The following is a 115,343-nucleotide window of genomic DNA, read 5'->3' as shown; positions in this document are numbered from 1 at the left end:
CATCTCCTCGTAGCGCGCGGGGCTCACCCGCGGCCCGCGGTCCTCGATCTCCACCGACAGCCCGTCGGCCACCAGTTCGGCGCGGATGACCACCTTCGACCGGGGCGGGGAGAACCGGGTGGCGTTGTCGAGGAGTTCCGCCAGCAGGTGGCTGATCTGGCTGATCACGTGCGGTTCCACGCTCGCCTCGTCCAGCGCCTGCCGTTCGATGCGGCGGAAGTCCTCGACCTCCGCGGCGGCCTCCCGGAGCAGGTCGGCGATGCGCATGGGCTCGGTGTGCGGGTCGGGGATCTCGCCGCCCGAGAGGATCAGCAGGTTCTCGATCTGCCGCCGCATGCCCACCGTCAGCTGGTCGGACCGCATCAGCTGGGCGAGGAGCGCCTCGTCGTGCCCGAAGGCGTCCTGGATGTCCTCGGTCAGGCCCAGCTGCCGGCTCACCAGGTTCCCGGTGCGCGAGGCGATTCCGGCGGCGAACAGCCCGAAACCGTGACGCTCGGCCGCGAGTTGCCGGTGCCCGTCGACGGACACGGCGACGGCCCGGGCGAAGGCGTCGCTGATCCGGCCGACCTCGTCGCGGTCACCGCCCACGGCGGGCAGCGCCGTCCCGTCCACCGGCAGGCCGCGCTGGAGCCGGGACACCACGTCGGGGAGGGTCTCCTCGGCGACCGTCACGGTCCGCTCGTGCAGGGAGCGCAGCCGGCGGAGCACCGACCGGGTGGTGAGCACGACCACGGTCACCACGACCAGCAGCCCGCCGCCGCTCGCCCCGATCAGCCAGGCGACCTCGGTCCGCAGCTGCTCGGCCTTGGCCTCGCCGCGGACCAGCACCTCGCGGGCCCGGTCCACGTTCAGGGTGGCCATCTGCACGGAGAAGCGTTCGTGCGCGTCCCGCCAGCCGGCCACCTCGGCGGGCAGCCGGACGCCGGACTCGGTGTCCCGGTGCTCGGAGACGACCGCGTTCTCGATGCGGACCTTCGTCTGCCAGGCCGGCGAGGCGACGATCCGCTCGAAGAACTGCCGGTCGCCTTCGGGCAGGTAGGGGACGACCCAGGTCGAGTACAGGTACCTGTGGGCGCCCACGGAACTGACGAACTGGTCGAAACCGGCCGCGCTCAGCTCCCTGGACGGCCCGGCCAGGGCCAGGGCGGTGTCCTCGCGCGCCACCATCTCGGAGGCCGACAGCAGGGACACCACGGGCCGGCTCTCCTGGGTGAGTTCGGCGTCCTCGGCGTGGCTGAACTCCTCCTGGTACACCTGGATGATCTTGTCGATGGTGCCGGTGTAGTAGGCGAGGGTGGTGTCGGCGGCGCCGGTACGGGAGTCCGCCCGCCCGCGGTACGCGCCGAGTTCGGCGAGCCGCCGGACGACCTCGGCGAACGCCTCGGCGGAGTGCACCGGGTCCGCCGCCAGCAGCCGGAACTCGGCCGCGGCCCGGTCGGTGGCCTGCCGGCGGTTGCGCAGCTCTTCCTCGGCGCCCGGAGTGCCCGCCCAGCGCGCCGCGGTCACGGTCCGCTCGGACTGGAGGTCCACCATGAGCGTGTACAGCGGTGCGCCTATCCGCTCCGCTGCTTCGACGTCGGCCCGCAGGTGCTCCGCCTGTGCCAGCAGGCGCTCGGCGGTCACGGCGACCTGGGCACCCATCGCCATGGTGGGGACCACGGCCAGCCAGATCAGCAGGGTGCGCAGCCGTACGGTCCGGCGCCGGCGCGGGCGAGCCGTCGACCGCGCTGGTGGGCCTTCGGGTCCTGCGGGTTCTATGACAGACATCGGTCCTCGTGAGCGGGAGGTGCGGGGGCCGGGCCAACGTCCCGCGCCCCGTGGGCTCCTGGGGAGGGGGCCGGGACGCGGAGGAGCCGATCATAACCAGCCAAACGGCAGATGCGGATAGGTGTCTTCCCTGGTCGAAGCGTGGTATGGGCCGGGCGGCCGTCACCCGGCGGAAGCCGGATCGCAACCCAACCGCGACCCCGGGCACGGGCGCCGCCCCGCGCACCCGTGCCGCGGTGCCGCTGACGCCCCCTCACGCGACGGTGCCCTGCCACCCGGCGACGGGTAGCAGGGCACCACCAGCGGCGCGCCGGCGCGCCGCCGCTACTCCGTCTCGCCCTCCAGGCTGCCCTCCGTGTCGAGGTAGACCTCGCGCAGGGCCTCCAGCACCTTCGGGTCCGGCTTCTCCCACAGGCCGCGGGACTCGGCCTCCAGGAGGCGCTCCGCGATGCCGTGCAGCGCCCACGGGTTGGCCTCCTTCAGGAAGGCCTGGTTCTCCGGGTCCAGCACGTACGTCTCGGTCAGCTTGTCGTACATCCAGTCCGCGATGACGCCCGTGGTCGCGTCGTACCCGAACAGGTAGTCCACGGTCGCCGCCAGCTCGAACGCGCCCTTGTAGCCGTGGCGGCGCATCGCCTCGATCCACTTCGGGTTGACCACCCGCGCCCGGAACACCCGGGAGGTCTCCTCCACCAGCGTGCGGGTGCGGACCGTCTCCGGGCGCGTCGAGTCGCCGATGTACGCCTCCGGCGCGGTGCCGCGCAGCGCCCGCACCGTGGCCACCATGCCGCCGTGGTACTGGAAGTAGTCGTCCGAGTCGGCGATGTCGTGCTCGCGGGTGTCGGTGTTCTTCGCGGCCACCGTGATCCGCTTGTACGCCGACTCCATCTCGGCGCGGGCCGGACGGCCCTCCAGGCCGCGCCCGTACGCGTAGCCGCCCCACACCGTGTACACCTCGGCGAGGTCGGCGTCGGTGCGCCAGTCCCGGCTGTCGATCAGCTGGAGGATGCCCGCGCCGTACGTGCCCGGCCGGGAGCCGAAGATACGGGTGGTGGCCCGGCGTTCGTCCCCGTGCTCGGCCAGGTCGGCCTGGGCGTGCGCCCGTACGAAGTTGTCCGCGGCGGGCTCGTCCAGCGAGGCGGCCAGCCGTACCGCGTCGTCCAGCAGCCCGATGACGTGCGGGAAGGCGTCCCGGAAGAAGCCCGAGATGCGCAGCGTTACGTCGATGCGGGGGCGGCCCAGCTCGGCGAGCGGGACCGGCTCCAGGCCGGTGACCCGGCGGGAGGCCTCGTCCCACACCGGGCGGACGCCCAGCAGGGCGAGCGCCTCGGCGACGTCGTCGCCCGCGGTGCGCATGGCGCTGGTGCCCCACAGGGACAGGCCCACCGAGGCCGGCCACTCGCCGTTGTCGGTGCGGTAGCGCTCCAGCAGCGAGTCGGCGAGGGCCTGTCCGGTCTCCCAGGCCAGCCGCGAGGGCACCGCCTTGGGGTCGACCGAGTAGAAGTTCCGGCCGGTCGGCAGGACGTTGACCAGCCCGCGCAGCGGCGAGCCGGACGGGCCGGCCGGCACGAAGCCGCCGTTCAGGGCGTGCACGGCGTGCGCCAGTTCGTCGGTGGTGCCGGCCAGCCGCGGCACCACCTCGGTCGCGGCGAACCGCAGCACGTCGTGGACCTCCCGCCCGTGGCCGGACGCGACCTCCTCGACCGCTGCCACGTCCCAGCCCGCCGCCTCCATCGCCTCGACCAGCGCGCGGGCCTGCTCCTCCGCCTCGTCGGCGGAGGTGAGGGTGGCCTTGGACTCGTCCAGGCCGAGGGCCTCGCGCAGGCCGGGCAGGGCGGTCGTACCGCCCCAGATCTGACGGGCGCGCAGGATCGCCAGCACCAGGTTGATCCGCTCCGGGCCGGTCGGGGCGCCGCCGAGGACGTGCAGGCCGTCGCGGATCTGGGCGTCCTTGACCTCGCACAGCCAGCCGTCGACGTGCAGCAGGAAGTCGTCGAACCCGTCGTCGTCCGGGCGCTCCTCCAGACCCAGGTCGTGGTCCAGCTTCGCGGCCTGGATCAGGGTCCAGATCTGCGCCCGGATCGCCGGCAGCTTGGCCGGGTCCATGGAGGAGATCTGGGCGTACTCGTCGAGGTGCTGCTCCAGGCGGGCGATGTCCCCGTACGAGTCGGCGCGCGCCATCGGCGGCACCAGGTGGTCGACCAGGGTGGCGTGCACCCGGCGCTTGGCCTGGGTGCCTTCGCCCGGGTCGTTGACGAGGAACGGGTAGACCAGCGGCAGGTCGCCGAGGGCGGCGTCCGGCGCGCAGGCGGCCGACAGGCCGGCGTTCTTGCCCGGCAGCCACTCCAGGTTGCCGTGCTTGCCCAGGTGGATCATGGCGTCGGCGCCGAAACCGCCGTCGGCCGCGGCGGCCTGGATCCAGCGGTAGGCGGCCAGGTAGTGGTGGGAGGGCGGCAGGTCCGGGTCGTGGTAGATCGCGATCGGGTTCTCGCCGAAGCCGCGCGGCGGCTGGATGAGGATGAGCAGGTTCCCGCGGCGCAGGGCCGCGAGCACGATGTCGCCGTCCGGGTTGTGCGTCCGGTCCAGGAACATCTCGCCGGGCGCCGGGCCCCAGTGCTCCTCGACGTCCTCGCGGAGCGCGGCGGGCAGCTGCCCGTACCACCGCCGGTAGTCGGCGGCCGGGATGCGGACGGGGTTCCGCGCCAGCTGCTCCTCGGTCAGCCAGTCCTGGTCGTGGCCGCCGGCCTCGATCAGGGCGCGGATCAGCTCGTCGCCGTCGCCGGAGACCAGGCCGGGGATCTCCTCGACCGGCCCGAAGTCGTAGCCCTCGTCGATGAGCCGGCGCAGCAGCGCGACCGCGGAGGCCGGGGTGTCCAGGCCGACCGCGTTGCCGATCCGGGAGTGCTTGGTCGGGTAGGCGGACAGCACCAGCGCGATCCGCTTCCGCGCGTTCGGGGTGTGCCGCAGGCGGGCGTGGCGCACCGCGATCCCGGCCACCCGGGCGGCCCGCTCGGGGTCGGCGACGTAGGAGGGGAGGCCGTCCGCGTCGATCTCCTTGAAGGAGAACGGAACGGTGATCAGGCGGCCGTCGAACTCCGGTACGGCCACCTGGCTGGCCGCGTCCAGCGGGGACAGGCCCTCGTCGCTCTCCTCCCACGCGCTGCGCGGACCGGTCAGGCACAGCGCCTGGAGGATGGGCACGTCGAGCGCGGCGAGCGCACCCGCGTCCCACGACTCGTCGTCACCGCCGGCGGAGGCGTCCGCGGGGCGGGTGCCGCCGGCCGCGAGGACCGTGGTCACGATCGCGTCGGCGCCCTCCAGTTCGGCCAGCAGCTCCGGTTCCGGGTTGCGCAGCGAGGACACGTACAGCGGCGCGGGCGTGCCGCCGGCCTCGGTGATCGCGTCGCACAGGGCGTGCACGAAGGCGGTGTTGCCGCTCATCCGGTGGGCCCGGTAGAAGAGCACCGCGATGCGCGGACCGTAGGCCCGGACGGGGGTCCGCTCCAGGTGTCCCCAGGTCGGCGCGGCGGCGGGCGGCTCGAAGCCGTGGCCGGTCAGCAGCACGGTGTCGGACAGGAAGCGGGCGAGCTGCTCCAGGTTGGCGGGCCCGCCGTGCGCGAGGTAGGCGTGCGCCTCGGCCGCGATGCCGATGGGGACCGTCGAGGCCTCCATCAGCTGGGCGTCCGGGGCCTGTTCGCCGGTCAGCACCACCACCGGGCGGGTCTGGCCCTCGGCGAGGAGCACGTCGAGGCCCTCCTGCCAGGCGCGCAGACCGCCGAGCAGGCGCACGACCACCAGGTCCACGCCGTCCAGCAGGGCGGGCAGGTCGTCGAGGGGGAGCCGGGAAGGGTTGGCGAACCGGTACGGAACCGGGCCGTCCGCGGCACGGGCGCTCAGCAGATCGGTGTCGGACGTCGACAGCAGCAGGATCATGCGACGGCAGGCCTTCCTCGGGGTTTCCGCGCCCCGGGCAGTGCGGACGGCGGGAGTTCCTGACTCGCCCGGCGCAGCCGTCACCGGCTGCCACCGGACTCACAGTGGCGGGACCGCGCCGGAGTCTCACCGGGCTTCCTCCCATGTCGCCGTCCTGGCGACGACGGGCCAGGCGGCCCGCCGACGGTCATCCTAATGGGCCCTCCCCGGCGCGCGGGAGGGCGGGTTGTCGCAGGCCGAACCGGCTGCGCCGGGCCGCCGGGGGTGGTGACGGCCACAGGCCGGAGCCGCAGAATCGTGGGTATGCTCGCCGCCATGCCACCGCCCCCCTCCGCCGCATCCCGGGACGAAACCGTCATACGGGACCGCGGTGACGCCTGCCCCGGTGCGCTGCGGCTGCACGCGGCGGACGACGGGTACCTCGCGCGCGTCCGGATCCCGGGCGGCATGCTCACCCCGCACCAGGCCTCCGTGCTCGGCCTGGCCGCCGACCGGTTCGGTGACGGGCACCTGGAACTCACCTCCCGCGGCAACGTCCAACTCCGCGGCCTGGCCGAGCGGTGCGGCGACGGCCTGGCCCGGCTGCTGGACTCCGCGGGCCTGCTGCCCGCGCCCGGCCACGAGCGGATCCGCAACGTCGTCGCCAGCGCCACGCACGCCGTCGAGCCGTGGATCGCCGAGCTCGACCGGCTGCTCTGCGCGAACGCCCGCGTCGCCGCCCTCTCCGGCCGGTTCCTGTTCGCCCTCGACGACGGCAGCGGCGACGTGTCCTCGCTCGACCCGGACGTCACGGTCCTCGGCGAACGGTCCGGGACCGGTCCGGCGCAGGAGTACGCCGGCGCGCTCGTCCGGCTGGGAACGACCGCCGCCGGAGCCGTGCGCGTATCCGCCGCCGACGCCCCGCGCGCGGCACTGCTGGCCGCCGAGTACTTCCTGGACGCCGCCGCGGCGGCCGGGACCGGCGCCTGGCGGGTCGCCGAACTCCCCGCCGAACACGCCCCCGATCACACCGAGTTGGCCGCGCGACTGGAAGCCGCCGACATCGGCGCGACCCCCGTGGCGGACCCGGCCTGGCCGTGGTCGCCGCCGCCCGCGCCGTGGGGCGGCAGCCGCCCGAGCCGGCACCAGACCCTGACCGCGCTCGTTCCGCTCGGCCGCCTGAGCACCGGGCAGTGGCGGGAACTCGTCCAGGTCGCCGACCGCTCCGCCGGACCGCTGCGCATCACCCCCTGGCGCTCCGTCGTGCTCCGGGGGGCACCGGTCACCCGGCCGTTCGACGGCCCCGCCCGGCTGCGCTCCGCCGGCCTCGTGCTGGACGGCGACAGCCCCTGGCGGACCGTCACCGCCTGTACCGGACGCCCCGGTTGCGCGAAGGCCCTGGCCGACGTGCGCGCCGACGCCCGGGCCCTGCTGGAGGCGGCGGACGGCCCGCTGCCCGTGCACTGGTCCGGGTGCGAGCGCCGCTGCGGGCACCCCCGGGGCAGCGCCTGGGCGGACGTGGTCGCCACCGCCGACGGGTACCGCGTCGGCCGCGCCCCGGGACCGGCGCCAGCGACCGCGCCCACGACCGCGACCGAGTCCGCACCCGCCCCGGACCCGGCCCCGGCCCCCGTACACGTGCTTCACGGCGGCGACCTGGCCGGAGCCGTCCGCGCCGCCCGCGGCGAACCAGCCGAACCCGCCGAACCCCGCCCCGACACCGACGTCGCAGACAGGAAATGAGCGAGAACACCGTGTTCGAGTACGAGAAGGACGGCGCCGCGATCTACCGCCAGTCCTTTGCCACGATCCGCGCCGAAGCGGACCTCACCGGGCTTCCCGCCTCCGTCGCCCAGGTCGCCGTACGCATGATCCACGCCTGCGGGATGACCGACCTCACCCGCGACCTCGGCTACACCGACGAGGTGGTGCTGCGCGCCCGAGCCGCGCTGCACGCCGGCGCCCCGGTCCTCTGCGACGTGCAGATGGTCGCCAGCGGCGTCACCCGCAAGCGGCTGCCCGCCGACAACGACGTGCTGTGCACCCTCTCCGACCCGGCCGTCCCCGCCCTCGCCGCGAAGATGGGCACCACCCGCAGCGCCGCCGCCCTCGAACTGTGGCGCGACCGCGGCCTGTTGGAGGGGTCCGTGGTGGCCGTCGGGAACGCGCCGACCGCGCTGTTCCGGCTGCTGGAGATGATCGAGGAAGGCGCCCCCCGCCCGGCCGCGGTCATCGGCGTGCCCGTCGGCTTCATAGGCGCCGCCGAGTCCAAGGACGCCCTGGCCGAGCACCACTCGGGCCTGGACCACCTGATCGTGCGCGGCAGGCGTGGCGGCAGTGCCATCGCGGCCGCCGCCGTCAACGCGATAGCGAGCGAGGAAGAATGAGCGACCGGGCCAAGGGCCGCCTGTACGGAGTGGGGCTCGGCCCCGGCGACCCGAACCTGATGACCCTGCGCGCCGCGCAGGTGATCGCCGAAGCGGACGTGGTCGCCTACCACTCCGCCCGGCACGGCCGTTCCATCGCCCGCTCCATCGCCGCCGCGCACCTGCGCGCCGACCACGTCGAGGAGCCGCTGGTCTACCCCGTCACCACGGAGACCACCGACCACCCGGGCGGCTACCAGGGCGCGATGGAGGAGTTCTACGAGGAGTCCGCCGCCCGGCTCGCCGCCCACCTGGACGCCGGACGCACCGTCGCCGTGCTCGCCGAGGGCGACCCGCTCTTCTACAGCTCGTACATGCACATGCACAAGCGGCTGGCCGGCCGGTACGAGACCGAGGTGGTGCCCGGCGTCACGTCCGTGAGCGCCGCCGCCGCCCGGCTGCAGACGCCGCTGGTCGAGGGCGAGGAGGTGCTGACCATCCTGCCCGGCACCCTGCCGGAGGAGGAGCTCACCGCCCGCCTCGCCGCCACCGACTCGGCGGTCGTGATGAAGCTCGGCCGCACCTTCCCGGCCGTCCGCCGGGCCATGGAGGACTCCGGCCGGCTGGCCGAGGCCCGGTACGTGGAACGCGCCACCATGGAGGGCGAGCGGACCGGCGTCCTCGCCGACACCGACCCCGAGTCGGTGCCGTACTTCGCGGTCGCCGTCGTACCGAGCCGGATCGGCAACCCGGGCGGGCGGCCCGCGCGCACCGGCCCCGGCGAGGTCGCGGTCGTCGGCACCGGCCCCGCCGGGCCGCTGTGGCTGACCCCCGAGACCAAGCGGGCCTTGGCCGACGCCGAGGTGCTGATCGGCTACACCACCTACCTCGACCGGGTCCCGTCCCGGCCGGGCCAGGTCCGGCACGGCTCCGACAACAAGGTCGAGTCCGAGCGCGCCGAGTTCGCCCTGGACCTGGCCCGCCGCGGCAAGCGGGTCGCGGTGGTCTCGGGCGGCGACCCCGGTGTGTTCGCCATGGCCACCGCCGTACTGGAGGTGGCTTCCCAGGACGCCTACAAGGACGTCCCGGTACGGGTCCTGCCCGGCGTGACGGCGGCCAACGCGGCGGCCGCCGCGGCCGGCGCCCCGCTCGGCCACGACTACGCGACCATCTCCCTCTCCGACCGGCTCAAGCCGTGGGAGGTCATCGCGGAACGCCTGCGCGCCGCCTCCGCCGCCGACCTCGTCCTCGCCCTCTACAACCCGGGCTCCCGCAGCCGCACCTGGCAGGTGGCCAAGGCCCGCGAACTCCTGGTGGAGCTGCGCGGCGCGGACACCCCCGTGGTGGTGGCCCGGGACGTGGGCGGCCCGGAGCAGTCGGTCCGGGTGCTCACGCTGGGCACCCTGGAGCCGTCCGAGGTCGACATGCGGACGATCCTGCTGATCGGCTCCTCGCAGACGCAGGTCACCGAGCGGGGCGACGGCACCAGCATCGCCTGGACCCCGCGCCGCTACCCGGACTAGCCCCGCCGGCGCATGGACCCCGGCCCGGTCCCGGGGCACCGCCCCACGTGCTTGGGCGGAGCTCCGGCTGGGCCCGCTCAAGCGTCCCCCAGCTACCGCTGGGAAGTGCCCCCAGCTCGGGCTTGGGGTGCGGCCGCGCTTCGGGCTGTCGCCCGGCACATCCGGCCTCGCCGGCGTTTGAGGCGTGGGGCGGAGCCCCGCGTGGTCGGGGGCGCGTCGGCGCTACGGGCGCAGGTGGGCCAGGGCCTGCGCCACCGACTCCGCCACCGGCACGCCCGGCGGGACCGGCGGGCGGTCGACGACCAGCACCGGGATGCCGGCCTCCCGGGCCGCGGCGAGCTTCGGCGCGGTGGCCGAGCCGCCGCTGTCCTTGGTGACCAGCACGTCCACCCGGTGCCGGCGCAGCAGTTCCCGCTCCCCGTCCAGCGCGAACGGCCCCCGGTCCAGCAGGACTTCCAGGCGAGCCGGCACCTGCCCCGCGGGCGGGTCGACCGAACGCACCAGGAACCACACCGAGTCCAGGTGGGCGAAGGCCGACAGGCCCATCCGGCCGGTCGTCAGGAACGCCCGCCGCCCCAGCCCCGGCAGCACGCGGGCGGCGTCCGCGAGCGAGGGGACCCGGTGCCAGTCGTCGCCCGGCACCGGAATCCACGCCGGCCGGCGCAGCGCCAGCAGGGGCACCCCGGTCGCCGCGGCCGCGGCCGCGGCGTGGAAGCTCATCCGGTCCGCGAAGGGGTGCGTGGCGTCCACCAGGTGCGTCACGCCGTGCCCGGAGATCCACGCCGCCAGCCCCTCCGGGCCGCCGAAGCCGCCGACCCGGGTCTCACCCGGCGGCAGCACCGGGTTCGCCACCCGGCCCGCCAGCGAGCTGGTCACCCGAACCGCCGTCCCGGGCGCCGCCAGTGCCTCCGCCAGGCCGCGCGCCTCGGTGGTGCCGCCCAGGATCAGGACGTGCGCCCCCGCTTCAGCAGACATGCCGGTCGCGCTCCGGCGAGTACAGGTGGCTGTCGCGGAACTGCTCCGCGCCCAGCGTCCGCCCCACGATGATGACCGCCGTCCGCACCAGACCCGCCGCCTTCACCTGGCCGGCGATGTCCGCCAGGGTGCCGCGCAGCACCAACTCGTCCGGCCGGGAGGCCATCGCGACCACCGCCGCCGGGCAGTCGGCGCCGTAGTGCGGCAGCAGCTCCTCCACCACGCGGTCCGCGTAGCGGGTCGCCAGGTGCAGTACCAGCAGCGCCCCGCTGCGGCCCAGCGTCGCCAGGTCCTCGCCGGGCGGCATCGGGGTGGCCTGCTGGGCGATCCGGGTCAGGATGACGGTCTGCCCGACCGTGGGCACCGTCAGCTCCCGCTTCAGCGCGGCCGCGGCCGCGGCGAACGCGGGCACGCCCGGCACCACCTCGTACGGGATCCCGGCCGCGTCCAGCCGGCGCATCTGCTCCGCGACCGCGCTGAACACCGACGGGTCGCCCGAGTGCAGCCGCGCCACGTCCAGTCCGGCCTCGTGCGCCGCCGTCATCTCGGCGACGATCCGGTCCAGGTCCAGCCGGGAGGTGTCGACCAGCCGGGCGCCCTCGGGGCACTCCGCGAGCAGTTCCTCCGGCACGAGGCTCCCCGCGTACAGGCACACGGGGCTGGCGGCCAGCCGGCGGGCGCCGCGCAGGGTGATCAGGTCGGCGGCGCCGGGGCCCGCCCCGATGAAGTACACGGTCATGTCAGATCTCCGACCCTTCTTCCTTGGTCACGGACCACTGGGTGACCGGCATGGCCTGGCGCCAGCCGGTGAAACCGCCGACCGGTACGGCGTGGGACACGGCGAGCTTCACCAGGTCCCCGCCGAGCCGCCGGTGCCACTGCCCGAGCAGTGCCTCGGACTCCAGGGTCACCGTGTTCACCACCAGCCGGCCGCCGCCCGGCAGCGCCGCCCAGACCGCGTCGAGGAGGCCGGGGGCGGTCAGCCCGCCGCCGACGAACACCGCGTCGGGGGCGGGCAGTCCGGCGAGCGCGGCCGGCGCGGCGCCTACGACGACCCGCAGCCCGGGCACGCCGAGCGCGGCCGCGTTCCGGCCGATCCGCGCGGCCCGCTCCCCGACCCGCTCCACCGTGACCGCACTGCAGGACGGGTGGGTGCGCATCCACTCGATGCCGATCGAACCGGAGCCGCCGCCGATGTCCCACAGCAGTTCGCCGGGGGCCGGGGCGAGCGCGCAGAGGGTGGCCGCCCGTACGTGCCGCTTGGTCAGCTGGCCGTCGTGCTCGTACGCGGAGTCCGGCAGGCCGGGGGTGGCGCCGAGCCGCGGAGCGCCGGGCGCGCGGCGGCATTCCACGGCGACCACGTGCAGCGGGTCGCCCGGGGCGTGCGCCCAGCCGTCCGCCGTGCCGTCGTACGTACGCTCCCGGTCGGAGCCGAGCTGTTCCAGCACCCGCATCCGGCTGGGCCCGAAGCCGCGCTCGCGCAGCAGGGCGGCGATCTCGGCGGGGGAGCCGGGGCCCGGGGCGAGGACCAGTACGCGGCGGCCGTGGTGCAGGGCGGCGGACAGCCGCGCCACGGGGCGGCCCACCACCGTCACCACCTCGGTGTCCTCCACCGGCCAGCCCAGGCGGGCGCAGGCGTACGACACGGAGGACGGGTGGGGGTGGACCAGCAGGGCGGCGGGGCCGAGTTCCTCGGCGAGGGCGCGGCCGATCCCGTAGAACATGGGGTCACCGCTGGCGAGCACCGCGATGCGGCGGCCGGCGTGCTCGCGCATCAGGGCGGGTACGGCCGGCCGGAGCGGCGAGGGCCACGGGATGCGTTCGCCCGCGCAGTCCTCGGCCGGCAGCAGGTCCAGCTGGCGCGGGCCGCCGACCAGCACCTCGGCCGCCCGGAGCGCGGCCCGGGCGGCGGGGGCGAGGCCGGGCCAGCCGTCTGCGCCGAGGCCGACGACCGAGACGGGGGTAGATGCGGAGCTCACGCGCGTGTCCTCGGGGCCGAAGGGGTGACCCCGCACTCTACTGTCCCCCCGCCCGACCCCGGCTCCCCGGGTCCCGCCCCCCGCCGACCCCCTCCGGGCGCACCGCCCCGGCCCTACCCGAAACCGGGCTCCGCCCCGTTGACCCCGTGGGCGCGGCCGACCCTGTGCCTGCGGGCCGGCTGACTGGCTGGTCGCGCGGTTCCCCGCGCCCCTGACGGGCCCATGTCCAGCCTCGCCGGCGTTCGGGGCGCGGGGCCTGGGGGCCACGCCCAGCCCGGACGGACCCGCGCGCGACGGCCGGGGGCCGGCGGGCTCGAAGGCGCCGGCGAGGGGCCGGCCGGCGTCGGCCGGACACGTGCCGATCGCGGAACCGTCATCACACCCCTGGCCATGGTTCACCCAACGCCCTTACGCTGCCCGCGACTTGACTACCCACCAGTAAGGGAGCCGGACAGCATGGCCATGCGCAACCGCATCACAGGAGCGGCGGTCGCCTGTGCGGCAGCCGCCTCGCTGCTGCTCGGCGCCGGGGCGCCCGCCGGCGCCGCCGCGTCCGCCGCCGCCGACCTGTCGTACGCCGCCACCACCGGCGTCGGCGTGCACAACGCCTACGAGAAGTCCAAGTACACCTACTTCGCGGACGCCCTCGACTCCGGTGCCGCCATGCTCGAGATCGACGTCTGGACCAACTTCTTCGGCAGCTCCTGGCGGGTCGCCCACAACAACCCGTTCGGCAACGACAACAACTGCGAGAACGCCACCACCCCCGCCCAGCTCCGCACCAAGTCCCGCAACCAGAACCTCGCGGGCTGCCTCTCCGACATCCGCAGCTGGCACGACGCGAACCCCGGCCACCGCCCCGTCGTCCTCAAGCTCGAACTCAAGGACGGGTTCGCCGCCAACCTCGGGCGCGGGCCCGCCGAACTCGACGCGCTGCTCGGCGCGAAGCTCGGCGACGCCCTCTACCGTCCGGGGCAGCTGGCCGCCGGCCACCGGGACCTCGACACCGCCGCGCGGGCCGGTGCCTGGCCGTCCCGGGCGGCGCTCGCCGGGAAGTTCATCGTCGAGCTGATCCCCGGCACTGTGGAGCAGGGCAACGCCAACGACAAGCTGTGGACCGACCGCGAGTACGCCACGCACCTGCGTGACCTGGCCGCGTCCGGCCGGCTCGGGCAGGCCGCCGCGTTCCCCGCCGTGAACCGCGCCGAGGCGGGCGACCCGCGCAACCGTTACGCCGACGCCTCGATCCGCCCCTGGTTCGTGGTGTTCGACGGCGACGCGAGCGCGTACGCCTCCGGCTCCATCGACACCGGCTGGTACCACCGGAACAACTACCTGGTCGTCGCCACCTCCGCCCACAGCGTGGCCCCGGCCATCGACGGCGTGCGCCCCACCGAGGCCGAGGCCCTCGCCCGCCTGTCCCTGATGGCCGGCCGGCACGCGTCGGTGGTGTCGGCGGACTGGTACCCGCTGCCCTCGGTCCTCCGGACCGTGGTCCCACGCGGCTGACGCCGCCCCGGCCCAGGGTCGTCCCGGCCTAAGGCCGTCCCGGCCGGGACCTCAGGGCCAGTGCGGCCAGGGCCTCCGGCGCCCCGGCCTGTTCCCGGATGCCGGGGAAGGCGTTGACGTCCACCACGACCGGTCGCCCCCCGCCCGTGTCGATGAGGTCCACTCCGTACACGTCGAGGCCGAACGCCTCGCCCGTGGCGTGGACCAAGTCAGCCCATCCCGGCGGGAGTTCGTCCAGGGCGAGGGGGAGGGTGGGGCCGCGGCCGCCGGGGCCGAGCTCGGAGCGGCGCAGGGCCGCGAAGAGCCGGCCGCCGACCGACCACAGCTTGTGGTCCCAGCCGGTGCCGGGTGCCAGGTCCTGGAGGACCACAGGCTCCCGCGGCCACTCCTCCGCCAGCGCCCGCAGCCCCGCGTCGCCGTCCACCCGGGCGACCAGGTCGTGCTTGCGGCTGTGCCGGCTCTTGACCACGGTGGGGCCGGTCACCACCGGCCCGCCGGCCGCCGCCAGGTCCGTGATCGACCCGGCCGCCGTGGTCGGAGCGAACGGCAGCCCGGCGTCCAGGGCGGTCCGGGCCATGGCCGTACGGTCCTGGCACAGGCCGGTGGCCGCCGCCGAGTTGAGGACGGTCGCCCCCGCCCGCTCCAGCGCCCGGGCGAGCGACAGCGCGGCCGGCGTACGGGCCTTGAGCAAGTACACCGCGGTCGGGTCCGGTACGTGCGTACGCGTGTCCCGCACCGGGTCCACGACGCTGACGCGGTGCCCGTCGGCGGCGAGCAGCGCGGCCGTGGCGGCCAGCAGCGGGTGCCCGGGGTCGGTGGTGACCAGGCCGACGTGCCGGCGGGTCACAGGCCGTCACCGGCCGTCGCGGGCAGCCGCACCGGGCCGCTGTCGCGCCGCGCCACCGGCCCGGTGCCGCGCTGCCCTGCCGGCCCGGCGTCGCGCTGCCGCGGGGCCCGCGCCACCGGCTCGCCGGCCAGGCCCAGTACCGCCCGGGCTACCCGCGCGGCCGCGTCGGGCACCTGGCGGAAGCTGGGGAAGTCGTTGACGTCGACGACCACCGGCCCGTCGGGGCCCAGCAGCACGTCGAGCCCGTACAGGTCCAGCCCGTACACCTCGCCCACCCGGTAGGCGATGGACGCGATCTCCGCCGACACCGGGATCCGGCGCTCCCGCCGGGGCCGGTCGGGCCGCAGCGGGGAGGGGCGTTCGGTGGCGTGGAGTTCGCCGGCCACGCAGTACACCTTGATGTCGGTGCCGGTGTTCGGTACGTAGGGCTGCGCGATGAGCAGGCCCTGCCCGGCCAGTTCGGCCAGTTCAGGGCCCAGGGAGCGCAGCCGCTCCGGCGAGGGGACGAGGTGGACGCCGCGGCCGGAACTGCCGTCGGCCGGCTTGACGACCAGCGGGTACTCGGCTTCCGGTATGGCGTGGAGCAGAGCGGGCTCGGCCGCCGCCCAGGTCGGCGGCAGCGGCAGGCCCCCGGCGCGGCCGATGGCCGCGGCGAGGGCCTTGTCCCGCACCCCCCGGATGGAACGGGCGTCGTTGACGGTGGTGAGGCCGGCCGAGGCGGCGGCCTCCAACAGGGTCAGGCCGGGGCCGCCGGACACCGTCTTGAGCACCCACGCGTCGTGGGCGCCGGCCGTCACCGCGGCGGTCATGTCCAGCAGGGAGCCCCCGGGGCGCACCACGTCGACCAGGTGGCCCCAGGACCGCAGCTTCCGGATCACCTCCACCGGCATGCCGTCGCGGCGGTAGTGCTCTTCCAGCAGGAAGCAGAGCCTCATGAACCTTCCCCGTCACCCGCGGAACCCCGGACACCGCCGTCCCATTCCGGCGAGCTGATGGTCACAGGATGTCATGACATGGGGAGAGCTCTTCGGCGCGGGGCCGGGCGTCAGGGCGAGGGCGACACCTGGACGGTGGTCAGCGCCCCGCCGGACGCCTCCTTCACCACCGCGATCCGGGTGCCGGTGTCCGGCACCCGCACGCCCACCTGCGGCAGTTCGGGGTTCCAGTAGGAGCCGTGCCGGTCGTCGAAGACCGCCACCCCCGGCCGGGACGGCACCCGCACCGGCACGCCCGCCCGGTGCAGCACGATCGCGTCGCTCGGACGCAGCGAGAACGGCGCGTCGAAGGTCTGCGCCCGGGCGTTTAGCAGGGTCCCGTCCGTGTACCGCAGCGGCTCCGGGCGCGCGTCCACGGGCAGCAGCATCCCGGCGCCCGGGTGCGCCTTCGTGGTGTTGTCGCTGTAGGCGGTGTCCCACAGCCAGACCAGCACGCCCTGCTGGTAGGGGTAGAACTCCACGGTGTCGTTGCCGAAGCCGAAGTTGTACGGGCCGGTCCTCAGGAAGCTGCCGTAGCCGGTGTACCGGCGGTTCTCGACGAGGTAGGCGCGCGGGTGCTCGGCCGTGCCCGTACGGCCGCCGGTGCGCGTCCACTTGACCGCGCTCCAGCCTGCCGCGCCCTGCTCGGCGCCGTCCCGCAGCAGCACCCGGCCGTCGGGGCCGGCGGTGACGCGGACGTCGTCGAAGGTGACTCCCTTGCCGTGGGTGTTGCCGTCCGAGGTCACGCGCAGCCGCAGTTGGACCTGCTGCCCGGCGAACCGGTCGAGCGGTACGGCGAGTTCGGTCCAGCCGCCGGAGCTGCCGCTGACGCCGCGCGCCGGGATCGCCGTACCGCCGACGGTGCCGGACAGCGTCTCCCAGCGGGTGCCGTCGGCCGAGGCCTCGACCGTCAGGAAGTCGAAGTCCTGCTCGATGTCGTACCAGACGCGGGCGTCCAGCCGGACCGGTCCGGCGCCCGGCGCCGTGCCCGTCAGGTCGAGGATGCGGGTCAGGGTGTTGTCCATGTAGTCACCGGTGCCGCTCCACCACTGGCTGGCGCCCTCGTACGGGTCGGTGAGGTCGGTGCGGGTCACCGACGGCGGCAGGTGCACCAGCAGGGCCTGCGGGTCCTCGGTGTTGTAGCCGGACACGCCCAGCACGGCGCGGGTCTTCCGGCCGGCGTCGGCCTCGGTGTACTCCAGCCAGCCCAGCTGGAGTTTGCTCCACGGGTCCAGGTCCCCGGGGAAGTCCCCGGTGGTGTTGCGGCCCCGGCCCAGGTAGGAGCCGGCGGACATCAGCGACCAGTAGTTGACGCTGTTGTCGCCGTCGGAGCTGTACAGGTCCGGCAGCCCGAGGTCGTGCCCGTACTCGTGCGCGAAGAGCCCGACCCCGCTGTTCTCCCCGGCGGTGAGGTAGTCGCCCGCCCAGATCCCGGACTCGCCGACCGGCGTGCCGCCGGCCTTGTTGCCCTCGGGGCCCGCGCTGCCGGCCCGGTCCCAGTACGCGAACCAGCGGTGCGCCCACACCGCGTCGGTGCCCTGGGCGCCGCCGCCCCAGGTCTGGTCCTTGCCGGCGTGCACGACGACCAGGTGGTCGAGGTAGCCGTCCGGCTCGTCGAAGTTCCCGTCGTGGTCGGCGTCGTAACGGTCCCACACGTCGTACTCGGCGAGCTGGGCCCGGATCTGCGCGGGGGTGCGGCCCTTGGCGCGCTCGGCGCGGTACCAGGCGTCGGAGGCGTCCCTGATCATGTCCCAGTTGGTGCGGCACTGGCCGGACTCGGTGCAGTCGTCGGTGCCGTAGCGGGCCTCGTTGAAGGGCAGGGTCACCCAGTCGGTGACGTGGCCCTCCATGTCGTAGCGCCCGGAGGACTGGAGCCGGTAGTAGTTGCGCAGGGTGGCCCGGCCGGCGCCGGTGCCGAAGAACTGCTCCTGGTAGTAGGCGCGGTCGAAGTCCCTGCGCCAGATGGTGTGGTTGTCCTCGCGCGAGGGACGGCCGATGGTGTTGTGGCGCGGGCCGGGGCTGCCGCCGTACCTCGGCTCGACCTGGTCGCCGAACTCGGCGAGGATCACGAAGACCTTGTCCTTGCGCTCCTGGGCGAGTTCCACGTACCGCTTGCCGACCTTGACCCGCCGCGGGAGGGTGCCGTCGGCCTCGGCGTGCCCGCGTCCGGCGGCCACCCCCTCCAGGGCCTGCCGGCGCAGCGCCTGCCGCTGGAGTTCCAGCGGGGCGGGCGGCGGGGCGGCGGCGTGCCGCTCGCCGTGGGACGCGCCGGCCGTCACGGCGTACGGGGCGCCCGGCGGCGCGGGCGGGGGACCGGCGGCGAACGCCGGGGCGAGCGCGGGGGCGGCGAGGAGGGCGAACGATATCGCCGTCCCCACCGCTGCGAGTCTGCGCACGATGACGAGCCTTTCGACGATGAGGGGTCGGTCCGTCGGAGCGCAGGTAATATTTCACATGTCACAGTTGATGGCTAGGAGTTGGGCGACGCGGAAGGCCGCCGGGCAGCGACCTGGTCGTCGGAATGTCACGGCGGCTCTTCGGTGCCTGCCGGCAACTCGCCCACGAGCAGGCGGCGATGGCCGCCGAATTCCGGGAGGTCGTTCCCATCCTGCCCGTGCCCGACCGCCTCGAGGCCGGTCCCCGGTCGGAGCGGGAGGCCGCCGAACTGCAGGAACGCGTCCGGGCCTTCCAGGACCGCCGCCGCGACGACCACCTCCGTGCGGTCCGGCCGGGGTTCGCCGAGGGCGGGACGAGTTCCTGGGCCCGGCTCGCCGACTTCACCCCGCGGGTGGCGAGGGAGCGGACGACGGATTCCCGGAAGCCGCGACCAGGGACACCTACCTGGCGGTCGGACAGGACGCTCTGGAGGACCCGGACGGATGACGGTGCGGCTGGTGCGGACCGGGTGAGGGCTACGCGTCACGGGAGGCGCGCAGCAGCCACGGGCTGGGGTTCAGCCCGGTGACCGGTTCCCGGTACGTCGTGCCGCCGGGCAGCGGCACGACCAGCCACACGCCCGGCGGGAAGAACCTGCTCTTGGTGTGGGCCCGTCCGCCGTACACGGAGCGCAGGAACGCGGGGACCTCGTCGCGCGGCACGTCGTGGAACTCGACGTGGTCCACCGTGATCAGCGCGTCGTCCCCCGGGTAGAGCCGGACCTCGACCGCCGGAGCGCCGGTGAGCTCGACGAACGCCTCGTGCGGGAGCGAGCCGTCGGGGTCGAGGACCTCGAAGGGCGCGGCGGAGGTGCGGCGAGAGGTGCGGTCCGCGCCGATGTCGTCGGTGACGGTCATCGTCAGCCGGTGCTCGTCCGCGACCTCGCGAATCGCGACGACGGCCGACTCGGTGGTCTGGAGGCGGGGGCGCGTCATGCCGACGATCATTTCCCATCGGCGAGCCGTCGCACCACCGCCCCGGCCCCCACACACCGTCAGAAGCCCTGCAGCGGCCCACCGTCCAGCAGCCGGTCCAGTTCCGACTGGGCGGTCAGGGTGTCCGGGTGGTCCGCGCCCAGCACCCGGGCCCGGTCGTCCCTCACCTCCCGCACCTGCGCCACGGCCGCCGCCGTGTCGCCCAGCTGTGCCAGGATCCGGGCCCGCCCGAACCTCGTCGTGATCACCTCCGGGTGCAGCGGGTTCCGGTACCGCTCCAGCCGCTCCTCCAGCAGCGTGTCGATCTTCGCGAGGGACGCCCCGGCCGCGCCGAGCTCCGCCTCCAGCATGATGATGTTGTACCGGGTGATCATCACGGCCGGGTGGGTGTCGCCGAGCGTCTCCCGCTGGTCCCGCAGCAGCGCCTCGTGCAGCGCCAGCGAGCCGACGGCGTCCCCCGACTCCCACGTGAAACGGGCGATGTTCAGCCGCACCAGGAACGTGTTCGGGTGGTACGCCCCGCGGACCCGCGTGGCCAGCGGCAGCAGCTCCCGGAACCCGTCCAGGGCCTCACGCAGGCGCCCCGACTCGCCCAGGAACTTGCAGATGTTCATCCGGCTGAAATAGATCTGCTCGTGTTCCTCGCCGTACACCGCGATCCGGTCCCGGAGCAGCACGGCGTGCAGCTCGAGGGCCCGGTCGTAGCGGCCCAGCATGCCCTGCCAGTAGGCGATGTAGTGGCGCTCCTCGAGCACGGCCCGGTCCGTCGGGCCCAGCACCCGCTCCAGGTCCGGCAGAAGCTCCTCGTGCAGGCGCAGCGCCTCCGCCCGGTCGCCGCCCCGGCCCGTCCAGTACGCGATGTGGTGCCGGGTCTCCAGGGTCCGCGGATCGTCCGGCCCCAGGACGCGCACCTGGTCCGCCAGCACCTCCCGGTGCAGCTCCAGCGCCTCGGCGAAGTCGCCCACCTCCCCGGTCGCGTACGCGATCCGGGCCCGGGTCTCCAAGGGCTCCGGGTCGTCCGCGGCGAGCACCCGGCGCTGGTCGGGCAGCAGCTCCCGGTAAAGCTCCCGGGACCGCCGGTACGCCCCGGCCTTGCCCGTCCAGTAGGCCGTCCTGGCCCGTGCGTGCAGGGTCACCCTGGACTCGGGCCCGAGGCGGCCCGCGAGCCGCTCCGCCCAGGTCTCCCAGCGGGCGCGGTTCACGGTCGCCTCCGGGGCCGCGCGCAGCTCCAGGCTCCTGAGCAGCCGGTCGTGCAGAGCCTCGGCGGAGCTCTCGTCGGGCGCGCCGAGCGCCGCCTGCCACAGGTGCTCCGGTTCGCTCTGCTCGGCGTAGCGGTGCAGGGGCTCGTCGGGGGTGTGCTGTTCCATGGGGGCCATGATCTCCAGCGCCCGGTACAGGGCGCGATGACCCTCCACCACGTCCCGCTCGTTCGCCACGTGCTCGATCAGCGAGGGGTGGTGGACACCGATGAGCTCGGTCGCGTGGGGGCCGGGCGTCCCGTCCGTCGCGTCGGTGCCGTCCGCGCCGCCGGTGTCGTGCGTGCCGTCGGTGCCGTCCGTGCCGTCCGTACCGCTCGGGCCGTCCGCCCCCGGCGAGCGCACCACCAGCCCCGCCAGCAGGTCCAGTACCCGGCCGACCGCCTCCCCGCCGCCCGGCCCGCCCAGTTCCCCGGCCGCCCGGTCGAGCAGCGGCCGCGGCAGCGCCACGTTCACCCCCGACGCCGCCACGACGACCAGGACCGCGTCGAGCCAGGCGCCGTTCCCGCCCGGCGCCTTGTCCCGCAGCGGGTCCAGCACCGCCCGGTACACCACCGCGAACCCGGTGCCGATCATGCGCGCCGCCGTACCCCGGTAGAGGGCCAGCACGCGGGTGAGCTGCCAGTTCCCCTCCGTCTTGGTGAGGATCGCCTCCCGGGCCGCGGCCGGCACGCGCTGGGAGCGCAGGTAGGCGCCCAGCTGGTCCCGGTCGGGCGCCGCGATCGCCACCCGGTGCCAGTCCTCCGGCAGGCGCACCCCCTCCCGCACGGTGGCCACCAGCCCGAACCAGTCCGGGGCGGCATCGCGCAGGGCCGTGAGCTCCGCGATCATCCTCGCCCGGCTCGCCGGGTCGGTCACCTGGTCGATGCCGTCAAGGACGACCCGTACCGGCCCGCGTGCCTCCATCAGGCCCAGGGGGCCGCCGACTTCGGCGACCGTGCTCGGCAGGAGGGCGCGCTCGGCCGCGGGCACCCGCGTCCGGTAGGTGTTCCGCGCGTCCTCGAAGCCCGGCAGGTGGATGCCGAGCTGTTCGGCCATGTCCCGCACGGGGTTCCCGGACGTCCACCGCTCGTCGAGCCGTACGACCGCGCACACCGCCGGCGCGGCGTCGGCCTCGTCCTGCGGCAGCAGCTCGGCCCGGCACAGGGCGGTCGCCAGCGTCGTCTTGCCCGTGCCCATGCCGCCGACCACCGCCACGAGCCGGTGCCGGCCGACGAGCCGGGCGATCGCCGCCAGCTCCGCGGGCGGCTGGAAGTCGTGGAGCGGCTTCAGCAGGACGTCGTGGTTGGGCCCCCACGCGAGCACGCTGAGCTGCGGGTCGTACGCCACGTTCTGGGCGATCCACGGGTCCTCGCCGGCCTCCGGCCCGCCCGCGCCGCCGTCGTACGAGGCGGCCTGCGGGACCTGGCGCCGCAACTGCCGCTCGACCGCCCCGCGCACGGCCCCCGTCCCGAGGAACACGTCGAGCCGGACGTCCCCGCGCCGGATCAGCCCGGTGAGGACCCGTGAGAACTGGAGGTCGTACGAGACCCGGTCGTCGGAGGACGACAGCAGCTCGATCCTGCGCCCGGCCAGCATCGCCGAGCTGAACCAGCCGCGGGCGGCGCCCAGCAGGGCGTGCCCGGAGAAGCAGCCGTCCACCACGACGGTCAGCTCCCGCACCCCGCCGTACCGCCCGGCCAGCCGGCCCACCTCGCCGGCCAGGTCGAAGGCCGTCTCCGGGCCGGGCACGGCCGGCGTCGAGCGCAGCGGGAACAGGAAACCGCCGCTGCCGGGGTCCTGGTACCCGTGCCCGAGGAAGCCGAGCAGCAAGGAGGCGCCGACCGCCTGGGCCCCTTCGAACGCCTCCTCGACGGCCTCGCTCACCTCGGCCACGGACGCCGGGTTCAGCAGCAGCCCGTCCCCGGAGGCGGGCACGCAGGCGCCCCGCACCGGGTCCAGCAGGAGCTCCCTCAACTCCTCGGCGAACGGCTCCAGCCGGACCAGCCGGTCCTCCTGCTTCGCCTCGCGGACGTCCCAGTGGGACGCGATCACCAGCGTCCTGCGCTCATCTGTCACCCGCGCATTATCGCCGTCGGACGGTCCCTCAACTCCGTTGACGGGCAAGGAACTCGGGGTGGTTAAGTAGTGCACGGCGGTTACCCGCACCGCCGTCGGGGCGGACGGACCACACACGCTGAACGGGGAGACACATGGCAGAGCTGGTCATGGTGCACGGCATCGGACCCGGGGACGAGACCGAACAGCGGCTCCGCGAGAACTGGACCCGCGCCCTCGCGCGCACCCTGCGCGGCAACGACCGAGCCGGGGCCGCCGACCGCCTGGAGGGCGGGGCCGTGACCGTCTCCATGGCCTACTACCGCGACCTCTACCGGCCCTACGCACCACGGGACGACTTCGACGTACCGCTGCCCGCGCCGATGGCGGTCACAGGGGAGCAGGTCGCCCGCGACATCATCGACAACATCAGCCGGCACGCCTCCGACCCGCGCGACAGCGAACGGGCCGCCCACGCCCTGGAGGAACTCACCGTCGACGTGGGCCCCGAGCAGGGCCCGTACGCGCCGCTGCGCATGCTGATCTCGGTGATGGGGCGCCTCGGCCCCGTCGCCCGCTCGGGCTTCGCGGCGCTGAGCAGCACCGGGGCCTTCCACCTCGGACAGGTCGCGGCGTACCTGGACGACGAGCGGGTGCGGGAGGGCGCCATCGACGCGGTGCTGTCGCAGGTGACGCCTGACACCCGGGTGGTCCTGGCGCACTCGCTCGGCACGGTCGTCGCCTACGAGGCCCTGCACCGGCTCGAACAGCCGCTGCCGCTGCTCGTCACCTTCGGTTCGCCGCTCGGGCTGCGCTCGATCGTCCACCGGCGCCTGCGCCCGCAGCCGCTGCGCTCGCCGGCCCACCTCAAGCGCTGGGTGAACGTCGCCGACCGAGACGACTTCATCGTGGCCACGCTCCGGCTGCGCAGCCTGTTCCCGGACGACGACGCCGTTCTGGAACGAACCCGCCACGTCCGTAACCGCAACTCCGACCCGCACGCGGCGACCGAGTACCTCTCCCGCTGGGAGACGGTCGAGCCCCTCGCCGACCTGCTCTGAGGCTCGTTCCGTCTCCCGTTCCATTCTGTTCTGTTCTTCTGTTCCGTTCCGCTCCGTTCCCGAACGGCGCGCGGCCCCGGAGGTGATCGCCTCCGGGGCCGCGCAACGAGTGGAGTGGACCGGGGCCGGTCAGTCGGTGAGGTACGCGCGGATGACGGTGACCTCGGACTTGTTGCCGGCCGTGTCGACCACCGTGCCGCGCAGCGAGACGTGGCCGCCCGCCGGAGGGGTCTGCACGGTGACCGCGCCGTCCTGCACCGGCAGGGACTTCCACGTGTACCCGTCGTCGTAGGAGACGGACACCGTCAGGGACTTGAGGCCGGCACCGGCCGCCGGGCCCTGGACGGTGACGGGTACGCGGTGCGGGTGGCCGCCGTTGACGGTGCCGTCCAGCCGCACCTGGGGCGTGAACCGGACGACCGAGGCGGGCAGCCGCGCCGGGGTGCCGGCCGCGGTGGTGCCGGAGCGGAACCACCAGGTCGCCGTCACCTTGGACGAGGTGCGGGTCACCGACTCGGGCTGGGTGGACGTGGCCACCAGCTTGTAGGAGGCCTCGCCCGACGGCACGGCGAACGGCTCGGCGTCGCGGAGTTCGAGGGCCTGGTCGCCCGCGACGACCCCGTTGCGGTAGAGCACCGTCCTGCCCTTGGCGAGGAAGTCGGCGCCGTCGTGGCCCGCGCCGTCCGCGAGCATCGGCAGCGTGCCCCAGATCCGGTCGCCCTCGCGGTAGAGGCCGAGACCGGCCGCCGCGTGCACCCGCGGGCCGACGACGGTGCCGCCGAACCGCTCCTGGTGGGTGCGGCCGCCCGCGTAGGCGCGCTCCACGCCGTACTCGGCCTCCTCGCGGCCGTCACCGTTGCCGTCCACGCCCAACTGGGTCGCGGTCAGCTGCCACGTGGCGCCGTCGACCGCGGACAGGTACATCTTCACCGTGGTCGGCAGGGGCCGCACGGCGGGCGACGCGCTGCCGCCCGCCGTCCCCGGAACCCTGCCGACGGCCCGTACGACGCCCTGCTTGTCGGGGGCGGACGCCGCCTGGTCGATGACGACGGTGGCCAGGTCGGCGGCGGTCAGGTGCCGTACGTAGCCGGTGGCGGGCCTGGTGACCCGGCCGCCGAGCGCGGCGTGGTACTCGTCGTCGCCGTCCCGCCAGTGGGTGTCCCACAGCTGGACCAGGGTGCTGCCGGCGGCCGGCTCGGGGCCCTGGCCGCGGGTCCGCAGACGGTCGTACGAGTTCAGCCACCAGCCGAAGGCGTAGCTGTCGCCGCCGGTCCGCAGCTCGTAGTTGGGGGTGACGAACTCCTGGGCGGCGGACGCCGAGGGCACCGTGACGTCCACCGGCTTGGTGGTGCGGGCGTCCAGGGTGACCGTGGTGTTCCGGGTGACGTCCAGGCGGGGCTGGGAGATCCAGTCGAGGCCCGTGCCGAACTCGTCAGGGTTCACCACGAGGCGCGAGTCGAGCAGGTAACCGCCCCGGGGGACGCGCAGGGTCTCGGTGCCGGAGTTCTCGGTGAGTTCGAAACGCCTGGTGGCGGCGAGCCCGCTGACGCCCCAGACGGCGGTGGTGTAGCTGGTGGCGTGCTTGCCGTCCCGGCCGGTGTGCCGGACGGTCAGGTCGTACGACTCGACCTCCCGCTCGGCGACGACCGGCGTACGGACGGTCTGCCCGCCCGCGGTCGCCACCGCGTGCCCGCTGTACCGGCCGTTGACGGAACCGCCGAGCCGGGTGTTCAGGGTGAGGTTCACCGAGGCGGTGCCCCCGGCGGGCACGGTGAGGGTGGGCTTGGCGAAGGCGAGGAAACCGGCCGGGGCGGGCTTGCCGTCGGGGCCCTTGACGGTGGCGGACAGGTTCAGGGTGACGGGGGCGGTGCCCAGGTTGCGGTAGGTGACCTTGCGGCTTTCGGGGGCGTCGTCCTCGTGCGGCCACTGCCCGCCGGCGAAGACCAGCGAGAGCGGCTCCGCGACCACGCTCTGACCCATGGCCCGGTCCACCGCGATCCGGCCGCTGCCCTGCTGGAAGGCGTGGTACGGGCCGGGCTTGGCAGAGCCGGCGAGGACCCCCTTGAGCTGGGCGCCGGTCCACTTCGGGTGCTTCTGCTTCAGGAGCGCGGCGGCGCCGGCGGCGTGCGGGGTGGCCATGGAGGTGCCGGAGATCGTGAGGTAGCCGGCCGGGTTCTCGCCGTACCGGCCCACCAGCAGGCTGCCCGGGGCGGCGGCCGCGGTGGTGTCCACGCCCGGGGCGGTGACGTCCGGCTTGACGGCGCCGTCGCCCACGCGGGGGCCCGTGCCGGAGAAGTCGGCGAGGACGTCGGCACCGTCCACGGCGCCCACGGTGAGGGCCGCGTCGGCGCTGCCCGGCGAGTCCACCGAACCGGGACCGGACTGCCCCTGGTTGCCGGCGGCGATGGCGAAGAGCACGCCCTTCTCGGCGGACAGCTGGTTCACGGCGGCTTCGAGCGGGTCGACCCCCGGGTAGTCGGCGCCTCCGAGGCTGAGGTTGACGACCTGCGCGCCCTGGGCGACGGCCCACTCGATGCCGGCCAGGATGCCGGAGTCGTCGCCGAAGCCGTGGTCGCCCAGGACCTTGCCGTTGAGCAGCTCGGCGCCCGGGGCGACGCCCTTGAACCGGCCCCCGGACTTGGCGCCCGTACCGGCGGCGATGGACGCGACGTGGGTGCCGTGGCCGTGGCGGTCCGCGGCGCTGCCCGAACCGGAGAAGTCCCGCGCGGCGAGCACCTTCCCGGCGAGGTCGGGGTGGGTGGCGTCGATGCCGGTGTCGAGGACGGCGATCTTCACGCCCTTGCCGTCGTAGCCGGCCGCCCATGCCTTGTCGGCGCCGATCTGCCGGGTGCTCTTGTCGAGGCGGGCGGTGCGTACGCCGTCGAGCCAGACGGAGCCGATGCCGGCGGCGGTGGCGCGCCGGGCGGTGCCGGCCACCCGGTCGGTGAGGGCCTCCCACAGCGCGGCGGCCTTCGCGGGACCCGCACTGACCGCCTCCGCGTTCAGTAGCCCGTACGTACGGCCGTCGCCGACGGCGCCGGCGGAACGCAGGGCGGACCTGGCAGCCGGGGCGCCCGTCCCCTCGTAGCGGACGATCAGCCGCAACCGGTCGCCCCGGGCCTCGCGGTACTCGGGCCGGGTCAGCTCGGTGAGGTCGAACAGTCGGGCGTCGAGCCGCCCGGAGTCGATCAGCCGCTTGGCGTCGAGCGGCACGAACCCGGTCCGCCCCCGGTCGGTCCGCACCGACACGGGTATCCTCTCGCGCCCCTTGGCCGGCTGGAACCCGACCGGACGCCCGGCCCCGTCCACGGTGACCCGGTCCCCGGTGATCAGCGTCACCTGGCTGAACCCCTGCCGCCCCGCCCGGGCGTCGGACGTCCCGGCCCCGGCCGGCGCGGCCACGACGGGCGCCGTCACCCCCGTCACGAGCGCGGCGGCGACGACAGCGGCCGCTGCGGCCACCCCCGCCGACCGATAGCGAAATGTGCGCACGTCATTTCCCCCTGAAAGACAAGCGATCCCCACGACACACACGCCGCCGGGGTCCGAAGTATCACCTCTGATCTGACGCCCACTCAATGACCGTTCTGCAACAGCAATCCGTCATCGTGTCATCACAATCGGAAGTCATCTCCTGCCGTGAGGGGCCCGCTCGCGCCGCCGTGTGGCGAGCCCGTGAAGCCCTCGCTGTGCTGACGTGGATCGCCGGTGGCGCGATGGTGCGGGCGCCGGGTTCAGCGGCAGATCTCCATGGTCACGTCGTCGAAGTCGGGGAACTCCTGGGCGGCCAGTTCGATCACGGCAGTCGCTGACCGGCGCTGGTGCGGTGCGAAGCAGTGGCCGGCACGGTGGGGAGCTGTCGGGCATCGGTGGGCGTCACCGGGACAGGCTAGCCACGGGGTCCGACAGCGGTGGTCTACGGACATCGGGGACGGGTGGTACAGCAGACGCTGTGCCGCCCGTTCAGCCCGGCGGATGGTCTCCACGGGGCCACTGGCGGGTCGTGCGCGGCTGTTACAGCCAGTCGCGCTTCTTGAAGATGACGTAGAGGCTGACGCAGACCACGGCCATCAGGAGGATCGCGAAGGGGTAGCCGCCGGCCCAGTGCAGTTCGGGCATGTTCTCGAAGTTCATGCCGTAGATCGTGCCGACCAGGGTGGGGGCGAAGAGGATGGCGGCCCAGGAGGAGATCTTCTTGAAGTCATCGCCCTCAGCGAACTGACCTGCGCGGATCGCTGTAGGAGGCGGACTGACCTGCGGCTTCGCTCGTTTCTGGAGCTTTCACGGTGATGCCGTTTTGGGCGGTCGACTCTCCCCATGCGCTCCCCAGGGCGGCTTCATTCCCCCCAGATTCTCCCCAGCGACAATTGCTCCCACAGCGTGCACCCGCTCGCCGAGCGTTGCCCTGCTGCGCCTGCGCATGCTGCGCAGCGTGACTCTTGATGTGGCAAGGCTCCTCGAACTCGCCCGGGTGTGTACCCTTCGTCTCCTGTCTGCAGGGCATGCGTAGCGCTGTCTACCTCAGCGGCAGTTCGAATGCCGAGTGATGAACTATGTCGATCGGCTCTCTACTCCATACCCAACCCAGAGCCATAGCGATGGGAAGGGGGCCGTGGAAGAACAGCCGTCCTTCGACGGGTGCGGCTGTTCCGGTGCGGGTCGCCCACTCCTGGCGTGCTGCGCGCCAAGCACGGTTGATATGCATCGTTACCGCCACGAAGACTTTCGGGTCGTCCGGTAGACCCAAGGCGCCGATCTCAATGACAAGGTATGCGCCGAAGCCGTCGACATCCGGCTCCCCGCCGCTTCCCATGAGCTGGTATCCGACACGTGGTGAATCCGGGGCGTGGCGGCCGGTGGTGACAACCTGAAGCGCCTCGGTGACCATCGAGTCCAGCGGAGTCAGACGTACGATGAGTGCAATGCGATGGGGTGCCTGACCTGGGGTGGCGGCTACCTCAACGAGGTGCGGCACTGGATTGGCGGCGTCGGCCAGATGCGCGGAGATCAGGCTGCTGACGTGGAGAGACAGGGCCCCGCAGTTCGGAGTCCAGCTGGATACCCAGAACCACCGAACGCCCCCTTCGGCGTGAGAGGTGCATCAGACTCAGGGACAGCTGGGGATCGTCGGAGAGGCGCCGACCGAGAAGGAACCCGTCACTCAGGTGCGCAAGCGGATACAGCACGACGTCAGACTCGTCACGATTGGTCTCCCTGAGCTCTTCGACCTGTGCATCGATCAGGCGGGCAGCGACGTCGACGACGGAGGCTGGAACACGTTCACCCTGTCCGGCGGGCCAGAGTATGGATCGGTCGATCACGAGAGTGTTGGTGTGGGCGCTTCGGGACGCGGCCTTGAACACGCCGACCCGTGAGCGCTGTGTCCGCTCCGGAGAGTAGAGCGAGAGAACAACTCCCAGCCCTTTCGGCCGACGCATCAGCCAGCCCATCAGCACTGTGGCCAGACCGGCAAGGAACACCAGCCCGAAGATCCAGACTTGGCTTGTCCACTGCTCGAGGATGGTTGGCACGACGCCCAGGGCGACCGCCGTAGCGCCCGCCATCAGCACTGTTCCCCCGCCTTCTCGTGACAACAGTAGACGTCTCAGCTGCCGCAGACCGCTATCCCGCATCCCCGCTCCCATCGAACCTGCCGTCAGTCGATCGAAGTGTCCCTGAAGTGCCCCCAAGAACGGGCAACCTTCCTGCTGTATCAGGGCGTGGAGAAGAAGGCAGTGACTCTTTGGTCTGCGACAGTCCACCGCCACGCCCGGATTGGTCGGACACCTGATCCGGTCTGCACAGCATCTCGGTTCCGCCGATAAGGGAGTCCCCACCCTCAACCAGTCCCTACCGCGAGGTCACGAGCCCATCCGGCACCAGGCGAGCGTCTCCGGCGCCGCCCTGGGTGCTCACAAGCTTTCCCGACCCTGTCGCCATTCCACCCGCCGGCCGCCCAACGAGAACGGGCCCCGTCTACTCGGCCACGGACGCCCGATTGCGCATCGTCCACTTGGGTGCGTTGTCAGTGGCGACGCCTACGCTGGATGAGAGCGGCCCGATGCCTCCCGAACACGGACGAAGCCTGCCCCACCAGGCGGCCGAACTCGGTGTGGAACACGGGCTGGACCCGCAAGGCCGAGGAGGCAGGTATGGGGATCGACGAATCGTTCGACGAGTTCCAGAAGAGCGTCAACGAGGACGTGGGCCAGACCAGGCTCGCCCGAGACCGGCGTGACCTGTTCAAGGCGGCGCTGAAGGGCGAGCCCGATGTCGCCGAGGCGTTCGGTTCCGGGTCGCTCAGCCGCAGCACCCAGCTCAGGCCCATCCACGACGTCGACATCATCGTTGTCCACGACGCCTCCCACCACCCCGGTTGGGGCAGCGCTGGCCTGAGCGCCGAACATGCCCTGGACCACACCCGCGGCCAGATCAACCGACTCCTGGGCAAGACCAACGGCACTCACGGCAACGAAGTCAGGCTGGCACTGCCGAGGAACCACGCAGTCAAGTGCTTCCTCGACGACCCCAAGGACGAGTCAGGGTTCACCGTCGACGTGATGCCTGCCCTCCGGCAGACTGACGGCACCCTCCTCATCCCGGAGAAGCTCACCCAGACCTGGGTACCCGCCGATCCCGAGCACCTGATCAACCTCGTGGCCAAACGCCAGCGAGACTGGGAGCACTTCCGCCCGCTCGTCCGCGTCCTCAAGCAGTGGCGCCACGACGTTCCGGTCACCGGCCGCGTCAAGTCGCTCGTCATGGAAGTCCTCGCCCTGAACTGCATGCCCTCGTCCGGTAACCGGTCCAATGGGCTGCGCACCTTTTTCACCGCCGCTGCAGCACGTGTGCACGAGGGTGTGAGCGACCCCGCTGGCCTGTGCGGTGAGATCCAGCCCGACCTCGACTACATCGGCTTGCATACCGCGCTCACCGAAGCCGCCGAGCTCGCCGACCGGGCCTGCGCGGCCGCTGCGGCCGGCAACACCGACGACGCTCTTCGGCTGTGGCAGGAGATCCTGGGCGACTCCTTCCCCGCACCGTCCAAGCCCGCGAGCCCCATCACCGCAGCCCCGGCCTTCATAACCAGCGCACCTGCTCTCATCACCCCCCGGCCGATCAAGGACGCACCCCAGGGATGACGACCACCCCCGGCCCTCAAAGGCCCATACGGCCGGCACCCATCCCGTGGTGGGCCGCCGAGCCACGCCGCTTCGAACGAGACCAGCATGAGATCCCCGCTGCCTTCTCCGACCTCGCCTACGACGCCGAAGGCGGCGGAAGCTGGCAGGGCACACTCCCCCTGTGGCCCTTTGACCGGCCCCAGCCCACGCACCTGACCGACTGGACGGGCGACACAGGGCTCCGTCTTCTCAATCGCCAACGCCCTCGCCGTCGGCATTCGCGACGCCCTTCGTCGTCCCACCCGCACCACCCCTCGAATCCATCTCTTTCTCGCCTGTCCCGTGGGACTCGCCCTCCTTCTCGGCCACCGATGGAACCGGCTGCGCCCCACCGTGGTGTACGAAGATGTCCGAACAGCACAGGGCTACGAGCCAGCCTTTGTCATCCCTGCCTGATTGCAACGCGTCTGGGCACCACCTGCGGAGGTGTGCGTCATGGTTGAGTCCTGTTCCGCCTCCTGCTGCGCCCGCTCGGCCTGCCGACGAGACCGTTCCAGCTGTGCGTCAGAGGAGCGGTTCCCCGCGGAAGCGAGCCGGAGCGTGTCGGGCGACTCGTACTGGTCCGAGTCGCCCGCCGCCCGACGTGGTGGAGGCGTAGAACGATCCCATCCTCGAGGGAAAATCGGTCCGCTCACCGCCCACATTCACCCTGGCCGTCCTTGGCCCCATGAGTCTTCGTACCCCTCGGATCGGCCATTACGACCTGCTGTTGAAGGGCAATGGCCGAACCAACCGCGCCCCGACGTCAGGGTCGGCGTGCTGGCCGCGCTGCTGACGATGGCCGGGGCACGGGTCGGACGAGCGAGGCGGTTGGTTTTGGCGTGGCCGTCTTCGGCTGGGAGGCGGCGAGGTCGTTCAGGACTGCGTTGACCACGGGCCAGCACATGTCCAGCGTGTCGCGATCCGGGGTGTGGGCCTCGCGGATCTCTGCTCGCGGATGGACGAAGTTGCGGTACTTGCGCAGCTCGTGACAGAAGCGCTCTACGTCGGCACCGATCCATCCTGCGTCGTGGCAGGTCTTGATCAAAGCGTCCAGGGTGACCCTATCCGCTGACGTACTGCCGAGTCGTGAGGCGTCGCGTTCGCGCACCACATGGACCATGACGCCTTCCAGCAGGCTGCCGAGCATGATGATGGCGGCAACGTGAGCGCCATTGGCGTAGCAGGTGCGTGCCTCGTCCAAGCGGTGTTGGAGCAGGGCGGCCATCTTCCGGTCACTGATGAGATCGGTCATGGCTGCGCTGAGTTCGGTAGGGCCCTGGCTACCCGGGTGGGCAAGGGAGGGGTCACAGGCGACGAGACGGGGGCGGCCGCCAGGATTCTCCAGGCGTGCTCCCTCGTAGACCAGGAAGGCGTTGACCGCGGAGACAACAGCAGGGAGCTGGTCCGGCTCGTCAAGGTATTCGCGAGGGTCGGCCAGGCGAAGCAGAACCCGTTCCAGCTCGGTGGGCTCTTCTCGGCGTTCGCTGAGCCGGGCGAGCGTCCATTCCATCCTGTACTCGCCGTTGTACTCCGGCACCCGCTGCCAGCCGGCGTGTTCCAGGAAGCGTGCGATCTCGAAACCCTTGCGGTAGTAGAGGTGGTCGTCGCCGCAGATGACGCGCGCGAGCTCCTCCAGGGTGTTGGCGTCGAGGATGCCGAGTGGGGACTGCGCAGTCATGCCGAGCCTTCCGTGCTGTCGTCGATTTCGTTGTCGACTTCGTTGTCTTCTGCCTTGCGGAGCGTGTTGGCCAGATCGTCTGTACCCGGGTCCTCGGGTGCCTCCGCCGTGTCGTCGGCCAGGCCCTCGTCGGAGGAGAGGTCGAAGGGGGTCCACTGCGCGCTGGTAGGTGTGGCGGACGATCGGGTCCGGTCACTGGTCCCCTCGAATGTGGCCGGATGGATGCCAAGTCGTTCGAGCTCATCCCACAGGCCGGACAACGCCTCATCAGGGTCGAATCGGAACTCGCTCTCGCGAATCCGCCAGAACGTCCAGCCGACGCGTTGGAGTTCACGGTCGCGCCGTTGGTCATGCCGGATCTGCTCGGGTGTCGAGTGATACCGGTCGCCGTCGCACTCCACGGCCAGGCGCCCACGTGCCCCTACGACGACGAGGTCGAGGCGCTTGTTCCCTGCCGGATACTGCGGGACGACGTGATATCCGCGGGCCTTCAGGTGCAGGTAGACCTGCTGCTCGAAGAGCGATTCGAAGGGCTTCTGCGGCACATCGCCCGCTACCTCTCCGATGTCTTCGGAGCCGGCAAGTGCGGATGGCGGGTTCTCCATATAGGACAGGAGGTTGAGTCGCATGTCCTCCCTCTTCAATCGGTCCGGCGGTACCGAGTAGAAGAGCCACATCTGGTCCTGTGCCCGGGACGCGGCGACGTTGTATGCCTGTCGTTCGCTGCGGGCACCTCCCGTGATGCGCGGCGGATCGGTGACGACCATCGACAGCAGGATGACGTGCCGTTCGTCTCCCTGGAACGACGCCGGGCTGCCCACACGAATCTGGTGGCGTTCAAGCATCGGCGCCGGGATACGTTCCTGGATGAGCTTTTCCAGGAGCTTGACCTGACCGATCGACCCCTGAAGGGTGATGACGCCCATGGTCCGGTCGCGGTAGTCAGGGTCCGCTACGAGCCTGGCCAGGCAGTCGACGATGGCCTCGGCCTCCTTCGGGTTGCGGATCCTGCTGTCGCGCCCCTGGGTAACGGCCCCTTCGACGAAGTGGGTCACGAGGGGGTCGAGGCGCTCACCGCCGTACTGGCGCAGAGGCTGCAGCTTGTTGTTGTAGAAGGTCTGCGAAGACCAGCCGATGATCTCCGGCATGCAACGGAAGTGCTCCTCCAACCGGATCACCTTCGGGAAGAAGGTGGACAGGAGCTGGTAGAGGTTGGTGGAAGGTCCGTACAGCGTGCGCAGCCTCGGCGGCATGTCCGGCAGGTGCGAGACGAGCCGGTCATGGATCGCCTGGTGCCGGCCCATGCCACTGAGTGGGGGCGCGCACTGTTTGTCGTCCCCCACGACGATGACGCGGGGCGCCAGCCACAGCAGGAACAAGGCGTCCATGCCGGCCTGACTAGCCTCGTCGACGATGACGACGTCGAACGCGTCCCGCCTCGGTTGCACCATCTCGGCGACCTGGGAGATGGGCATGACCCACGCGGGAACCGCTTCCTGCGCCGTCTTCATGGCGTCGTATGCCGCGGCACGGTAGCGGCCCGCACCGCGCCCTTTGCCCTTGCCGTACGAGGACATGTGGTTGCGGTACGCCTGGAGCGCTGACCGCTGCTCTTGCGTCATGCGATGCAGACAGTGCCACCTTCCCCAGGTGGCGGCGAGTTCACCGGTGATGTCCTCCAGGTGACGCTCACACTGCGCCAGTTCGCCTTCGACCTGACGTTCGCGTCCTGGTGTGCGCTGACGGTGGACGAAGGCAGAAGCCACCGCCCAGGCCCACGCCTCCGCCAGCGAGTCCAGGCGAGCTTCCCACGCCCGGTCACCAGGGTCGTGCGTCAGCTGGTCAACGAGCAGCGGGTGGGCCCGGCGGACGCTTTCGAGTAGCATGGCGCATCGACGCCGGCGGTGTTCACGCCGATGAGCCTCCCGCAGCGCCTCAAGTTCCTTGGCGTATCGGTCGATGTCCTGCTCCCGAACGGCTTGGGCGGCGGCCACAGCTTCGGTGGTGGGGTGGGAGCCGTCCACCGGTGTGCGCAGTTGTTCCTCCCAAGCAAGCAACTGGGCCGTAGCCTCGTCTGCCGCTCGTCGGCCGGAGACCGCAGAGAGGGCGCCGGTGAAGTCCTGCCATGCCGACCTGGAGGTGAGGGCGATGTGCATCCCGTGATGTACGAGCAGCTCGTCGATGCGCTCGCGGCCGGCGCCGAACGTGTCGACATGTTCCAGGCGCGCGTACGCCTCCGTCAGCGACGCCAGCCGAACTTCCAGCGGCCCTTCGGATACGGGCACCTGCACTTGGCCCCACCGCTCCGCAAGCGTGGCAACGGCGGAGCGGGCGCGGAGGTGAGCAAGGGCGGCGTCGAGGTCCTCCAGCGTTTCGGGTGAGTGACCGTTCACAGTGCACGTGTCGAGGAGGTCCTGCGCGGCCTTCTGCGCCCGCGAGGCACGGAAGCTGCCGCGGACTCGCAGCTTGCCACCCGAGACGAGGTGCTCGCGCAGCGCAGAACCCGCCGTGAGCATCGCATCCCCTTGTTCCGTGGAGAGCTGTCCGGGCACGGTGACGCGCGTCATCCCCTGTTCGTTCAGCCGCTCGGAGATCGCGACGAGTTGATCGGCAAGTCCGGACACGCGACGCCACAGGGCGAGGTTCTCACGGGAGAGTCGGTCGGTGAGGGCCTTGGTGGCCCACTTGTCCTCATCCCATTGTGTGGCCTGCGGAGACAGACCGAGGTGGTGCAGAGCCGTACGGCAGGAATCCACGAGAGAGGTCAGCTCATCGGTGACAGAGCTGTCGAGCCTGGCAAGATCGCCACGGATGCGGACCGCCCCGGAGGACAGGCCCTCGTCGGTGACGCGGCTGGCTGAGAGTGCCTGGGCCAAGGCTTCGGGGGAGGGGAGGCCGTCGGGATCTGGCAGAGTGCCACCGGCGCGTGGCTCAGCCGCACCGTCGCGCAGCAGGCTCAGCAGTTCCACCGCTTGCGCGGGGGACAGCGGAGGGACAGACGGGGTCGGGCCGTCAGCCGGCACAAGACCGATCCAGGAGTGATGTCCGGCGCTTTCTTGCACACGCTGCACAATTGCGGCGAGAGTGCCGGCGTATCCCGGTGCGATCTCCGGGTGCCGGTAGACCTCGGCCTCCCGCAGTGCGATCACCTGCTCGGTGAGCGTGCTGATCCTTCCCCGCACCTCCTCCCGGCGGGCGGAGAGTCGATGGATCTCGTCCTGCAGTTGCTCAGGGTCACTCGCGGCGACCTGATCGGTGAGAGCGTTGACCGTGCGTTCCAGCTCGTCCGCCCCGTCCTGCCGTGCCGAGCTCAGCAGGAGGACGCACAGGTCCCGTACGGCGGTAGGAAGCTTGTCCCGCAGGACCGTCAGGGCCTGGTCGCGGGCGCTGGTCACCAAGACCCTCTGCCCCTGCGCCAGCAGCGCGGAGACCAGATTGGCGATCGTGTGGGTCTTGCCGGTGCCCGGTGGGCCTTGAACCACCACGCCCGTGTCGTGCTCCAGCCGCCGCAGGACACTGCGTTGACGTTCGTTGGTCTTTCCTGGGAAGAGCGGGTCGTCCCCGAATAGGGGCGGAATCTCGCGGCCGTCCCAGTTCACGCGCTCTTCGGAGTTCAGCGGCAGTACTAGCTGGGCGAGGCCCAGAGGCGCGTGTCCCTCGGAGGACACGCTGTCCGCGATCCGGTCGTAGAAGCCCAGCAGAGCATTGCGGTCCCGTGGACGCAGCACAAGTGCGGGAGCGTACGTGAGACGCGCGCCTGCTTCGGGCTCGCGGGGCGGCTGCCACTCCGCACTGAAGGACACGGGCCGTTGCAGTACCCGCTCCTGCCACTGGGCCAACTGCTCCAAGGCCTCAGATCCAAGCAGGTGCAGTGACTGGGCTGCGATCTCCTCGGTGAGCGCAGCCGAGCGTTCGGGCGCCCAGCCGTCATCGGTGTCGAGGAATGATTGATCCTCTAGCCGCACGGCTCCCTCGGCCATGAGCCGCACTGTGAGCCTGGCGGTCTTCCGGTCCACCAAGGTCTCCACGCGGTGGGTGAGCAGGTGACGGTGAATGGCGTCACCACGTGGATCGCTCCAAGTCAAGAGCCCTGTGGCGAGCACGAGTTCTAGCTGATCATCCTGCTGGGTCAGCTTCTGGTGCCACCCGTAGACCTGGTCGTACAGCTCCCGAAGGGCTCGCTCCGCGCGCTCCCTCTCCGCCCACTTCCGCCAGCGCGTTAGCCAGGGACCGTAGGCTCGGAGTACCTCGTCCGCATCCTCTCGGCGGACGGTCTGCTCCGCCGCCTGTTCCCAGGATTGGCTGCCGTCCGCTGCGGGCACGAGTCCCTGCCCCGGTCCTTCAGCTTCAAGCGGCGGGTCACCGCCGTCCGCGTCCTGGCAGCGTTCCGTGGACACCCATCCATCCAGCAGATCCGGGAGTGGGGGCGGCGATGTCTGCGGAACGTGGTCAAGCGTGAACAGCAGCCCGTCGAGTCGGTCGGACGGGCGTCGTACCGAGGGGGGCATGGCGACCAGCCATAACCGCTCCCTTGAGCGGCGGTCATCACGAAGTCGTTGGTTGCTGCTCTGCACGACCTCCTTGAGGAAGCCGATCAGGCTGGCAGTCTGGCCGATGACGTCGGGGTTCTTCGCGTGACGTCGCGGTACGTTCACTTTTCTCCTCCCGGCTGGTGGCGAACGTTCCAGGATCGGGATGAGCAGTAGCAGGGGCAACCTGTCTCTGGAAAATGGCGAAATATGAGCTTCATCTGGGCTGAATCACCTTGATCCCAGCGAGTTCCTCGTGGAGATCCGCCGACCTTCGGTAGCGGTGCCCCGGCGCTCTACGTATCTGGGGGCAATCAAGCCGGGAGCTCGGGAGAGTCGGTTGCGCGAGCGAGTTCCAGGCAGCCCCGATGGCGTAGTCCATCTAAAGGCGCATGGGTGGGGAGGACAGGGCGTAAGGCGGCTCGGTTGACGGAGTAGGGCCTTCTGGGTGCTTACCAAGGCGGCGGGCGGCACTCTGAACAGTCGAGGGCTGGCTGGTAGCAGGACGCGAAGCGTCGTCGGCGTCATCCCCTTCCTTGGTGTCGACCCCTTGCTTCTAGGGAGCGACACCGGCCATGCGGGCCCTCAGGCCTGTGGCAACACCCGCATGGCGAGCACAGAGCCGTCCTGGTGGACGGATACGGGGCCGTCCCACTCCGAATCCCAGGCCAGGAGGGGCCAGCTCTTCCGCTGGGCGTGGATTTCCGTGCGGTACTGCTCGACGCGGCCTTTCGCGAGGTGGCGGAAGAGGTCGTTCGCGACCCCGGAGAAGGCCTCGACCCGGGTCCTGTTGAGGCGGAACACGTGGTCGGTGCCAAGTCGATGTCGAGGAGTCGTTGGTTCGCGTCCTGGACGCTGTCGGTGGCGGCGTGGGTGGGGTCGGCGAAGTGGCGCTGGCCCTGCCGTTTGGTCAGGTACTGGGCCGTAGCGGCGCCGTCGCCAGCGAAGGCCGTCAGTCCGGCCGCCGCGGTTCGGGCGAGGACCTGCCGGAACCAGGCATAGTGCTCCGGCTGTACGTGGAAGCCGAGCTGCGACTCCGGTTTCCGCTCGCCCTCGGCCGGCGGTTGGATGCCCGGGAAGTTGTTCGCGTCCTCAAGACGGTGGTCAAGACGGGTATCGGGGGCATCCATCGAGTCGGTCAGTCGGCCACCAGTTCCGCGGGCGTGCAAGGCGTGCACCGTGAGCACGCCTTCGGTGGGGAGTTCCGTACTGAACACGAGGGCCGGTGTCTCGTTCCACGGGCCGATGTGCACCGCCTCGACGTGCGCAGAAGCGGACGCGAGCTGGGTGTGAGAGGCGGCGGCGTTGCTGTGGTTGCCCTTGCAGGCGATCGGAAGGACCCTCGGCGCCTCTCCGGGCTTCCATATCTCGGCGAAGAACTGTGGCCGGTAGCGGTAGCCAGATCGATGGCCCGCGTCGCGACTGGTCAAAGCCCAGCCGGCCCGCAGTGCAGTGTCCGCGGGGACGATCGAGACCGAGTGGTCCGGGTAGCGGCGGCTCAGGAGCTGCCGGGCAAGGGTCAGGGCGAAGCCGGTCCCGAGTTCCCCGGACTGGATCGCCTTGTAGTAGTCGGCCGTTTCCCGGCCCTCCGCGGAGAGCGTCATGAACGAGTTGATGCTGCCGGCCAGAGCCTGGCTGTATTTCAGGGAACCCCAGTGCTCAGCGAGTCCACGGCTGGCGCCCCGCCGTGAGAGGGCGATGCCTTGGCCGAGGGTGTGTAGCACGTCCCAGGGCGTCAGCTGGACGGTCCGGTCCAGCTCCTTCGCGGGGATGGGCCGGAGCTCGGGCTTTCGACGGAGCTGGTCGAGTTCTTTCTCCTCGCGTGCCTTGTCATCCTCGGCTGCGGCGGCGTCGACGCTGCCGACCAAGGCCGAACTGGAGTGGATCGAGATGTTCGACGGCTGGACGAGGTCCTTGAGTACGTCAGCGGCTGGCTTCAACCTGTTCCCCCTACGGCTTCCACGGGTCAGACCAACGTCGCAAGCTACGTGCTGCAGGAGGGGCGCACACAGGGCGTATGCAGGCACATGACGATGCAGGTCCCTACCGTCGGGAGTGGCGCGCTGGCAAGTCTCCCTCAGGGTCGCCTCGCTGGCCTCGGCTGCATCGCGGGAGGTCGCAGGGAACGAGCCATGGCCGGCAGGCGCCCTTACTGACACGCGCCGTCTTGCCGAGACTGTTACTCGGAGGCGGGGAGGAATTGGGTGGCAGCACGCAAGAAGCGTCGGTCGGCATCGCGGAAGCGCCGGGAAGCCCGGCTCAAGGCGGGTGCCTGGAGTGGCGTCGTCGCATTGGCGCTGCTCCTGACGTATTGGTCGACGATCTGGCCCTATGCAGTGGGATTGTTGGCCCTCGGCGCGGTCGGCGGTGGAGGCTGGTGGTTGTGGAAGACTGACCGCATGGTCCGGGGCGGCGATCGGCGGTGGCGCCACGAGGAAGCCGTCAGGACGGGCCATCGGACGCTCGCCGAGGTCGACGTGATGGATGGCACGCAGTTCGAGGACTTCGTGGCCGACCTCTGCAGGCGGGACGGCTGTACGGATGTCCGCCGCGTCGGCGGCACAGGGGATAACGGTGCCGACGTGCGCGGACGGCTGCCCGATGGCCGCACGATGGTGATCCAGTGCAAGCGGTACAACCCGAAACGGAAGATCTCCAATGGAGAGGTTCGTAACCTCCTTGGCTCGCAGATGCACTTCAAGGCCGAAGTTGCTGTCTTCGTCACCACCGCGTACTTCAGCGGCCCTGCCGAACGCTGCGCCCTGCAGAACGATGTCGTGGCCGTCCACCGTGATCATCTTGGGCTGTGGAACAACGGTGCGGTGCTCCCGTCTCTTAACGCGGTGAACGGCGCCGGGCAGGGCGACCGGCGGCACCGCGCCCTTCGGAAAGAGACGTACGAGTAGCTCCCCCTGATAGCCGGACTTTGAAGTCAGCCCCCACGAAGAGTGGTCGTAGTTTCACGATGTCAGCTCGGTCAGCGCTGTGCACAACAAGGTTGTGTCCTCGATCGCGCGGCGGCAGGTCGGGTCGTCGAGGGTGAGGCGCTGTCCGACACGGAGGGGCGTGCGGGGGACGCGGGTCAGGTACTTCGGGTCGATCACGCCATCGTTGTGCGTGAAGACGTGACGTGCTGCCCAGGTACGGAGGAGGCGGTCCCAGGTGTCCGATGCGAGCGCGGTCCGCACATCCGGAAAGCCGGCGTCGGTGAAGAGCGCGGCCAGGTCCTCCAAGCGCTGGAAGACGTTGCCTTTTCCGCGGAGCCGGGCATCTGCGTCATGCACGGAAGCCTTGAACAGAGAGGACGCCAGGATTTCGACGATCCCCACCACGTTCTCGATAGTGTCCACCCAGTTGCGTGAGAACACTCCCTGCTCACAAAGGGCAGCCTTGACATCCGCGGGAATCGCTTCGAGTGCGTCCAGGCGAGCGGTATCGGCCTGGAGGGCATCGAACGCGACCGACGCCGCTGGCAATTCGCCGCAGACGGGACAGTAGCGGTGCTCGCTGAAGACGGCGTACTTGACCCGGCAGCCGGGACAGGTTCGGACCCGTACCAGGCGCTCCTCGTCGATACCCGGAAGAGGCCTGGGGTAGAAGGGCTTCCCGGGCTTGGAGGAGAAGGACACCGAGCTTCTTCGCGAGCTCTTGCGGGCGAGGCCGCCGAAAATATCGTGAAGTGACCGGCTGACGATCTGGGTGCCCAGATCCTCGGCGACACGCAGCAGACGTTCCTGCTGCTGCGTGGTCATGAAGTCTGAATGGCCGCTGTGGTGGCCGCAGTAGACGCACAGCGTCAGATTGTCTGGAAGCCGTTGGTAGTCGTCTGCGTCGATACGGAAGGTCATCGTGCAGTGCGGGCACTCGCGGCCGAGAAACCCGTCGTCGTCGGTGGGTACGGTGACCTGGATTTCGAAGGAATCGCCTTGGTGCCCGACTATGTGGGCACCCTCTGCCATACGGAACTCTTCGTTGTTCCACATGGCTGAATTGTGCCACTGGCCGCTGACAGTTGGGGTCTTCGTACACCTCGTCTATGAGAAGGCGGAGGCACAGAAGGCGTTGCGGATCCCGGCCAAGGGCTCGCGGTCGCGGTTGAAACGGAGCTTGTTGGTGAGGAGGACGGCCCATCGGGCCTGCTCCGGGCTGATCCACATGCCGGTGCCAGTGAAGCCGTAGTGGACCCAGATGTCCTCCTTGGGTTCGGTGCCGGGCTCGGGATGCCAGAAGAGGCCGCGGGCGGGGGTGAGGCCGCCTGTTTGGATACGGAGGGACTCCTTGATCCAGCTGGGGCTGAAGGTGGCCGGGGTGGGCTTGAGCATGTGGCAGAGGAAGTGGGTGAAGTCGTCGAGGACCGAGAAAGTGCCGGCGATGCCGCAGACGCCGCGGAGGAGGCGGGCGGAGAAGTCGTGGGCGGTGCCCTTGAGGTGGGTGCCGGTGGTCGCGTCGTACTCGGTCGGGGCGCAGCGGGCCGCCTCGGCATCGGGGAGGGGGCCGAAGCGGGTCTGCGTCATGCCCAGGGGGCGCCAGATGCGGTCGGTGGCGAGCTGGTCCAGGGGCTGGCCCGAGAGGTGTTCGGCGAGGTAGCCGAGGACGAGGGCGGCTCGGTCGGTGTACTCGACGGCTTCGCCCGGCGGGCGGTGGAGGGCCTCGTGGAGGACGCCGTCGCGAATGTCCTGGGGGTCGGTGCCGTAGAGGTTCTTGAGGTTGGCGCGCAGCGGCAGGCCGGCGGTGTGGGTGAGCAGGTGGTGGGCCGTGGCCGGCGCGAGGGGATGCCCTGCGACTTCGTCCCAGAAGGCGCCCAGCGGGGTGTGGAGCTGGAGCTTTCCCTCTTCGACCAGGGTGCCGATCGTGGACCAGACGGCGAGGATCTTGGTGAGGCTGGCCACGTCGAAGACGGTGTCCAGCCGCATCGGCTCGTCCGGGTGGTCGGGGTCGAGGAGGCCGACGGCTCCGCTGGCCTGCATGCCGTCGGCGTTCCCGACGGCCCACACCGCGCCGGGGTAGACCTCGTCGCGTACGCCGGTCTGGAGGAGGTCTTCGATCCGGTCGGTGGTGTGGGTCATGGTCTCCCGATCGTCGTGGGCCGCGGGTGGTCCGCTGGCCAGGTTAGTGACGCGGCCGGGGCGGTGCCGGCTGCGCCACGGGTGGTGTCAGGCGAGTCGCCGGCCGAGGTCGGCGATGGCCGTGGCGGTGGTGCTGAGGGGGAAACGGGCGGCATTGGTGCGGCCGGATGCCCGGAGCATCTCCAGGAGGCCGGGGGTGGTGCGCAGACGGTGGAGGTCGTGGGCTGCGGTGGTGGGGTTGGTGAAGTCGGTGGCCAGGCCGGTGCCGGAGAGGGCTTCGCTGAGGCCGGGGACGGGTTGGTAAAGGACGGGGAGTCCGCAGGCCTGGGCTTCGAGGGCGACGAGGCCCATGGCCTCCACGGTGGTGGAGGGCACGGCCAGGACGTCGTGGTCGGCGAAGGCCTTCCACAGTTGGTCGCGGCGGAACCAGCCGAGGTAGCGGACGTGGACGCCGAGCTGGCGGAGGACCGGGGCGAGGTCGAGGAACTGGGCGCGCGGGGCCGCGATGCTCAGCTCGACCGAGCGGGTGGCCGCGACGGCTTGGAGGAGGGGTTCGAGGCCCTTCTCGGAGCTGAGGCGGCCTGCGAAGAGGATCCGCAGGTGGCTCGTGGGACGTCGGGCGGGCCGGGGCGGTGGGCCGGTGAGGAGGCGGTCGGGGATGCCCCAGGGGATCTTCTCGATCTTGTGCCTGTCGGTCTTGGGGGCGAGTTTGAGCAGGCGGTCGGCCATGGCGCCGGTGGGGACGACGATCGCGTCGGCAGCGGAGGCTGTCTCGCGGAGAACGCGCAGCTGCGTGGTGTGGTTCTCGGCGTGCAGGAGGTCGGTGCCGTGGACGAAAGCGATCCGGGGGTGGGCGGGTAGGGCCCGCAGGAGGGCGGGAGTGGCGCCGAAGGCCAGGTGGTGCAGGTGCAGCACGCTGATCTGGTGCGGGTCGATGGCGGCCGTCATGGCGTGGCGCAGGTTGGTGACGTACCGGCTGAAGGCGTGGCCGTCGAGGCACTTGCCGGATGCGTGCAGTAGGTCGATGCCGGCTGGGGGGTGGGGCCGGGCGCCGTTGGGGGCGAGCATGAAGGCGTGGGCGGGGATCGCGGGTTGGGTGCCGGCGTAGAGGTCGAGGAAGAGTTCGACGCTTCCGCCGGGGCTGGGGAACGGCAGGTCGAGGGCGGTGGCGACGACGCGGTTCACCGGTGGCCTCCGGGGTTCTCCTCGTAGAGGCGGGATGTCTCGATGCCCTCGCTGGCGCGGTACTTGAGGCCGTGCTGCTGGTAGCTGGCCGGGGAGCCGTGGGTGCGGAGGAAGACGAGCTTGCCGAAGGTCATGCCGGGCCGGACGCGCACGGGGCGGGTGGCTCGGATCTCCAGGGTCCAGCGGATCGCGTGGCCCTGGTGTCCGAGCGGGGCGGAGACGTGGACCCAGATGCCGAGCGAGCCGGTGGTGCGGTCTCCGTTGAGGAGCTGGGCGTATGTCTCGGAGCCGGTCCGCTCCAGGGTGTGTCCTAGGTAGAGGTGGCCCGGCTCCAAGACGTAGCCGTTGTCGGGGAGGGTGAGTTCGGAGAAGGCGGTGGGACTGGCGGCGTCGAGGTCGCCCTCGCAGACGCGGAGCGTGCTGCCCAGGCGCCAGTCGTACGCGTTGGGGGACAGGCGGTTCGGGTCGTACGGGTCGATGGTGATGCGGCCCGCCTCGCGGGCGGCGGCAATGGCCGGTCCGGTGAGGATCACGAGGTCACCGTCGTGGCGTCGAGGTCACGCCAGTACGTGGAAGGCTGGGGCCCGGAGGCCGCCTGGTACTTGCCCTCGTACAGGTCGATGGCGCCCTCGGAGACGAAGAACATGATCTGCCCAATCTTCATCCCGGCGTAGACGCGCACGGGGCGGGTCGGGGTGAGCATCAGCGTCCACTGGCCGTGGAAGCCGATGTCACCGATGGGTGCGGTGATCTCGACGAAGAGCCCCAGTCGGCCGACGGAGGAACGGCCGAAGAGCAGGGGGACGAAGAGGTCGGATCCCACTTCCTCCAAGGTGTGGCCGAGGTACAGCTCGCCGGGCTGCAGGACGTGGCCGTCGTCGCCGATCTCTGTGCGGCGGGTGAGGTTCGGGCGATGGGCGTCGAGTACCTGGTCGGTGTAGGTGAGCAGAGTCCCGCCCAGGCGGACGTTGTAGCTGTTCGGGTTGACCTGGGTCGGAATGAAGGGGGAGATCCGCAGCCGTCCGTCCTTCGAGGCGGAGGCGATCTCGGGTCCGGTGAGGATCACTGGTCGTCTCCGTTGGTGAGGATGCTCCGGATCGCCGAGCCGAGGCTGAGGCCCGAGGGCTGGGCTCGGCTGCTGAGACAGGTGTCGGCGAGGTAGTCGGTGGTCAGCACGCTCGCCAGGCCGGCGGGGAGCGGATCGGGGGAGGCAATCAGGGGTCCGGCCTGCTCGGTGAGGTGAGTGAGCAGGGCAGCGGGGTCATGCCGGAAGGCTGGCGCGACCTGGGCCTCGACCAGGTTGTTGTCGAACGGCTCGATGGCCAGCAGGTCACCCGCGGTGAGGACTTCGCCCAGCAGCGTTGTGCGCACGGCGGTCTCGTTGAGGACGACGGCCTCGCTGCCCAGTCCGCTGCGTAGCCGGCCAGTTCGCGGAGCAGGGCGTGGCGGTCGAGCGGCTTGTTCCGATAGGGCGCGACGAGACGTCCCAGCGGCTCGGCCAGCTGTGCGTCGACGGAGACGATCTGTTGACGGACGGAGGCCAACTCGGTCGGTAGGACGGATCCCGAGGTGTCGGGGAAACGGGCGGTCCGTCCGACCCAGCCTTCGGGGGAGAGCTCGGCGACTGCGTAGCCGACGGCGAGTTCCTGGCCCTTGAGCACGAGGGTGCTGCCGACCCGTTCGGGTCCCGTGTGTTCGCTGTGGCAGTGGCCGGCGAAGACCACATCGAGGAAGGGGCACGCCTCGGCGAGCTGGAGGTCCTGCTCGAAGCCGGAGTGGCTGAGGAGGACCCAGGAGTCGACCTCGTGGTGGTGCGCGAGCATCAGTTCGCGCAGAGTCTGGACGGGGTCGGTGACGCGGTGGGCGGACCGCTGCCCGGCCGGGATCGAGTTGAACGCCTGCAGGCCGATCACGGCTGTGACGGCCGTCCTTCGGCCAGCGATGTTCACGATGCGTAGACGTCGGAAGAGCGCGTTTCCGCTGGAGGCCTCGACGACGTTGGCACATACGGTGCGCTGGTGGAGGGCGGGCCCGAAGTAGTGCGGCCAACCGTGGTTCCCGGGAGCGACGACGTCGTACAGGGCGAGCAGGATGTCCCGTTCGAGCGCGCCCCGGCCGAGGCGGTAGTGCCCGGTGCCCTCGAAGAAGTCGCCGCAGTCCACCAGCAGACTGTCCGTGCGCGCCTGGTGCAGGTGCCCGAGCAGCGGGCCGTCGGCGCCGAAGGCGGAGTGGACGTCGGTGGTGGCCATGATCCGTCGTAGGGAACGGGTCGGGTTCATGGCGCGACCTCGCAGATGTCGGCGCCGAGGTGGAGGAGCTTGCCGGGCAGGTCGGCGTGGCCTCGGCGGAGCTGGTCGACTCCGCCGAGGGTGGTGATTCCGCGGGCGGTCAGCGCGGCGACCATGAGCGCGGAGCCGGTGCGGATGTCGGTGGCCTCGACCCCGGCTCCGGTGAGGCGTTGCGGGCCGGTCAGCCGGCATTCGGTGGGGGAGATCTCCTCGATCTCCGCGCCGAGCCGGGCCAGCTGGGGCAGCAGGTTCCCGTGGCGGCCGGGGTTGATGGAGTCGGCGAACAGGTGTGTCCCGGGCTGGCCGAGGGCCAGTGCCATCAGGGGAGGTTCGAAGTCGGCGTCCAGACCGCCGGTGGCGAGTGTGGCGATGGCGCGAAGGGGGCGGCCTGTCGGCCGGGCGGCGCTCCCGTCGACCAGGAGGACGTCTTCCCGTACCGCGGCGGGGATGCCCAGCCGCTGTAGGGCTGCCTGCAACGGCACGACATCCCGACCTTGGACGCCCTCGATGCGCGCGGTCCCACCGGTGGCGGCGACGGCGCAGGCCAGGGTGCCTGCCTCGATCTTGTCACCCGGAACGCGCCAAGCCGGCATCTCGGCCGGTGATGCCGCTGCCGGGCTCAGGTCCAGGACCTGTTCGCCGGCTCGGGCATCCCATCCCGCCGAGCGCAGGGCGTCCAGCACGGTGAGGACCTCCGGCGACAGGTTCGGCCGACCGAGGCGCAGCGCACGGCCTGCGACGACCGCACGCAGGACGGCGACGACCGTCGCACCGCGCGACCGGAACGGCAACGTGTGGGAGACCGTTCCGGTGGCGGGTCGACCGGCCTCGACGTCATAGCCCTCGTCATGGACGGTTACGCGGTCGCCGAACGCCTCGTACACCTTGAAGTGCAGGTCCATGCCGCGCTCCCCGATCCGGCATCCCCCGGGCCAGGGCAGCCGGGCGCTCCCTTGTATGGCGAGGAGGGTGGGCACCAGGTAGTACGACGCGCGGATCCGGGCGGCCGGGGCCAGGTCGAGTTCCGCGGGTACGACGTCAGGGGGCATGATCACCACGCTGTCGGGCCGTCCCACGGCCCGGGCGACGTGCCAGCCCGCCCCTTGGATCAAGGTGAGCATCCAGTGGACGTCGGCGCTGGCGGGGACGTTCTGCAGCTGGACGGTCCGGCGCACGGCTGCTGCGGCGGCCAGCAGCGGCAGGGCGGCGTTCTTGGAGCCGTCGACCGTGACCGAACCGGAGAGGGGGCTCCCCGGACGTACGGCGATGACCTCCGCGCTCGTCGCAAGAGCTCGATGGGGTGCCATGCGTTCAACTCCTTTGCAGGGGAGGTTGCGTGATGGACGGCGGGACCGAGATGGGTGCGGACAGATCGAGCTCGGCCCAGCAGGACTTGCTGCCTGAGCTGTGGTCGACGCCGTGCCGGTCGGCGAGTGCGTCGATGATCAGCAGCCCGCGGCCGTCCTCGGCGTCCGTACGGGGTGGGCGTGCGTGGGGGAGGACGGAACTCCGGTCGCGGACCTCGAAGCGCAGTCGGCTTCCGTGCAGGCGAGCGGTCACGGAAGCGGCTCCGTTTCCCGCGTGCTGAACGGCGTTCGCCAGCAGTTCGCCGGCCACGGCTTCTGCTACGTACATGCCGTCGGTGCCCATGACCGAGCGCCAGCCTCTGATCTCGTTCATCACCTGGTGCCGGGCGCGAGCGGCGCCCTCGGGCGTACTCGTGACGGTCAACGTGACCTCGTGCACTTCCATGAGCAGCCTCCTGGAGGGGTGCGGTTCCACCAGGCAAGCGGGTCAGGAGGCGGCTGCGCGATGTGCCGCGCAGCCCCTGCATCGTTCATGCACGTTGTGCATGGCGGGCAAGTTCGTTGCAGCTAGGCTCGGTTGAGCAGGCAGGATCGGTCTCGGCAGAAGGGGCCGTGGCGGAGATGGTCGACACGCAGGGCGAGGCGCACCGCATCGGTGAACTGATCCGCCGAGCTCGGGTCTTACGGGGCCGCTCGCAAGCGGACGTGGCCGGCGAGCTCGGATACCACCAGTCGAAGATCAGCCGACTGGAGGGCGGACGCGGAACGGACGACATCCGGGTTCTGCGCGACGTCGCCCGCATCCTGCACATTCCCCCGGCCCGACTCGGTCTGGCGGAGGCCGCCCCGGAAGCCGATCCCCACGATCCGGAGACAGAGGAAATGCTGCGCCGTCGTACCTTCCTTGCCGCCAGCGTCACCGCGCTCACAGCCTCGGTCGCGCCGACGGCTGCGCACCCCGCGCTCGTCCAGGCACTCATGCCCGGGATGCCGACGGCACCGACGACGGAAAAGCCGGAGTCCGGGGAGCTACGAAGCCGGGCAACGGCCATCCGGCGCCTCTGGAGCACATGCGACTACGCGGAGCTGGAGCGGACCCTTCCCGGCCTGATCACCGATCTCCGCCACTGCATCGCCGGCTCCCCGCAGGCCGAGGAGCTTCCCCGCTTCCTGGCCACGGCCTACCAGACATCGGCCAGCCTTCTGCTCAAGCAAGGGGACCCGGGCACTGCGTGGCTCGCCGTCGGTCGCGCGATGGCCGAGGCCGAACGCGCCGGTGATCCGCTCGTCCTCGCCGCCAGCGTCCGCCTCCACGCGCACGTCCTGGTCCGCGAACAGCACGCCGGCCAGGCCGTCACGCTGATCAAGCACACGGCCTCACAACTCACCGGTGCCTACGACCGGCAGCCCCACCACCACCTCTCCGTGCTCGGGTTACTCCTGCTGCGCGGAGTCACGGCTGCCAGCAGGGCCGGGGACCGCGTTGCCACCGCGGAGTTCCTGGCCGAGGCGAAGGAGGTGGCGAAGTACGTCGCCCTGGACCACCCCGATGCCTGGGCCAACTTCAGCCCCACCAACGTGGCCCTCCACGAGGTCAGCGCGGCCGTGTCCTTCGGCGATGCGGGCGTCGCCATCGACATCGCACGTCCGCTCATGCGCCGCCACATCCCGGTTCCCGAGCGCCGGGCCGCCCTATGGGTGGAAGCCGCCCGTGCCTACGCACAGCAGGGCCGCCTCGCCGACGGCTACCAGGCCCTGCGGATCGCGGAGACCTGCGCGGCCCAGGACGTACGGCGCCCAGCCGTCCGGGACCTGGTCGCCGACATGGCGGCGCGCGACCGTCGGCGTACGCTGCCAGAGCTCCACCACTTCAGCCGCCGATTGGGAGTACCCGCGTGACCGAGCCGCAGCGCAAGCCCTTCCTGTACGTCGTCGTCTGCGCGGCCGGGATCGCGGGCGACGTCGGCAAGCTGATCGACGCCGCGCACGAGCGGGGGTGGGACGTCGGCGTCGTCGCCACCCCGCAGGGGCTTTCCTTCCTCGATGTCGCCGCGATCGAGGAGTGGACCGGTTACCCCGTCCGCTCCGCCTGGCGCGCGCCCGGCGACGCACGGTCCTTCCCACCTGCCGACGCGATCGCCGTGGCCCCGGCCACCTTCAACACGGTCAACAAGTGGGCGGCAGGCTTCGCGGACAACCTCGCCCTCGGCATCCTCTGCGAGGCGCCGGGCATGGGCATCCCCACCGCTGTCCTGCCCTACGTGAACATCGCCCTCGCGGCCCACCGCGCGTACCAACGCAGCCTCGCCGAGCTGCGTGAGATGGGCGTCCTGGTCGGGAGCTACGAGCCACACCGTCCGAAGTCCGGTGGTGGCGCCGACCGCTTCCGCTGGGAGGAAGCCGTTGACCTCCTGGCTCCGTTGCCGGCGGCAGGGGCCGCCCACCACTGATCCTGCGACTGCCAGTGGGTATGGCCTGTCGGCCTTGCACATCGCGAATGCCTGCGACCGGGAGGTACCTGGTCACCGGCCGCAGGCTGCTGTTCCGGGCCCGTCAGTCCTCGTAGGGGAGGTAGATGCCGCCGTCCGGAGCGGCTATGGCGCACAGGCGAACCGGGGATTCTCCAGACCATTGAAGTAGTCCGCTCCATCTGCCCGACAGCAAGCGGGGGCGGGCTCGTCATGCCCGATGTCCGTCGCCGCAGGTTGTCTACGGAAGACCCCGAAGGTTCGATACATGCGAAGTGTTGCTCGTGACAGTGAATTGCTGGCGAATGCCCCTACGCCTCCCCGTGTGCCGCCGCTGGGGAGGGGTTTTCTGAACGTGCGTGAAGCTGCCGAACACCTGGGGCTGTCGCCCTGCACCCTTTACGTGTGGCGGCACCGTCGCCAAGGTCCACCGAGTTTTCGGATGGGGCGGAACGGACGCGTGATGTACCGGATCGAAATGCTTGACGAGTGGATTCGAGAACAGGAGCAGGTGGACTCCCGCAGCAATACGTCCCTAAGTCCGGTAAATGTCGTCCCGCAGCGTCGCATCGGGTATCCGACCACAGCCTGAGCGATCTAACTGGCCTTGCCGCCTGCCCCACGTCCAACCCCCACCCCGAGGAATTCATTGGCTGGCTATATCGAAGACCGTTGGATCAAAAAGAAGAAGGACCCCGTCACGGGGAAGCGTGAGCGTACGACCCGTTACGGCAAGGGGTCTCGATATCGTGTCGCCGGAATCCCGGGCGTCCGGGACATGTCGTTCGACGTGCTGGAGGACGCCAAGGGGTGGCTCCGGAGGTCTGGCACCGACAGCGAACGGGGCGAGTTCGTAGACCCGCGCGACGGCTCCATCACCTTGACGGACTTCGTCACGCGCCACTGGCGCGCCGGCGTTCGCGGCGCGCCCGGCACGGTCAAGCGAGTTGACGAGCGTGTACGACTCCACATCCTTCCGCACCTCGGTGCGGTGGCGCTGCGCGACGTGTCGGCGACCGTTCTGCGCGGCTACATAGCCACGCTCGAAGGCGAATGCTCTCCGCGGTACGCCCGGCAGATCCTCACCTCGCTGTCGAACATCTTCGAGACCGCGATCGACGACAAGCGCCTCGTCCGCAACCCGATGCGGGCCAAGACGGTGCGTTGGCCCAAGGCGCCGGACGAGGATCGTGACGCGTGGCCGCTGACAACGGCGCAGAGGGTGCGGGACGTGATCAATCCTCGTTACCGGATCGCAGTCGTCGTCGCGCTGGGTGCGGGCTGCGCCAGGGAGAGGTGTTCGGGCTGTCGCCGAGGGACATCGACTTTGAGCGCGGTGTCATCCGGGTGCGCAGGCAGGTGCAACTTCTCTCCGGACGGCTCTATTTCGCTCTGCCCAAGGGTGGCAAGACGCGCATCGTCGACATGCCCCAGTCGGTGGCCACGGAACTGGCCGCGTACTTCCTCGACCACCCGGCGGTCGACGTCGAGCTCCCTTGGGGCGGACCGGAGCCGGACCGGGAGAAGCAGAGCTTCCCACTCGTCCTCACGACGACGTACGGCAACGCCATCCGCGCCAACATCTTCAACGACGAGGCCTGGAAGCCGGCCCTCGCCGCGGCCGGAGTCATTCCCGTACGGGAGAAGGGTGCGCGGTGGAAGACTTCGCGCAAGGACGGCTTCCACGTGCTCCGACACACCTACGCCTCGGTCCTCCTCGAAGCGGGCGAGTCCATCGTCACGCTCGCCCGGTGGCTCGGTCACTCAAGTCCGACCATCACCCTGGACCACTATGCCCACTTCATGCCGGAGGCCGGCGGCAAGGGGCGCGTGGCCATCGACGCACTGCTCGGCACGGTGCCCGGGTACGTACCCGAGGCTCTGGTCTCCTCTCACGGCCGCATCTGAGACTCCGTATCGACGCTGGTCGCCTGCGCCCGGCAATGTTCCAGTTCCGCCGTTACCTTTGCCTGGTCCGGGCTGTCCTCGGTGGCCAGTAGTTCCCCGGCCGTGATCATGGCCGCCCAGAACTCGGGAGGTGAGCCCCGCCCGTCGCGGAACCGGGTCTGCGCGAAGAGTAGGAAGATCTTCGTGAGCTCCCCGGTACGAAACCAGGGGATCATGCCGCCAGGAAAGCCTCCGTGGGCACAGGCGGCAGCCCACAACAGGTCGCGGATCCGTTCACCGTGAGCGTCCAGCACCCGGTCCACGACGAACACGTGCCCACAGGCGAGAAACATGGCGACGAGGTCTTCCTCTCCCACCTCGAACTCGTCGAAGAGGGGTCGAGCCTCGCGGATTCGGGCTTCGGCGTCCGTCCGGGGCACTCCGAGGGCCAGACACACAGCCAACGCGGAGATGTCCCAGTCGCTGGTGCGCGCGGCCAGTTCGGCGAAGACCTCCTCCTCGTCCCGTCCGGTGGCCAGCATTTCGCGGGCCTTCAGGACCAGACTGCCCTCGCCTTTCCCATGGCTCATGGCCAGAGGCTACAGCGATGCTCGAATGCAGCAGGCCGGCATGGGGACTTGATTGAACGTCCGCGACGGCGGCGCTGGGTTCAGCGGCAGAGTTCCATGATGGTGTCGTCGAAGTCGGGGAACTCCTGGGCCGCCAGCTCGATCACGGCTGCCGCCGTCCTGCGCTGGTGCGGTGCGAAGCCTTCGGCGATGGCTGCCAGCTCCGGGTTGGGGTGCGCTTTCCAGTCGGGCTCGTACGAGGTGGCGGCTTCCCAGGGGCCGAAGCCGTCGGCCAGGAGCCACAGGAAGTCGCCCAGGTCGCGGGCGACGACGCCGGTCTCTCCCTCGGACCCGAGGAAGACGACGGGCTGCTCGGCCAGCGGCCGGCTCGGGCGGATGAGCCAGATCGCGGCGTACCCGCCCGAGCCGTCCTGTCCGAACACGCGGAAGTCGTCACCGTCCAGCTCGCTGTTCCCGGTCCACGCTTGGAACCAGTCGGTGGTCTCGGCAGCGGAGAGGAAGGCGGGGAAGGGCTCGAAGTCGACCCCGGTCTTCCCATCGGCGTAGTCGAAGGGAACGGCCAGCGCACTGGCGAGCGCGGTGGGGAACTGTCGGTCATCGGTGGGCGTCACGGGGACAGGCTAGTCAGGGGGTCGGACATCGACGCTCTACGGTCCAGGTCGTTGGACAACTGCCGGCTTGTAGGCGTCGGGGGAGGCAGGACAGACCTGGTCGCGACAATGGGTGGCACGGCAGACGCTGTGCCACCCATTGTCGTTACCCTCCGCAACCGTGTGCAGTCGAAGGTGGTCGGCGGTACTGGAGGGCCGGCCTCAAGGCGTGGGGGAGTGCCTGGCATGGGCGGCCTGCGGATTCTCCCCAGATTCTCCCCAGGGGGCCCTGTGGGCCACTCTTAGAGGTTCGCAAGAGCTAAGTTGATCAACGTTGCTGGTGTGCGGTCTACAGCCAGTCGCGTTTCTTGAAGATGACGTACAGGCTCACGCAGACCACTGCCATCAGGAGAATTGCGAAGGGGTAGCCGCCCGCCCACTTGAGCTCCGGCATGTCCTCGAAGTTCATGCCGTAGATCGTGCCGACCAGGGTGGGGGCGAAGAGGATGGCGGCCCACGAGGAGATCTTCTTGATCTCCTCGTTCTGTTCGAAGCCCGCTTCGGCGAGGGCGCGCATCTCGGCGTTCTGTTGTTGCGAGACCAGGGTGGCGTTGACCGTGAGGATCTCCGTGAGGGCCTGGCGGAAGCCGTCCACGCGTTCGCTGGTGTGGGTCACGTGGTCGGCCACGTCGCGGAGGTAGCGCTGGAGTTCCTCGTCCGTGCCGTACTTGGCGAAGCCGGCCATCAGGGAGTGCAGCATGCCCACCAGGGGGCGGGTCGCGCGCTGGAACTCGACCATCTCGCGGGAGAGTTCGTAGATGCGGCGGGAGACCTCGGGGTCGCCGCGGAAGACCTCGGTCTCGATCTCGTCGATGTCGTTCTGGACGCCCGCGACGACCGGGGCGTAGCCGTCGACCACCGCGTCCAGGATGGCGTAGAGGACCGCTTCCGGGCCGAGGGAGAGGAGTTCCTGGGTCTCCTCCATGCGGCGGCGGACGGCGGAGAGGTCCGGGGCCGCGCCGTGGCGGACGGTGATCAGGAAGTCGGGGCCCACGAAGACGTGCAGTTCGCCGAAGTCGACCTCCTCGACGGCGTCCAGGTAGCGGGCGGCGCGCAGGACCACGAAGAGGGTGTCGCCGTAGCGTTCCAGCTTGGGGCGCTGGTGGGCCTCCAGGGCGTCCTCGATGGAGAGGGGGTGGAGGTTGAACTCGGCGGCCAGGGAGTGGAGTTCACCTTCGGTGGGGCGGTGGAGTCCGATCCAGGCCATGCCGTCGGGCTCCTCGCGCAGCCGGCGGAAGGTCTCGGCCAGGGTGGCGGGGGAGGCGATCCGGCGGCCGTCGCGGTAGACGGCCGAGTCGACGACGCTGCGGTGGACGGCGGGCGCAGGGGCGCCCGGGGTCGCGGGCGGCCCCGGGGGCGTGGCCGCCGGGGGGCCGGCCGGTGGGGGAGTGGACGGGCGCCGCCAGTGGGTGCGCCTGGAGGGCGGCGAGGGCGGCGAGGGCTGCGAAGCGGGGTGGTGCTTGCGCTCCGGCATCGCTGTCAGCTCCCAGGGTGAGGGTTTTGCCTGGGAAGCAGGATATATGGGGTCGCGGTTGCGGACAGAAGTCGTCCGGGATCGTGGATAGCGTGCGGTCATGGCTTCCACGACGGACCCCGTGCTCACCGCCCGCGCCCTGAACCGGGCCACGCTCGCCCGCCAGCTGCTGCTCGACCGCGCCGACATGTCGGCCCTCGACGCCGTGGCGCACCTCCTCGGACTCCAGGCGCAGAACGTGAAGCCGCCCTACTTCCAGCTGCACGCCCGCCTGGCCGGCTTCCGCCCCGAGGAGCTGTCCGGGCTGATGGAGTCCCGGGAGGTCGTGCGGATCGTCACCATGCGGTCCACCATCCACACCCACACCGCGGACGACGCCCTGCTCCTGGGCCCCCTGGTGCAGCCGGCCCGCGACCGCGAGGTCGCCGCCTTCCGCGCCGGGCTCGAAGGCGTCGACCTGGACCGGCTCACCCGGATCGCCCGCGAGCTGGTCACGGCCGCGCCGCGCACCATGGCCGAGCTCCGCGCGGCACTGCTGGCGGAATGGCCGGACGCCGACCCCCTCGCCCTGTCCGTCGCCGCCCGCTGCCGGCTGCAGCTCGTCCAGGTCACCCCGCGCGGCCTGTGGGGCCGCAGCGGCCAGGTCCGGCTGGCCCCGCTGGAGCAGTGGACGGGACGTTCCGCCCGGCCCGCCCGGGCGGACACGGACCTCGACGACACCGTCCTGCGCTACCTGCGCGCCTTCGGCCCCGCCTCCGTCCGGGACATGCAGACCTGGGCCGGCCTGACCCGGCTGCGCCCGGCCTTCGAACGCCTCCGCCCGCGGCTCGCCGTCTTCCGCGACGAGAACGGCACCGAGCTGTTCGACCTGCCCGACGCGCCCCGCCCGGACCCCGGCACGCCGGCCCCGCCCCGTTTCCTGCCCGAGTTCGACAACGTGCTCCTCTCCCACGCCGACCGCACGCGCGTGGTGCCGCCCGGCCTCAAGGGCCGTTCCTGGAAGGGGAACCAGGCCTACCGCACCCTGCTCGTCGACGGGTTCCTCGCCGGGGTCTGGCGACTGGACGAGGACGCGACGGCCACCGGTAAGGGCCGCGCGGAGATCGTGGTGGAGCTGTTCCGGTCCGCCGGCGAGGGGGTGAAGGAGTCCGTCGTCGCCGAGGGCGAGCGGCTGCTCCTGGAGATGACCGGGGCCGAACGGGTCTCGGTGCGCTTCGGGTCAATCACCGGCTGACGGCGCACTGGTGGGCGTACCGGCCGCACGGCACGATGCCTGCCATGACACTGCATGCCGATGCCACCGACCGGTTCCGCGCCGCCCGTGACTTCCTGCTGGAACACCGCGAGGACCACGCGGCGGCCCACCGCGGGTTCCGCTGGCCCCGCCCCGAGCGCTTCAACTGGGCGCTCGACTGGTTCGACCGGATCGCCGAAGGCAACCCGGCCGACGCCCTGCGCATCGACGAGGAGGACGGCACCGGCCGGACCTACTCCTACGAGGAGATGTCCGCCCGCTCCTCGGCCACCGCCCACTGGCTGCGCGCACAGGGCGTCGCCGCCGGCGACCGGATCATCGTCATGCTCGGCAACCAGCTGGAGCTGTGGGAGGTCATGCTCGCCGCGATGAAGCTGCGCGCCGTGGTCATCCCCGCCACCCCGCTGCTCGGTCCGCACGACCTCCGCGACCGGGTGGAGCGCGGCCGGGCCCGGCACGTGATCGTACGGGCCGAGGACACCGCCAAGTTCGACGACGTGCCCGGTGACTACACCCGGATCGCGGCCGGTGAGGCGGTGCCGGACGGCTGGCTGCGGCTCGCCGGGAAGGACTCCGCAGAACGGCACGCCACCGTCTTCCGGCCCGACGGTCCCACCCGCGCCGACGACCCGCTGATGCTGTACTTCACCTCCGGCACCACCGCCCGGCCGAAGCTGGTCGAGCACACCCACGCCTCGTACCCGATCGGGCACCTGTCCACCATGTACTGGCTCGGGCTGCGCCCCGGCGACGTGCACCTGAACATCGCCTCGCCCGGCTGGGCCAAGCACGCCTGGTCCAACCTGTTCGCCCCGTGGAACGCGGGCGCCTGCGTCTACGTACTGAACTACACCCGCTTCGACGGCGAACGCCTGATGGAGGCGATGGAGCGGCGCCAGGTGACCACCTTCTGCGCCCCGCCCACCGTCTGGCGGATGCTGATCCAGTCCGACCTGGGCCGCCTGGCGCGGCCGCCGCGCGAGGCCGTCGCCGCCGGCGAGCCGCTCAACCCGGAGGTCATCGAGCGGGTCCGGCGCGCCTGGGGCGTGACCGTACGGGACGGGTTCGGGCAGACCGAGACCACCCTGCAGATCGGCAACTTCCCCGGCGGCACGGTCAAGCCCGGATCCATGGGGCTCCCCGCGCCCGGCTACCGCATCGTGCTGGTGGACCCGGTCACCGGGAAGGAGTCCCCGGACGAGGGTGAGATCTGCGTGGACCTCGACGACCGGCCGGCCGGGGTGATGACCGGCTACGCGGGGGACGAGGAGCGCACCGCCGAGGCCATGGCCGGCGGCGTCTACCATACGGGCGACATCGCCTCCCGCGACGCCGACGGCCACCTGACCTACGTCGGCCGCGCCGACGACGTCTTCAAGGCCTCCGACTACAAGATCTCCCCGTTCGAGCTGGAGAGCGCCCTGCTGGAGCACGAGGCGGTGGCCGAGGCCGCCGTCGTCCCGGCCCCGGACCCGGTCCGGCTCGCCGTTCCCAAGGCGTACGTGGTCCTCGCCGCCGGCTGGGAGCCCGGGCCGGAGACGGCCCGGGTGCTGTTCGAGCACTCCCGGGCGGTGCTCTCCCCGTACAAGCGGGTGCGGCGCATCGAGTTCGCCGAGCTCCCGAAGACCGTGTCCGGCAAGATCCGCCGGGTGGAGCTCCGGGAGCTCACGGCGCGGGGGTCGGCCGACGAGTACGACGAGGCCGACCTGCGCTGACCCCCGGTACGCCGCTCAGGCGGGCAGGTGCGCCTCTATCGCGGCGATCACCTCGGGCGACTCCGGCTCGGTCTGCGGGCGGAAGCGGGCCACGACCTCGCCGGCCGGCGAGATCAGGAACTTCTCGAAGTTCCACTGGATGTCGCCGGCCTCGCCCGCCGCGTCCGCGGTCTTCACCAGCTCCTGGTAGAGCGGGTGCCGGTTCTCACCGTTGACCTCGGACTTCTCCAGCATCGGGAAGGTCACGCCGAAGCCGGCGGCGCAGAAGGTCTGGATGTCCTCGGCCGTGCCCGGCTCCTGCCCGCCGAACTGGTTGCAGGGCACGCCGATGACGGTGAAGCCCTTCTCCTCGTACTTGAACTGGAGCCGGGCCAGCCCGGAGTACTGGGGGGTGAGGCCGCACTGCGAGGCCGTGTTCACGACCAGGACGGCCTTGCCCTTGAAGGCGGCCAGGCTGGTCGGTTCGTCGGCCAGCGTGGTCAGCGGGATGTCGTACAGGGCGCTCAAGAGTTCACTCCTCGGCAGGCGGCGGGCATGTACGTCCCCGACCTTAGGTGCCCGTCCCCGATACGACCAGCTCGTCCGCCGGGTCGTTGAGCGGCTGTGGCATGCCCGTCAAGTCCATCACGAACAGCGGTATGCCGAGCTCGTCCGCGCGGGCCCGGGCCTCCTCCGTGTATCCGGCCAGGGCGAAGTACACGCTGGTCGCGGAAGCGGTCAGTCCGTTCAGCCAGACGCACTCCACCGCGCGCAGGTCGGCCGGCGCGGTCGTCGGGTCGACCTGGGCGACGAGGCCGGGGGCGTGCAGGTCCACCGCCGCCGAGGGGACGGGGCGGGCGGTGTCGGGCTGGCGTACGTCGCGGAAGCCCAGCCAGCGCAGGTAGAGCGCGGCGGTGGCCACGGCGTCCCGCGCGGTACGGATGGTCACCGGCCGGAACGGGGGCCGCGGCGCCGGCCCGGTGTGCGGCTGCGGGACGTGCGGGGGTCGCGGCCCGCCGGCCGGCCCGCCGCCACCGCCACCCCGCGGCCCGGTCCCGGTCCCGGTCCCGGTCCCGGAAACGCCACCGGGAACGCCACCGGGAACGCCCGCGGTACAGCCCCCGGCACCGCCACCGTACGGCCCGGCCGCCGCGGCGCCGTCGGGGCCCTCCTCCGGCACGGCGTGCACCGGCAGCCGTGCCACCGTCCCGCACGACGCGCAGCCCAGCTCGGGCTGCGGCCACTCGCTCTCCCGGCCGCAGTTGCCGCAGCGCACCGCGACCCAGCTGTCGGTCCAGGTGCGGTGGGTGAGCGGGACGGCGTCCCGGTCCAGGTCGAGCGGCGGCGTGACCGGGCTGCCGCAGGCGCAGGGGAACACCGGCGGGGTGTAGCCGTTCTCGCGCAGGCACGCCGGGCAGCGCACCGGGATGGATTCCGCCATCTGACCTTCGTACCCCCTCCGCGGGACCCGCCGGTCCCGTGACCGGCCCCGGTCCGGCCTGCCGGTCGTCGCTGTGTGTGGGTCCATGCTCCACCAACCGCCACCGTCCGGGCACCGGACCCGGTCTTTTTGTGCAACTCGTCGAGTCAATCGCGGCTTTTGGTGGTTTCCGGGGTGCCGTAGCGCCTTGACGGGCGGGGAGGCCGCCCTCTAGCTTGTTTCGTATAGCAGAACAAAACTTCCGGATTACGGAAACCACCGGAAAAACAGCCTGACCGCAGGAGTACCGATGCCCCGTATGACCGCCGCCGCCGCGGCTGTGGAGATCCTCAAGCGCGAGGGAATTGACCAAGCGTTCGGCGTGCCCGGCGCCGCGATCAACCCCTTCTACCGCGAGCTCAAGAACGTCGGCGGCATCAACCACACGCTGGCCCGCCACGTCGAGGGCGCCTCGCACATGGCCGAGGGCTACACCCGCGCCAAGGCGGGCAACATCGGTGTCTGCATCGGTACGTCCGGCCCCGCCGGCACCGACATGATCACCGGCCTGTACTCCGCGATCGCGGACTCGATCCCGATCCTGTGCATCACCGGCCAGGCCCCGGTCTCGAAGCTCCACAAGGAGGACTTCCAGGCCGTCGACATCGCCACGATCGCCAAGCCCGTCACCAAGGCCGCCACCACGGTCCTGGAGGCCGCGCAGGTCCCCGGCGTCTTCCAGCAGGCCTTCCACCTGATGCGCTCCGGCCGTCCCGGCCCGGTCCTCATCGACCTGCCGATCGACGTCCAGCTGACCGAGATCGAGTTCGACCCGGAGACCTACGAGCCGCTGCCGGTCTACAAGCCGTCCGCGACCCGCGCCCAGGCCGAGAAGGCCCTCGGCTTCCTGCTGGAGGCCGAGCGTCCGCTGATCGTCGCCGGTGGCGGCATCATCAACGCCGACGCCTCGGACCTGCTGGTCGAGTTCGCCGAGCTGACGAACATCCCGGTCATCTCCACCCTCATGGGCTGGGGCACCATCCCGGACGACCACGAGCTGGCCGCCGGCATGGTCGGTGTGCAGACCGCCCACCGCTACGGCAACGCGACGTTCCTGGAGTCGGACACCGTCATCGGTATCGGCAACCGCTGGGCCAACCGCCACACGGGCTACAACCTGGAGGCGTACACCAAGGGCCGCAAGTTCGTCCACGTCGACATCGAGCCCACCCAGCTGGGCAGGATCTTCGCCCCGGACTACGGCATCGCCTCCGACGCCAAGGTCGCCCTGGAGCTCTTCGTCGAGATCGCGAAGGAGTGGAAGGCCGCGGGCAAGCTCCCGGACTTCTCCGCCTGGGCCGCCTCTGCGCAGGAGCGCAAGGCCACCCTCCAGCGCCGCACGCACTTCGAGAACATCCCCATGAAGCCGCAGCGCGTCTACGAGGAGATGAACAAGGCGTTCGGCCCGGAGACCCGCTACGTCACCACCATCGGCCTCTCCCAGATCGCCGCCGCGCAGTTCCTGCACGTCTACAAGCCGCGCCACTGGGTCAACTGCGGCCAGGCCGGCCCGCTCGGCTGGACCATCCCGGCCGCCATCGGCGCCGCCACCGCGCAGCCGGACACCCCGGTCGTCGCCCTGTCCGGCGACTACGACTTCCAGTTCATGATCGAAGAGCTGGCCGTCGCCGCGCAGCACAAGGTCCCCTACGTCCACGTCCTCGTGAACAACGCCTACCTCGGCCTGATCCGCCAGGCGCAGGGCAACCTGGGCATCAACTTCGAGGTCAACCTCGAGTTCGAGAACATCAACACCCCGGAGATCGGCGTCTACGGCGTCGACCACGTCAAGGTCGCCGAGGGCCTGGGCGTCAAGGCCATCCGCGTCACCGACCCGGAGAAGCTGGGCGAGGCCTTCGAGGAGGCCAAGAAGCTGGCGCAGGAGTTCCAGGTCCCGGTCGTCGTCGAGGCCATCCTGGAGCGCATCACCAACATCGCCATGAGCAAGACGGTCGACATGAGCGACGTCACCGAGTTCGAGGAGCTCGCGACCGAGCCCGGCCACGCGCCGACCGCCATCAAGGCCCTGAAGGTCTGAGACCGGCAGGACCGGCCCGCCGGGCCCCGGCGGCCCGCCGAGCAGCACCGCGGCCCCCGTCCCCTCCAGTGAGGGGGCGGGGGCCGCGCCCGTGTACGCGCCGGTCCGCCGCGGTCAGCGCCGCAGGGAGGACCGCAGCGCGAAGGCCGCGGCGGCCTCCGCGAGCCCGAGCAGCACCAGCCAGAGCCCGAGGAGCCGGGTGAGGGCGACGGCGGACTCGATCGGCAGGCACAGCACGACGATGCCCGCGACGATGCCGAGCACGGCCATCCCGAAGGCGAGTCCGCGGTGCGCGAGGGTCTTGTCCGCGACGGCCGCGTACGCGCCCAGCATGCCGGAGACCAGCCAGACCATGCCGATGATCAGGGCCAGCACCGTGATGGTCAGCTCGGGGCCGCGCAGGCAGAGCACGCCGGCCACGACGTACACCACGGCGACCAGCAGGCGCGACCAGCGTTCCCCGGCCTGTGGGTGCCCGGCGAACGCCGCCACGAACTGGAAGACGCCCGCCGCCAGCAGGTAGAGCCCGATGAGCACCGCCACCACGCGCAGGGACTTGTCCGGCCACACCAGCAGCAGGACGCCGAACACCAGGGTCGCCAGGGCCGATACCAGGACCCACTTCCAGGAGGCCCCGACCAGCGCGAGCCGGTCGAGCGGGTCGCCCGGGCTGCCGGGCGGCGCGGAGGAGCGGCCGAAGGGTTCGTCGTCGGCCGTCGGCTGCGGTGCGGGTCGTTCGGGGAAGGTCATGGGTCCTCCTCGCCGGGTCAGGTGGGCAGTGGGGCGAACGTGTGCAGTGAGTCGTCACCGCCCCGGACGACCCCGTAGCTGTGCTCGGGCACCTCGTTCCAGGCGCCGGGAAGGTCGCTCAGCGGCTCGGACACCACGAGCCGGGTGTCGTCGGACACCTCCTGCAGGAAGGTCACGTCCGGGTGCAGTGCCCGCAAGGACTCCACCCGGGTGCTGTAGAACAGCGACCGCGCGGTGCCGGCGCTGGCGTAGCGGAACGCCCACACCGACCGCCCGTCGGTCACGGCGACGGTCATCTGCATGGGTTCCGGGATGCCGCGCGCGCGACCCGTGCGTTCCACCAGGCCCACCATCCGGGCCACCGCGGCCGGTGGGTCCTCCTCCAGGCCGAGGGTCAGCGCGAGGAAGAACATCACCTCGGAGTCCGTGGTCCCCTCCATCTCCAGGAACAGGGACGGTTCGACCGCCACGCAGAGCTCCCTGCGCAGCTGGTGGAAGCCGGCGATGGAGCCGTTGTGCATCCACATCCAGCGGCCGTGCCGGAAGGGGTGGCAGTTCGTCTGCTGCACCGCCGTGCCCGTCGAGGCCCGGATGTGCGCGAACACCAGGGGCGACATGACGTGCTGGGCTATCTCCCGCAGGTTCCGGTTGTTCCACGCCGGTCCGACGTCCCGTACGACCGCCGGGGTGTCCGTGCCGGTCTCCCTGGCGTACCAGCCGACCCCGAAGCCGTCGCCGTTGGTCGTCTCGACGCCCATCCGGGAGTGCAGGCTCTGGTCGATCAGGGAGTGCGCGGGCTTGTAGAGGATGGTGTCGAGGAGTACGGGCGTCCCCGAATAGGCCAGCCACCGGCACATGATCGATCACCCCTTCCCGGGTGTCCGTCGTGCCTCCGAGCATGGTCCGGCGCGCGGACCGTCACCTCACCCGTCGGGGGTGATCTCCTCGGGCCGTGCCGGGGGCTACGTTCGTTTCGGCCTTGCCGGTCGAAGCGGGAAGTGGAGCCGGCTTGACGGGAGGAGTAGACGTGACCAGAGAAAACGGCCTCGACGAGCTGGGGCCCATCGACTACCTGGTGGTCCAGTTCCCTGGCAGTCACCTCACCGGCGAGGGGATGCCGCTGCTGGCCGACCTCGTGGACCGCGGGATCATCCGCATCCTCGACCTGACCTTCCTCACGAAGGGGGAGGACGGTTCGGTGCGCGGGCTGGCCCTGGCGGACGTGACGGGCGACGGCAGCCTGGACCTCACCATCTTCGAGGGGGTCTCCTCCGGGCTGCTGGGCGAGGAGGACGTCTCGGAGGCGGGCAGGCTGCTCGAACCGGGGGACTCCGCGGCCGTGCTCCTGTACGAGAACCTGTGGGCGGCACCGCTGGCGGCCGCGCTGCGCCGGGCCGATGCCCGGATGATCGCGAGCGGCCGCGTACCGGTCCAGGACGTGGTCGAGGCGCTGGACGCGCTCGACGCGGCGGCCTGAGGAGACGGAGGCACCGAACCATGCCCGGACTACTTCGAGGCGTCGTGCGCACCGCGGCGATCGCGGGGACGGCCACCGCCGTCTCCAACCGCGTCTCGCGCCGTCAGGCCGGCCGCTGGGCCCGGCAGGAGGCCCCGCCCGAGGCACCGCTCCAGCCGGCGGCCCCGGCCCCGGAGGCCCCGGCCCCGGCGGCTCCGCCGCCCACGCCCGGTATGGACGACAAGATCGCGCAGTTGAAGGAGCTCGCCACGCTCAAGGAGCAGGGCGTGCTCACGGAGGAGGAGTTCTCGGCGCAGAAGGCCCGCATCCTGGCCTCGTGAGGCGCGTACGCACGGCAAAGCGCCGGGTCACGGGACCGTCCGTGACCCGGCGCTCTGGTCCGGGTGGATCTTTACCGCCCGACGGGGCGAGGCTGGCGCGACAGGACGTTCGCTCCCGCCGGGCGGGGTGTGTGGTGCTGCTGTGACTCCGGCGGACGGAGTCCGGCGCAGCGGGTCGATGCCCGCGGAGCGGTGCGAGGGGCGCGTCGGGAAGAGGACGTTCGCTCCCGCCGGGCGGGGTGTGTGGTGCTGCTGTGACTCCGGCGGACGGAGTCCGGCGCAGCGGGCCGATGCCCGCGGAGCGGTGCGAGGGGCGCGTCGGGAAGAGGCCGTTCGCTCCCGCCGGGCGGGGTGTGTGAGAGGTGTGGAAGCAACCTTCCCGTATGCGTACAGGGGCTTCTGTGCGTGGCCCCTGTACACATGGAGCGGCTGGGACCGCGGTGGCGCCGACAGGACACCTCGGATCCGTCTCCCTCAGGTCAAGAGACGGGCCCTTGAGGGCCTTTACCACCGCACTGGCTCGACGCCACCGCGGTCCTCGTCCTGCCCTCTACCGTGAACCACCCCTCATCCGGGTCCGCGGCAGCGGGCTGGCACCCGGGGCCCGACCTCCCGTCAGGCCCCCGGCGCGTTCTGTGTGGCTCAGGCGTCGCGCAGGGCGCGGACGGCCTCCTCGACGCGCTTGCCGTAGTCGGCGTCGGCGGCGTGGAAGTGAGCCAGGTTCTTCTCGATGACGTCCTCACGGGAGACCTGGGAGAGGCCGCCGGCGATGTTCGCCACCAGACGCTCCTTCTCGGCCTCCGACATCAGGCGGTAGAGCTCACCGGCCTGGAAGAAGTCGTCGTCCTTGGTGTGCAGCGGGGCGGCGTGGGTGCCCGTGTAGCCGGCGACGGCCTTCGGGGCGCCGAGCGCCAGACCCGTCTCGGCCGGACCCTGGTACGAGTTGGGCTCGTAGTTCTTGTCCGTGCGCGAGCCGTTGCGGGTGGCCATGAAGCCGTCGCGGCCGTAGTTGTCGGCGTTGGTCGCCTTCGGGGCGTTGACCGGCAGCTGGGTGTGGTTCACACCGAGGCGGTAGCGCTGGGCGTCGGCGTAGGCGAACAGGCGGCCCTGGAGCATCTTGTCCGGCGAGGCGGTGATGCCCGGGACGAAGTTGTTCGGGGAGAACGCGGACTGCTCGACCTCGGCGAAGACGTTGTCCGGGTTGCGGTCGAGGACCAGGCGGCCCACGCGCTGCAGCGGGTAGTCGGCGTGCGGCCACACCTTGGTGAGGTCGAACGGGTTGAAGCGGTAGTCCTCGGCCTCGGCGGCCGGCATGACCTGGACGTACAGGGTCCAGCTCGGGTTGACGCCGCGCTCGATGGCCTGCAGCAGGTCGGTCTGGTGCGAGTTCGGGTCCTTGCCCGCGAGCTCGGCGCCCTGCTCGGAGGACAGGCAGCGGATGCCCTGGTTCGTCTTGAAGTGGTACTTGACGAAGAAGGCCTCGCCCTGGGCGTTGGTCCACTGGTAGGTGTGGGAGCCGTAGCCGTTCATGTGGCGGTAGGAGGCCGGGATGCCGCGGTCACCCATCAGCCAGGTGATCTGGTGCGTCGCCTCGGGGGCGTGCGCCCAGAAGTCCCAGACGTTGTCCGGCTCCTGCTTGCCCGTGAACGGGTCGCGCTTCTGGGAGTGGATGAAGTCGGGGAACTTGATCGGGTCCTTGATGAAGAACACCGGGGTGTTGTTGCCGACGAGGTCGTAGTTGCCGTCCTCGGTGTAGAACTTCAGCGCGAAGCCGCGCGGGTCGCGGACCGCGTCCGCGCCACCGAGGGAGTCGGCCACGGTGGAGAACCGCAGGAAGGTCTCGGTCTTCTTGCCGACCTCGGAGAGGAACTTGGCGGACGTCCACTGGGTGACGTCGTCGGTCACCTCGAAGTAGCCGTAGGCGGCGGAGCCGCGGGCGTGCACGACGCGCTCCGGGATCCGCTCACGGTTGAAGCGGGCGAGCTTCTCCAGGAGCTGCTGGTCCTGGATCAGGAGCGGGCCACCGACGCCGGCGGTGGCGGAGTTCTGGTTGTCGGCGACCGGGGCGCCGGACTCGGTCGTAAGCACGCGCTTCGACATGGTGACCTTCCGTACGGGAGCTGCTGACGGAAAGCGTCTTCCGCCATGCGGAGGAGCCTAGGTTCGGCTCGAACGCGACGTCAACAGTTTGTTGAAGAAAGATGAAGGGAGAGGTGATCCGGACGGTGCCGGCGCCTGGGCGCGACAGGACAGGTGTCAGCACCGGCACCATCCGGAAACTCAGGTCCCCTTACGGGGAGGCTCTGCGGCCGGGCGGGTCGGGTCAGACCTGGGCGCCGGAGAGGCGCTCGACGGCGCGCAGCAGGGCCGAGTGGTCCAGGCCGCCGTCGCCCTGGGCGCGCAGCGAGGCCACCAGCTGGGCGACGACCGCGCCGACCGGGAGGGCCGCGCCGACGTTGCGGGCGGCGTCGGTGACGATGCCCATGTCCTTGTGGTGCAGGTCGATCCGGAAACCGGGCTTGAAGTCGCGGTTCAGGAAGTTGTCCTTCTTGCGGGTCAGGACCGTGGAGCCGGCCAGACCGCCGTTGAGGACGTCCAGGGCGGCGTTGAGGTCCACGCCGGACTTCTCCAGGAAGACCACGGCCTCGGCGCAGGCCTGGATGTTGACCGCGACGATGAGCTGGTTGGCGGCCTTGACCGTCTGGCCGGAGCCGTGCGGACCGCACAGGACGATGGTCTTGCCGAGCGCCTCGAGGATCGGGAGGGCCGCGTCGAAGTCGGCCTGCTCGCCACCCACCATGATGGAGAGGACGGCCTCGATGGCGCCGGCCTCGCCGCCGGAGACGGGGGCGTCGATGACGCGGATGCCCTTCTCCTTGGCGTTCTTCGCCAGGTCGACCGAGGTCTGCGGGGTGATCGACGACATGTCGATGATCAGCGCGCCGGCCTTGGCGTTCTCCAGGATGCCCTCGGGGCCGTAGTTGATGGCCTCGACCTGCGGGGAGGCGGGCACCATCGTGATGATCACGTCGGCGTCCTTGACGGCCTCGGCGATCGAGCCGGCCGCGGTGCCGCCGGCGGCGGCCAGACGGTCGAGCTTGTCCTGCTCCAGGGTGAAGCCGGTGACCGAGTAGCCGGCCTTCAGGAGGTTCTCGGACATGGGGGAGCCCATGATGCCGAGTCCGATCCACGCGATCGACGGCTTTGCGGCGAGGTTGCTCATGATGAGGTCCTTCTATTGATACGTACGAAAAGTGCGACGGGTGCCTGGGCCTTCGCCCGGACTTTCGTCCCCTACTTGGCGGCGCGGGCCTCGGCCGGCAGCCAGTCGAAGGACGCGGCGGCGTCGGCGGCCTTGTACTCCAGGCCGACGAAGCCCTGGTAGCCGGCCTTCCTGAGCTGGTCGAGGAGGTCCTCCAGCGGCAGCTCGCCGGTGCCCGGGGCACCCCGGCCCGGCTTGTCCGCGATCTGGACGTGGCCGGTCTTGGCGGCGTACTTTTCGATGACCTCGGAGAGGTCCTCATCGTTCATCGCCAGGTGGTACAGGTCGAGCAGGAACTTGGCGTTCCCCAGGCCGGTCGCCTCGTTGACCTTGTCCACGATCTCGATCGCGGACGGGGCGCTCACCAGCGGGTAGAGCGGCGACTCGGGCTTGTTGAGCGTCTCGATGAGCAGGATCGCGCCCACGCGGTCGGCGGCGCGGGCCGCGACGACCAGGTTCTCCAGGGCGAGCTCGTCCTGGACGGCGGGGTCCACACCCTCGACGCGGTTGCCGTAGAGGGCGTTCAGCGCCTTGCAGCCGACGGAGGCGGCGAAGTCCGCCGCGACGTCGATGTTGGCGCGGAAGCGGTCCGACTCCTCACCCGGTACCGAGACCGCGCCGCGGTCCGGGCCGGGGAGGCGGCCGGCGTAGAAGTTCAGTCCCACCAGCTGGGTGCCGGCGTCCTCAAGAGCCTTCTTGAGGGCGTCCAGCTCCTCCTGGGCGGGGGTGGGGGTCTCGATCCAGGGCCACCACAGCTCGACCGCGGTGAAGCCGGCCGCGGCGGCGGCCGCGGGGCGCTCCAGGAGCGGGAGTTCCGTGAAGAGGATCGAGAGGTTCACATCGAAGCGCTGGTCCGAGTATCCCATGAGGGGTGTGCGCTCCTTCCGTATTGCGGAAGTTACTTTCTGCTTGATGGAAGACTGCAAGCTGAGCGTCCGGCTTGTCAAGTGGGCCCTGCCGGAAATCGCGTACCTCGGGGTAGCTTGACCGCGTGCGATTGAGAGTGGAGTTCACGACCGAGCCCTTCGACCTCGAAGAGGCGCCTGCCCACGCCGTGGCCGCTCGCGAGGTCATCCAGAAGGCGCAACTGGACGGGGTCGACGTCGGCCCGTTCGGGAACACCGCCGAGGGTGAGGCCGACGAGGTGCTCGGCGCGGTGTCCGCGCTGCTGCGCGACTCGCTGGCCGCCGGGGCCACCCGGGTCTCGCTCCAGGTCAACGTGATCCCGGAGGAGACCCCGTGACCGAGCCCCGTGACCACCCGTTCGTGACCGCGGTCAAGCCGCTGGTCGACGCGATGGGCGGCGAGCTGATGGATCCGTCCCGGGCCGGGCCCGACGACGTGGTGCTGACCTGGGAGGGCGAGGACCTCCTCGCCGTCCGCCTGCCCCAGCTGTCCGACTCGCTGGACCACATCCTGGCCGCGCTGGAGCGCCGGCACGGGATGCCGCTGGCCCAGCTGGACCGCAAGGCCAAGCAGGACGTGGTGCGGATACTGGAGGCGCGCGGCGCCTTCTCCGTGCGGCACGGCGTCGAGACCGTGGCCGGTGCCCTGGGCGTAAGCCGCTTCACGGTGTACAACTACCTGAACCGGGAAAATCCCAACAAGAACAGCCAAGCGTGACCGGCGTCTCACCCAAGGTGACAAGCCGCCGCCCGATTCAACCGGGCGGCGGCTTTTGTGTACGGGAAGTTTCAACAAAGTGTTGACGCCGTGTTGCCGAGAGCGTTAGCTATGCGCAGCCCGTCAAAGCAACAAGGGCCGGTGACCCGGCCACGGAGGCTTCCCGTGACTTCGAGCACGACACCGGGTCTGACCCGGTTCAACGCCTTGGACGACGCAGCGGCCGCGGCCGAGCTGCACGAGGTGTGCGCCAGTTCGGCTTGGGGCAGCAAGATGCTCGCCCAGCGCCCGTACGCCACCTCCGACGCCCTGTTCGCCGCGAGCGACGCCGCCATGGCCGAGCTCACCACCGCGGACCTGGGAGAGGCGATGGCGGGCCACCCGCCGATCGGCCGGCCGAAGCCGGGAGACCCGACCTCCGCGCGCGAGCAGCGCGGCATGGCCGGCGCCTCCGAGGAGCTCAAGGCCGAGCTGCTGGAACTGAACCTGGCCTACCAGGACAAGTTCGGCCACGTCTTCCTGATCTGCGCCACCGGTGCCACCGGTGAGCAGATGCGGGACGCGGTCAAGGTCCGGATCGAGAACACCGCCGAGGTCGAGCGGGAGATCGCCCGTGGCGAGCTCGTCAAGATCAACCGGATCCGACTGACCCGACTCGCTGAAGGAGAGTGAATCAGCATGAGCACTGAGACCACCGCTTCGGTGTCCACGCACATCCTGGACACCAGCATCGGCCGGCCCGCCGAGGGCGTCGCCATCTCGCTGTCGGCCCGCAGTGGCTCCGACGCCGGGTGGGCGGCCCTGGGCGGCTCCGCCACCGACGCCGACGGGCGCTGCAAGGACCTGCCGGCGCTGCCGGAGGGCACCACCCACGTACGGCTCGACTTCGAGACCGAGGCGTACTTTTCCAAGAAGCAAGCCGAGGCGCAGCAGGACGCCCCCCGCGTAAGGGACAGCGGTGCGTTCTTCCCCGAGGTGACCATCACTTTCGCGGTCAACCCGGGCGAGCACTACCACGTACCGCTGCTGCTCAACCCGTTCGGCTACTCCGTTTACCGAGGGAGCTAGCAGACATGACCACGATTCTCGGGCAGAACCAGTACGGCAAAGCTGAGAACCGCGTCGTCAAGATCACGCGGGACGGCGACACCCACCACATCAAGGACCTGAACGTCTCGGTCGCCCTCTCCGGCGACATGGACGACGTCCACCTGTCCGGCTCGAACGCCAACGTCCTCCCGACCGACACCACCAAGAACACGGTGTACGCGTTCGCCAAGGAGTACGGCATCGAGTCCGCCGAGCAGTTCGGCATCCACCTGGCCCGCTGGTTCGTGAACAGCCAGGAGCCGATCCACCGGGCGCGCATCCGCATCGAGGAGTACGCCTGGGAGCGGATCCCCACCTCGGACGCCAACTCCAAGTTCATCGGCTCCGACGAGGTCAAGCACTCCTTCGTCCGCAAGGGCCAGGAGACCCGCGTCACCCAGGTGACCTACGACGGCCAGAACTGGGAGGTCATCTCCGGCCTCAAGGACCTGATCGTCATGAACTCCACCAACTCGGAGTTCTGGGGTTACGTCAAGGACAAGTACACGACCCTGCAGGAGGCGTACGACCGCATCCTGGCCACCCAGGTGTCGGGCCGCTGGCGGTTCAACTGGACCGACGACGAGCAGCGCATGCCGAACTGGGAGAAGTCCTACGCGGCCACCCGCAAGCACATGCTCGAGGCCTTCGCGGAGACCTACTCCCTGTCGCTCCAGCAGACCCTGTACCAGATGGGTTCGCGCATCATCAACCACCGTTCGGAGATCGACGAGGTCCGCTTCTCGCTCCCGAACAAGCACCACTTCCTCGTCGACCTGGAGCCCTTCGGCCTCAAGAACGACAACGAGGTGTACTTCGCCGCGGACCGTCCGTACGGCCTGATCGAGGCCACCATCCTCCGGGACGGCGCCGACGCCCGCATCCCGGTGGACATGACCAACCTCTAAAGAGGCGGGTCGCGCCGCGTCCCGGGGCTCCGCAGTGGCCCCGGGGCGGGGCGGCAACACCACCCCACTTCCTGTATTCGGCACCCTGAGCATCACACGGGCCGGCAGTACTGTCAGCTGTCAAGGCCCCCGGCTCCGGCACTCAAATCCCTGGGCCTTGCCGTGCCCGCACCGCCACTGAAAGCACGAGGAAGTCCCATGGCAGCACCGGCAGCCCCTGACAGCGCGGTCGAGCGCATCGTCATCGAGAACTGCGCCATCGCGACGGTCGACGCCGACGACACCGAGTACGCCTCGGGTCACATCGTCATCGCCGGCAACAGGATCGAGGCCATCGGCGCGGGCAAAGCCCCCGAGAACCTCGCGAACGTGGTCCGCCGCATCGACGGCACCGGGCACCTCGTGACCCCCGGTCTGGTCAACACGCACCACCACTTCTACCAGTGGATCACGCGTGGGCTCGCCACCGACCACAACCTCTTCAACTGGCTCGTCGCCCTGTACCCGACCTGGGCGCGCATCGACGAGCAGATGGCCTACTCGGCCGCCCAGGGCTCCCTGGCCGCCATGGCCCGCGGCGGTGTCACCACCGCCATGGACCACCACTACGTCTTCCCCAAGGGTGCCGGCGACCTCTCCGGCGCGATCATCCGCGCCGCCTCCGAGATGGGCGTGCGCTTCACCCTCGCCCGCGGCTCCATGGACCGCAGCGAGAAGGACGGCGGCCTGCCGCCGGACCACGCCGTCGAGACCCTCGAAGGCGCCCTGGCCGACACCGAGGCGACCGTCAAGAAGTTCCACGACGCCTCCTTCGACTCGATGACCCAGGTCGCCGTCGCCCCCTGCTCCCCGTTCTCGGTCTCCACCGAGCTCCTCAAGCAGGGTGCCGAGCTGGCCCGCCGCCTCGGTGTGCGCATGCACACCCACGGCTCGGAGACCGTCGAGGAGGAGAAGTTCTGCCACGAGCTCTTCGGCATGGGCCCCACCGACTACTTCGAGTCGACCGGCTGGCTCGGCGAGGACGTGTGGATGGCGCACAGCGTCCACATGAACGACTCCGACATCGCCGCGTTCGCCCGCACCAAGACCGGTGTCGCGCACTGCCCGTCCTCCAACGCCCGTCTGGCCGCCGGCATCGCCCGCGTCCCGGACATGCTGGCCGCCGGCGTGCCCGTGGGCCTCGGCGTGGACGGCACCGCCTCCAACGAGTCCGGTGAGCTCCACACCGAGCTGCGCAACGCGCTGCTGATCAACCGCCTGAACCCGGTGCACCGCGAGGCCGCGCTCAACGCCCGCCAGTCGCTGCGCCTGGGCACCTACGGCGGCGCCCAGGTCCTCGGCCGCGCCGACAACATCGGCTCGCTCGAGGTCGGCAAGCTCGCCGACCTGGTGCTGTGGAACCTCAGCACCTTCCTGCACTCGTCGATCGCCGACCCGGTCACCGCCCTGGTGTTCGGCGCGGCCGCCCCGGTGACCGCCTCGTTCGTCAACGGCAAGCAGATCGTCGAGAACAACCGCCTGATCACCGCGGACGAGGACGCCATCGCCGTGTCCACCCGCGAAGAGGCCCAGCGCCTCGCGCGGATCGCCGCGCAGGGCTGATCCAAGGAATCCGGCCGGGGGGGACGGCCCCCGGCCGGTGGCCGCGGACCCGAGCGGGGCCCGCGGCAGCCGCTCCCGGGCGGTGCCGCGGGCTCCGGTCCGCGGCACCCCCGGGGCCGGTGACGCGTGCCACCCCGCCCCCACCAGTGACGCGCCACCGCCACGGCACCCCCATGCCCGAAACCCGTCCTCGACAACTCCACAAAGGCTCGACTCGCACAGCTTTCGCACCACCTCCCTGACACCCACGTCCCTGCCGACGTGTCTAACCGACAGGAGGAAGCCGTGGCCGCCGCGCCCAGGTTTCGCAAAGATGCAGTCGCAACACCGCAGGGATCCGGGGAAACCGGCGCGTCCGACGGGAAGCACCCGGTCGACGAGACCCTGCCACCGCTCAGGATGTTCACCAGCGGTCTCCAGCACGTGGCCGCCATGTACGCGGGCGTCGTCGCCCCGCCCATGATCGTCGGCCCGGCCCTCGGACTCTCCGCCAAGGACACCGCCTTCCTGATGGGCGCCTCCCTCTTCACCGCGGGCCTCGCCACCCTGCTCCAGACCCTCGGCTTCTGGCGCATCGGCGCCAAGCTCCCCTTCGTCAACGGCGTCTCCTTCGCCGGCGTGACCCCGATGATCGCCATCGGCAAGGGGGAGGGGGACGACGCCCTCCCCATCATCTTCGGCGCCATCGTCGTCGCGGGGATCCTCGGTTTCCTCGCCGCCCCCTACTTCGGCAAGCTGGTCCGCTTCTTCCCACCCGTCGTCACCGGCACGGTCATCACCCTGATCGGCGTGTCCCTGCTCCCGGTGGCCTTCAACTGGTCCCAGGGCGGCAACGCCACCGCCGCCGACTACGGCTCCATGAAGAACATCGGCATGGCGGCCCTCACCCTGGTCATCGTGCTGCTGATGCGGAAGTTCCTGCGCGGCTTCCTCCAGCAGATCGCCATCCTGCTCGGCCTCGTCGCCGGCACCCTGATCGCGATACCGCTGGACATGACCAGCTTCGACGCCCTGCGCAACGCCGACCTGGTCGGCTTCCCCACCCCGTTCCACTTCGGCGCCCCGCAGTTCCAGGTCGCCGCCATCATCTCCATGTGCATCGTCATGCTCGTCTGCATGACCGAGTCGACCGCCGACATCCTCGCCCTCGGCAGGATCGTGGGACGGCCTGCCGACGAGCGGACCATCGAGGGCGGCCTGCGCGCCGACGCACTCGGCAGCGCGCTCAGCCCCGTCTTCAACGGCTTCATGTGCAGCGCCTTCGCGCAGAACATCGGCCTCGTCGCGATGACCAAGGTGCGCAGCCGGTTCGTGGTCGCCGCCGGCGGCGGCATCCTGATCCTGCTGGGCCTGTGCCCCGTCGCCGCCTCCGTCATCGCCCTCGTCCCGCTGCCCGTCCTCGGCGGCGCCGGCATCGTCCTCTTCGGCTCGGTGGCCGCCAGCGGCATCCAGACCCTGGCCGGCGCGGCCATGGAGAAGGGCGAGAACGCCCTCATCGTCGCGGCCTCCGTGGGCGTCGGTCTGATTCCCATCGCGGCGCCGCAGTTCTACCACGCCTTCCCCGAGGACCTGCTCGTCGTCCTCGACTCGGGCATCAGCACCGGCTGCGTGGTGGCCATCCTGCTCAACCTGGCCTTCAACCACCTCGGCGGCCGCAAGGGCGCGGCCGCGGCCCCGGCACCCGAACCGGTCGGCGTGCTGCACTGATCACGGGCCGGACGTCCCGTCCGGCGCCCGGCCCGCGCGAGGAAGGTACGGCGGCGCGCACGTCACCCACTGCGGGTGTGGCGTGCGCGCCGCCGTGTCCGTGTCAGAAGCGCAGCGACCAGCTGTCCAGGTAGCCGCTCCAGAAGTCCCCGACGTCACTGACCCGGAGCTTCCAGACGCCGTTCGCCGTCTCGGAGGAGGCGTTCACCCCGAAGACGCCGAGGACGTCAGAGCCGTAGTCGTACGGGTCCTCCGTCTTGATCCGGTACGCCGTGCCGTCCGGGGCGATCAGCTCGATCCGCAGGTCACCGCGCCACTCGTGCTTGATGTTGACGCCCACGTCCAGGTACCAGGGAGCCTTGCCGCTCACTCCGCTGACCGTGATCGAGGACGTGATCACGTTGTCGTCGATCGTGACGTCGGCGGTGTTGGCGAAACGCGGGCCCGCCGGACGCGGGGGAGCGGTGCCGGTGTACAGCATCCGGTTCGGTGAGCCCGTGCCGATGCCGAACAGCGAGTACGTGGTGGCGCTGTACTTCAGGGCCGCGTCCACCTGGGCGGGGGTGGCCGTGCGGTGCCCGGCCAGCCAGAGCGCGGCGGCACCGGCCACGTGCGGGGCGGCCATCGAGGTGCCCGAGAGGGTGGCCTCGTGCGAGTCCCACCCGTTGCTCGCGGAGACGATCTCGTCGCCGGGGGCGAACAGGTCGAGCAGCTTGCCGGTGTTGGAGAAGTACGCCCGGGCGTCGTTGCGGTCGCTGGCACCCACCGTGATCGCGGTCGGAACCCTGGCCGGGGAGTGCTGTGAGGCGTCGACGCCGTCGTTGCCCGCCGCGACCGTGTACGTCAGCCCGGAGGCGATCGAGTTGCGCACGGCCGTGTCCAGGACCACGTCGGGGTCGCCGCCCAGACTCATGTTCACCACGGCGGGCTTCACCGCGTTCCTCGTCACCCAGTCGATGCCGGCCACCACCTGCTCGGTGGTGCCGGACCCGCCGTCGTCGAGCACGCGCACCGCCACGACCTTGGCCTTCTTCGCCACCCCGTACTTCGCGCCGGCCACGGTGGCGGCCACGTGCGTCCCGTGGCCGTGCCCGTCCCCGGCGGCGCCGCCGTCGATGGCGTCGAAGCCGTAACGGGCCCGGCCGCCGAAGTCCTGGTGGGTGATCCGCACCCCGGTGTCCACCACGTACACGGTGACGCCCGTGCCGCCCGAGTCCGGGTACGTGAAGGAGTTGCTGAGCGGGAGCCGGCGGCGGTCGATCCGGTCCAGGCCCCAGGAGGGCGGGGCGGGCTGGGTGGCGTCCAGCCGCATGACGCGGTTCTGCGCCACCGTCGCGACGTCGGGGTCGGCGGCCAGCCGCCTGGCCTGACGTTCCGACAGCTGCACGGAGAAGCCGTGCAGGGCGGCGTCGAAGGTCCGGCCCAGCTTCCCCCCGTACCGCGCGCTGAGGGCCGCGCCGCGCTCGGCGGCGGCCCGTGCGCCCGACGACTCCCTCAGCACGACCAGGTAGCTGCCGGGGACCGCGTCCCGCGCCCCGGCGTACTGGACCACGCCCTCGGGACCTCCGGGAGGCCCCGCGGCGGTGGCCGGGGACGCGAGAGCGCCGGCCATCGCCAGCCCGGCCGCGAGCAGCGCCACGACCGGACCGCGGCGTCTGCGGGTTCTGGAGAACGTCACGTCTTCCCCCTCACTCGTCCGTGCCCCCCGGCACGGGCCGGCCGGCGCAGGGCGCGCCGGGCAGGGGGGAGCCGCGGGCGTGCCCACGGGACCCTCGCCGTTGGCGAGATCTCCCCCCTCAGGCCGAGACTGGACCATTCCCGACGCCACCGCAATGAGGCGTACCCGGGGCGGGCCCCCGCTGTCCCACGGGCGCCTGCCGGCCCGGCCCCGACCGTCCGCCGATCCCAACCCCATTGACCTGCACAGGAGTTGATGCCGAAGGGGCTGGGCGGGTGTATCGGGGTCCCCACGGAACCCGTACCCGGACCCCGCGTACCGGTGGAGTCCGCCGCGCCGGGTGCGCGCCGGCTTCGTCAACGGCCAGGCACCAGCCGTCGCCGTCGCCGTTGAAGTCGTCCGCGAAGCGGGTGGGAGCCGGCACCGGAACGGCGGTGAGCGGGTCCGCCTGGGCGGGTCCCGCCGGCAGGCCCGCGCCGACCACGGCGGCCGTCAGGACCGTGGCCGCCGCGCGGGGCGAGCGGGTGGTGAGTTGTGTGTGCAAGGTGGTTTCCCCCGGGGTCGTACGTGTGCCGCGGGTCGGCACGTCGGGTACTCGCCCGGAGGAGACCGCCGACCCCGGTGGAAGGCTGTACGGGGCCGCCCTCCGCTACGGGACGGGGGTCAGCTGCATCCCGGTGTGGTCCTGGCCGGGGGTGTTGCGGCAGGTGGAGCCGCCCGTGGCGGGCTGGGCCACCGCGAGGGCCAGGCAGCGGCCGGCGGCGAGCTGGCCGTAGTAGTTGGGGTGCATGGACTCCTGGACCAGCCCCTGGGTCTCGTTGTTGTCGATCCAGCGCGCCCACTCGCTGGTGGTCGCCGAGGCCGGGACCGTGGAGCTCACCAGCTTGCTGGTCTTGGCGCAGACCTCGCGGCCCTGGAGCATGTCGCGCAGGTCCAGGAACTGGACGCCCTTGGAGGCCGCCACGCCCTTCAGGCGGTTCGCGATCTGCGGTACCAGCGAGTCGCGGGCCCAGTCGGAGTCGCGGTTCCAGAACGGGCAGCCGCCGGTGTTGTAGCGGCTCCAGTCGCTCTGCGGGTAGCGGTTCTCGGCGCCGCGCGGGATCGGCGAGGGGTAGGACTGGAGGACGATCCGGTACGCGGAGTCGGCGTAGCCGGCGCCGCGCATCACCGCCCGCACCTCGTCCACGGACTTGCCGACCTTGGCCATCACCCCGTCGATCTTCTGGTCCACGGCGTACTGCTGGTCGTCGTGGCAGTAGGAGCCCCAGAGCACGAAGTCGTAGGCGCAGTTCTCGATGATGTCGGCGAAGCCGAGGTCGTTCCCGCCGACGGACAGGGTGATCACGCGTACGTCGTGGGAGGCGGCGACCGAGGCCAGCTGATCGGCCTGCGGGGCCTCGCCCTTGAAGGCCACCCCGCCGTTCGAGGCGCGGAAGACGTTGTCGGTCACGGCTCCCGAGCAGGCCAGGTTGACGGCGACCTGCGCGATCGGCCCGGCGCTGCGCACCTCGGCCGAATCGGAGCGGTGACAGCCGTTGGCGGCCGTGGTGCCGTATACCTTCGCCGGGTCGTACGTCGAACCGGTCAGCCAGGCCCGGTCGGTGCCGTTCCGACTGCCGGTGTTGGTGAGGCTGTTGCCCTTCCAGCGGCCGGCCTCGCCGGAGATGTAGCTGTCGCCCATGGAGACGACGGCGGTGGGCCCCTGCCCGGGTCCGGCCACCGCCGTCCCGGACCCAGCGGTCAGCACGGCGGTCAGTGCCAGCGGGAGGGTCATTCCGGCACCGGCCAGTCGTCGCACCCGACGTGCCGCCACCCGGTCCTCGGTCGCCTTGCGGAATCCGATCACTGCGGAACTCCTGCGGTCGGCCACGGCGGAGCCGGGAACAACTCCGCTGCGTGGCTTGGAAAGTGGGGGTACCTCCGGCCGGTGGTAGCCAGGAATGTGGCACGCCCGCACTTGTTACCGCTAGGTAGCGACAAGTTACGAAGGGGTAACGACCGATCGGTCGTTCGGTGTTGGGGCCGGCCGGCGACTGGCCGGAACCCGTCGGTGCCCGCCCGGCGCCGGTTGGGTGCCCGGGGCGGTCCCCGGACGGCGGAGGACGGCGCCGGACGGCGAAAAGCCCCCGCCCCCGGTGTCGGACGACACCGGGGGCGGGGGCCGGGTGATTCGGCTGCTGTGCGATTCAGCCGGATCGGTTCACTCGGCGATGAGCTGCTCGTACGCCGGGAGGGTCAGGAAGTCCGCGTAGTCGGCGTCCAGGGAGACCGTCAGCAGCAGGTCGTGCGCCTGCTGCCACTTGCCGGCCGCGAAGGCCTCCTCGCCGATCTCGGCGCGGATCGCGGCGAGTTCGTCGGCGGCGACCTGGCGGGTGAGGTCGGCCGTCGCCTTCTGGCCGTTCTCGAAGACCACGCCGGCGTTGATCCACTGCCAGATCTGCGAGCGGGAGATCTCGGCGGTCGCCGCGTCTTCCATCAGGTTGAAGATGGCGACGGCGCCCAGACCGCGCAGCCAGGCCTCGATGTAACGGATGCCCACCTGCACGGCGTTGCGGAGGCCCTCGTAGGTGGGCCGGGCGTCCAGCGAGTCGATCGCGATCAGGTCGCCCGGGGCCACCGAGACGTCCTCGCGCAGCCGGTCCTTCTGGTTCGGCTTCTCGCCGAGCACCGCGTCGAAGGAGGCCATCGCGATCGGGACCAGGTCCGGGTGCGCGACCCAGGAACCGTCGAAGCCGTCGCCGGCCTCGCGGTCCTTGTCGGCCTTGACCTTCTCGAAGGCCACCTTGTTGACCTCGGGGTCCTTGCGGGAGGGGATGAAGGCGGCCATGCCGCCGATGGCGTGGGCGCCGCGCTTGTGGCAGGTGCGCACGAGCAGTTCGGTGTAGGCGCGCATGAACGGGGCGGTCATCGTCACCGCGTTGCGGTCCGGCAGGACGAACTTCTCGCCGCCGTCACGGAAGTTCTTGACGATGGAGAACAGGTAGTCCCAGCGCCCCGCGTTCAGGCCGGACGCGTGGTCGCGCAGCTCGTAGAGGATCTCGTCCATCTCGTACGCGGCCGTGATGGTCTCGATCAGGACGGTCGCGCGGACGGTGCCCTGCGGGATGCCGACGTAGTCCTGGGCGAAGACGAAGATGTCGTTCCAGAGGCGGGCCTCCAGGTGCGACTCCGTCTTCGGCAGGTAGAAGTACGGGCCCTTGCCGAGGTCGATCAGGCGCTGCGCGTTGTGGAAGAAGTACAGGCCGAAGTCGACCAGGGAGCCGGAGGCCGGTGCGCCCTCGAACCGGATGTGCCGCTCCTGAAGGTGCCAGCCGCGCGGGCGCATCACGACGGTCGCGAGCTCCTCCGCGGGCCGCAGCGCGTACGCCTTGCCCGTGCGGGGGTCGGTGAAGTCGATCCGGCGCTCGTAGGCGTCGATCAGGTTGAGCTGGCCGAGGACCACGTTCTCCCACGTGGGCGCGGAGGCGTCCTCGAAGTCGGCGAGCCAGACCCGGGCGCCCGAGTTCAGGGCGTTGATGGTCATCTTGCGGTCCGTCGGACCGGTGATCTCCACGCGGCGGTCGTCGAGCGCGGCCGGCGCCGGGGCCACCTTCCAGTCGCCCTCGCGGATCTGTGCGGTCTCCGGGAGGAAGTCGAGCGTGGAGGTGCGGGCGATCTCGGCGCGCCGCTCGGCGCGGCGGGCGAGGAGCTCGGCCCGGCGCGGTGCGAACCGGCGGTGCAGCTCGGCCACGAAGGCCAGCGCCGCGTCGGTGAGGACCTCGTCCTGGCGGGGCAGGGGCTCGGCGTCGACGATGGCCAGCGGGGACGGCGCTGGTGCGGACATAACTGTCACTCCTTCAGCGGCGGTGCCTGGCGGCCGCTGGGGAATGCTCGCGCGCGGACGGCACGGAGTGCCGTCGGGTGTGGAGAGTTCCAAATACGGTCGCGGGCGCCGTCTGTGGGTTCAGGGCGCTTCTGACCAGTGGATAGTAATTTCCTCATGGTGGAAGTTCAATGGTTTGTTGATGTCGAGATTCTCTGAGTCGACAGATTCCTACCCCGAATGGCTCTCAGTGCCACATCGGTCACGCCCTGCGCTGCGACGCCGCGCCTCACGCGCCCTCCAGTCGTGCCAGGTCGGAGGGCACGTCGATGTCGAAGGGCTCCGCCACGTCCGCGCACTCCACCAGGATGAGCTCCGCCGCGTTCTCCGTCAGGTGGACACGCGCACCCCGGTCCCCGGTCGCCGTGGCCGCGACGTCCGGCCAGCGGTCCGCCCCGAACAGCACCGGATGGCCGCGCACCCCGTCGTACGCCGCCGCCACCAGCGACGCGGGGGAGCGGTACGCCGCCCGCACCCGGGCCACCGCCGCCGGCCCGATGCCCGGCTGGTCCACCAGCGACACCAGGGCCGCCGCCGCTCCCGCGCCGGCCAGCGAGGCCAGCCCCACCCGCAGCGAGGAGCCCATGCCCTCGGCCCAGTCCGGGTTGTCCACCACCACGCACCCGCCGAGGTCCGCCCGCTCGCGCACCTCGGCGGCGGAAGCGCCCAGCACCACGTGGACCGGCCCGCAGCCGGCCTCGCGCAGCACCCGCACCGCGTTCTCCACCAGGGGGCGGCCACGGTAGGGCAGCAGCGCCTTCGGGCGGCCGCCGAGCCGGCGGCCGCCCCCGGCGGCCAGCAGCAGGCCGGCGATCACCGGGTCGCCGGGGCGGTGGCCCGGCCGGGCGTCTGGAGCGTGTTCGGGCTGGGGCGCGTCGTGGGTGGGCATGGCATCGATTCTCGCCGCCCACGCGGGCGCACCAGCGTGCGCAGGGCGTCGACGGCGTTCCGCAGCCGCAGCGGCTCCGCGACGCGGTTCTCCGCGGCCAGCAGCAGGGCTCGTTCCTGACGGTCGGTGATCATCCCGGGCTCTCCTTGCCAATCGGGGGCCAATACCGCGAGTCTGGACCTCGATTGGCCTGGCGGGCAGAGCCAATCGGGGGAGGTTGGCATGCCGGACGCGCGAGTGGTCCAGACGGCGGACAGGACGATCGGGAGCCGGCAGCTCGCCGGTATGCTGCCCGCCGAAGTGCTGGCCCGGCCCGGGTACCGGGCCCTCGCCGAAGCCGTACGCACCCTGATCCTCGACGGCCGTGTCGCCCTGCACGTACGCCTGCCCGCCGAACGCGAGCTCGCGGAGGCGATCGGCGCCAGCCGCGCCACCGTCACCGGCGCCTACGACCTCCTCCGGGAGAGCGGCTACGCGCACAGCCGACGCGGCTCCGGCACCTGGACCGACCTCCCCGAAGGCCACCGCCCGGTCGGCGCGCACGCCCTGCTCGGCGGCTACCAGCCCGACGGTGGAGCCGGCATCGACCTCGCGATCGCCGCCATGGCCGCCGCCCCGGACACCCTCGGCGACGCCCTCGCCCAGGCCGCGGCCCGGCTCCCCGGAGCCGCCCGCACTCCCGGCTACCACCCCTTCGGCCTGCCCGAACTGCGGGCTGCCGTCGCCGAACGGTTCGGGCGCCGCGGGCTCCCCACCCGGCCCGAGCAGATCCTCGTCACCTCCGGCGCCCAGCAGGCCCTCGCCCTCGTCATCGCCCTGCTCTGCCGCACCGGCGACCGGATCACCACCGAGAACCCCACCTACGCCAACGCCCTCGACGCCATCCGCCGGGCCGGGCTGCGCACCGCCCCGATCGCGGTCTCCGACACCGGATGGGACATGGAGGTGGCCGAGTCCACGCTGCGGCAGACCGTGCCCCGGCTCGCGTACACCATCCCCGACTTCCACAACCCGACCGGCGCCCTGATGCCCGCGGAACAGCGGCTGCGGCTGCTCGCCGCGACCCGCCGCACCGGCAGCTGGCTGGTCGTCGACGAGACCATCGCCGACATCGCCCTGGACGTCCCCGCGCCCGCCCCGCTGGCCTCACTGGGCGGCCGCGGCGGAGCCGACCACGTCATCACCGTCGGCTCGCTCAGCAAGACCCACTGGGGCGGCCTCCGGGTCGGCTGGATCCGGGCCACCGAGAAACTGGTGGCCGAGCTGACCACCGTACGGGTCGCCGCCGACATGAGCGGTTCGGTCCTCGACCAGCTGGTCGCCCTGCCGCTCCTCGAAGGCCTGGACCGCACCCTGCCGGCCCGCCTCGACGAACTGCGGGCCCGCCGCGCCGCGCTGGTCGACTCCCTCCAGCGGCACACCCCCGAGTGGTCCTGGGAGCTGCCGCCGGGCGGGCTCTCGCTCTGGGTGGACCTCGGCGAACCCGTCAGCTCGGCCCTCACCGAACGCGCGGCGGCCGCGGGCGTCCACATCGGCCGCGGCGCCCGCTTCGGCGTGGATCCGGGCACCTTCGAGCACCGCCTGCGCATCCCGTACACCCTGCCCGCGGACACCCTCGACGAGGCGGTACGACGGCTGGCCGCGGCCCTCCACGACGGGGTCCCGCTCCCGCCCGCGGTGGACCGGCCGCACTGGGTGGCGTAACGCCTCCCCGCCACGCGGACGCCGCCCGCTACGCGGACGCCCCCGGCCGGGGCCCGCCGTTCCGCACCGGACGCGTGTGGATCTTGTCGATGCAGGCCGGGACGGCGCCGCCCTGCTCGTGATCGCGGGCCCGGTACGCGCTGGGGCTCTCGCCGACCAGCTCGGTGAACCGCGAGCTGAACGAGCCCAGCGAGGTACAGCCCACCTCGAAACAGACCTCCGTCACCGTCAGGTCGCCGCGCCGCAGCAGCGCCTTGGCCCGCTCGATCCGCCGGGTCATCAGGTAGCTGTACGGGCTCTCCCCGTACGCGGCGCGGAAACTCCGCGAGAAGTGCCCCGGCGACATCAGCGCGACCCGCGCCAGCGCCGTCACGTCGAGCGGCTTCGCGTACTCGCGGTCCATCAGGTCGCGGGCCCGGCGCAGCCGGACGAGGTCCTCCAGGTTCACCCGTCCACGATCGCACACCGCCCGCGCGCCCCGGCCGGCCCTACGGCGTGCGGATCAGACGGCGGGCGCCGGCCGCGGCCACCGCCGCCGTACGGGAGTCCACGCCGAGCTTGGCGTAGATGTGCACCAGGTGCGACTTGACCGTGGCCTGGCTGAGGAAGAGCCGCTTGGAGACCTGCTGGTTCGACAGCCCGTCCGCGACCAGCTGGAGCACCTCCAGCTCCCGCTTCGTCAGCGCCTCCGCCGGGGTCCGCATCCGGTCCATCAGACGCAGCGCCACCGCCGGAGCCAGCGCCGACTGCCCGGCCGCCGCCGTCCGCACCGCCGCCGCCAGCTCCTCCGGCGGGGCGTCCTTGAGCAGGTAGCCGGAGGCCCCCGCCTCCACCGCCGCGAGGATGTCCGCGTCCGTGTCGTACGTCGTCAGCACCAGCACCCGGGGTCCGCCCGGGCGCGCCGTGATCGCCGCGGTGGCCTCCGAGCCGTGCATCCCCGCGCCGAACTGAAGGTCCATCAGGACCACGTCCACCGCCTCGGACGCCGCCAGCTCCACCGCCCGCTCGGCGGTCGCCGCCTCCGCCACCACGGTGAACCCGGGCTCGGTGTCCAGTACCGCGCGCAGCCCGGCGCGCACCACGGGGTGGTCGTCGGCGAGGAGCAGGCGGATCGGCCGGTCCGTCATCGCAGTGCCTCCACGGGAAGGGGGAGGGGCAGGGGGAGGGTCGCGGCCACGGCGGTGCCCTGACCGGGGGCGGACTCCACGGTGAGGGTGCCGCCGAGGGACTCCGCGCGGGAGCGCATGGCGGGCAGGCCGAAGCCGCCGCCGTCGTAACCGTCGCCGTCGGAGCCGGCGCCGCGGCCGTCGCCGCAGTCGTCGCCCGACGCGCCCGGTCCCGGGCGCCTCCCCGGGGAGGCAGGCGCAGGGTCGAAGCCGCGGCCGTCGTCGACGACGTCCAGGGCCACCGCCGTGTCCATGAAGGTCAGGGTGATCTCGGCCCGCCCGGCCCGGGCGTGCCGGACCACGTTGGCCAGCGCCGACTGCGCGATCCGCAGTAGCGCCACCTCGTACGGCGTCGGGAGCGCGGCGGGCGTACCGCTCAGCGAGAACCGCACCCGGGGTCCCGGCGCGCCCGCGCACAGCCGCTCCAGGGCCGCCGCCAGCGAGCCGTGCTCCAGGTCCGGCGGGGTCAGCGCGCGGACGAACCGGCGGGCCTCGGCCAGGTTGTCCTGGGCCGCCTCCCGCGCCCGCGCGATGTGCCCGGCGGCCGGGGCGCCCTCGGGCAGCGTCCGCTCGGCGGCACGCAGCAGCAGCTGGATCGAGGACAGGCCCTGGGCCAGCGTGTCGTGGATCTCCCGCGCCAGCCGCTCCCGCTCCGCCATGATCCCCGCGGAACGCTCGGCCGCGGCCAGCTCGGCACGGGTCGCGATCAGCTCGTCGATCAGCTCGCGCCGCCGCTCGCTCTCCCGGTACAGCGCCTGGTAGCCGAGCACCGTGGCGACGGCCACCGCGCCGCCCAGCAGCGGCCCGAGGAACGCCCCGGGGGTGATCTCCCCGCTGTGCGCGAGGAAACCGGCGATCGCCGCGGCCGCCGTCACCGGCACCGCGGCCACGCCCCAGCGCAGCGGCAGCAGGTGCAGCTGGAGGAAGTACAGCGGGAAGGCGATCCACAGCCCGTCCGGGGACACCACCAGCAGCACCGCCCAGGCCGCGCCCAGCCCGGCCAGCCAGAGCGCGCCCGCGCGCGGCGATCGGTGCACCGATGGGGCCCGCGTCCCGGCCGCGTACACCAGGGCGAACAGCGCGCTCGCCGCGAGCACCGCCGGGGCCGCGCCGGGGGAGCCGTCGGCGAACGCCCGTACGCAGGCCAGCACGAGCAGCCCCAGCAGCAGCGCGTGCAGGCACAGGCGCAGCACGCGCGAGACGGGGGTCAGGGGACGCGAGCGGGAGTGGGCGCGGGGGCGGGGGCGGGATTCGGACAGAGGCATGGCCCGACCAGCGTAGAGCGGCGACGGCCGGTCCCGTTCAACCGAAAGTTCGATGTCCGGCTGCACCCTTCGATCCCAGGACCGCTACCGCGGGGCGATGCCCGGCGGCCGCGGGCGGACCAGGGTGGGGATCATGTTCGTCGCATGGAGAGACCTGAGGTTCGCCAGGGGCCGTTTCGCCCTGATGGGCGCCGTCGTGGTGCTGGTCACCCTGCTCGTCGGCCTGCTGTCGGGGCTGACCTCCGGGCTGGCACGGGAGAACGTCTCGGCCGTCACCGGGCTGCCCGCCACGCACCTCGCGTTCGCGGTCCCGGCCGGCGGCCAGGAGGTGTCGTTCACCGACTCGCGGGTGCCGGAGAGCGCCTGGCTGGCCTGGCGCGCCCGGCCCGGGGTCCGGTCGGCCGACCCGGTCGGCATCCGCACCACCAACGCCGCGGCCGGTGGGCGCACCGCCGCCGTGTCGGTGTTCGGGGTCGAGCCGGAGTCGGGGATCGCCCCGCCGGGGGTCGGCCCGGGCCGGGTCGTCCTGTCCGGGAAGGCCGCCGAGGAGCTGGGCGGGCTCCGGGCCGGCGACCGGCTGCGGACCGGCGCCCTGGAGCTGACCGTCCACGCGGTGTCGGGCACGGCCTCCTACAGCCACACCCCGGTGGTCTGGGCCGACCTCGGCGACTGGCAGGGGATCGGCGACCCGGGGCCCCCGGCCGGGCCCGTCGCCACCGTCGTCGCCCTGGACGCGGGCGACGGGGCCGGGGCCGGGCTCGCGGCGGGGGACGCCGCGGCCGGCACGCGCACCCGCACCGTGGAGCAGGCGCTCGGCGCGATCGGCTCCTACCAGGCCGAGAACGGCTCGCTACAGCTGATGCGGGGCTTCCTGTTCGCCATCTCGGCCCTGGTCACGGGCGCGTTCTTCACCGTCTGGACCATCCAGCGCAGCGGGGACGTCGCCGTCCTGAAGGCCCTCGGCGCCTCCACGCCGTACCTGCTGCGGGACGCGCTGGGCCAGGCCGTGGTGGTGCTGCTCGCCGGCACGGGGCTGGGGACCGCGCTGGCGGCCGGCCTGGGTGCGCTCATCGCCGGCGGCGACGTCCCCTTCGTACTCGACGCGGCCACCGTGCTCGTCCCGGCCGGCGTGATGACCGTGCTCGGAGCGGCCGGCGCGGCCCTGTCCATCCGGCGGATCACCGCCGTCGACCCGCTGACCGCACTCGGGAGCGCCCGATGACCCTCCTCGTCCACGACGTCACCCTGACCTACCCCGACGGCGACGCCCGCCTGACCGCCCTGGACCGGGTGGGCCTGGAGGTGGCGGCCGGCGAGGTCGTCGCGGTCGTCGGCCCCTCCGGCTCGGGCAAGTCCAGCCTGCTGGCGGTGGCGGCAACGCTGGTCACCCCGGACTCGGGGCGCGTGGTGGTGGCCGGGCAGGACACGGCGGGGCTGTCCGCCGCGGAGAAGTCGGCGCTGCGGCGGGAGCGGATCGGCATCGTCTTCCAGCAGCCGAGCCTGCTGGCCGCGCTGACGGCGGCGGAGCAGTTGCAGGTCATGGCGCACCTGGCGGGGCGCCCGTCGCGGGGGCTGCGCCGGCGGGCGCTGGAACTGCTGGACGCGGTGGGGCTGGCCGACAAGGCGGACAAGCGCCCGCACCAGCTGTCGGGCGGGCAGCGCCAGCGCGTGAACATCGCCCGGGCGCTGATGAACGAGCCGGCGGTCCTGCTGGTGGACGAGCCGACGAGCGCGCTCGACCACGAGCGGGGGGCGGCGGTCCTGGACCTGCTGGTCGGGCTGACGCGGGAGCGGTCGACGGCGACGGTGCTGGTGACCCACGACCGGGGGCACCTCGCCGCGGCGGACCGCGTCACGGCGATGCACGACGCCCACCTCACCCCGGCCTGAGCCGCGCGGCCAGGGCTCCGCCCAGGCTCACGGGGCTCTGCCCCGTACCCCGCGCCTCAATCGCCGGCGGGGCTGGATTCGCGCCCCGGAGCCGGCCCGCGGGGCGGCGCTCCGGTCCGGCGCTTCAGCCCGAGCGGCGTTTGAGCGGGTCCCGGCGGAGCCGTGGCCGCGGGGGCAGGGCTTCGCCGAGGCTCACGGGGCTCCGCCCCGTACCCCGCGCCTCAATCGCCGGCGGGGCTGGGGTGTGCCGGGCGGTACCCGTTCCGAAGCGGGGGCTGCCCGACAGGCTTCCGGCGGCATTTCCAGCCCGAGCGGCGTTTGAGCGGGTCCCGGCGGAGCCGTGGCCGCGGGGGCAGGGCTTCCCCCAGGCTCCCGGGGCTCCGCCCCCCCACGCCTCAATCGCCGGCGGGGCTGCACGTGCCGGGCGGTACCCGTGCCGGAGCCGGGGCTGCCCGGCAGGTCTCCGCCGGGACCCGGGCGTCAGGCCGGGTGGTGGTTCTGGTTCGACAGGGCCACGGAGAGTTCCGCGGCCACGCCCTTCAGGATCGGGACGAAGGACTCCGCCACCGACTCCGTCACCCGTCCCGCCGGCCCCGAGATGGAGATCGCCGCCGCCGTCGGCGAGTCCGGCACCGACACTGCCAGGCAGCGGACTCCTATCTCCTGCTCGTTGTCGTCCACCGCGTAGCCGACCCGGCGGACGTGTTCCAGGGCCTCCAGGAAGCCCTCCGGCGTGGTGATGGTCTTCTCCGTGGCCGCCGGCATGCCGGTGCGCGCCAGCAGGGCGCGGACCTCGTCCGCCGGGGTGTGCGCCAGCAGCGCCTTGCCCACGCCGGTCGAGTGCGGCAGCACCCGCCGCCCCACCTCCGTGAACATCCGCATGGAGTGCTTGGACGGCACCTGCGCGACGTACACGATCTCGTCACCGTCGAGCAGCGCCATGTTCGCCGTCTCGCCCGTCTCCTCGACCAGCCTGGCCAGGTACGGCCGGGCCCAGGTCCCCAGCAGCCGGGACGCCGACTCGCCGAGGCGGATCAGGCGCGGGCCGAGGGAGTAGCGCCGGTTCGGCTGCTGCCGCACGTAGCCGCACGCGACGAGCGTGCGCATGAGACGGTGGATGGTGGGCAGCGGCAGCCCGCTCGCGGCGGACAGCTCGCTCAGGCCGACCTCGCCCCCGGCGTCGGCCATGCGTTCGAGCAGGTCGAAGGCGCGCTCGAGGGACTGGACGCCACCGCTGGCGGCGGTCGTCTTGGCGGAGGCGTCGGTGGTGCTGGCGCTGGACGTCGGCACGGCGCGGTCCTTTCGGTGCTGGCAGGCAAGCAAGCAGCCTACCCGGCGCCCGGCGTCCACCCTAGTGCCGGGGCGTGGCCGGGCCGTGGCCGTCTTCGCCGGTCAGAGCGGGTTTGTCCGAGTGCCCGAAGGCTCGCGCCGGGTGTCCGCCCGGCTGCCCGTGGCAGTAGCTACGTTCTGTAGAGCGAAATCCTAATTCCATTCCGTGGAAACCTCCAATAGCGGCACGGACGCGTGGGCTGTCCCTCCGGGCGCTCTTGACTGGCCCCCGATCGAGGTGAAGACTCCGTCAACAGAACGTTGAATTTCGCTCTGTGGAAGTAGATGGGGAGGTTCCGGGTGTCCGACGTGGCAGTGGAACTGGTACTGCGCTCGACGCGCGTCATCACCCCCGAGGGGACGCGCGCCGCTTCGGTGGCCGTCGCCGCCGGGAAGATCGCGGCCGTACTGCCGTACGAGGCGGACGTGCCCGCCGGCGCCCGTCTGGAGGACTTCGGCGACGACGTCCTGCTCCCTGGCCTGGTCGACACCCACGTCCATGTGAACGACCCCGGCCGCACCGAGTGGGAGGGCTTCTGGACGGCCACCCGCGCCGCCGCGGCCGGAGGCATCACCACGATCCTCGACATGCCGCTCAACTCGCTGCCGCCCACCACCACGGTCGCCAACCTGGTCGTCAAGCAGGACGTCGCCCGCGCCAAGGCGCACGTGGACGTCGGCTTCTGGGGCGGCGCCCTGCCCGACAACGTCAAGGACCTGCGCCCGCTGCACGACGCCGGCGTCTTCGGCTTCAAGTGCTTCCTCTCGCCCTCCGGCGTCGAGGAGTTCCCCGAGCTGGACCAGGAGCAGCTGGCCGCCTCCCTCGCCGAGGTCGCCGGCTTCGGCGGCCTGATGATCGTGCACGCCGAGGACCCGCACCACCTGGACTCCGCGCCCGTCGTCCCCGGCCCCAAGTACGCCGACTTCCTCGCCTCCCGGCCGCGCGACGCCGAGAACACCGCGATCGAGAACCTGATCGCCCAGGCCAAGCGGCTCGGCGCCCGGGTGCACGTCCTGCACCTGTCCTCCTCCGACGCGCTGCCCCTGATCGCCGCCGCAAAGGCCGAGGGCGTCCGGATCACCGTCGAGTCCTGCCCGCACTACCTCACCCTCACCGCCGAGGAAGTGCCCGACGGCGCCAGCGAGTTCAAGTGCTGCCCGCCCATCCGCGAGGCCGCCAACCAGGACCTGCTGTGGGACGCGCTCGCCGACGGCACGATCGACTGCATCGTCTCCGACCACTCGCCGTCCACCGCGGACCTGAAGACCAGCGACTTCTCCACCGCCTGGGGCGGCATCTCCTCCCTCCAGCTGGGCCTCCCGGCGATCTGGACCGAGGCGCGCCGGCGCGGACGGTCCCTGGAGGACGTCGTGCGCTGGATGTCCGCCGCCCCGGCCGCGCTCGCGGGCCTGGCCCAGAAGGGCGCCATCGAGGCCGGTCGCGACGCCGACTTCGCGGTGCTGGCCCCTGAAGAAACGTTCACTGTGGACCCGGCCGAGCTCCACCACCGCAACCAGGTCACGGCGTACGCGGGCAAGACCCTGCACGGCGTCGTGAAGTCCACCTGGCTGCGCGGCACGAAGATCGCCGACCACGGCACCCCGTCCGAGCCCACCGGCCTCCTCCTCGAAAGGCAGAACTGACAGTGGCACAGCGTTCAACTGGCCTGGCTTCCTTCACCGGTAACGCGAACCCGTACGGGGGCGGTGACCCGTACGCCGACTACCGCTCGGCCGAGTTCCCGTTCACCCAGTACGCCAACCTCGCCGCCCGCGAGCTCGGCGCCGGTGTCATCGCCGCCAACGACGAGTTCTTCGCCCAGCGCGAGAACCTGCTGGTCGCCGAGGCCGCGCACTTCGACCCCGAGCACTTCGGCCACAAGGGCAAGGTCATGGACGGCTGGGAGACGCGCCGCCGCCGCGGCGTGTCCGCCGAGCAGCCCTGGCCGACGCCCGAGGACCACGACTGGGCGCTCGTACGCCTCGGCGCCCCCGGCGTGATCCGCGGCATCGTCGTCGACACCGCCCACTTCCGCGGCAACATGCCGCAGGCCGTGTCCATCGAGGGCACCAACTGGGAGGGCGCGCTCGCCCCCACCCCGGAGGAGCTCCTCGGTGACGACGTCAAGTGGACGACCCTGGTACCGCGCACCCCCGTCGGCGGCCACGCGGCCAACGGCTTCGAGGTGACCACCGAGCAGCGCTTCACGCACCTGCGCGTCAACCAGCACCCCGACGGCGGCATCGCCCGTCTCCGCGTCTACGGCGAGGTCCTGCCCGACCCGAAGTGGCTCGACGCCCTCGGCTCCTTCGACGTGGTCGCGCTGGAGAACGGCGGCGCCGTCCAGGACGCGTCCAACCGCTTCTACTCCCCGCCGACCAACACCATCAACCCGGGCCGCTCCCGCAAGATGGACGACGGCTGGGAGACCGCCCGCCGCCGCGACAACGGCAACGACTGGATCCGCTACCAGCTCGTCGCCGAGTCCGAGATCCGCGCGATCGAGATCGACACCGCCTACCTCAAGGGCAACTCGGCCGGCTGGGCCTCCCTCTCCGTCAAGACCGCTGAGGAGGGCGAGTGGCAGGAGTTCCTGCCCCGGACCCGCCTGCAGCCCGACACCAACCACCGGTTCGTCCTGGACGCCCCGGCGGTCGGCACCCACGTCCGGATCGACATCTTCCCGGACGGCGGCTTCTCCCGCCTGCGCCTGTACGGCTCGCTGACCGAGGGCGGCCGCGCCGCGCTCACCGCGCGCCACCAGGAGCTCGGCGGCTGACGCCGGAACGGTGAACGACCCCGGGGGCCGACACCCCCGGGGCCCCGCCCGGGCGGAGCGACACCCGCCCGGGCGCCGCGGAGCGCGCCGGCCGACAGCACCGGCGGGCTCCCGGACAGCCCGTGGGGCGCACCGGGGTCTCCTTCACCCCGGTGCGCCCCGTCGGCGTCCGCGGGCCCCTTCCGCCGGGTCCGGGCTGGCGGGCGACCGGTCAGGCCGCGTGGCCGCCGTCCACGGAGAGTTCGGCGCCCGTCACGTACGTGGCCTCCTCGCGCGCCAGGTACGCGACCATCGAGGCGACCTCCTCCGGCCGGGCGAACCGCCCCAGTGCCGTTCCGTCGCTCTGGCCCTGCGCGTACGGGCCGTCCGCCGGGTTCATGTCGGTGTCGACCGGGCCGGGATGCACGACGTTCGCCGTGATCCCCCGCCCGCCCAGCTCGCGGGCCAGTGCCTTGGTCAGGCCGGTCAGCGCGGACTTGCTCATCGCGTACAGGGTGGCGCCCGGGCCCGGGACCCGCTGGGCGACGCAGCTGCCGATGGTGATGATCCGCCCGCCCTCCCGCATCCGGCCGGCGGCGGCCTGTGCGGCCAGGAACGCGCCGCGCACGTTGACCGCGAGCACCCGGTCCACGTCGGCCAGGGTCAGACCGTCCAGCGGGCCGAGCACGCCGATACCCGCGTTGTTGACCAGTACGTCGAGCCGGCCGAAGGCGTCGGCGGCCCACTCGACGGCGCCCGCGGCCTCGGCCGGGTTCCCGGCGTCGGCGCGGACCGCCTTGGCACGGCGGCCGAGCGCCTCGATCCGGCGCACCACCTCGCCCGCGGCCCGTTCGTCCCCGGCGTAGGTGAGCGCGACGTCCATGCCCTCGTGGGCCAGCCGCAGGGCGGTCGCCGCCCCGATGCCCCGGCTGCCGCCCGTGACCACCGCGGTCCTGCTGTTCATGATCTCTCCTCGCCGACTGGTTGTCCGTTCAACGAGTTCTATGGAACCGGGGCGCGGGGACCGGCGCTGGCGGGAATGCGACCTGGCGTTCCGCGGTTGCGGGGAGCTCAGGACTGCCGCCAGACGGACATCTCCAGGGTCACGAAGGAGTTCCCGCTCTTCGGCAGCGCGGTGGACTTCGCCTGCACCACGAGGAGCGCGACGTCCCCCGACGGGTGCCTGACGCAGATCTGACTGCCGACCGCCGCCCCCGCCAGGGGGAGCGTCCGGCCCTCCGCGGCCTTGGCCCGCAGCGCGCCGGCGACGTCGAGGGCGGCGCGGCAGGTGGCGAGGGTGGCGCCCTCCTCCACGTGGTGCATGGCGAACACGCTGCTGTCGCTCTCCAGCGCACAGCCGACGGAGTGCTCGCCCCCGCAGGTGAAACGGATGTCGCCGGAGCGGTCCTCGCGGCCCTCGGGCCGCTTGAAGTCCACGGAGGTCCGGGCGTCCAGCCATTGCAGGGGGAACGGAACCGGCCGCCGCGGTCCGGACGCACTCGGGGCGGCCGAGGGCGACCGCGACTGTGACCGCGACTGCGACTGCGACGGCGACGGGGATCCACCGGCCGCCCCGAACCGGTCCCCGGCGTCGACCACCGTCCAGACCAGCCCCGCCACCAGTACCGCGGCGGCGGCCACGGCTCCGGCCGTGAGCAGTGCGGTGCGCCGCCGGCGGGGCGGTCGCGGCTCCGGCCCGGGCGACGCCGGCACCCGCCGCGGCGCTGCCCACGGGTCCTGCACCGGCACGTCCTGCACCGGCGTGGGATGGGGCACCGGCTCCGGAACGACCACCTCGGGCCCGGTCACCGCGTGCCACACGGACGGCCCCGTGCCGGCGCCGTCCCCGCCCAGCCGGCCGCGGCACCAGTCCACGACCTCCGCCGGGGTGGGCCGCTCCGCGGGATCGGCGGCCAGGCAGCGGCCCAGTAGCGGTCGCAGCGGCGCCGGAAGGAGCGACAGGTCGGGCCGCTCGTGCACGATCCGGTACATCACGATCATGTGGGAGCCGCCGTCGTACAGCGGTTCGCCCAGTGCCGCGAACGCCGCCGTCTGACCCAGCGAGAAGACGTCGGCGGCCGCGGTGACGGGACGCCCCGACGCCTGCTCCGGCGCCATGAAGGCGGGCGTCCCGATCATGGCGCCGGTGGCCGTGTGCGAGCTGACGCCCGAGGCCAGCGAGATGCCGAAGTCGATCACGCGGGGCCCGTCGGCGGCCAGCAGGACGTTCGACGGCTTCATGTCCCGGTGCACGACGCCCGCGCCGTGGATCGCCCGCAGCGCCTCGGCCACCCCCGCCATCAGCCAGAGCACCGCCGGCACGGGCAGCGGGCCCTGCCGGGCGACGGCCTCGGTCAGCGAGGGCCCGGGCACGTAGAGCGTGGCCAGCCAGGGCGCGGGTGCGTCGGGGTCGGCGTCGATCAGCTCGGCGGTGTAGGCGCCCCGCACGCGCCGGGCGGCCTCCACCTCACGGCGGAACCGGCGCCGGAACTCCGGGTCCTCGGCGAGCTCCGGCCGGACGACCTTGAGCGCGACCGGCCGGCCGCCCCGGGTGTGCGAGAGGTAGACCCGGCCCATGCCGCCGGCCCCGAGCCGGGCCGCGAGCCGGTAGCCGCCGACGACCGGGGGATCGTCCGCCTGCAGCGGCTTGAACACCCCGGTCGTCGCGTCCATCGTTCTCCCCCCGTACCCCGTCGATCACCCGAACCCTAAGGGCCGCCGGTCCGGCGGGATCGCGGGGGGAGTCCGCGTGCCGCGCCGATGAGTTCCGTCCGCTCGGGGAGTCTGAACCGGTGGCAACACAGCGACCGACCGCGAACCAGGAGCGCAGAACCATGGGCAAGCTGACCCTCACCTCCTTCGTCACGCTCGACGGAGTCATGCAGGCCCCCGGGGGCCCCGACGAGGACCGCAGCGGCGGCTTCGAGTACGGCGGCTGGCTGGCGCCGTACGCCGACGACCAGATGATCGGCTTCATGACGGAGGTCTTCGACCGCGCGGACGCGTTCCTCCTCGGCCGGCGCACGTACGACATCTTCGCCGCGTACTGGCCGTCGCACGAGGAGCCGGGTGACCCGATCTCCTCCGGGCTCAACTCCCTGCCCAAGTACGTGGCCTCCACCACGCTGAAGGACCCGGACTGGGCGCGCACCACCGTCCTCGACGGCGAACAGCTCCAGTCCGAGATCGTCCGCGTGAAGGACACACTGCCGGAGGACCGCGAACTCCAGGTGCACGGGAGCGGGATGCTCGCTCAGTACCTGCTGGCGCGGGACCTGGTCGAGGAGATCAACCTGCTCGTGTACCCGGTCTTCCTGGGCGCGGGTCGCCGGCTGTTCCCGACGGGGGGTCTGCCGACGGCCTTCGAGCTGGTGGCCCACCGGATGACGGACTCGGGGACGTCGATCCACACGTACCGCCCGACGGGCCGCGCCACCTTCGCCACGATCGGCGAATAACCCCGCCCCGGCGTGGCACCCCGCGCCGGCCACCCCCGCCCCGCTGCGGGGCCGCGCCCCCGCCCCCGGTGTGGGCAATCGTCCCGCAGGGCGGCGGCGCGTGGCGGCGGGTATGCGCGGCGGCGCCGGGCCGCGGGGAAAACGGGTCGAGGGGCGGCGGTGCGCGCGGGTAGCGTGGGGCGCCCGGGAGCCGACGAAGTCTCCGTTCGCCGCGCTTCGTTGGAGACCCGAGTGACCGCCATCGCCATCGCCCCCCGCCGCGCCACCTGGCCCGCCGACCTCCCCGTGCTGCTCGTCGCCGTCGTGTGGGGCGGCAGCTACCTCGCCGCCAAGGGCGTCACCACCGCGCACACCGTCATCGCCGTCCTCGTGCTCCGGTTCGCCGTCGTGCTGCCCGTGCTCGTCGCCGTCGGCTACCGGCGGCTGCGGGCGCTGCGGCCGCGGCAGGTCGCCGGCGCCGGATCGCTGGGGCTCGTCCTCGGGCTGATCTTCCTGCTGGAGACCTACGGCGTCGTCCACACCTCCGCCACCAACGCCGGGCTGATCATCAGCCTGACCATGATCTTCACCCCGCTCGCCGAGTCCGCCGTCCGCCGGAGCCGGCCCTCGGGGTCCTTCCTCGCCGCCGCCGCCCTCTCCGTGGCCGGGGTGGTGCTGCTCACCCAGGGCTCCGGTTTCAGCGCACCCGGCACCGGAGACCTGCTGATCCTCGGCGCGGCCCTCGCGCGGACCGCGAACGTGCTGATGACCGCCCGGATGAAGAGCCTCGACGGCGGCGACCCGCTGGCCCTCACCACCGTCCAGCTCGGCGCCGCCGTCGCGGTTTTCGCGGTCCTCGCCGCGCTGCCCGGCACCGGCGCCACCCCGTGGGCCGCCGCCGCGGACTTCGGCCCCGGCGAATGGGCCGGGCTGCTCTTCCTCGCCGTCTTCTGCACCCTGTTCGCGTTCTTCGTGCAGATGTGGGCCGTCCGCCGCAGCTCACCCTCGCGCGTCAGCCTCCTGCTGGGCACGGAACCCCTCTGGGCCGCCGCCGCCGGGATCGCCATCGGAGGGGAACGGATCGGCTCCGTCGGGCTGGCCGGCGCGGCCCTGGTGCTGGCCGGGACGGCATGGGGACGCCGCGCCGCGGGCTGATGTCCGAAAACAACGGGTCGAAACGGTGAACTCCGCTCATACAGTGATCGGATGCCGACCATCGACTTCAGGCCGGACGCCGACGGCGCCGACGCGTTCAACGCAGACCCCTACCCCGCCTACGCGCGGGCACGGGAGGCCGGCCCGGTCCACCGGTTCGTCAACAGCGACGGGACGGAGGGCTGGCTGGTCGTCGGCCACGAAGCGGCCCGCGAGGCCCTCAACCACCCCGACCTGTGCAAGAACAGCCAGCTGTCCACGTTCTACGCCCCCGGCTCCGCCGACGAGGTCGTCGCCGTCAGCACCAACATGCTGGAGGCCGACCCGCCCGACCACACCCGGCTCCGCCGCCTGGTCGTCCGCGAGTTCACGGCCCGCCGGGTGGAGGCCCTCCGGCCCCGCGTGCAGCAGATCACCGACGGACTCCTCGACGCCATGGCCGCCGAGGAGTCCCGTTCGGCCGACCTGATCCGGGCGCTGGCCTTCCCGCTGCCCATGACCGTCATCTGCGAGCTGCTCGGCGTCCCGGACCTCGACCGCGACCGGTTCCGGCTGTGGTCCAACGAGATCGTCGCCCCCAGCGCACCGGAGGCCGCGGCCGAGGCGTTCAAGCAGATGTCCGACTTCCTGACCGAGCTCATCGCCGACAAGGCGGGCCGCCCCGGCGAGGACCTGCTCAGCGCCCTCATCCGGACCCGTGACGAGGACGGGGACCGGCTGACCCACGACGAGCTGATCGGCATGGCCTACCTGCTGCTCATCGCCGGCCACGAGACCACCGTCAACCTGATCGCCAACGGGGTCCGCGCCCTGCTCGCCCACCCCGCCCAGCTGGCCGCCCTGCGCGCCGACCCCGACGGTCTCCTCGACGGCGCCGTCGAGGAGATGCTGCGCTACGACGGCCCGGTCGAGAACGCCACCTACCGGTTCGCCCGCACCGAGGTGGAGCTCGCCGGCACCGTCGTCCCGGCCGGCGCGACCGTACTGGTCTCCCTCGCCGGGGCCGACCACGACCCCGCCCGCTTCGCCCGCCCCGACAGCTTCGACATCCACCGCGCCCCTCAGGGCCACCTGGCCTTCGGCCACGGCATCCACTACTGCCTCGGCGCGCCGCTCGCCCGGCTGGAGGGCCGGGTGGCGATCCGCTCCTTGCTGGAACGCTTCCCCGGGCTGGCGGCCGACCCCGCCGCGGGGCCGCCGGAGTGGGTGCCCGGCTCGCTGATCCGAGGCCTCAGGCGGCTCCCGGTGCGCTGGTAGCGGCGGCCCGGTGCCCCCGCCGCCCCGGACCCCGCCGCCCGGGCCCACGCCCCGGCCGCCCGGGCCGTCACGCCCCGGGCAGCTCGGCCGGCGCCACCGGCCGCCGCTCCCGGCGCGAGACCTCGCACGCCTCCGCGACCCGCAGCGCCGCCAGCGCCGCCGCCCCGTCGCACGGGTTGCCGCCCTCGCCGCGCACCAGCCGCACGAAGGCCGCCAGCTCCGCCTCGTACGCCGGGCCGAACCGCTCCAGGAAGCCCCTCCACGGCTTGCTCGCGGGCGGCGGCCCGTGCGGTTCGGTCGAGGCGATCGGCGTACGGTCGTCGAGCCCGGCCGACACCTGGTCGAGGTCCCCGGCCAGCTCCATCCGCACGTCGTAGCCGGCCCCGTTGCAGCGGGTCCCGGTGCAGGTCACCAGGGTCCGGTCGTCCAGGGTGAGGAGCGCCGCGGCCGTGTCCACGTCCCCGGCGTCCCGGAACTGCGCCCCGCCCGCGTCCGAGCCCGCCGCGTACACCTCGGCCACCTCCCGGCCGGTCACCCAGCGGACCATGTCGAAGTCGTGCAGCAGGCAGTCCCGGAACAGGCCGCCCGACCCCGCCAGGTAGCCGGCCGGCGGCGGCGCCGGATCCGCCGTCATCGTGCGTACGGTGTGCAGTCGGCCCAGCGCGCCCGAACGCACCAGCTCGCGCGCCGTGCGGTAGCCGGCGTCGAACCGGCGCATGAAACCCACCTGGAGCACCCCGCCGGCGGCCGCCACCTCCCGCAGCACCGCCACCGTCCCGGCCAGGCCCGAAGCGAGCGGCTTCTCGCAGAACACCGGGAGCCCGGCCCGTACCGCCCGCACCACCAGCTCCGCGTGCCCCTCCGTGGAGCAGGCCACCACGAGCGCGTCCACACCCCAGCTGAACACCTCGTCGACCCCGGGCGCGGCGGTGGCGCCCAGCCGGGCGGCCACCAGGGCGGCCCGCGCCGGGTCGGCGTCGGCGAGCACCAGCGAGCCGGCGTCGGGATTCCGGGCGAGCGCCGACGCATGGAACGAACCGATCCGGCCCGTTCCGACGATCCCGATGCGCATGCACTCAACCTGACCCCGTGCGGGTCGGCTGTCAATCTGCCCCGATGGGCCCCCATCATCCACTGTGGCGGATACTGGGCGGCTGAAACCTCAAATGACCGGTTTTAGACAACAGTGGTTCGACGGCTCGAAGGGACGGCACGCAGACGTGACCAGGGTTCGGACAGGGGTGCGCGTCACGGGCGCCGTGCTCGCGGCGGTACTGGCGGCCTCCCTGGCAGGCTGCAGCAGCACCGGCGGCAAGCGCGCCGAGGAACGGGCCAGGGCCGCGGCCGAGGGCAGGCCGGCCGTCTCCACCCCGCGCTGGACCTTCGCGATGATCACCCACGCGGGAGACGGCGACACCTTCTGGGACATCGTCCAGAAGGGCGCCAAGGAGGCCGCGGCCAAGGACAACATCGACTTCGTCTACGCCCACGACGACCAGGCGCAGACGCAGGCCCAGTACGTGCAGAACGCCATCGACCAGAAGGTCGACGGGATCATCGTCAGCCTGGCCAAGCCCGAAGCCCTCAAGGACGTCCTCGGCAAGGCCGTGAAGGCCGGCATCCCGGTGGTCACCGTGAACTCGGGCTCCGCCCAGTCCAAGGAGTACGGGGCCCTCACCCACATCGGGCAGGACGAGGAGATCGCCGGCGAGGCCGTCGGCACCGAGCTCGGCCGGCGCGACCGCAGGAAGGCCGTCTGCGTCCTCCACGAACAGGGCAACGTCGGCCACGAGCAGCGCTGCGCCGGAGCGAAGAAGACCTTCCCCGGCACCATGGAGAACCTGTACGTGGAGGGCACCAACATGCCCTCCGTCCAGGCGGCCCTCCAGGCCAAGCTCCAGGCGGAACCGGACCTCGACGCCGTCCTCACCCTCGGTGCCCCGTTCGCGGCGACCGCGGTCAAGGCCAGGGAGGCGGCCGGGAGCAAGGCCGAGGTCGCCACCTTCGACCTCAACGAGGCCGTCGCCCGCGGCCTGAAGTCCGGCGAGCTCGGCTTCGCCGTGGACCAGCAGCCGTACCTCCAGGGCTACGAGGCGGTCGACCTGCTGTGGCTGTACCGCTACAACGCCAACACCCTCGGCGGCGGCCGCCCGGTCCTCACCGGCCCGCAGATCGTCACCAAGGACGAGGCGGCCCGGCTGGAGGAGTTCATCAAGAGGGTGACGCGATGAGCACCGCCGCCCCCGCCCCGGCCGACGAGCGCCTCGTCCCGGTCACCCTGGTCCGGCGGCTGCTCGGACGCCCCGAGCTCGGCGCGGTCGTCGGTGCCGCCGCCGTGTTCGTGTTCTTCTCCTTCGCCGCCGACACCTTCCTCCAGGCGTCCAGCCTCAGCACGATCCTCTACTCGGCCTCCACCATCGGGATCATGGCCGTGCCGGTGGCCCTGCTGATGATCGGCGGCGAGTTCGACCTGTCCGCCGGCGTGCTGGTCACCACCTCGGCGCTGGTCAGCTCGATGTTCAGCTACCAGATGACCGCCAACGTCTGGGTCGGCGTCGCCGTGTCCCTGCTGGTCACCCTCGCCGTCGGCTTCTTCAACGGCTTCATGCTGACCCGGACGAAGCTGCCCAGCTTCATCATCACGCTGGGCACCTTCCTCATGCTGACCGGCCTGAACCTCGGCTTCACCAAGCTGATCAGCGGCTCGGTGTCCACCAGGACCATCGCCGACATGGAGGGCTTCCCCTCCGCCCGGGCCCTCTTCGCCTCCCAGTGGAACGTCGGCGGCGTCACCCTCAAGGTCACCATCCTGTGGTGGCTGGCCCTGGTCGCCGTCGCCACCTGGATCCTGCTGCGCACCCGGGCCGGCAACTGGATCTTCGCGGTGGGCGGCGGGGCGGACGCGGCCCGCGCGGTCGGCGTGCCCGTGGTCAGGACCCGGATCGGGCTCTACATGGGCGTGGCCCTGTGCGCCTGGATCTCCGGCCAGCACATCCTCTTCTCCTTCGACGTGGTCCAGTCGGGAGAGGGCGTCGGCAACGAGTTCCTCTACATCATCGCGGCCGTCATCGGCGGCTGTCTGATGACCGGCGGCTACGGCTCCGCCGTCGGCTCGGCCGTCGGCGCGTTCATCTTCGGCATGACCAGCAACGGCATCGTGTACGCCCAGTGGAACCCGGACTGGTTCAAGTTCTTCCTCGGCGCGATGCTGCTGCTGGCCACCCTGCTCAACGCGTGGGTGCGCAAGCGGGCGGAGGCACGGGCATGACCGCGCTGGTGGAGCTGACCGGGGTCAGCAAGTACTACGGCAACGTCCGGGCCCTCGAAGGGGTCTCCCTGACGGTCTCGGCCGGCGAGATCACCTGCGTCCTCGGCGACAACGGCGCCGGCAAGTCCACCCTCATCAAGATCATCGCGGGTCTGCACCAGCACGACGCGGGCACCTTCGAGATCGACGGCGAGGAGGCCGTCCTGGCCAACCCCCGCGCCGCCCTCGACCGCGGCATCGCCACCGTCTACCAGGACCTCGCCGTCGTCCCCCTGATGCCGGTCTGGCGGAACTTCTTCCTCGGCTCCGAGCCGACCCGCGGCCGCGGCCCGTTCCGCCGCCTGGACGTGGACCTGATGCGCCGGACCACCCGCGCCGAGCTGCTCCGCATGGGCATCGACCTGCGCGACGTCGACCAGCCCATCGGTACCCTGTCCGGCGGCGAGCGGCAGTGCGTGGCCATCGCCCGCGCCGTGTACTTCGGGGCCAAGGTCCTCGTCCTGGACGAGCCCACCGCCGCACTCGGCGTCAAGCAGTCCGGCGTGGTCCTCAAGTACGTGGCCGCCGCCCGCGACGCCGGCCTCGGCGTGGTCCTCATCACGCACAACCCGCACCACGCGCACCTCGTCGGCGACCGCTTCGTCCTGCTCAAACGCGGCGCCATGGCGGGGTCCCACACCCGGAGCTCCATCACGCTGGACGAGCTCACCCGGCAGATGGCGGGCGGGTCCGAGCTCGACGAGCTGAGCCACGAGCTGGCCCGGGTGGCAGAATCGACGGATACCGACGGGACCGCCGCCGGCCGCGCCACCGACCACCGGGCCGACCACAGGACCGACCACAGGGACGAGTAGCACTCGATGAGCACGTACCGGGACTTCACGCTCGCCCACCGCAGGGCGGCCCGGGGCACCGTCCTGCGGACCGCCGGGGCCCGCGAGCGCCGCTCCCACCTGACCGCCCCGCGCGTGCCGACCGTCGGCATCGACATCGGCGGCACCAAGGTAATGGCCGGTGTCGTCGACGCCGACGGCAACATCCTGGAGAAGATCCGCACCGAGACCCCCGACAAGTCCAAGAGCCCCAAGGTCGTCGAGGACACCATCACCGAGCTGGTCCTGGACCTGTCCGACCGGCACGACGTGCACGCCGTGGGCATCGGCGCGGCCGGCTGGGTCGACGCGAACCGCTCCCGGGTGCTGTTCGCCCCGCACCTGGCCTGGCGGGACGAGCCGCTCCGCGACGCCCTCCAGTCCCGGCTCGCCGTCCCCGTCATGGTCGACAACGACGCCAACACCGCCGCCTGGGCGGAATGGCGGTTCGGCGCCGGACGCGGCGAGGACCACCTCGTCATGATCACCCTCGGGACCGGGATCGGCGGCGCCATCCTGGAGGACGGCCAGGTCAAGCGCGGCAAGTACGGCGTGGCCGGCGAGTTCGGGCACATGCAGGTGGTGCCCGGCGGGCACCGCTGCCCGTGCGGCAACCGCGGCTGCTGGGAGCAGTACAGCTCCGGCAACGCCCTGGTCCGCGAGGCCCGCGAGCTGGCCGCGGCGGACTCCCCGGTCGCGTACGGCCTGATCGCCCGGGTCGGCGGGAACGTCCCGGAGATCACCGGGCCGCTCATCACCGAGCTCGCCCGCGAGGGCGACGCCATGTGCGTGGAGCTGCTCCAGGACATCGGGCAGTGGCTGGGCGTCGGCATCGCCAACCTGGCCGCCGCCCTCGACCCCTCCTGCTTCGTCATCGGCGGTGGCGTGAGCGCCGCCGACGACCTGCTGATCGGTCCGGCCAGGGAGGCGTTCCGGCGCCACCTGACCGGCCGCGGCTACCGCCCCGAGGCCCGGATCGCCAAGGCCCAGCTCGGCCCGGAGGCCGGCATGGTCGGCGCCGCCGACCTGGCCCGCCTGGTGGCCCGCCGCTTCCGCAGGGCCAAGCGCCGCCGGGTCGAACGCTACGAGCGCTACGAACGCTACACGGGCCGGCGCACCGCCCCCGGGCCCGAGGAACAGGAACCGCAGTGAACCCGCCCCCCACCCTGCCCCGCCCGGCCCAGGCCCCCGACGGCGGCGCCGCGGCGCCCGCCGAGGACCGCAGGCACGTGGTGCGGCGGCGCTGGCTGACCGCGGTCATCATCGTGCTGCTGATCGGCATCCCGGCCGGCTACCTCGCCGTCTCAGCCGAGCAGAGCCGGGAGAGCGGCCGCGACAAGGCGGCCAAGGCCGCCGCGACCCAGGTCAGGCCGGGCTGGCCCTCCCGGGTGCAGCGCAGCATCTACGAGGTGCCCGTCCCCGACTGGTCGACCGGCGTCGGCTTCTACGAGACCAACAACTGGCGCACCAGCCGGCTGTACGTGCAGTTCACCACCAACCCCGTGGACCTCGACGGCTTCCTGAAGGCCGTCGGCACCAGCCGGGACGCCCTCACCCCGGGCGTCTCCATCGGCGAGCGCGACGCCGAGGTGGCCGGCTGGAGCTGGTCGCCCGAGCACCGGTGGTTCGGCACCACCCACGACCAACAGGACCCGCGCCCCACCCAGGACATCACGGTGGACCTCACCGACCCGGAGAAACCCAGGGTCTACGTGGTCTCCACCGCCACCCCCTAGGACCGGGGCGGGGAGACCCCGGGGGGACCTAGGGTGGGGATCATGAAGCTCACCAAGAAGCTGCACTCCTGCGTGCAGCTGGAGAAGGACGGGCGCGTCCTCGTCATCGACCCGGGCGCCTTCAGCGAGGCCGACGCCGGACTCGGGGCCGACGCCCTGCTGGTCACCCACGAGCACCCCGACCACTTCGACGAGGGCCGGCTGCGGGCCGCCCTCGACGCCAACCCCGCCGCCGCGCTGTGGACCCTGCGCAGCGTCGCGGACCGGCTGGCCGCGGCCTACCCGGGCCGGGTGCACACCGTCGGCCACGGCGACGCCTTCACCGCGGCCGGGTTCGAGGTGCAGGTGCACGGCGAACTCCACGCCGTGATCCACCCGGACGTGCCGCGGGTCACCAACGTGGGCTACCTGGTCGAGGGGTCCCTCTTCCACCCCGGGGACGCGCTGACCGTGCCCGGCGTACCGGTGGACACGCTGATGCTGCCCGTGCACGCCCCATGGAACAAGATCGCCGAGGTGATCGACTACGTGCGCGAGGTCAAGCCGCGTGAGGCGATCGACATCCACGACGCCTACCTCGCCGACATCGCCCGGCCCGTCTACGACACCGCCCTGGCGAACCTGGGCGGCGCCCCGCACACCCGGATGGCCGCGGGCCAGAGCTCCGAGCTCCGGCCGCACTAGCCGCGTTCCGCGGAACGCCGCAGAACAGCACGGCCCCCGCCCGGCCGGGGGCCGGCTGTCGGTGCCGGGAGGTACGTTGGACGGCATGCGTATCGCCACGTTCAACGTCAACTCGATCACCGCCCGGCTGCCCCGGCTGCTCGCCTGGCTGGAGTCCTCCGGCACCGACGTGCTCTGCGTCCAGGAGACGAAGTGCACGGCGGAGCAGTTCCCCTTCGACGCGCTGCGCGAGGCGGGCTACGAGGCGGCGGCCAACTGCACCGGCCGGTGGAACGGCGTCGCGCTGCTCTCCCGGGTCGGCCTGGAGGACGTGGTCACGGGCCTGCCCGGCGGCCCGGACTACGAGGGCGTCACCGAGCCCCGCGCGATCTCCGCGACCTGCGGCGGAGTGCGGCTGTGGTCGGTGTACGTGCCCAACGGCCGCGAGGTCGCGCACGACCACTACGGCTACAAGCTCGACTGGTTCCGCGCCCTGCGCGACGCCGTCGCCGAGGACGCGGCCGGTCCCCGCCCGTTCGCGGTGCTGGGCGACTTCAACGTGGCGCCGACCGACGAGGACGTCTTCGACCCGGCCGTCTTCGAGGGCCTCACCCACGTCACGCCGGCCGAGCGGGCCGCCCTGGAGGCCCTGCGCGCCGCCGGGCTGTCCGACGTGGTCCCGCGCCCGCTCAAGTACGACCGCCCGTACACGTACTGGGACTACCGCCAGCTGGCCTTCCCCAAGAACCGCGGCATGCGCATCGACCTGGTCTACGGCAACGAGCCGTTCGCCGGGGCCGTCAAGGACGCCTACGTGGACCGCGAGGAGCGCAAGGGCAAGGGGGCCTCGGACCACGCGCCGGTCGTTGTCGATCTCGACGTCTGATGCGACGCTTGAGGGTATGAACATCCCCTTCCTGGACAACTGGCTGAATCGGCACGAGACCGGACAGGGGGCGGCGCTCGCCACGGTCCTCGCGGACGACCCGGAGGGCGTCGCGGAGATGTTCGCGGAGTGCGAGATGCTGCGCGTCCAGGCGAGAGCGGACGGGCTGGAGCTCGACGAGAGCCCCGCCTCCCTGGAGGCCCTGGACCAGCTGATGCCGCGCTGGCGCCGGGACCCGGAGGCCACCCCCTGGCTGGGCAACGACGCGGGCTTCTACCTGGGCACGGTCATCATCCGTACCGTGCCCGGGGCCTGCTGGCAGGTGCGGCCCAGCGGGCAGCCGGTGATCCGGCTGGCCTCCGGGCGGGAGCTGAACGTGGTGGAGGCCGGGGTGTCCTGGGCCATGACCGGTTCCCCCGAGCTCTGCCAGGCCCATGCGGAGGCCTCGGAGGCCTGACCCGGGGGTCCGCGCCCGGACCCATGTTCTTTATGCCGCTTTTAGGCGTGTCGAGGTGAAGTGCCCTCCCCGGGTGGATAGTTTGCGCTGACCTCGACACAGCCGAAATGTGGGGCAGCGCATGGCCGTCGATCCGCTGATCGAACTGCGGGACGTCAACAAGTACTACGGGGAGCTGCACGTCCTCAAAGACATCGACCTCACCGTCGGGCGCGGGGAGGTGGTGGTGGTCATCGGCCCCTCCGGTTCCGGCAAGTCCACCCTGTGCCGCACCATCAACCGCCTGGAGACCATCGAGTCGGGCACGATCGCCCTCGACGGCCGTCCGCTCCCCGACGAGGGCAAGGAACTCGCGGCGCTCCGCGCCGAGGTCGGCATGGTGTTCCAGTCCTTCAACCTCTTCGCGCACAAGACCGTCCTGGCCAACGTCTCGCTGGCCCAGATCAAGGTCCGCAAGCGCGGAAGGGAGGAGGCGGACAAGCGCTCCCGCGAACTCCTCGCCCGGGTCGGCCTCGCCGACCAGGCGGAGAAGTTCCCCGCGCAGCTCTCCGGCGGCCAGCAGCAGCGCGTGGCCATCGCCCGCGCCCTGGCCATGGACCCGAAGGCGCTGCTCTTCGACGAGCCGACCTCCGCCCTCGACCCCGAGATGATCAACGAGGTGCTGGAGGTCATGCAGCAGCTCGCCCGGGAGGGCATGACCATGGTGGTGGTCACGCACGAGATGGGCTTCGCCCGCTCCGCCGCCAACCGGGTCGTGTTCATGGACGACGGCAGGATCGTCGAGGACCGCGCCCCCGAGGAGTTCTTCACCGCGCCGGAGAGCGAACGGGCCCGGGACTTCCTCTCCAAGATCCTCAAGCACTGAGGGGCCGGCCGATGCGCACCAGTCCACGCCGCCCCGCCGCCCTCGTCCTGCTGCTGGCGCTCTGCGCCGCCGCCGTCACCGGCTGCGGCAGGTCCGGCAGCCCCCCGGTCAAGGGCCCGCAGCCCGAGGACCTGCCGGAGTACCGGGTGGCGACCGGTTTCACCCTTCCCGGCTCCCGCACCTGGGAGCGGGCCAAGCGGCGCGGCCGCCTGGTCATCGGCGTCAAGGAGGACCAGCCGTACCTGGGGGAGAAGGACCCCGCGACCGGCCGGTACGCGGGGTTCGACATCGAGATCGCCAAGATGCTCGCGGCCTCCCTCGGCTTCGACCCCGACAAGCAGATCGAGTTCCGCACCGTCGCCTCCGCCAACCGCGAGACGGCCCTGCAGAACGGCCAGATCGACTACTACGTCGGCACCTACACCATCAACGACAACCGCAAGAAGCAGGTCGGGTTCGCCGGCCCCTACTACCTGGCCGGCCAGTCCCTGCTGGTACGCCGGGACGAGGACGACATCAAGGGGCCCGGGGACCTGAAGGGCAAGCGGGTCTGCTCGGCGTCCGGCTCCACCCCTTACCAGCGCCTCCAGCGGGAGTACCCGGAAGCGGTGCTGGTCGCCTACGACACCTACAGCGTCTGCGTGGACAACCTGCTCACCTACCAGGTCGACGCCGTCTCCACCGACGACTCCATCCTCCTCGGCTACGCCGCGAAGGTCCCCGAGGAGCTCAAGGTGGTGGGCGAGCCGTTCTCCGAGGAGCCGTACGGAGTGGGCGTGCCCCGCAACGACAACGCCCTCCGCTTCGCGCTCGACGACGCCCTCGCCGAGCACGAGAAGAACGGGGACTGGAAGAAGGCCTACGACGCCACGCTCGGCCTGTCCGGAAACCCGGCCCCGCAGCCACCCGCCATCGACCGCTACCCGGCGAACTGAGGAGCCGCACCCGCATGGACGTCCTCACCGAGAACTTCGCCGTCTACGGCGAGGGGTTCCTCGGCACCGTCGAACTGACCGTCTACTCCTCCCTGCTGGCCCTGGTGCTCGGCTTCGTCATGGCCTCCTTCCGGGTCGCCCCGGTCGGCTCCTTCCGGGTGTTCGGCACGGTCTGGGTGACCGTGCTCCGCAACACCCCGCTGACCCTGCTGTTCTTCGCCGTCATGCTCGGCCTGCCCCGCTTCGGCCTGGTGCTCCCCTTCGAGGTGTTCGCCGTGCTCGCCCTGGGCTGCTACACCTCCGCCTTCATCTGCGAGGTGCTGCGCTCCGGCATCAACACCGTGCCCAAGGGGCAGGGCGAGGCCGCGCGCTCGCTGGGGATGTCCTTCCGGCAGACACTCGGCGGCGTGGTCCTCCCGCAGGCCTTCCGGTCGGTGATCCCGCCCATCGGTTCCACCCTGATCGCCCTGGCCAAGAACTCGGCGATCGCCGGCGCCTTCAGCGTCACCGAGCTGCTGGGCACCTACAAGACGCTCAACGAGCTGGGCTACAGCATCATCTGGACGTTCGTCTGGATCGCCGTGGGCTACCTGATCATCACCCTGTCCATCAGCGCGCTCTTCAACGTGCTGGAGAAGCGCTGGGGAGTGGCCCGATGACCGCACACGCCCTGCGCGGGGACACGCAGTCCACCGCCCTCTACGACGTCCCCGGGCCCCGCGCCCGCCGCAGGCACCTCCTCTACGGGGTCCTGTCGACCGTCGTCATCCTGGCGCTGGCCGGCTGGATCCTCTACCTGCTGTTCGACACCGGGCAGTTCACCTCCGCCAGGTGGAGCCCGTTCGCCTACGAGGGCATCCAGGAGCTGCTGCTGCGGGGGCTGGGGAACACCCTGAAGGCCTTCGTGTACGCCTCGGTGCTCTCGCTGCTGCTGGGCGCGGTGCTGGCCACCGGCCGGCTGTCGGTGCACCGGCCGCTGCGCTGGCTGGCCACGCTGTGCGTGGAGTTCTTCCGGGCCATGCCGGTGCTGGTGATGATCTTCTTCATCTTCGTGGCGCTGAAGGTGCAGCCGCTGCCCGCGCTGGTGGCGGGTCTGACCCTCTACAACGGCTCGGTCCTGGCGGAGGTGTTCCGTACGGGTGTCAACGCGGTGGAGCGCGGCCAGGGGGAGGCGGCGTACGCGCTGGGCATGCGCAAGACGCAGGTGATGACGTACGTGCTGGCCCCACAGGCGGTGCGGGCGATGCTGCCGGCCATCATCAGCCAGCTGGTGGTGGCGCTGAAGGACACCTCGCTGGGCTTCCTGATCACCTACGAGGAGTTCCTGCACGCGGGGAAGCTGATCGCCTCGAACCTCGACTACGACCTCCCGTTCATCCCGGTCGTACTGGTGATCTCGCCGATCTACATCGGCATGTGCATGTTGCTGTCCTGGTTCGCCACCTGGGTGGCCAGGCGCGAGCGGCGCAGCCCGAAGACCGAGGCGGTGGACGTCGCCCCGGCCGGGCCGGGCGTGCTGCCGCCGGGGCAGGGCTGACCGGGAGCCAGCCCCGCCCCGGCGGCAGCCGGAGATCACTGTTCGCGCACGGGGACCGAGACGTACGAGGGGTCGGTCCGCGGCGAGGAGAAGGTCAGCTGCGCGCCGGTGGGGTTGTGCTCGATGTACAGCGGGTCGACGGTGTCGACGACCAGGGCGAGGCGGTGGCCGGCGGGCACGTCGTAGGCGGTGGAGAACAGCTCCAGGTCGACGGTGAAGGGCTGTCCCGGGGTCCTGCCGTGGAAGGTGTGCGGGGCGTTGGAGACCAGCTTGCCGACGCCGAGCGGGCCGACGTCGTAGAGGTAGGCGACGAAGGTGCCGTCGCCCTTGGTCGGGGTGACGGTGGTGTGCACCCTGACCGTGCCGCGGACGCGTCGGGGCGTGTCGTACCGCTCGGACCGCCAGACGGCGGCGAAGGTCCGGGGCAGCAGCGGGACGGAGACGGTCGGCGGGACCTTCAGGAACTGGTCCAGGGCGTTGGAGAGCAGCACGATGCCGCCGTTGGCGCCGGAGTCCACGCCTGCGAACAGGTGCTCGGAGTCGGCGAGCGGGATCCGTTCGGTGCCGGCCGCGCCGACGGACTTCCAGTCGGGGTAGCCCTCGTACCCGTGGTCACTGCGGGACTTCAGCTGGACCGGCTGTTCGCGGTCGATGCCGTTGTCGGTGCCCTTGAGGTGGCGGTCGAACCAGCGGTGTGCGCTGGTCCAGGTGTCGTTGGGCAGGCCGAACAGGCCGGTGCCCTCGGCGGTGGCGTGGTCGCCGGGCCGGAACTCCAGGCGCTTGGGGCCGGTCAGCCGCTCGTAGAACGCGGCGTACTGGTTGGGCGGGAAGAGGGTGTCGCCCCAGGCGTTGCCGAGGAAGACCGCGGTGCCGTTGGCGTTGAGCCGGTCCACGTGCTCGGCGGGGGAGCGCTTCTTCCCCCACTCGATCATCTGCTGTTCCCGGTCCAGCCGGGAGCCGAGGAAGTCGCCGAGGACCTGCCGGAGTTCGGGGCCGGGGCGGCCGGTGAGGTAGCCGGCGGCGCCGAGCATGGCGGCGGCCTGGAGGTGCTGGGTCCGGCCGGAGTAGATGGAGTCGATCAGGTCGGCCCAGCCGCTCATGGCCACCACGGCCTTGACCCTGGGGTCGTGGGCGGAGGCGAGCAGGCTGATCCCGGCGCCGTAGGAGACCCCGCCGAGCCCGATCCGGGCGGGGTCCGCGGGGGTGTGGGCCAGGGCCCAGTCGATGACGGCGGAGACGTCGGCGACGTCCGGCGGGCCGGCCACCTCGATCTCGCCGCCGGAGAGCCAGAAGCCGCGGGAGGTGTAGCTGACCACGACGTAACCGGAGTCGGCCAGCTTGCGGGCCTGGACGACGTATTCGATCTGCGGCATGCCCCAGCTGGTGGGGAGCACGATCAGCGGGTACCTGCGGCCGGACTCGGTGCCGGCTGGGGTGAAGACGTTTCCCTTGAGGGTGATGCCGCCGGAGCCGGGGATGTCGTGGAAGCGGATCTCGCTCCCGTCGGCGGCAGCGGTGGTGGTGGTGCTGGCGGTGGCGGCGGTGGGGGCAGCCGCCCGGGCCTGGTGGGGGGCCAGGCCCAGGGCGGTCGCGGCCAGCAGGGCCGCCACGGTCGCGGCGGTGGTGGTGCGTGCCATCGGTCGCTCCTCGTGTGCGCCGGGTCGTCAAAGTGACCCGACGGTAACCGAGGGGCTTACCGGAGGTAACCCACCGGTAAGTTACGTGGCGGTAACGATTGACTCGAAGTCAGCAACGGGGCGGGCGCGACCGCCCCTGCTCAGCCGTTCTGCGTGGCGCCGCCGGCCAGCGCGCTCTTCGCCTTCCACTGCTCCCAGCTCAGGTTCCACTCGGTGTACCCGTTGCCGAGCTTGGCGTCGCCCTTCGAGCCGCTGCCGCTCACCTCGACCACGTCGCCGATCTGGGCCATCGAGAACAGCGCCGCCGCGTTGGCGTCGCTCATCCCGACGCAGCCCGAGCTGGCGTTGGCCCGGCCGAAGTTGCCGGCGTTCCACGGGGCGGCGTGGATGTACATCCCGGACCAGGTCACGCGCATCGAGTAGTCGACCATCTTGTCGTAGGCGTCGCCCAGGCCCACCGTCTCGGAGTTCATGTTGATGGTGCCCTCCTTCGACATGAGGGCCATCTTCCCGGACCAGGAGGCCTTCTGGCCGCCGGGGGTGCCGGCGGAGACCGGGATGGTCTTCACCGTCGCGCCGTCCTCGGTCACCGTCATCTTCTTGGTGTCGAGGTCCACCAGGAGCCGCCGGTCCTTGCCGATCCTGAACTCGGTGTTGTAGTCGCGGACGAAGTAGCCGCCGCCCTGACCGGAGTCCACGCCGTTGAGGTCCATCTGCACCTTCACGTCGGTGCCGGACTTCCAGTACTCCCTGGGTCGCCAGTCCACCCGGTCCTTGCCGGAGTAGTCCGTCATCCAGCCCCAGGACCCCTCGGTGTTGTTCGAGGTCGTCACCTTCAGGTGCTTCTCCACCTCGGCCTTGTTCTTCACCGGGTTGTCGAACACCAGCGACACCGGCTGGGCCACGCCCACCGTGGAGTTCTTGCCCGGGAAGATCGAGACCTTGTTCACCTTGTCCGCCGCGCCGGTCTTGAACCGGGTGCCCGCGCTCTGGCTGTCGGTGTTCTTCGCCTCGACCTTGTACTCCGCGCCCGGCGAGGCGTTGCGCTCGGAGGTCCAGGTCTTCCCGTCCTGCGCTATCTGCCCGACGAGCTCCCCGCCCTTGCCGTCGGTCACCTTCACCTCGGCCAGCTTGCCCTCGGCGATGGTCACCTTGACCGGCTCGCCGGCCTTGACCTCCTGGCCCGTCAGGTTCACCGATATCGCCATCGGGGCCTTCGGCTTCATCTGCGCGTCACCCGATCCGTCGCCCGATCCACCGGACCCACCCGAGCAGGCGGTCAGCGCGGCGGCGGCCAGCAGGGCGGTGCCCGCGACGGCGGCGTGGCGTGCGGTACGGCGTGTGCGGCTCAACGGAAACCCCTCCGACGATAAGACTGCGTCCGCAAGAGAAGAGCGAACGCAGCGACTCTAGGTTGCAGATACCGAGCGAAATCTCGTCAGAACCCGTTGTGACGTCCACCGCAGCAGAACGGTCATCGTCCGGTCACAAACGCCGCTCACACCGGTCACCGACGGCTGTGAGAGTCCTGGACATCCCCGCCCGGAGCCACGGAAAGGCCGTCAGCCGTGTGTGCACTGCTCGTGAACCCTCCCACCACCGCCCCGCGCGGGACCGCCCGGCCCGAACTCCAGGTGCGCGCCCTCTCCCACGCCGAGTACCTGGGCTTCCTCGACCGCCACCGGCGGGCGAGCTTCCTCCAGTACCCGTCCTGGGCCGGGGTCAAGGAACAGTGGCGCTCCGAGACGGTCGGCTGGCACACGCCCGACGGCCGGATATCCGGCGGAGCCCTCATCCTCTACCGCCAACTCCCCGGCACCCGTAAGTACTTCGCCTACCTCCCCGAAGGACCGGTCGCCGACTGGGCCGACCCGGACATCGACCACTGGCTCACCCCCCTCATGCGCCACCTGCGCGCCGCCGGGGCCTTCGCCGTGCGCATCGGCCCCGCCCCCGCCTACCGCCGCTGGGACGCCGCGGCCGCCAAGGCCGGCGCCGGTCCCGGCGCCCGGGTGTCCGACGTCCTGGCCACCGAGGTCGACCCGCTCGGCACGGCCGTCGCCGACCGGCTGCGCACCCGCGGCTGGAAGCGCTGCGGCGGCGAGGAGGACGGCGACGCCCAGCCCCGCCACGTCTTCCGCGTCCCGCTGCGCGGCCGCACCCTCGACGACGTGTGGTCCGGGCTCAACCAGGAATGGCGCCGCAACGTGCGCAAGGCCACCAAGGCCGGCGTGGAGACCGTCCTGGGCACCGCCGAGGACCTCCCCGAGTTCTACCGCCTGCTCGACATCACCGAGCAGCGGGACGGCTTCCGCCTCGGCCGCTCCCTGGCGTACTACGAGCGGCAGTACCACGTCCTGAACGCCGAATCCCCCGGCCGCATGCGGCTCTACCTGGCCCGCCACGAGGGCGAGGTGCTCGCCGCGCACACCATGGTGGTGGCCGGGAGCCGGGTCTGGTACCAGACCGGCGCCTCCGCCGACCACCGCCGCGAGGTCCGCCCCAGCAACGCCCTGCAGTGGCGCATGATGTGCGACGCACACGCCCTGGGCGCGGAGGAGTACGACATGCGCGGGGTACCCTCCACCCTCGACCCCTCCGACCGCTCCTTCGGGCTGCTGCGCTGGAAGCTCGGCACCGGCGGGCAGGTCGTCGAAACCCTCGGAGAATGGGAGACCCCGATGGACGGATACGCCAACACGGCGCTCTACAAGGCCTTCCAGGCCTACCTGGCCCGCCGGTGAGCCAGAGCACCACCGGCCCCACCGGCACCACCGGGACCGCGCCCGCGGCCTCCGCCCCACAGCCCGCCCCGCAGCCGGCGCCCGCCCCGCAGCCGGCGCCCGCCGCGACCGCGCCCGGCGGGGCCCGCGGCTCCTCCGTGCTGCGCAGCGGCGCCCTCATGGCCGCCGGCTCCGTCGTCTCCCGCGCCACCGGCTTCGTCCGCTCCGCCGTCGTCGTCGCCGCCCTGGGCACCGGGCTGCTCGGCGACGGCTACGCCGTCGCCAACACCGTCCCCAACATCCTCTACATGCTCCTCATAGGCGGCGCGCTCAACGCCGTCTTCGTGCCCGAGCTGGTCCGCGCCGCCCGCGAACACGCCGACGGCGGCCGCGCGTACACCGACCGGCTGCTGACCGCCTGCACCGCCGCCCTGGTGGTCCTCACCGGTCTCGCCGTGCTCGCCGCCCCGCTGATCGTCGGCGCGTACACCGACTACGACGGCGCGCAGGCGGCCACCACCACCGCCCTGGCCCGCTACTGCCTGCCGCAGATCCTCTTCTACGGCCTGTTCACCCTCCTCGGCCAGGTGCTCAACGCCCGCGGCCGGTTCGGCGCGATGATGTGGACCCCGGTCCTCAACAACATCGTCGTCATCGCCGTCTTCGGGCTGTTCCTGTACGTCTCCCACGACTCCCCGGACGGCCTGACCGCCGCCGAGACCAGCCTGCTCGGCTGGGGCACCACCGCCGGCATCCTCGTCCAGGCCGCCGCCCTGGTCCCCTCACTGCGCGCCGCCGGCTTCCGCTGGCGCCCCCGCTTCGACTGGCGCGGCAGCGGCCTCGCCCGCCCCCTGCGCAACGCCGGCTGGCTGGTCCTGCTCGTACTGACCAACCAGATCGCCTACTGGGTCGTCACCCGGCTCTCCACCACCGCAGGCCAGGACGCCGTGCTGGCCGGGGTCGCCGGCGGTGCCGGCTACACCGCCTACAGCAACGCGTACCAGCTCTGGATCGTCCCCCAGGGCATCATCACCGTCTCCCTGGTCACCGCGCTGATGCCCCGGATGAGCGCCGCGGCAGCCGACGGCGACCTCGGTGCCGTCCGCCGCGACGTCTCCTACGCCCTGCGCTCCAGCGCCGCCCTGGTCGTGCCCGCCGCCTGCCTGCTCGCCGCCCTCGCCCCCTGGGTGATGGGCAGCGTCTTCGAGTACGGGCGCACCGGCCCGGACGACGTCCTGGTGATGGCCGGCATGCTCACCGCCTTCGCGCCCGGCCTGATCGCCTTCTCCGCGCAGTACGTCCTCTCCCGCGGCTTCTACGCCCTGTCCGACACCCGCACCCCGTTCTTCCTGAACCTGGTCATCGCCGGCCTGAACGCCGCCCTCTCGGCCGCCGCCTACCTGCTGCTGCCCGCCCGCTGGGCGGTCACCGGCATGGCCGCCGCCTACGCCCTCGCGCTGGTCGCGGGCTGCGCCGTCACCGCGTACGCCCTCGCCCGCCGCCTCGGCCCGCGCAGCGGCACCCGCACCGGACGCCGCGCCACCGCCCTCGGCACCCACCTGCGGCTGCTGGCCGCGTCGGTGCCGGCGGCCCTCGCCGGCCGTGCCGCCGCCCAGGCCTGTGCCGGCCTCGGCGACCTCGTCGCGCTCGCCGCGGGAACCGCGACCCTGCTCCTGGTCGTCCTCCTCTCGGCGCGACCCCTGCGCCTCACCGAGATCACCGACCTGCTCGACTCCCTGCGCCGCCGGACCGGCCGGTAGCCGGAGGCGGGCCCCGACCAGCCCCTGTGATACTGACCCGATGCCACGCGTACTTCTGATCGAGGACGACCCCGCCGTACGGGAAGGGGTCGGCCTCGGCCTGCGCCGGCGCGGCCACGAGGTCAGCGCCGCCGAGACCGGCGAGGAGGGCCTCGCGCGGATACCGGCGTTCCGCCCCGAACTGGTGCTGCTCGACCTGATGCTGCCCGGAATCAACGGCGTACAGGTCTGCCGCCGGATACGTGAGAACAGCCAGATCCCCATCATCATGCTGACCGCCCGCGGCGACGACTTCGACATCGTCATCGGGCTGGAGGCCGGCGCCGACGACTACATCGTCAAACCGGCCCGCACCGAGGTCATCGAGGCCCGCATCAAGGCCGTGCTGCGCCGCCTCGCCGACCCCGTGGGCCGCCCGGGCGTCGAGGTCCACGGCGAACTCGCCGTCGACCGGGCCGGCCTCACCGTCGCCAGGAACGGCGAACGCGTCGCGCTCGCCCCCAGCGAACTCAAGCTGCTGCTCCACCTCTCGGCCTCCCCGGAGCAGGTCTTCAGCCGCCAGCAGCTCCTGGAGTACGTCTGGGACCACAGCTACCACGCCGACGCCCGGCTCGTGGACGCCTGCGTCCGCCGGCTGCGCCACAAGCTGGGGGACCCCGCCGGCAACCCCCGCTACATCCAGACCGTCCGCGGCTTCGGCTACCGCTTCGGACCGCTGTGACCGGCCCCGCCCCGGCCCCCGGTACGGCCGCCCGATGAGACGCTTCCGCCTGCTCGGCCTGCGCACCCGACTGATCGCCGCGTTCCTGCTGGTCGCCGCGATCAGCGCGGTCACCACCTCCGCGTTCACCTACCGCGAGGCCCGCACCGCCGTCCTGCGGCAGAGCCAGGACGTGGCCGTGGAGACCCTCCGCGACCAGGTCGAGAACCAGTCCGAAGTGATCATGCCGCTGGACGCGCAGCGGCTGCGCCGCATGGTCTCCGACATCGTCAAGCGCAGCAAGCCGCACCCCTGGTCGGTCTACGCCGAGTACGGGACGCTCCGGGCCTCCACCACCGAACGCCCCACCTCCCCGCTGATCACCGCCGAACTGCGCGCCCGGGTCACCGGCAAGACCCTCGCCGCCTTCCAGCGCGTCGAGGACGCCGACGGCACCCCGCACCTGGTCGTCGGCATGCCCGCCACCTTCCACCACACCGGCGCACGGCAGCCCACCGGCCTGGTCTTCTACCTGACCATGCCGCTGGTCTCCGAAAGCAGCACCGTGCAGCTGCTGGTCGACGCCGCCCGCAAGGGCGCCGTACCGGGACTCGCCATCGCGCTGGTGCCCGCCCTGCTGGCCGCGCGCAGCGTGCTCCGCCCGGTCCGCGACCTCCGGCGGGCCACCCAGCGCATCGGGCGCGGCCGGCTGGACACCCGTATCGAGGTGCGGGGCACCGACGAACTCGCCGGACTCGCCCGCACCTTCAACGAGACCGCCGGCGCCCTGGAGGAGTCGGTGGCCGAACTCCGGCGCGCCGAGGCACGGGCCCGCCGGTTCGCCGCCGACGTCTCCCACGAACTGCGCACCCCGCTCGCGGGCATGCTCGCCGTCACCGAGGTGCTCGACGAGGACGCCGAGCGGCTGGACGCCGACACGGCCAAGGCACTGCGCCTGATCAGCGCCGAGACCGGCAAACTCGCCGTGCTCGTCGAGGACCTGATGGAGATCTCCCGCTTCGACGCCAGGGCCGCCGAGCTCAACCTGGACGACGTGGACCTCGCCGAGGCCGTCACCAAGACCCTGCAACGCCGCCACTGGGGCCCCGACCGCGTCAGCACCGAGCTGCCCGGCGGCGTCCGGGCCCGCCTCGACTCGCGCCGCTTCGACGTCGTCCTCGCCAACCTGGTCGGCAACGCCCTCAAGCACGGCCAGGCCCCGGTCCGGCTCCGGGCCGAGACCGTCTCCGGCCCCGAGGGCCGGCTGCTGCGCGTCGAGGTCGCCGACAGCGGCCCCGGCATCGCCCCAGAGGTGCTGCCGCACATCTTCGACCGCTTCTTCAAGGCCGACGCCGCCCGTACCCGTTCGGCCGGAAGCGGCCTCGGCCTGGCCATCACCCAGGAGAACGTCCGCCTGCACGGCGGCACCGTGACCGCCGCCAACGGGCCGGCGGGCGGAGCGGTGTTCACCGTGGAGATGCCGCTGGAGGCCCCGGCATGACCCGCACGCGCCCTACCCGCCAGGCCCGCAGGACCGGCCGGGTCCGCAGGACCGGCGGGGTCCTGCTCTGCGCGCTCGCCCTGGCCGGCTGCGGCATCGAACCCACCGGCGTGATCGAGAGCGGCGCCCCCGCCTCGGTCGCCGTCGGAGACGTCAACGGCACCGCCTTCATCTACCTGGTCGACGCCGAGGGCAGGCTCGCCCCGGTCCAGCGCCAGGGGTACCCGCCGCTGTCCGCCCAGGCCCTGCTCCAGGAGCTGCTGCGCGGCCCCCTGGAGGACGAGTCCGCCGCCGGACTGCGCTCGGAACTGCCGGTCACACCCCGCGGCGCGGTCGGCCCGC

At 71.9% G+C, this 115,343-nt stretch carries 96 protein-coding genes, 2 pseudogenes and 1 riboswitch (2 of these 99 cut by a window edge); of the genes and pseudogenes, 49 read left to right on the top strand and 49 right to left on the bottom strand.

Annotation, left to right across the window (positions count from 1 at the left end; genetic code table 11):
* Both ACFY61_RS03245 and cobN read right to left on the bottom strand, forming a co-directional pair.
* Positions 1-1,767 carry the 5' portion of a nitrate- and nitrite sensing domain-containing protein gene (locus ACFY61_RS03245; RefSeq protein WP_389466301.1) on the bottom strand. It extends 588 nt beyond the left edge of the window, so 1,767 of the gene's 2,355 nt are visible here — the first part of the coding sequence; the start codon lies at positions 1,765-1,767; its stop codon lies off the left edge, out of view.
* 324 nt (positions 1,768-2,091) lie between these two features.
* Entirely contained in the window at positions 2,092-5,700 is a 3,609-nt protein-coding gene (gene cobN / locus ACFY61_RS03240; protein WP_389466299.1) for a cobaltochelatase subunit CobN, read from the bottom strand.
* Between the two features lie 53 nt (positions 5,701-5,753).
* Positions 5,754-5,841: riboswitch (cobalamin riboswitch) on the bottom strand.
* A gap of 174 nt (positions 5,842-6,015) precedes the next feature.
* Between cobN and ACFY61_RS03235 the strand changes: the two genes are divergently transcribed.
* Genes ACFY61_RS03235 through ACFY61_RS03225 form a run of 3 tightly spaced genes read left to right on the top strand, consistent with a single transcriptional unit; the run spans position 6,016 to position 9,568 of the window.
* Positions 6,016-7,422 (top strand): cobalamin biosynthesis protein CobG, encoded by a 1,407-nt coding sequence (locus ACFY61_RS03235; RefSeq protein ID WP_389466296.1) that lies wholly within the window; start codon positions 6,016-6,018, stop codon positions 7,420-7,422.
* Entirely contained in the window at positions 7,419-8,066 is a 648-nt protein-coding gene (locus ACFY61_RS03230; protein WP_389466294.1) for a precorrin-8X methylmutase, read from the top strand. The genes ACFY61_RS03235 and ACFY61_RS03230 overlap by 4 nt, the downstream gene beginning before the upstream one ends.
* Positions 8,063-9,568: a precorrin-2 C(20)-methyltransferase gene (locus ACFY61_RS03225; protein WP_389466291.1), complete on the top strand. Its 1,506-nt coding sequence runs from the start codon at positions 8,063-8,065 to the stop codon at positions 9,566-9,568. The genes ACFY61_RS03230 and ACFY61_RS03225 overlap by 4 nt, the downstream gene beginning before the upstream one ends.
* Positions 9,569-9,790: 222 nt before the next feature.
* Here the strand turns inward: ACFY61_RS03225 and ACFY61_RS03220 are convergent, their stop codons facing one another.
* Genes ACFY61_RS03220 through cbiE form a run of 3 tightly spaced genes read right to left on the bottom strand, consistent with a single transcriptional unit; the run spans position 9,791 to position 12,522 of the window.
* Complete coding sequence (locus ACFY61_RS03220; RefSeq protein WP_389466288.1) at positions 9,791-10,543, bottom strand: cobalt-precorrin-6A reductase; 753 nt, start codon at positions 10,541-10,543, stop codon at positions 9,791-9,793.
* A complete protein-coding gene (cobM, locus tag ACFY61_RS03215) occupies positions 10,533-11,282 on the bottom strand; it encodes a precorrin-4 C(11)-methyltransferase (RefSeq protein ID WP_389466286.1) in 750 nt (249 codons plus the stop codon). Before cobM ends, ACFY61_RS03220 begins: the two co-directional genes overlap by 11 nt.
* 1 nt (position 11,283) lies before the next feature.
* Positions 11,284-12,522 carry a precorrin-6y C5,15-methyltransferase (decarboxylating) subunit CbiE gene (cbiE, locus tag ACFY61_RS03210; protein ID WP_389466283.1) on the bottom strand — a complete coding sequence of 413 codons (1,239 nt, stop codon included), beginning with the start codon at positions 12,520-12,522 and terminating at the stop codon, positions 11,284-11,286.
* Positions 12,523-12,978: 456 nt separating this feature from the next.
* On the opposite strand from cbiE, the gene ACFY61_RS03205 reads away from it, so the two are divergent.
* Positions 12,979-14,031 (top strand): phosphatidylinositol-specific phospholipase C domain-containing protein, encoded by a 1,053-nt coding sequence (locus tag ACFY61_RS03205; RefSeq protein WP_389466281.1) that lies wholly within the window; start codon positions 12,979-12,981, stop codon positions 14,029-14,031.
* 28 nt (positions 14,032-14,059) lie between these two features.
* On the opposite strand, the gene ACFY61_RS03200 is transcribed toward ACFY61_RS03205, so the two are convergent.
* The 5 genes from ACFY61_RS03200 to ACFY61_RS03180 all read right to left on the bottom strand — a co-directional run bounded on the left by ACFY61_RS03200 (position 14,060) and on the right by ACFY61_RS03180 (position 22,537).
* Entirely contained in the window at positions 14,060-14,878 is an 819-nt protein-coding gene (locus ACFY61_RS03200) for a RimK family alpha-L-glutamate ligase (RefSeq protein ID WP_389466279.1), read from the bottom strand.
* Positions 14,875-15,813, bottom strand: a complete 939-nt coding sequence (locus ACFY61_RS03195; RefSeq protein WP_389466276.1) for a RimK family alpha-L-glutamate ligase — start codon at positions 15,811-15,813, stop codon at positions 14,875-14,877. The genes ACFY61_RS03200 and ACFY61_RS03195 overlap by 4 nt, the downstream gene beginning before the upstream one ends.
* A 110-nt stretch (positions 15,814-15,923) precedes the next feature.
* Entirely contained in the window at positions 15,924-18,248 is a 2,325-nt protein-coding gene (locus ACFY61_RS03190) for an immune inhibitor A domain-containing protein (protein WP_389466273.1), read from the bottom strand.
* Positions 18,249-18,764: 516 nt separating this feature from the next.
* Positions 18,765-19,223 (bottom strand): hypothetical protein, encoded by a 459-nt coding sequence (locus ACFY61_RS03185; RefSeq protein ID WP_389466271.1) that lies wholly within the window; start codon positions 19,221-19,223, stop codon positions 18,765-18,767.
* 59 nt (positions 19,224-19,282) lie between these two features.
* Positions 19,283-22,537, bottom strand: coding sequence for a tetratricopeptide repeat protein (locus tag ACFY61_RS03180; protein WP_389466269.1), 3,255 nt, complete (start codon positions 22,535-22,537; stop codon positions 19,283-19,285).
* Between the two features lie 134 nt (positions 22,538-22,671).
* Between ACFY61_RS03180 and ACFY61_RS03175 the strand changes: the two genes are divergently transcribed.
* A complete protein-coding gene (locus tag ACFY61_RS03175; RefSeq protein WP_389466267.1) occupies positions 22,672-23,577 on the top strand; it encodes a hypothetical protein in 906 nt (301 codons plus the stop codon).
* 129 nt (positions 23,578-23,706) lie between these two features.
* Here ACFY61_RS03175 and ACFY61_RS03170 read toward each other — a convergent pair whose 3' ends face one another.
* The 4 genes and pseudogenes from ACFY61_RS03170 to ACFY61_RS03155 form a co-directional block, all read right to left on the bottom strand.
* Positions 23,707-27,069, bottom strand: coding sequence for a S8 family serine peptidase (locus ACFY61_RS03170; RefSeq protein WP_389466264.1), 3,363 nt, complete (start codon positions 27,067-27,069; stop codon positions 23,707-23,709).
* A gap of 522 nt (positions 27,070-27,591) precedes the next feature.
* Positions 27,592-27,777 (bottom strand): annotated as a pseudogene (locus tag ACFY61_RS03165) (CorA family divalent cation transporter); the annotation flags it as partial.
* 316 nt (positions 27,778-28,093) lie between these two features.
* Entirely contained in the window at positions 28,094-28,465 is a 372-nt protein-coding gene (locus ACFY61_RS03160) for a hypothetical protein (RefSeq protein ID WP_389466261.1), read from the bottom strand.
* A gap of 70 nt (positions 28,466-28,535) precedes the next feature.
* Positions 28,536-29,147, bottom strand: coding sequence for a hypothetical protein (locus tag ACFY61_RS03155; RefSeq protein ID WP_389466258.1), 612 nt, complete (start codon positions 29,145-29,147; stop codon positions 28,536-28,538).
* Between the two features lie 582 nt (positions 29,148-29,729).
* Here ACFY61_RS03155 and ACFY61_RS03150 point away from each other — a divergent pair.
* Entirely contained in the window at positions 29,730-30,719 is a 990-nt protein-coding gene (locus ACFY61_RS03150; RefSeq protein WP_389466256.1) for a hypothetical protein, read from the top strand.
* Positions 30,720-30,953: 234 nt separating this feature from the next.
* Positions 30,954-31,157, top strand: a complete 204-nt coding sequence (locus ACFY61_RS03145; RefSeq protein WP_389466995.1) for an SAVED domain-containing protein — start codon at positions 30,954-30,956, stop codon at positions 31,155-31,157.
* A 349-nt stretch (positions 31,158-31,506) separates the two neighbouring features.
* Here ACFY61_RS03145 and ACFY61_RS03140 read toward each other — a convergent pair whose 3' ends face one another.
* The 3 genes from ACFY61_RS03140 to ACFY61_RS03130 all read right to left on the bottom strand — a co-directional run bounded on the left by ACFY61_RS03140 (position 31,507) and on the right by ACFY61_RS03130 (position 38,890).
* A complete protein-coding gene (locus tag ACFY61_RS03140) occupies positions 31,507-32,421 on the bottom strand; it encodes a hypothetical protein (RefSeq protein WP_389466253.1) in 915 nt (304 codons plus the stop codon).
* Entirely contained in the window at positions 32,418-37,076 is a 4,659-nt protein-coding gene (locus tag ACFY61_RS03135) for an AAA domain-containing protein (protein ID WP_389466251.1), read from the bottom strand. The genes ACFY61_RS03140 and ACFY61_RS03135 overlap by 4 nt, the downstream gene beginning before the upstream one ends.
* 398 nt (positions 37,077-37,474) lie before the next feature.
* Positions 37,475-38,890, bottom strand: a complete 1,416-nt coding sequence (locus tag ACFY61_RS03130; protein ID WP_389466248.1) for a hypothetical protein — start codon at positions 38,888-38,890, stop codon at positions 37,475-37,477.
* Between the two features lie 264 nt (positions 38,891-39,154).
* Between ACFY61_RS03130 and ACFY61_RS03125 the strand changes: the two genes are divergently transcribed.
* Positions 39,155-39,856, top strand: coding sequence for a restriction endonuclease (locus tag ACFY61_RS03125; protein ID WP_389466245.1), 702 nt, complete (start codon positions 39,155-39,157; stop codon positions 39,854-39,856).
* Positions 39,857-39,910: 54 nt separating this feature from the next.
* Here the strand turns inward: ACFY61_RS03125 and ACFY61_RS03120 are convergent, their stop codons facing one another.
* The 8 genes and pseudogenes from ACFY61_RS03120 to ACFY61_RS03085 form a co-directional block, all read right to left on the bottom strand.
* Positions 39,911-40,933: a hypothetical protein gene (locus ACFY61_RS03120; RefSeq protein ID WP_389466243.1), complete on the bottom strand. Its 1,023-nt coding sequence runs from the start codon at positions 40,931-40,933 to the stop codon at positions 39,911-39,913.
* A gap of 51 nt (positions 40,934-40,984) precedes the next feature.
* Positions 40,985-42,016 (bottom strand): serine hydrolase domain-containing protein, encoded by a 1,032-nt coding sequence (locus ACFY61_RS03115; RefSeq protein ID WP_389466241.1) that lies wholly within the window; start codon positions 42,014-42,016, stop codon positions 40,985-40,987.
* 87 nt (positions 42,017-42,103) lie between these two features.
* Complete coding sequence (locus ACFY61_RS03110; protein WP_389466238.1) at positions 42,104-43,201, bottom strand: glycosyltransferase family 4 protein; 1,098 nt, start codon at positions 43,199-43,201, stop codon at positions 42,104-42,106.
* Entirely contained in the window at positions 43,198-43,734 is a 537-nt protein-coding gene (locus ACFY61_RS03105) for a deoxycytidine triphosphate deaminase (protein WP_389466235.1), read from the bottom strand. Before ACFY61_RS03105 ends, ACFY61_RS03110 begins: the two co-directional genes overlap by 4 nt.
* Positions 43,731-44,267, bottom strand: coding sequence for a dCTP deaminase (gene dcd, locus ACFY61_RS03100; RefSeq protein ID WP_389466233.1), 537 nt, complete (start codon positions 44,265-44,267; stop codon positions 43,731-43,733). The genes ACFY61_RS03105 and dcd overlap by 4 nt, the downstream gene beginning before the upstream one ends.
* Positions 44,264-45,480: pseudogene (locus tag ACFY61_RS03095) on the bottom strand (metallophosphoesterase). The gene dcd and the pseudogene ACFY61_RS03095 overlap by 4 nt, the downstream one beginning before the upstream one ends.
* Complete coding sequence (locus ACFY61_RS03090) at positions 45,477-46,796, bottom strand: UDP-N-acetylglucosamine 1-carboxyvinyltransferase (RefSeq protein ID WP_389466230.1); 1,320 nt, start codon at positions 46,794-46,796, stop codon at positions 45,477-45,479. The pseudogene ACFY61_RS03095 and the gene ACFY61_RS03090 overlap by 4 nt, the downstream one beginning before the upstream one ends.
* 4 nt (positions 46,797-46,800) lie before the next feature.
* Positions 46,801-47,241, bottom strand: a complete 441-nt coding sequence (locus ACFY61_RS03085; protein WP_389466227.1) for an ATP-binding protein — start codon at positions 47,239-47,241, stop codon at positions 46,801-46,803.
* A 176-nt stretch (positions 47,242-47,417) separates the two neighbouring features.
* Here ACFY61_RS03085 and ACFY61_RS03080 point away from each other — a divergent pair, with 176 nt between their 5' ends.
* The 4 genes from ACFY61_RS03080 to ACFY61_RS03065 all read left to right on the top strand — a co-directional run bounded on the left by ACFY61_RS03080 (position 47,418) and on the right by ACFY61_RS03065 (position 51,172).
* Complete coding sequence (locus ACFY61_RS03080) at positions 47,418-48,695, top strand: helix-turn-helix domain-containing protein (protein WP_389466224.1); 1,278 nt, start codon at positions 47,418-47,420, stop codon at positions 48,693-48,695.
* A complete protein-coding gene (locus ACFY61_RS03075) occupies positions 48,692-49,246 on the top strand; it encodes a flavoprotein (RefSeq protein WP_389466222.1) in 555 nt (184 codons plus the stop codon). Before ACFY61_RS03080 ends, ACFY61_RS03075 begins: the two co-directional genes overlap by 4 nt.
* A gap of 238 nt (positions 49,247-49,484) precedes the next feature.
* Positions 49,485-49,856, top strand: coding sequence for a helix-turn-helix transcriptional regulator (locus ACFY61_RS03070; protein WP_389466220.1), 372 nt, complete (start codon positions 49,485-49,487; stop codon positions 49,854-49,856).
* A gap of 605 nt (positions 49,857-50,461) precedes the next feature.
* A complete protein-coding gene (locus tag ACFY61_RS03065; protein WP_389466218.1) occupies positions 50,462-51,172 on the top strand; it encodes a site-specific integrase in 711 nt (236 codons plus the stop codon).
* Here ACFY61_RS03065 and ACFY61_RS03060 read toward each other — a convergent pair.
* The 3 genes from ACFY61_RS03060 to ACFY61_RS03050 form a co-directional block, all read right to left on the bottom strand.
* On the bottom strand, positions 51,157-51,741 hold the full coding sequence (locus ACFY61_RS03060) for a hypothetical protein (RefSeq protein ID WP_389466216.1): 585 nt from the start codon (positions 51,739-51,741) through the stop codon (positions 51,157-51,159). The two genes, ACFY61_RS03065 and ACFY61_RS03060, sit on opposite strands and share 16 nt — an antisense overlap.
* Before the next feature lie 80 nt (positions 51,742-51,821).
* Positions 51,822-52,352, bottom strand: a complete 531-nt coding sequence (locus ACFY61_RS03055) for an SMI1/KNR4 family protein (protein ID WP_389466213.1) — start codon at positions 52,350-52,352, stop codon at positions 51,822-51,824.
* Between the two features lie 328 nt (positions 52,353-52,680).
* A complete protein-coding gene (locus ACFY61_RS03050) occupies positions 52,681-53,865 on the bottom strand; it encodes a magnesium and cobalt transport protein CorA (RefSeq protein WP_389466211.1) in 1,185 nt (394 codons plus the stop codon).
* A gap of 100 nt (positions 53,866-53,965) precedes the next feature.
* Between ACFY61_RS03050 and ACFY61_RS03045 the strand changes: the two genes are divergently transcribed.
* On the top strand, positions 53,966-55,099 hold the full coding sequence (locus tag ACFY61_RS03045; RefSeq protein WP_389466208.1) for a winged helix DNA-binding domain-containing protein: 1,134 nt from the start codon (positions 53,966-53,968) through the stop codon (positions 55,097-55,099).
* 35 nt (positions 55,100-55,134) lie between these two features.
* Positions 55,135-56,835 carry an AMP-binding protein gene (locus ACFY61_RS03040; protein WP_389466206.1) on the top strand — a complete coding sequence of 567 codons (1,701 nt, stop codon included), beginning with the start codon at positions 55,135-55,137 and terminating at the stop codon, positions 56,833-56,835.
* Between the two features lie 15 nt (positions 56,836-56,850).
* On the opposite strand, the gene ACFY61_RS03035 is transcribed toward ACFY61_RS03040, so the two are convergent.
* Both ACFY61_RS03035 and ACFY61_RS03030 read right to left on the bottom strand, forming a co-directional pair.
* Positions 56,851-57,342, bottom strand: coding sequence for a glutathione peroxidase (locus ACFY61_RS03035; RefSeq protein ID WP_389466203.1), 492 nt, complete (start codon positions 57,340-57,342; stop codon positions 56,851-56,853).
* Positions 57,343-57,385: 43 nt separating this feature from the next.
* Positions 57,386-58,255, bottom strand: a complete 870-nt coding sequence (locus ACFY61_RS03030) for a hypothetical protein (protein WP_389466202.1) — start codon at positions 58,253-58,255, stop codon at positions 57,386-57,388.
* 289 nt (positions 58,256-58,544) lie between these two features.
* Between ACFY61_RS03030 and gcl the strand changes: the two genes are divergently transcribed.
* On the top strand, positions 58,545-60,332 hold the full coding sequence (gene gcl, locus ACFY61_RS03025) for a glyoxylate carboligase (protein WP_389466199.1): 1,788 nt from the start codon (positions 58,545-58,547) through the stop codon (positions 60,330-60,332).
* 114 nt (positions 60,333-60,446) lie between these two features.
* Here gcl and ACFY61_RS03020 read toward each other — a convergent pair whose 3' ends face one another.
* Both ACFY61_RS03020 and ACFY61_RS03015 read right to left on the bottom strand, forming a co-directional pair.
* On the bottom strand, positions 60,447-61,082 hold the full coding sequence (locus ACFY61_RS03020; RefSeq protein ID WP_389466197.1) for an HdeD family acid-resistance protein: 636 nt from the start codon (positions 61,080-61,082) through the stop codon (positions 60,447-60,449).
* 17 nt (positions 61,083-61,099) lie between these two features.
* Complete coding sequence (locus tag ACFY61_RS03015) at positions 61,100-61,939, bottom strand: class II glutamine amidotransferase (protein WP_389466195.1); 840 nt, start codon at positions 61,937-61,939, stop codon at positions 61,100-61,102.
* 170 nt (positions 61,940-62,109) lie between these two features.
* On the opposite strand from ACFY61_RS03015, the gene ACFY61_RS03010 reads away from it, so the two are divergent.
* Together ACFY61_RS03010 and ACFY61_RS03005 are read left to right on the top strand one after the other, a co-directional pair.
* On the top strand, positions 62,110-62,559 hold the full coding sequence (locus ACFY61_RS03010; RefSeq protein ID WP_389466193.1) for a DUF6325 family protein: 450 nt from the start codon (positions 62,110-62,112) through the stop codon (positions 62,557-62,559).
* A gap of 20 nt (positions 62,560-62,579) precedes the next feature.
* Complete coding sequence (locus ACFY61_RS03005) at positions 62,580-62,879, top strand: SHOCT domain-containing protein (RefSeq protein ID WP_389466191.1); 300 nt, start codon at positions 62,580-62,582, stop codon at positions 62,877-62,879.
* Between the two features lie 642 nt (positions 62,880-63,521).
* On the opposite strand, the gene ACFY61_RS03000 is transcribed toward ACFY61_RS03005, so the two are convergent.
* The 3 genes from ACFY61_RS03000 to ACFY61_RS02990 all read right to left on the bottom strand — a co-directional run bounded on the left by ACFY61_RS03000 (position 63,522) and on the right by ACFY61_RS02990 (position 67,007).
* On the bottom strand, positions 63,522-64,979 hold the full coding sequence (locus tag ACFY61_RS03000) for a catalase (protein WP_389466188.1): 1,458 nt from the start codon (positions 64,977-64,979) through the stop codon (positions 63,522-63,524).
* 223 nt (positions 64,980-65,202) lie between these two features.
* On the bottom strand, positions 65,203-66,102 hold the full coding sequence (locus ACFY61_RS02995; RefSeq protein WP_389466185.1) for a 2-hydroxy-3-oxopropionate reductase: 900 nt from the start codon (positions 66,100-66,102) through the stop codon (positions 65,203-65,205).
* Positions 66,103-66,173: 71 nt separating this feature from the next.
* Entirely contained in the window at positions 66,174-67,007 is an 834-nt protein-coding gene (locus ACFY61_RS02990) for a TIM barrel protein (RefSeq protein ID WP_389466182.1), read from the bottom strand.
* Between the two features lie 125 nt (positions 67,008-67,132).
* Between ACFY61_RS02990 and ACFY61_RS02985 the strand changes: the two genes are divergently transcribed.
* The 7 genes from ACFY61_RS02985 (at position 67,133) to ACFY61_RS02955 (ending at position 73,070) form a co-directional block, all read left to right on the top strand.
* Complete coding sequence (locus tag ACFY61_RS02985) at positions 67,133-67,384, top strand: thiamine-binding protein (RefSeq protein ID WP_389466179.1); 252 nt, start codon at positions 67,133-67,135, stop codon at positions 67,382-67,384.
* Complete coding sequence (locus tag ACFY61_RS02980; protein WP_389466176.1) at positions 67,381-67,764, top strand: helix-turn-helix domain-containing protein; 384 nt, start codon at positions 67,381-67,383, stop codon at positions 67,762-67,764. Before ACFY61_RS02985 ends, ACFY61_RS02980 begins: the two co-directional genes overlap by 4 nt.
* A gap of 165 nt (positions 67,765-67,929) precedes the next feature.
* On the top strand, positions 67,930-68,436 hold the full coding sequence (gene uraD / locus ACFY61_RS02975; RefSeq protein WP_389466173.1) for a 2-oxo-4-hydroxy-4-carboxy-5-ureidoimidazoline decarboxylase: 507 nt from the start codon (positions 67,930-67,932) through the stop codon (positions 68,434-68,436).
* Positions 68,437-68,442: 6 nt separating this feature from the next.
* Positions 68,443-68,832 carry a hydroxyisourate hydrolase gene (uraH, locus tag ACFY61_RS02970; protein ID WP_389466170.1) on the top strand — a complete coding sequence of 130 codons (390 nt, stop codon included), beginning with the start codon at positions 68,443-68,445 and terminating at the stop codon, positions 68,830-68,832.
* Between the two features lie 5 nt (positions 68,833-68,837).
* Positions 68,838-69,761 (top strand): factor-independent urate hydroxylase, encoded by a 924-nt coding sequence (pucL, locus tag ACFY61_RS02965; protein WP_389466167.1) that lies wholly within the window; start codon positions 68,838-68,840, stop codon positions 69,759-69,761.
* A gap of 198 nt (positions 69,762-69,959) precedes the next feature.
* Positions 69,960-71,363: an 8-oxoguanine deaminase gene (locus ACFY61_RS02960; protein ID WP_389466165.1), complete on the top strand. Its 1,404-nt coding sequence runs from the start codon at positions 69,960-69,962 to the stop codon at positions 71,361-71,363.
* A gap of 285 nt (positions 71,364-71,648) precedes the next feature.
* Entirely contained in the window at positions 71,649-73,070 is a 1,422-nt protein-coding gene (locus tag ACFY61_RS02955; protein WP_389466993.1) for a nucleobase:cation symporter-2 family protein, read from the top strand.
* Positions 73,071-73,173: 103 nt separating this feature from the next.
* Here the strand turns inward: ACFY61_RS02955 and ACFY61_RS02950 are convergent, their stop codons facing one another.
* The 5 genes from ACFY61_RS02950 to ACFY61_RS02930 all read right to left on the bottom strand — a co-directional run bounded on the left by ACFY61_RS02950 (position 73,174) and on the right by ACFY61_RS02930 (position 79,633).
* Positions 73,174-74,682: a S8 family serine peptidase gene (locus ACFY61_RS02950; protein ID WP_389466988.1), complete on the bottom strand. Its 1,509-nt coding sequence runs from the start codon at positions 74,680-74,682 to the stop codon at positions 73,174-73,176.
* A gap of 715 nt (positions 74,683-75,397) precedes the next feature.
* Positions 75,398-76,594, bottom strand: a complete 1,197-nt coding sequence (locus ACFY61_RS02945; protein WP_389466162.1) for a GDSL-type esterase/lipase family protein — start codon at positions 76,592-76,594, stop codon at positions 75,398-75,400.
* A 354-nt stretch (positions 76,595-76,948) separates the two neighbouring features.
* Positions 76,949-78,571 (bottom strand): malate synthase A, encoded by a 1,623-nt coding sequence (aceB, locus tag ACFY61_RS02940; RefSeq protein WP_389466160.1) that lies wholly within the window; start codon positions 78,569-78,571, stop codon positions 76,949-76,951.
* A gap of 268 nt (positions 78,572-78,839) precedes the next feature.
* Positions 78,840-79,499 (bottom strand): NTP transferase domain-containing protein, encoded by a 660-nt coding sequence (locus ACFY61_RS02935; protein ID WP_389466157.1) that lies wholly within the window; start codon positions 79,497-79,499, stop codon positions 78,840-78,842.
* Positions 79,424-79,633 carry a hypothetical protein gene (locus tag ACFY61_RS02930; protein WP_389466154.1) on the bottom strand — a complete coding sequence of 70 codons (210 nt, stop codon included), beginning with the start codon at positions 79,631-79,633 and terminating at the stop codon, positions 79,424-79,426. The genes ACFY61_RS02935 and ACFY61_RS02930 overlap by 76 nt, the downstream gene beginning before the upstream one ends.
* 88 nt (positions 79,634-79,721) lie before the next feature.
* Here ACFY61_RS02930 and ACFY61_RS02925 point away from each other — a divergent pair, with 88 nt between their 5' ends.
* Positions 79,722-81,203: a PLP-dependent aminotransferase family protein gene (locus tag ACFY61_RS02925; RefSeq protein WP_389466151.1), complete on the top strand. Its 1,482-nt coding sequence runs from the start codon at positions 79,722-79,724 to the stop codon at positions 81,201-81,203.
* Positions 81,204-81,231: 28 nt separating this feature from the next.
* On the opposite strand, the gene ACFY61_RS02920 is transcribed toward ACFY61_RS02925, so the two are convergent.
* Genes ACFY61_RS02920 through ACFY61_RS02910 form a run of 3 tightly spaced genes read right to left on the bottom strand, consistent with a single transcriptional unit; the run spans position 81,232 to position 83,634 of the window.
* A complete protein-coding gene (locus ACFY61_RS02920; RefSeq protein ID WP_389466148.1) occupies positions 81,232-81,651 on the bottom strand; it encodes a helix-turn-helix transcriptional regulator in 420 nt (139 codons plus the stop codon).
* A gap of 40 nt (positions 81,652-81,691) precedes the next feature.
* Positions 81,692-82,330, bottom strand: a complete 639-nt coding sequence (locus tag ACFY61_RS02915) for a response regulator (protein WP_389466147.1) — start codon at positions 82,328-82,330, stop codon at positions 81,692-81,694.
* Positions 82,327-83,634: a sensor histidine kinase gene (locus ACFY61_RS02910; RefSeq protein ID WP_389466144.1), complete on the bottom strand. Its 1,308-nt coding sequence runs from the start codon at positions 83,632-83,634 to the stop codon at positions 82,327-82,329. The genes ACFY61_RS02915 and ACFY61_RS02910 overlap by 4 nt, the downstream gene beginning before the upstream one ends.
* Positions 83,635-83,767: 133 nt before the next feature.
* Between ACFY61_RS02910 and ACFY61_RS02905 the strand changes: the two genes are divergently transcribed.
* Both ACFY61_RS02905 and ACFY61_RS02900 read left to right on the top strand, forming a co-directional pair.
* Positions 83,768-84,856 (top strand): ABC transporter permease, encoded by a 1,089-nt coding sequence (locus tag ACFY61_RS02905; RefSeq protein WP_389466141.1) that lies wholly within the window; start codon positions 83,768-83,770, stop codon positions 84,854-84,856.
* Complete coding sequence (locus tag ACFY61_RS02900; protein WP_389466138.1) at positions 84,853-85,524, top strand: ABC transporter ATP-binding protein; 672 nt, start codon at positions 84,853-84,855, stop codon at positions 85,522-85,524. The genes ACFY61_RS02905 and ACFY61_RS02900 overlap by 4 nt, the downstream gene beginning before the upstream one ends.
* A gap of 480 nt (positions 85,525-86,004) precedes the next feature.
* Here ACFY61_RS02900 and ACFY61_RS02895 read toward each other — a convergent pair whose 3' ends face one another.
* Positions 86,005-86,814 carry an IclR family transcriptional regulator gene (locus ACFY61_RS02895; protein ID WP_389466135.1) on the bottom strand — a complete coding sequence of 270 codons (810 nt, stop codon included), beginning with the start codon at positions 86,812-86,814 and terminating at the stop codon, positions 86,005-86,007.
* A 324-nt stretch (positions 86,815-87,138) separates the two neighbouring features.
* Here ACFY61_RS02895 and allB point away from each other — a divergent pair, with 324 nt between their 5' ends.
* Together allB and alc are read left to right on the top strand one after the other, a co-directional pair.
* Positions 87,139-88,497 (top strand): allantoinase AllB, encoded by a 1,359-nt coding sequence (gene allB, locus ACFY61_RS02890; RefSeq protein ID WP_389466131.1) that lies wholly within the window; start codon positions 87,139-87,141, stop codon positions 88,495-88,497.
* Between the two features lie 2 nt (positions 88,498-88,499).
* Positions 88,500-89,633, top strand: coding sequence for an allantoicase (alc, locus tag ACFY61_RS02885; RefSeq protein ID WP_389466128.1), 1,134 nt, complete (start codon positions 88,500-88,502; stop codon positions 89,631-89,633).
* Positions 89,634-89,844: 211 nt separating this feature from the next.
* Here the strand turns inward: alc and ACFY61_RS02880 are convergent, their stop codons facing one another.
* Positions 89,845-90,576: an SDR family oxidoreductase gene (locus ACFY61_RS02880; protein WP_389466125.1), complete on the bottom strand. Its 732-nt coding sequence runs from the start codon at positions 90,574-90,576 to the stop codon at positions 89,845-89,847.
* Positions 90,577-90,683: 107 nt separating this feature from the next.
* On the bottom strand, positions 90,684-92,285 hold the full coding sequence (locus ACFY61_RS02875) for a serine/threonine-protein kinase (protein ID WP_389466122.1): 1,602 nt from the start codon (positions 92,283-92,285) through the stop codon (positions 90,684-90,686).
* Between the two features lie 161 nt (positions 92,286-92,446).
* On the opposite strand from ACFY61_RS02875, the gene ACFY61_RS02870 reads away from it, so the two are divergent.
* The 3 genes from ACFY61_RS02870 (at position 92,447) to ACFY61_RS02860 (ending at position 95,461) form a co-directional block, all read left to right on the top strand.
* Positions 92,447-93,070 (top strand): dihydrofolate reductase family protein, encoded by a 624-nt coding sequence (locus ACFY61_RS02870; protein WP_389466119.1) that lies wholly within the window; start codon positions 92,447-92,449, stop codon positions 93,068-93,070.
* 231 nt (positions 93,071-93,301) lie between these two features.
* Positions 93,302-94,204, top strand: coding sequence for a DMT family transporter (locus ACFY61_RS02865; RefSeq protein ID WP_389466117.1), 903 nt, complete (start codon positions 93,302-93,304; stop codon positions 94,202-94,204).
* Positions 94,205-94,255: 51 nt separating this feature from the next.
* Positions 94,256-95,461 carry a cytochrome P450 gene (locus ACFY61_RS02860; RefSeq protein ID WP_389466114.1) on the top strand — a complete coding sequence of 402 codons (1,206 nt, stop codon included), beginning with the start codon at positions 94,256-94,258 and terminating at the stop codon, positions 95,459-95,461.
* A gap of 67 nt (positions 95,462-95,528) precedes the next feature.
* Here the strand turns inward: ACFY61_RS02860 and ACFY61_RS02855 are convergent, their stop codons facing one another.
* Positions 95,529-96,533 (bottom strand): Gfo/Idh/MocA family oxidoreductase, encoded by a 1,005-nt coding sequence (locus ACFY61_RS02855; protein ID WP_389466112.1) that lies wholly within the window; start codon positions 96,531-96,533, stop codon positions 95,529-95,531.
* Between the two features lie 148 nt (positions 96,534-96,681).
* Between ACFY61_RS02855 and ACFY61_RS02850 the strand changes: the two genes are divergently transcribed.
* The 12 genes from ACFY61_RS02850 to ACFY61_RS02795 all read left to right on the top strand — a co-directional run bounded on the left by ACFY61_RS02850 (position 96,682) and on the right by ACFY61_RS02795 (position 106,680).
* Positions 96,682-97,692, top strand: coding sequence for a sugar ABC transporter substrate-binding protein (locus ACFY61_RS02850; RefSeq protein WP_389466110.1), 1,011 nt, complete (start codon positions 96,682-96,684; stop codon positions 97,690-97,692).
* Positions 97,689-98,729: an ABC transporter permease gene (locus tag ACFY61_RS02845; RefSeq protein WP_389466108.1), complete on the top strand. Its 1,041-nt coding sequence runs from the start codon at positions 97,689-97,691 to the stop codon at positions 98,727-98,729. The genes ACFY61_RS02850 and ACFY61_RS02845 overlap by 4 nt, the downstream gene beginning before the upstream one ends.
* Positions 98,726-99,583, top strand: coding sequence for an ATP-binding cassette domain-containing protein (locus ACFY61_RS02840; protein ID WP_389466106.1), 858 nt, complete (start codon positions 98,726-98,728; stop codon positions 99,581-99,583). The genes ACFY61_RS02845 and ACFY61_RS02840 overlap by 4 nt, the downstream gene beginning before the upstream one ends.
* A gap of 6 nt (positions 99,584-99,589) precedes the next feature.
* Positions 99,590-100,753, top strand: a complete 1,164-nt coding sequence (locus tag ACFY61_RS02835; RefSeq protein WP_389466104.1) for an ROK family glucokinase — start codon at positions 99,590-99,592, stop codon at positions 100,751-100,753.
* The gene (locus tag ACFY61_RS02830) at positions 100,750-101,337 is read left to right on the top strand and encodes a hypothetical protein (protein ID WP_389466101.1); all 588 of its coding nucleotides are present in this window, start codon (positions 100,750-100,752) and stop codon (positions 101,335-101,337) included. Before ACFY61_RS02835 ends, ACFY61_RS02830 begins: the two co-directional genes overlap by 4 nt.
* A 42-nt stretch (positions 101,338-101,379) precedes the next feature.
* Positions 101,380-102,021: an MBL fold metallo-hydrolase gene (locus tag ACFY61_RS02825; RefSeq protein WP_389466099.1), complete on the top strand. Its 642-nt coding sequence runs from the start codon at positions 101,380-101,382 to the stop codon at positions 102,019-102,021.
* Between the two features lie 85 nt (positions 102,022-102,106).
* The gene (locus ACFY61_RS02820) at positions 102,107-102,886 is read left to right on the top strand and encodes an exodeoxyribonuclease III (RefSeq protein ID WP_389466096.1); all 780 of its coding nucleotides are present in this window, start codon (positions 102,107-102,109) and stop codon (positions 102,884-102,886) included.
* Between the two features lie 16 nt (positions 102,887-102,902).
* Positions 102,903-103,343, top strand: coding sequence for a DUF6278 family protein (locus ACFY61_RS02815; RefSeq protein ID WP_389466094.1), 441 nt, complete (start codon positions 102,903-102,905; stop codon positions 103,341-103,343).
* Between the two features lie 121 nt (positions 103,344-103,464).
* The gene (locus ACFY61_RS02810) at positions 103,465-104,208 is read left to right on the top strand and encodes an amino acid ABC transporter ATP-binding protein (RefSeq protein WP_389466091.1); all 744 of its coding nucleotides are present in this window, start codon (positions 103,465-103,467) and stop codon (positions 104,206-104,208) included.
* Between the two features lie 11 nt (positions 104,209-104,219).
* Positions 104,220-105,143: a glutamate ABC transporter substrate-binding protein gene (locus tag ACFY61_RS02805; RefSeq protein ID WP_389466089.1), complete on the top strand. Its 924-nt coding sequence runs from the start codon at positions 104,220-104,222 to the stop codon at positions 105,141-105,143.
* Positions 105,144-105,157: 14 nt separating this feature from the next.
* Entirely contained in the window at positions 105,158-105,802 is a 645-nt protein-coding gene (locus tag ACFY61_RS02800) for an amino acid ABC transporter permease (protein WP_389466086.1), read from the top strand.
* Entirely contained in the window at positions 105,799-106,680 is an 882-nt protein-coding gene (locus ACFY61_RS02795) for an amino acid ABC transporter permease (protein ID WP_389466083.1), read from the top strand. Before ACFY61_RS02800 ends, ACFY61_RS02795 begins: the two co-directional genes overlap by 4 nt.
* Positions 106,681-106,715: 35 nt before the next feature.
* Here the strand turns inward: ACFY61_RS02795 and ACFY61_RS02790 are convergent, their stop codons facing one another.
* Both ACFY61_RS02790 and ACFY61_RS02785 read right to left on the bottom strand, forming a co-directional pair.
* Positions 106,716-108,317 (bottom strand): CocE/NonD family hydrolase, encoded by a 1,602-nt coding sequence (locus tag ACFY61_RS02790; RefSeq protein WP_389466080.1) that lies wholly within the window; start codon positions 108,315-108,317, stop codon positions 106,716-106,718.
* 140 nt (positions 108,318-108,457) lie between these two features.
* Complete coding sequence (locus tag ACFY61_RS02785) at positions 108,458-109,669, bottom strand: Ig-like domain-containing protein (RefSeq protein WP_389466077.1); 1,212 nt, start codon at positions 109,667-109,669, stop codon at positions 108,458-108,460.
* Positions 109,670-109,951: 282 nt separating this feature from the next.
* On the opposite strand from ACFY61_RS02785, the gene ACFY61_RS02780 reads away from it, so the two are divergent.
* The 5 genes in view from ACFY61_RS02780 to ACFY61_RS02760 are tightly spaced (at most 40 nt apart) and all read left to right on the top strand, a layout consistent with a single transcriptional unit that may run on beyond the window.
* Positions 109,952-111,061, top strand: a complete 1,110-nt coding sequence (locus tag ACFY61_RS02780) for a lipid II:glycine glycyltransferase FemX (protein ID WP_389466986.1) — start codon at positions 109,952-109,954, stop codon at positions 111,059-111,061.
* Positions 110,986-112,800, top strand: coding sequence for a murein biosynthesis integral membrane protein MurJ (murJ, locus tag ACFY61_RS02775; protein WP_389466074.1), 1,815 nt, complete (start codon positions 110,986-110,988; stop codon positions 112,798-112,800). Before ACFY61_RS02780 ends, murJ begins: the two co-directional genes overlap by 76 nt.
* Before the next feature lie 40 nt (positions 112,801-112,840).
* A complete protein-coding gene (locus tag ACFY61_RS02770) occupies positions 112,841-113,521 on the top strand; it encodes a response regulator (protein WP_389466071.1) in 681 nt (226 codons plus the stop codon).
* A gap of 34 nt (positions 113,522-113,555) precedes the next feature.
* A complete protein-coding gene (locus ACFY61_RS02765) occupies positions 113,556-115,001 on the top strand; it encodes an ATP-binding protein (protein WP_389466069.1) in 1,446 nt (481 codons plus the stop codon).
* Positions 114,998-115,343: the 5' portion of a hypothetical protein gene (locus ACFY61_RS02760; protein ID WP_389466067.1), read on the top strand. The gene runs 236 nt beyond the window's last position; the window shows 346 of its 582 coding nt (coding positions 1-346); its start codon is at positions 114,998-115,000; its stop codon lies beyond the right edge, outside the window. Before ACFY61_RS02765 ends, ACFY61_RS02760 begins: the two co-directional genes overlap by 4 nt.

The sequence above is a fragment of the Streptomyces sp. NPDC012888 genome (genome assembly GCF_042900645.1).
GTDB lineage: Bacteria > Actinomycetota > Actinomycetes > Streptomycetales > Streptomycetaceae > Streptomyces.
This window is presented reverse-complemented; position numbering and strand designations above follow the sequence as displayed.

Coding starts and splice junctions, on each gene's coding strand:
- cobN (WP_389466299.1), bottom strand. CDS start 5,700: ATGATCCTGCTGCTGTCGACGTCCGACACCGATCTGCTGAGCGCCCGT.
- ACFY61_RS03235 (WP_389466296.1), top strand. CDS start 6,016: ATGCCACCGCCCCCCTCCGCCGCATCCCGGGACGAAACCGTCATACGG.
- ACFY61_RS03230 (WP_389466294.1), top strand. CDS start 7,419: ATGAGCGAGAACACCGTGTTCGAGTACGAGAAGGACGGCGCCGCGATC.
- ACFY61_RS03225 (WP_389466291.1), top strand. CDS start 8,063: ATGAGCGACCGGGCCAAGGGCCGCCTGTACGGAGTGGGGCTCGGCCCC.
- ACFY61_RS03220 (WP_389466288.1), bottom strand. CDS start 10,543: ATGTCTGCTGAAGCGGGGGCGCACGTCCTGATCCTGGGCGGCACCACC.
- cobM (WP_389466286.1), bottom strand. CDS start 11,282: ATGACCGTGTACTTCATCGGGGCGGGCCCCGGCGCCGCCGACCTGATC.
- ACFY61_RS03205 (WP_389466281.1), top strand. CDS start 12,979: ATGGCCATGCGCAACCGCATCACAGGAGCGGCGGTCGCCTGTGCGGCA.
- ACFY61_RS03195 (WP_389466276.1), bottom strand. CDS start 15,813: ATGAGGCTCTGCTTCCTGCTGGAAGAGCACTACCGCCGCGACGGCATG.
- ACFY61_RS03185 (WP_389466271.1), bottom strand. CDS start 19,223: ATGACGCGCCCCCGCCTCCAGACCACCGAGTCGGCCGTCGTCGCGATT.
- ACFY61_RS03175 (WP_389466267.1), top strand. CDS start 22,672: ATGGCAGAGCTGGTCATGGTGCACGGCATCGGACCCGGGGACGAGACC.
- ACFY61_RS03160 (WP_389466261.1), bottom strand. CDS start 28,465: ATGGTCACCGAGGCGCTTCAGGTTGTCACCACCGGCCGCCACGCCCCG.
- ACFY61_RS03150 (WP_389466256.1), top strand. CDS start 29,730: ATGGGGATCGACGAATCGTTCGACGAGTTCCAGAAGAGCGTCAACGAG.
- ACFY61_RS03140 (WP_389466253.1), bottom strand. CDS start 32,421: ATGACTGCGCAGTCCCCACTCGGCATCCTCGACGCCAACACCCTGGAG.
- ACFY61_RS03120 (WP_389466243.1), bottom strand. CDS start 40,933: ATGTGGAACAACGAAGAGTTCCGTATGGCAGAGGGTGCCCACATAGTC.
- ACFY61_RS03115 (WP_389466241.1), bottom strand. CDS start 42,016: ATGACCCACACCACCGACCGGATCGAAGACCTCCTCCAGACCGGCGTA.
- ACFY61_RS03090 (WP_389466230.1), bottom strand. CDS start 46,796: ATGGCACCCCATCGAGCTCTTGCGACGAGCGCGGAGGTCATCGCCGTA.
- ACFY61_RS03085 (WP_389466227.1), bottom strand. CDS start 47,241: ATGGAAGTGCACGAGGTCACGTTGACCGTCACGAGTACGCCCGAGGGC.
- ACFY61_RS03080 (WP_389466224.1), top strand. CDS start 47,418: ATGGTCGACACGCAGGGCGAGGCGCACCGCATCGGTGAACTGATCCGC.
- ACFY61_RS03070 (WP_389466220.1), top strand. CDS start 49,485: ATGTCCGTCGCCGCAGGTTGTCTACGGAAGACCCCGAAGGTTCGATAC.
- ACFY61_RS03060 (WP_389466216.1), bottom strand. CDS start 51,741: ATGAGCCATGGGAAAGGCGAGGGCAGTCTGGTCCTGAAGGCCCGCGAA.
- ACFY61_RS03050 (WP_389466211.1), bottom strand. CDS start 53,865: ATGCCGGAGCGCAAGCACCACCCCGCTTCGCAGCCCTCGCCGCCCTCG.
- ACFY61_RS03045 (WP_389466208.1), top strand. CDS start 53,966: ATGGCTTCCACGACGGACCCCGTGCTCACCGCCCGCGCCCTGAACCGG.
- ACFY61_RS03040 (WP_389466206.1), top strand. CDS start 55,135: ATGCCTGCCATGACACTGCATGCCGATGCCACCGACCGGTTCCGCGCC.
- ACFY61_RS03030 (WP_389466202.1), bottom strand. CDS start 58,255: ATGGCGGAATCCATCCCGGTGCGCTGCCCGGCGTGCCTGCGCGAGAAC.
- gcl (WP_389466199.1), top strand. CDS start 58,545: ATGCCCCGTATGACCGCCGCCGCCGCGGCTGTGGAGATCCTCAAGCGC.
- ACFY61_RS03020 (WP_389466197.1), bottom strand. CDS start 61,082: ATGACCTTCCCCGAACGACCCGCACCGCAGCCGACGGCCGACGACGAA.
- ACFY61_RS03015 (WP_389466195.1), bottom strand. CDS start 61,939: ATGTGCCGGTGGCTGGCCTATTCGGGGACGCCCGTACTCCTCGACACC.
- ACFY61_RS03005 (WP_389466191.1), top strand. CDS start 62,580: ATGCCCGGACTACTTCGAGGCGTCGTGCGCACCGCGGCGATCGCGGGG.
- ACFY61_RS03000 (WP_389466188.1), bottom strand. CDS start 64,979: ATGTCGAAGCGCGTGCTTACGACCGAGTCCGGCGCCCCGGTCGCCGAC.
- ACFY61_RS02995 (WP_389466185.1), bottom strand. CDS start 66,102: ATGAGCAACCTCGCCGCAAAGCCGTCGATCGCGTGGATCGGACTCGGC.
- ACFY61_RS02990 (WP_389466182.1), bottom strand. CDS start 67,007: ATGGGATACTCGGACCAGCGCTTCGATGTGAACCTCTCGATCCTCTTC.
- uraH (WP_389466170.1), top strand. CDS start 68,443: ATGAGCACTGAGACCACCGCTTCGGTGTCCACGCACATCCTGGACACC.
- pucL (WP_389466167.1), top strand. CDS start 68,838: ATGACCACGATTCTCGGGCAGAACCAGTACGGCAAAGCTGAGAACCGC.
- ACFY61_RS02960 (WP_389466165.1), top strand. CDS start 69,960: ATGGCAGCACCGGCAGCCCCTGACAGCGCGGTCGAGCGCATCGTCATC.
- ACFY61_RS02950 (WP_389466988.1), bottom strand. CDS start 74,682: ATGGCCGGCGCTCTCGCGTCCCCGGCCACCGCCGCGGGGCCTCCCGGA.
- aceB (WP_389466160.1), bottom strand. CDS start 78,571: ATGTCCGCACCAGCGCCGTCCCCGCTGGCCATCGTCGACGCCGAGCCC.
- ACFY61_RS02935 (WP_389466157.1), bottom strand. CDS start 79,499: ATGCCCACCCACGACGCGCCCCAGCCCGAACACGCTCCAGACGCCCGG.
- ACFY61_RS02930 (WP_389466154.1), bottom strand. CDS start 79,633: ATGATCACCGACCGTCAGGAACGAGCCCTGCTGCTGGCCGCGGAGAAC.
- ACFY61_RS02925 (WP_389466151.1), top strand. CDS start 79,722: ATGCCGGACGCGCGAGTGGTCCAGACGGCGGACAGGACGATCGGGAGC.
- ACFY61_RS02915 (WP_389466147.1), bottom strand. CDS start 82,330: ATGACGGACCGGCCGATCCGCCTGCTCCTCGCCGACGACCACCCCGTG.
- ACFY61_RS02910 (WP_389466144.1), bottom strand. CDS start 83,634: ATGCCTCTGTCCGAATCCCGCCCCCGCCCCCGCGCCCACTCCCGCTCG.
- ACFY61_RS02905 (WP_389466141.1), top strand. CDS start 83,768: ATGTTCGTCGCATGGAGAGACCTGAGGTTCGCCAGGGGCCGTTTCGCC.
- ACFY61_RS02900 (WP_389466138.1), top strand. CDS start 84,853: ATGACCCTCCTCGTCCACGACGTCACCCTGACCTACCCCGACGGCGAC.
- allB (WP_389466131.1), top strand. CDS start 87,139: ATGGGGAGGTTCCGGGTGTCCGACGTGGCAGTGGAACTGGTACTGCGC.
- ACFY61_RS02880 (WP_389466125.1), bottom strand. CDS start 90,576: ATGAACAGCAGGACCGCGGTGGTCACGGGCGGCAGCCGGGGCATCGGG.
- ACFY61_RS02875 (WP_389466122.1), bottom strand. CDS start 92,285: ATGGACGCGACGACCGGGGTGTTCAAGCCGCTGCAGGCGGACGATCCC.
- ACFY61_RS02870 (WP_389466119.1), top strand. CDS start 92,447: ATGGGCAAGCTGACCCTCACCTCCTTCGTCACGCTCGACGGAGTCATG.
- ACFY61_RS02860 (WP_389466114.1), top strand. CDS start 94,256: ATGCCGACCATCGACTTCAGGCCGGACGCCGACGGCGCCGACGCGTTC.
- ACFY61_RS02855 (WP_389466112.1), bottom strand. CDS start 96,533: ATGCGCATCGGGATCGTCGGAACGGGCCGGATCGGTTCGTTCCATGCG.
- ACFY61_RS02845 (WP_389466108.1), top strand. CDS start 97,689: ATGAGCACCGCCGCCCCCGCCCCGGCCGACGAGCGCCTCGTCCCGGTC.
- ACFY61_RS02840 (WP_389466106.1), top strand. CDS start 98,726: ATGACCGCGCTGGTGGAGCTGACCGGGGTCAGCAAGTACTACGGCAAC.
- ACFY61_RS02835 (WP_389466104.1), top strand. CDS start 99,590: ATGAGCACGTACCGGGACTTCACGCTCGCCCACCGCAGGGCGGCCCGG.
- ACFY61_RS02825 (WP_389466099.1), top strand. CDS start 101,380: ATGAAGCTCACCAAGAAGCTGCACTCCTGCGTGCAGCTGGAGAAGGAC.
- ACFY61_RS02820 (WP_389466096.1), top strand. CDS start 102,107: ATGCGTATCGCCACGTTCAACGTCAACTCGATCACCGCCCGGCTGCCC.
- ACFY61_RS02815 (WP_389466094.1), top strand. CDS start 102,903: ATGAACATCCCCTTCCTGGACAACTGGCTGAATCGGCACGAGACCGGA.
- ACFY61_RS02810 (WP_389466091.1), top strand. CDS start 103,465: ATGGCCGTCGATCCGCTGATCGAACTGCGGGACGTCAACAAGTACTAC.
- ACFY61_RS02805 (WP_389466089.1), top strand. CDS start 104,220: ATGCGCACCAGTCCACGCCGCCCCGCCGCCCTCGTCCTGCTGCTGGCG.
- ACFY61_RS02800 (WP_389466086.1), top strand. CDS start 105,158: ATGGACGTCCTCACCGAGAACTTCGCCGTCTACGGCGAGGGGTTCCTC.
- ACFY61_RS02795 (WP_389466083.1), top strand. CDS start 105,799: ATGACCGCACACGCCCTGCGCGGGGACACGCAGTCCACCGCCCTCTAC.
- ACFY61_RS02790 (WP_389466080.1), bottom strand. CDS start 108,317: ATGGCACGCACCACCACCGCCGCGACCGTGGCGGCCCTGCTGGCCGCG.
- murJ (WP_389466074.1), top strand. CDS start 110,986: ATGGGAGACCCCGATGGACGGATACGCCAACACGGCGCTCTACAAGGC.
- ACFY61_RS02770 (WP_389466071.1), top strand. CDS start 112,841: ATGCCACGCGTACTTCTGATCGAGGACGACCCCGCCGTACGGGAAGGG.
- ACFY61_RS02765 (WP_389466069.1), top strand. CDS start 113,556: ATGAGACGCTTCCGCCTGCTCGGCCTGCGCACCCGACTGATCGCCGCG.